The organism is Paradesulfitobacterium aromaticivorans (assembly GCF_054657415.1).
This window is the reverse complement of sequence record NZ_BAAHYT010000011.1, coordinates 55357-170699: the sequence shown is the minus strand read 5'-3', so window position 1 is coordinate 170699 and position 115343 is coordinate 55357. Positions and strand designations below refer to the sequence as shown.

Here is a 115343-nt window from a genome sequence, read left to right as displayed (position 1 = left end):
ATTTAGCACTTAAGGACGGAGATGCAGTTGAAATCAGCTTCTGTAAACATCGCTTTGGCTAGCAGTTTCTGCAAACCTGCGGGGCGGCTGTCCAACCTTTTTCTTAAATACGGTCATAAAGTGTGAGCTATCCTGATAACCCACCCTTTCCGCTATCTCCTCGAGGGAATAATCAGTTGTGCAGATTAGCTTCTTCGCTTCCTCAATCCTCGTGTACGTAATGTAATTGTATAAGGTCAGGCCCGTCATTCTGTTAAATAAGCGGGCTAAGTGATAAGGGCTAAAATTAACTAAACGCGCTAAATCTCCTAATTGCAGCGGATAGCTGTAGTTATGCTGAACATACTTTTTCACTGCTTCTACGACCCGAAAAGCATCTTCATGGTAGTGGTGGATGACCAGTTGCTGCAAGTGCCCGACCACTCCGCGCATAAAATCATATATTTGCGTACAGCCCTTCATGCCCAGCATCTGCCCTTGGATCGCGGCCATATTATTCAAATAGTCTTCAGCTGGGATCCCGATTTGCAGACCTTTACGGGCAAAAACCGCCAAGAGCTTGAGCGCATATATCTTGAGCCAGTCTATGTCCTGGAATTCATTATATAGGTCCTTCAATAAATTCTCACAAAACGAAGTGGCAATTCGGATATCCCCGCCAAGGATTGAGATCCAGGCCTCCCTCTCCCTCTGAATTCTTTCTTTGCCCTCCGCCAGAACCGGGTCGCGTCCGCCTGTTTGCCCTAAGGGGATAGCTACTTCCTGTAGGCGTTTGTCCCGGGCGTAATGCCCTGGGGTAGTGCCTTCAAAGCGCTTAAATACCCTGATAAAATATCCGGTATCATGGAAACCAATCTGATTGGCAATTTCAGCCACAGAGAAGTCTGTACTATCAAGCATTTTCTTGGCTTCACATAATTTAACCTTCAGCAAAAACTCATTAAAACCTAAGCCTAACTCCGCTGCTAAAATGTGGCGCAAACGGGTTTGATCAACGCGCACAGCTTCCGCTACTTCTTGCACAGACAAATCCCGGTGAAAATTAGCCAAAATATATTTTTTGACTTTCACGGCCAAGCGCTCATTGTCCATCTGAACATTAACTGCCTGTAAGAGTGAGTTGGCTGTGCCCATAAGTACGCACTGCCACTGTTCAACTGCGCATTCCCATTCACCGGGTTCCTCTGTCACTGACGCTAACGCTAGATTCAATTCATTCAGAATCACGGGCAATGGTGCACCAACCTGCCACGCTTTATGATAGAGAACAAGGCAGGCCTGAATAAGCCAGGACTTTAATAAGTGCCGGTCACCGCCTGTAAGCAATATTAACTGACAGAAAAAATCGTTAACTGCAGTTTGGGACAAGGCTGACTCCCCAGCCAATATGTGTTTGCGCAACCGGTGTTCGAGGTTGACTGGATAACGATAAAGATTGGTGATGGCATGTGCACCGTGTCTGTTAGTTTTGCGCACGAATGCTTCCCCCTTTACCCCAAGTGCCAGGCACACGCATTTAAATATTCCCGCGGGTAACCGTATCCAGCAAGACAGGACGCTTTTGGGCTTTCACCACCTGAAGAACTCGTTCTAAGGCAGGCGCAAGTTGGGCTGGATCGGTTACAGGTCCCTCTGCATATACCCCAAAGGAGCGGGCTAACGCAGCAAAATCTACCTGTGGATCTTCAAGCAGAGTACCGATAGCAGCATTATGCTGGGAGCGGCCCCTCCTTGCTGCTACCTTGCTTTGGTGATCAACGGAATTATAATAGCCCCGGTTATTATCCATAATGATCAGCACCGGCAGCTTATAATGGGCAGCCGTCCACAAAGCTGAAGGGGTAAACAAGAAATCTCCGTCAGCCTGCAAATCCACAATGATAGTGTCTCTGCCCCTGTAAGCCAAAGCTGATCCTAAGGTAGCGCCCACCCCATAGCCCAACCCCGCGCCCCCACTCCCTCCCAACCACTGGTGCGGCTGCCGTAGTTCCCACAACCGCTGCACCCAACCCTTCAAAGAGCCATTTGCTAGTACATAATCCTCTTGCTTAAGGATCTCCCCGACCTGTAAAGCCAAGAAAGCTCTGGTGATATGATCCCTGTGGCCATCCCCCTGTGCCGTCATCAGCCAGCCGTCCCTCAGAGAACGATGGATCTCAGCCAACCGTCCCCGTTTCTCTAGCCGCCACCCTTCTTCGCGCCCGATTTTCTCTTTCTTTTCTTCGGTTAAATCCCGGCAAGCTCCGACCAAGGCGGGCAAAGCCTGACTTACAGAGGCACTTACAACCATATCCACCGGCTGGAATCGTTGATAGCCCTGGACCCAACTGTTCTTTTGCATCTCCTTAAGCCCAATGCTGATTATTTTGGCACCCGAAGGTATCAATACTGACCCGGTTGTCTGGGAGCCTTTACCTTCGTGCAGAACACCATAAAGATCATCAACTTCTAATGCCAATACCAAATCTGCCTTTTGCAAAACTTGAGTATTAAGTCCGCTCAGATTCAGCTCGTGCTCGGTGGGGAAATTAAGCGAACTCACTCGTTTTTGTGGTTCAATTACCGGCATAATGAGAAGTTCGGCTAATTGGATGAGCGCTTCAAAAGCCTCAGAATGGCGTCCTACCTGATCTGCGATTGCCACCGGATTGCTTGCTCCCACTAACAGGCGGGCGATCTCCTGCAAAACCTGCCCCGGAATCTGGGGAGGCACTGTCACTCCCGCCACTGCTGTGACTCCCGTAGCTGCCGTCACTCCCACTTCCGGTGCCAATACTCCCGCTTCCGGATCAAGAACCCCACTCACTTCCTGCTCCTGGATCCCAACATCAAAACAAATATAAACCGGCCCCTGCGGCTCAGCCACACTAATGTGGCGACCGCGTAGGAGCGATTCCTTCACTCCGGCCAGGCTATAGGGTTGATCATCCCATTTGACATAGTCCCTTACCAGATTACCCTGGACTAAAGCCGTGTGAATCCAGTCTATGCCTGGTCGTCTGCTGGAAGTATCCATGGGCCCGGTTCCCCCCAGCACCAACATCGGTACCCGGTCACACCAGGCATTAAATATTGCCATACTTGCATGCATTAACCCTACGATATTATGGGTAAGAACAGCCATAGGCTTGCCGGAGGCTTTGGCATAGCCGTGCGCAATCGCGACTGAAATCTCCTCATGGAGACATTCAATAATCTGTGGGCCACCCGTCCCTTGGCGGCTTACCAGGGAGTCATGAATGCCCCTGAAGGTCGCTCCCGGATTAAAAGCAACATAGTCAATGCCCATTTGGCTTAGGTGCTCTACGATCAGGTCTGAGCCATACCGATTGCCGTTTGGATCTACGCCATTCATTCCCTTCAGCCCTCCTAAATCAGCTGCCTATCCCGAAAAACGCTTTGGTGCATAGGTTGGAGTCTAAATGACTCCCGTCTTATCAAGATAATAATTCCATACCTTGTTGAACTGCAGTTCCGTCCAGATGCGGGGCCCTTCGGCCAACTCCTCTGCGGACAGAACCCTGGGTTCTCCCATGCTGTATGCGTGTACCAGATGTTCTGCATTGTCCTCGAGGTAAACCGCTGCCAGAAATACTCCCTTTACACTCTCGGCCGCCAAGGTCGCCCCATGCCCTCTGATAATCACTGCTTTTCCGGGGCCTAAGACGGCTGCCATCGCCTCACCGCGCTCCTTGCTGTTCACATGGCGGCAGTCATCATAGAAAGGAACCCTCGAGCCGAAGATGGCCCCATGATAAATTACTGGAACATACTCTTTGTTGGCGGAACTGAGCGCGACGGTATGAAACGGGTGGATATGACCCACGGCCAGCACCTCCGGGCGCGCACGATAAACAGCGGCATGAATCGCCACTTCAACGGGCGGACGTCCTTTACCCTCGATTACATCCCCATCAAGGTTTAATTTCAAGAGATCTCCCGGTTTAATACTGGATCTGCCCTGGTCCCGGGAATTAATAAATAGCTCATCTGTACCTGGAATCCTGGCGCTGACATGGCCACTGAAATCCATCAGTCCTGTACCTTCCAACAAGCAGATACAGGTAGCCACTTCCTGGCGCAGCAGGCTTTCGTCCATCACCCTACCCCTCTCTACATCAAAGTATCTACGGATATCAGATAAATATTAAGCGAACATCCTAAAGTGAGCCAAAGCGCAAAGATACCTGCGAAAGTTGTCAAAGATATCTCAAACTGGCTAGAACGTAGCCCGTAAAAGTACAGTGAAAAGCACATAATCAAATATCCCCATACCTACTGCCACCAGGGCTGACTGACGCCAAGACCGTTCCCCTTCAGCCTTGATAAACAGAAGCAGCCACACCGGCACCGTAATTAGATAGCTTACAAAACGGAGCATTACTACAAAAGCAATCAGCCAGAGAAGCAGCCGTACTAACTTTAAGTTTTCCTTAAGAGAAGCGTCACTTTCGGAGACAGGCTCCGTCTCCTTTTCCGTACCACTATCTGTCACTGCGCCCTGGTCCTGCTCAGAAATCTTCCCTGCAGATCCGGTATTTGTAAAAAATCCTTTCTGCCGCATGAAGCCCATCCGTTTCTGCAAAGACGGCACATTCTCACCTAATAGAAGCAGCATTGCCAGAATAAACATCACAACACTAAGAATCTCGGGAATAAAGCGGGCACGGGGATTATAACTCCAGGATACGAAGAACATAGCCACACTGAGCACCAATAAGAAGAGCTCGAAAATGGCATTACCCTTAAGCTTCATACCTTACACCCTCCTTACGCGCTCGGCGCGCTTTGATGAAAGGCACAACCAGCATCACGACAGTGACTAAAAATATTCCCAGGGAAATCGGTCGCATAAAGAAACCTTGCCAACCCATGCTGATAATAGTTTGGTGATAGGTCTGCTGCAGCATGGTGCCCAGCACCAGAGCAATGACCAACGGCACTCTGGTAAAGCCGAATTTATTCATGAAGTATCCGATCACCCCGAACACCAGAGCCAATATCACATCATCCAGGATCCCGTTAGTGGCATAGGCACCCATTAACGCCAAGGCGAAAATTACGGGCGCGATCAGCTTGACAGGAAGAAATGTCAGCTTTGCCAAATACCTAGCTCCCAGAATTCCAAGTATCCCGGCCAGGACATTGCTGGCCACTAAAGCAAAAATCATGACATAGACAATCGTCGGATTATCCAAGAGCAGCTTGGGCCCAGGCTGCAGGCCATGTAAAATCAAAGCGCCCAAGAGAACGGCTGTTTCAACGCTTCCCGGAATTCCAAAGAGGATGGTCGGCACCATCGCGCCCCCATCTTTGGCGGTATCTGATGCCTGAGGAGCAATTACACCCCTGACATCTCCCTGACCGAAATGGGGATTGTCCTTGGTCGTTTGCACAGCGTGCCCATAAGCCAGAAAATTAGAAACCGAACCGCCAACACCCGGAATGATCCCGATAATTACTCCGATGATCGAACAGCGGATAAACAGCCACCGGTGCTTAAAAGTTGCCATAATCCCTTCCCAGACTCCACTGCCGACATTACCTATCGCTTTGCTGCCGGCATTCAGCTCTTTGCCCTTAATCATCATTTCCAGGCTTTCAGAAATAGCGAAAAGTCCGATCAGGGCTGGGACTATCTTAATACCATCGTACAAGTAGTCAATCCCCAGGGAAAATCTTACTGAGCCTGTGACCGGATCATAGCCGATGGTGGAGAGCATCAGCCCCAAAACCCCGGCTGCCAGGCCCTTCCAGATCGAGCCCAGTGAGACCACCGCAATGACTGAAATCCCCATCAAGGCCATCATAAAATATTCCGGGTAGGAAAAAGCCAAGACCACCGGCTTGCCCAGAGGAATAAGGACAGCTAAGACGATGACCCCGAACAGGGCACCCATCACAGAGGAGCTGGCACTGGCACCGAGGGCATAGCCTGCTTTCCCCTGCTTGGTCAAAGGGAACCCGTCGAATGTTGTCGCTGCATTCTGGGGTGTGCCCGGGGTATTGATCAGAATCGCACTGATTGAACCACCAAAGGGAACGGCACCCATGGCCCCAATCATCATGGCCATCGCCTGATTGGACGGCATGCCAAAGGTTACCGGAGTTAAGAGGGCCAGAGCCTGGGCACCCCCCAAGCCCGGGATAAAGCCAAAGAGCATGCCCAATAGTGCGCCCAGGGCCATGAATAACGGGCTGGGCCAGGCCAGAAATTCCGCTAAGCCTTGTAATATATCGACCATACACATAACCTCCCACTATACAAACCTTAGGAAACGGAGGAACAAGAGGAGCCGGAAGGACATTCCGGCTCACCTAAATTGAGGAGGGGAAAACTACTTCTGATGTTCCGCAACCAAATCCTTATACTTGGCAAATATCTTGAGGGAATCTTCGATAATCTTCGCAGCCTCTTGATCTGTGGCCGGATGGGCCGGCTGCCCGAATTCATCCATTTTCTTTATGACGTCGGGGTCTTTCATCGTCTGCTGGAAAGCATCCCGCAGAATTTTGGCTACTTCGGGTGGAATTCCCGGCGTCCCACCTACCAGATAATCCGCTTTGACCACATTCAAGAGTTGGCTGTACCCTACTTCTTTAATGGTAGGAACATCAGGAAGTGCTTTATGGCGCTCCGGGTAGAAAATGACGATTGGATTTAATTGCTGTGAATCTACTACAAATTTTTTCAAAGTGGGATAAGGATACTGGACATAATCCACATCTCCACGGATTGCAGCCATCACAGCCTCTGAGCTCCCGGGATGCGTAACATACTTGGCCTTAATCCCCATTTCCTGCAAGGCAATTAATGATCCCAAGCCCGCCGTGGAGGAAAGCCCGACTACTCCCACTTTTACTTCGTCGGCTTTTTTCATGTCCTCGAGGCTCTTAAACTTGGATTTGGGCGAAAGCGCGCCCACATAAACCGTGTCTGTGACCCGGCCGATCCAGGTCATTTTGTTCAAATCATAGTTTGTACCCATGATCTGATTGACCACATTGCCGGGAATATTGAAGATGCCTATGGTGTAGCCGTCCGGTTTCGCACGGTCAAGTTCTCCGATGCCAATATTCCATTCTCCGCCCGGGACATTTTTAACGATAATATTTACAGGTTTTGGCAGGTACTTCGGCATATACTGGGCCAAAAGACGGGAATACGTGTCATACCCCCCGCCCGGGGAAACCGGCACAATGAAGGTAATATCCTTCGTAGGAAAATCAACGGTTTTTCCCGCCGTGCCCGCGGTATCTTTGTTGTCTTTATTAGCAGTGGTACTGCCACATCCGGCAACCAGCAAGAGTATTAGAATAAGTAAAACCGCCACTGCTGTGTTTTTCCGGAACCTTCTTGAGGTGAACATTTTATACCCCCCTCACTCTAATTTAATGTCTAAGACCCTATTTTTATCGGACTGACCCGACAAAAGTTACTTGATTGACCTAAATGAGTCCTACAGCGTTCGATATTTCCAAGCGAATCCCTTCGCAGCGATGAATCAAGGTGCGACTTTGAGTGTGGAAAAGCAGACGCCATCAACACGTTAGTCCATGGAGGGACTAACGCCGCGTGTGTCACGATGACACAACACGCGGTTACGTTATTCTTTAACGCTTTGGCGGCTGCCCGCAGTCAAACAAAGCACATTCCTTTTTTTACGCTGTAGACGAACAGTCCGGTGGAGTGTTCGCCGGAAGAGACTGACTCCAAAGAATACTCAGGATTGAGTGGGAAATTCGAACGCAATTTAGGGGAAATTAACTAACATCCTAGCCCAGTAAGTATCCGAATTTCTCACGGGCTAATTTAGCCAGTTCGGGGCTTGGGTAATTCACCCGCGGAAATTCCTCCCGCCACTCCCACGGTCTGGTGGCATCGATAACGGCCCGGGAATTCGTGTGATTTCCTTGGACTTTTTGTTCAGGAGATATGCGGGGATCAAGCGGCGTGCTCCAAGCCCGCTTGATGATATCAATTGACTCCGCGGGGTCGGAACGGGTGGACATGGCCCAGATCACCGCCCCCAAGTCCGAAGGATCTATGTCTTCATCAACCACTACAATATATTTGCCTGCGTACGCCCCCACGTGGCACATGGCGGCGATGTGTCCGGCCTGGCGGGCGTGGCCAGGGTAGCGCTGCTTAATTGACACGGCCACGAACATCCGCACCCCGCCAACCTCATGCGCCCAAGCCCCAACGATATCCGGAACCCCGGCCTTTTCCAACTCTTCTTTCAAGAGACCGGAGCGCACGATGGAGCGATAACGCACCAATTCATCCGGGGGACGGTTAGGCGGGCTGCCCAAAATAATCGGGTTGTTGCGGTGATAGATCGCTTTTACTTCAATCACCGGCTCCTCGCGTTCCCCGCTGGCATAATAACCGGTCCACTCCCCGAACGGTCCCTCCATCTTTTGCACGCTGGGATAGGCAAATCCCTCCAGGACAATCTCGGCGTTGGCCGGGATGGGCAGACCGGTCACCCTCCCTTCGATTACTTCGTATGGCTTGCCACGCAGGGCCCCGGCCAGTTCATACTCACTCGTTCCATAGGGCACCTCATTACAGGCCATCAGGTAAAGCAGGGGATCACCCCCCACCACTACAGCAACCGGGCAAGGCTGATTGCGGGCAAAAAACTTATCCCGGTGAATCCGTCCATGTTTGCCAGGGGAAATGTAGAAGCCCAAATGCTTCTCATCGTGTACCATCACCCGGTAAGTACCAAGGTTGACCCAGTTTTCATCAGGGTCAATCGTAATGTCATAACTTCCGGTGCCAATATAGCGACCACCGTCATGTTCATGCCAGAGAGGAGTTGGAAATTTCAGAATATTAATGTCGTCCCCCATCAAGACATTTTCCATGACCGGCCCGTTTTCTACCACTTTATTGGGGATCGGTGTCAGACTCTTCATCCTGTCATTTAAGGCAACACTTAGTTCCACCTTACTCATAGTGGTCGGAAAGCCGAACGTCATGTTCATGCGTTTGTCGCCAAAAGTATTGGTAATGACCCGATACCCGGGTTCTACTCCTGGAATCTTGTCAAAGACAACTGCCGGTGAAGGGGAGGAATGGTGCAACATTTCCGTAGCCATCCCGATATCCTGCTCCCACGTGGCTCCCTCCACAACCTTTAGTTCTTCCAGCTTTTTAGCCTGTTCAATCCACTCCCGTAAGTCCTGATACGTTATCTCACTCTTGATGTCGTTTTTTGCGGTTTCCGTCATCCCTGCAAGCTCCTTTCCTTTATTTGAATTTTAAGACTTCCCTTCATCTGGGAAATCGCGATGCGTAAATTAGTTTTGTATTAAGTCCTTAAATCCATAGAGATCAGCAGCAGCCATTACCCGTTCGCGGTGTTCCAGCGGTGGGATAGCCAATGGCGGATAGCTATGTTTCTTGGTGGCATCGATCAAAATTTTGGATCCGCTAGCCCGTTTATGGGTGAGCTGCGGTTCGTCTGCCGGAGCTGTCGACGGATCAAGACGCACGGACGCAGTGTCCGGCACAATCATACAATCTTTGGCAGGCTGAACCCGGAAAGACATCGCCCAGTCAACTGCAAAATCATCCCAGATATCAATGTCATCATCGACAATCACCGTGAATTTCCCCAAGGTGGGATCAATGGCCCACGCGCCCCAAGCCACTTGTTTGGTCAAGCCTACGGAACCTTCCTTTTTAACAGAAATCACCAAGTAAGCGGCGGCCCCGCCACTTTCCTTTAAGCGTACGCCCTGCACCGGTAAATGCAGATCTTCTTTCAAGCCCTTGAATAGACCGGCTTCCCGACCTACACTGCGGATCAAACTGCTCTCGCTCGGCGGCATCTGGCTGATAAACGCCTGATAAACGGGATTGTTACGGTAGGTAATAGCCTTAATCTTAATCTCATACGCATCCCCATCTGGTCCCATGTACCCGGTGTATTCACCAAACGGCCCTTCATGCACGAGGGTATTCGCCTCAATTTCTCCTTCGATCACGATCTCGGCCGTAGCCGGAACTTCGAGATCAGATGTTTCGCACCTCACCAGTTCTACCGGCTTGCCACGCAAACCACCGGCGATCGCGTATTCACTGACGCCATACATAATGCGGGCAACCGAACACAAGCCTATGGTCGGGTCAGTCCCGAGGACAATCGCTACCGGGGTTGGCTTTCCTAAACGATTATGCATATCCACATTCCGCCGCCCATGTTGGTGGAAGTTCATCATACAGCCGACGCGATCGGAAGCTTTAACCTGAACGCGATAAGTCCCGACATTGATTACCCCTGTTTCCGGGTCCTTGGTCACAACGTACGGAGACGTCAAGTACGGACTTGGGTCTTCCCCCACCGTCCACACCGGCACCGGAAATTTAAGCATATCAATGCTATCCCCGGTCAGAATGTTTTCCTTGCATGGACCGGTCTCCACTAAAACAGGCTCGACCGGATTATTCTGAGCTTCCGTCCAACGCCTACTAATGTTGTTTACTTCTGTCTCCAAGGCCAGAGCGTATACCGCCCGGGACGCCCCCAAGACTCCAGCCACTACCGGAATGTTAAATCCCTTTACCTTATCGAAAATGATTGCCGGACGGCGCGCAGAGGGCACCTTTTGGAACAACACCCGGGCAGCAGCCGCTACCTCCCAGTCCTTATCCACTTCCTTGGAGACACGGTGAAGCAGGCCATTTTGCTCAAGTGCCTGCAGGTATTCACGTAAATCCTTATATGGCATTTCATTCCCTCCCTCCCTCTCTCAGAAATAAGCAATAGTTGTACCAAATACGAGTTTTTTCATGTGAACTGCTCACTTTAGGCTCCGAGTTGTCAGTATTAACAAGCAAAAGGTAAAGCCGACCCGCACTTCGGTGCAAACCGGCTAACTCAAGAGCATTGATCCTATTTCACTACTGAAACATTGGGTTTCATTACCCGAACAATAACCTGGCAAATGCGGCTGCGTACATTCATTCTACATTTTTCGCTTTCATAACCTGAACACTTTTCTCTCCTAAAAGCCTTTGGGCAAGCTGCCTTGCCTATTTTTAAATAATAGTTACTTACGGTTAAGGTGCTGCCCTCAACTTTAATTAGTTTAGCCGTACTTATCCCCAGCGGATTGGGTCTCTGTTTCGTACGCGAAGCAAACACGCCAATCTCCGGCATATCAGAACGGCCGCGCGGCCTGCGCACTAAATCGTGCTCCGGTGTAAACTCTGCCTGGTGCATATAGAATACAACGATTACATGTTTAAATTCGTTCAGCCCCTTAAGGCCAACTGTCATTTCTTCTTTAAGATGAATCTTAGATACCACTTCTCCCCAAGCTTCCCGCTTGAAGTCTGTGATAGGGGAACGAACAGTGCCAATTGGCGCAAGTATTATCCCAACTTTTCACCCCCAATCCCTGCCTCAAATTTCTGTTTCACTCAGGCAAACACTCAATTTCCAGCCCCGACAGCCTCTCCCACCTCTAAACTTCCGACTTCTGACTTCTGACTTCTGACCTCTGGCTTCCCGCTTCTCACTTCTGATTAGCGATCGCGATTATCGAATCTTCGATCTGCTTATATCCGGTACAACGGCAGAGATTGCCGGCGATCGCGGCCTGGACTTCCTGGCGCGAAGGAGCCGGGTTCTCATCCAATAGAGCCTTGGCTGACAACAGCCAACCTGGGGTGCAAAAGCCGCACTGCACGGCACCGTGCTCAATCGCCGATTCCTGCAACGGATGCAGTTCCCCTTCCTTTGATAACCCTTCAATCGTAATAATTTCCTGACCTTGGCAGCGAATGGCCAAGGTCATACAACTTAAGGCGGGTTCCCCATCGATAATAACCGTGCATGCCCCGCAGGCTCCCGAATCACACCCTTTCTTCGTGCCAAACAAGCCCAGTTGGTCCCGTAAGACATCGAGTAAAGTCTGATTCACTTCGATATTTAGTTCATGACTGTCCCCGTTTACGTTGAGAGTGATTTTTTCCATGTGGCACCTCCTACTGTCCGGCCAAGTGCAGAGCTTGCTGCATAGCTGACCTCACATAAATTCTAACCATTTCTTTACGGTACTTCGGAGTAAAATCGCGTAAATTGTTAAGGGGATGGGCCTCAGCATAAGCCTGTTCTGCCAATTCGTTAATTTCTTCCTCGCCAATTTTGTGCCCTTGTGCCATGTCTTTTTCAATGAGCAGAGGTTTTTTCTCCACTCCCGTAAGCGCTACCCCAATTTTCTGCCCTGCACCTGCTGCCCTGACGCTGACCGCTACGCCCAAAGCCGGATAATCTATGCTTTTGCGCACGCGCAGCTTGAGATAGGCCGCTCCGTCGGAGATAAACACCGGAGGAATCATAATGTGGGTGAGCAATTGTCCGGGTTTAAGGGTAAGGGGGCGTCGGCCGTGACCGGAATATAAGTCTGACAGGGGCATGATGCGCTGTCCTTGACTATCCTCTATCTTAATCTTTGCTCCCAGGGCTAGAAGCACGGGTGCTAAATCACTACAGAACGTGGCCCAGCATTTTGTGCTCCCTTTGACCGTATGGCAAACATCCCCTCCTGCTTTCAAGCAGAGTTCCAACCCTTTTTTCGATAAGGCCGACCGATTGTAATAAAGGCAAAGACTGTCCTGACAGAGATTCCCACCCACAGTCCCCATGGCCTGGATTTGAGCTGTGGCCACTTCCAAAGCAGCCTGGGCCAGAACCGGGTAAGTCTGTTTGACGACCTTGCTTGCGGCTAAATGCCTTAGAGAAACCATCGCTCCAAGGGTAAGTCCCTCTTTCGTGTCGTAACGAATCCCATCAAGCCCGGGTATACCCCTTAGGTCAACGAGATATTCCGGACGCTTGAGACTTTCCTTAAGGGGCTGCATCAAGTCTGTCCCTCCGGCAATTGCCACAGCCTTTCCGCCCATTTCCTCCAAAATGCTGCATGCTTCCGCAAGGGATCGTGGGGCAATATAATTAAACTCCGGCAGTTTCATTTATTCTCCCCCTCCCCTTTTTCCTGTAAAGCCGCCAGTATCTTGTCCGGAGTAATGGGCAGGCTCTTGATTCGGATGCCGACGGCATCATAAATAGCATTGGCCAAGGCCGGGGGTAGCGGTACATTGGTCGTTTCCCCCACTCCTTTGGCGCCATAGGGGCCGTCTTGATGCTCCTGTTCGATAATGATCGGCTCCACTTCGGGCATATCCACGGCAGTAGGCAATTTGTAACTAAGAAATGACGGATTGAGGACATTGCCTTCCTTAAATTCATAGTTTTCATAGGCTGCGTATCCCAAGCCCATGGACACGCCCCCCAGGATCTGTCCTTTGCAGTTGTCCGGGTGAATGGCTTTCCCGGCGTCATGGGCAGCAAATACTTTTAAGATCTTGACCTCGCCGGTCTTGCGGTCCACTTCCACCTCGATCCCATGAGTTCCCAAGAGCCAAAAGACCACTTGGGAAGAAAAATACGTTTCCTGCCCTTCCGGCATCTCCGGGAAATAGTAGCCCCGGCCAAGCACGGTGCCACTGGAACCGTAGCTCTTGCCCAACACTGCAGCCACCGGCATGACCTTCTCCGGATTTTCCTTAACCGAGACTTTGCCTTCCGTGAGCATTAGATTAGTCGGGTCCGCAGAGAGCAGCTTGCCCGCAAGTTGCAGGATTTGCTGCCTCGCATCTGCGGCTGCCATTTTAACGGCGTTGCCCATGTGGAATGTGGAACGGCTAGACGTGGTGGAAGCATCATACGGAGTATAAGCGGTATCGGGAGTCGCTTTTCTGACCGTATTTAACGGGACACCCAGTTCTTCCGCCACAATTTGCCGGAGAATCGTCTCAGAGCCCTGGCCCACTTCCGTGGTGCTGCTGAGGATATCAACAGTCCCATCCTCATTAATCTTGACAAACGCCGCCGAGCCAAAAGGAGTCTTGACAGCACGCTCCATGCAGGCTATCCCCCGACCCTGATTCGGACCTAAGGATTTGCTGTTCCACTCCATCTTGGATGCAACTTCCTGCAGACATTTTTTCAAGCCTTCTGCATGAATGGTTTGTCCGGTCGTGGTATGAATATCCCCGTCTTCATAGGCATGGCGCAGTCTGAGTTCCAAGGGGTCAAGAGCAAGTTTATCTGCGATAATATCCATTTGCGATTCATAAGCCCAGGAAGTCTGAGGTCCGGAGTACCCGCGCATAGCCCCGGCCACTGGGGTGTTGGTGTAAACCAAATAGCCGTCAATTTTAACATTCGGGATGTTATACGGTCCAGCCGAGGAGATTCCGCCAAAGCGGGAAACTGTCGGCCCTTTTTCCGCATACGCACCTGTGGCCCAGTAGGTCGTGACTTCGCGGGCAAGAATCGTGCCGTCATTTTTGACACCGGTCTTAATCTTAATCACTGACGGATGGCGTACGATGGAGGAACAGAATTCCTCTTCCCGGGTATATATCACTTTGATCGGAACATTCCTCATTTTCCAAGCGAGGGCAATGGCACAGGCTTCTGCTTTCAACCCGCCTTTACCACCGAAATTCCCTCCGGCATATGGTGCGCTGATCACTCTCACTTTGGTCATGGGAATATGCAGCGCATCCGCGATCTCGATCCGGCAGCGGTAGGGAGAGTCATTATTGGTCCACAGGCTGAGATGATCATCTCGGTCCACTTGGCAGATGGAGCCGTGGGGTTCAATGCTGCAATGCTGCTGGGCCGGGGTGGTAAAGGTGTCTTCAAAGAGGTGGTCAGATTCGGCGAAACCTTTATTCACATCCCCTTGCCCGAACTGGACGTGATTTATGATATTGGTGCCTTTAACCGGTTTGACCAAAGGCTTTCCTTTGTACGACTCCATCTCTTCATGAATGCGCACAGCCCCTGGTATGGCGGCCTCAACCGGATCAAAGAGAGCAGGCAGTTCCTCGTACTCAACCCTAATTAGGCCAATGGCCCTTTCCGCAGTCTCCTCATCAACCGCCGCCACCGCCGCTACACCTTCCCCCATGTACCGGACCTTGCCCCGGGCCAACAACGGTTCATCGGGGAAAGATTCTCCATGCAAGAAAGGAAGTTCCTCACCGGTGACTATTCCCTTAACACCTGGCAATTTCTCCGCCTCAGTGGTATCAATCCTTAAGATGCGGGCATGGGCATATTGGCTGCGCAAAACCTTGCCATAGAGCATGCCCGGGAGTCTCATATCGTCAATGTAAACGCCCTTGCCTCTCACTTTATCTCTGGCATCCGCACGGAGCGGGGACTTACCTACTACTTCGAAAGATTGGTTTGGGTTCATAGTGGCCTCCTTTCTGCCCGAATAATTCTGGTGCTAAAATTCAAAGGTATCTCCGGGTTCAAGGATTACAACAGAATTGGCCTGTTTGCTTTCTACTAAATCCTTGAAGCGCGAGGGGTTCTGTTCGATCAAGGGGAAAGTGTTATAGTGAATCGGCACGGTAACTTTAGCTGCGACGTACTCAGCAGCCACGGCGGCATCATCCGGTCCCATCACGTAGTTGTCCCCGATCGGAAGCAAGGCGAGGTCGATTTTATTTAGGCTTCCAATCAGCTTCATGTCGCTGAACAATCCGGTGTCCCCCGCATGATAAATAAGCTTGTCACCTAACTTTACGAGGAAGCCGCAGGGTGATCCGGTATAAATCGTTCCCTGATCCGTCATGACCGCTGAGCCATGCCAAGCCTGAGTCAGCTTAACCCAGCCAAACGGGAACTGATGGCTGCCCCCGATATGCATCGCATGGGTCTTGGCCCCCTGTGCCTCAAAAAAGCCGGCTAGCTCCGCAGTTCCGATAATAGGGGCATCACATTGTTTGGCAATAGCCAACGCATCTGTCATGTGATCAAAATGCCCGTGGGTTACGAGCACGGCATTGACGTTAACTTGGTTTACTTTGAGCTTAGCCACAGGGTTGCCACTCAGCCACGGATCGATAATAACCCTGAAACCCCCATCTTCGATTGTTATGCACGCATGTCCGTTAAATGTGATTTTAGCCAAGTTTTTGCTCCTTTCTATCCTTACTGTCTGCGCCCTTTGCCTGTGCCCGGCACGGCGGCGCTTAAGGCTTGGGCCTGCAAATCCCGGTTGGCGTACTGGACCCCGGCACCCAGAAATAAATAGAGAATCCCGCTGATGATGAAGGCCCGGTCTGCCCCTACAAAACCTGCCACCGCTCCAAGCAGCATAGCCCCGGCGGCAGTCACCGCCTTGTGCATGAGATAAATCCCCATCACTCTGCCCAGATATTCCCGAGCGGTTGTTAACTGCATCGCAGTCACCACACTGTTGTTATAAATAATCGTGGCTGCACCCAGGGTAAACATCAGAACCAAGGCCAATGACGGGGCAGCCGTTAATCCAAGGAGGATAAATACTATCCCCTGCAGCATTGCCGCCAGAAGGGTGACCACTCCGCCGATGCTAGCCCGGACTGCGGGCCCGTTCATGGCCCCAAGTACAGCTCCGAATCCAAAAGCAGCCATGAGAAAACCAAAGAATTGGGGACCGCCGTGCAAAATATTGTCAACATAGGCAGGGAGCAAATTGATAACAGGCACGATTAGAAGGGCAGACACCATCCCTAAGTAGATAAGCATGCGCAGGCTTTTGTTGCGCCAGATATACAGATATCCCTCCAACAGGCGCTCACGGAATCCACCCTCTTCTGCCTGCTTGCGCCTCCATTTTTGTGCCGGTATGTGCATGCGCCACACAGCCACGAGCACGCCCAAAAAAGTTAAAGAATTAATATACATCAGTCCCTCAACACCGGTGAGGGGAATAAGCATTCCGCCTATCGCAGGCCCCACAATGCGGGCCAAGTTATTCCCCGTACCGTTAAGGGAGATGGCGCTCGCAATATCTTGCCGGGGTACAATTTCCTGCAGCAACGCTTGACGTGTGGTTTGATTAATAATCTGAGTGGTTTCAAGAGTGAAAATGAAGAAAAGAGCTAGCGGAAAACCGATTCTGTCCAGTGACACTGTAACTGCAAAAGCCATTGAAAAAAACAAAGCGATTGACTGCGTACTGCCCAGCAAACGGCGGCGGTTGTATTTATCTACAAACGGGCCGCCAAAAAAACCAAAGGCCAGGCGCGGAATAATCCCGATAAACGCAGCCAGGCCCAGGGCTGTCACTGAGCCTGTGATTTGCCAGACCAGCCAATTCTGGGCCACTTGCTGCATATGGTCACCCAACTGGGAGAAGGTGTTGCCAAACCAAAGCAAACGGTAATTGCGATGCTGAAGAGCTATCCACGGACCCTTTAACCTCAATGTCATCGTCCCCTAAATCAAAAGAAAGTCTCGGCGATAATCCCTTCATAAAGGGGGATGTGCAAAATCATGCCGAAAAAGAAATAGAGCGCTCCCCAGGACACCAGGGAAAAGATAATAGTAAACACGAGTTTCTCCTGTGACCGCACCTTGAGATAAAGGAAAAGGTATATTGGGATTGCCGCTAGAAAACCGACCACAAACAGAAGAACGAGCAACCCGCCCACCCAGAGGAAAGCGTTTAACTCAGAGAATTTGGCCGCAGGCTTGATCTTATCGACTTCAGACACAGTCCCGCTGTCCCCTGCTTCAGTCATATTCGTGTCAGCATCTTTTCTTTCCTGTTCTTTAGCCGTTCCCGAATCCTGCTCACGATCTTCACCGGTTCCGGAGTCTCTCTTCTGAGCTTCAGCCGTCTCTGCGTCTCTGTCCTTCTGATTCTCGTCCTTCTTGCTTTTCTTCTCATCCTTGCCTTTGAGCTCAACCACCAGTCGGCCTACGGTAACGGCTAATCCAGGTATCGAAATTACCAACGGAGCCAGCCGTGCCCGTGAATTGTAACCGATGGCTATCACGATCGCCACAGCGAAGACCAAAATGAAAAGGAAATTAAAAATCACCGCTCCCTTAAATCGCGTCGACATGAACATTTCCTCCCTTCCGGGAAGCCCGCATACGCTTGATGATTGGGTAAACGATTGTGACTATGAGAATGACGAACAACACTAGAGTAATTGGCCGAGTCATAAAGGAAATCCCATACAGATCCCAGGCCATATTCAGATTGACTTCAGCCATACGACCTAAGACCAAACCCATGATTAGCGGTGCCTTCGGGTAGTGATATTTCTTGAGATAATAACCCGTAATCCCGAAAACAAATACGACCAGAATGTCCCCCATGCTATTATGCGTGCCATAAGCTCCTAATACGGCAAACATCAGGATCAAGGGTACAATGATTGAACTGCGCAGATAAGTCAGCCTCGCCATCTGGTTGGCCAACATCAGGCCGAGAGCGGCCCCGACCACATTAGCAATCGCTATCGTCCAGGCCATATTGAATACCAAAGGCAGGTGTTCAGATAAGAGCTTCGGTCCTGGGGCCAACCCGAGAATCAAAAAGGCCCCTAATAATATTGCCATTCCTGAACTTCCGGGTACTCCGAAAACAACAGTGGGAATCAGGGCCCCTCCTTCTTTGGAGTTGTGCGCTGATTCAGGCGCTATCAGACCTTCGATCATCCCGCTACCGAATTTTTCGGGCGTTTTAGACGTTTGGACGGCGTGGCCGTAAGCCAGAAAGCTGGCAGCCTCTCCCCCGAGCCCCGGCACGACCCCAATAATACCCCCAATCGCTGCACAACGCAGATTAAGCCACCAGTGGTGGAACACATCCTTGATGCCTGTCAGCACCCCCCCACTTACTTTAGCACCACCGTGAGTATCGGCGATGGAACCTCCCTGCTGTGCGAGCTCGAGCATCTCACTGACGGCGAAGATTCCGATGACCACTAACACTTGATTGATTCCGTCCCACAAATACAAACTGCCAAAACCATAACGCACAACCCCGGTTGATGGATCCTGCCCAACCATGGACATCAGCAGTCCTAACGCCCCCACAGCTAAACCTTTCGCTACGGAATTGCCACCCAGGAAAGCCAAGGCCGCGACCCCCACCATAACCATCATAAAGAATTCCGGTGGTCCAAAGGCCATAATAATTGGGCGCACGATCGGAATAATAAATACCATTAACAGGGCACCGAATACTCCGCCAAAGGCAGATGCCGCCATGGCAATACCCATGGCCCGCCCGGTCTGACCCTGCTTCACCAGCGGGTAGCCGTCAAAGCATGTGGCCGCATTAGGCCCGGTGCCTGGAGTGTTGAACAGGAGCGCAGAAATAGCTCCGCCCGTATGGACTACGGCGTGTCCGCCCAAGAGCAGAGCAAAGGCGGCGTAGGGATCCATCCCGAAGACAAAGGGGATCATCATGGCCAGCATAAAATTTCCACCCAGACCGGGGATAAAGCCCACGATCATACCAATGGTTGCACCGAGGAGCATAAACCCAACATTGGGCCAGACAAAAACTTGAGCTAACCCTTGCAAGCTTGCCTCAAACAATGTGTATGCCTCCTTCCAGACCCCACTCTGGATCTTGGGCGGGGTCCCTATACTACAGGCATCTGTCTTTCTTCAACCCAGCGTTTATACGTCTTACTAGGAGGGACACGGTCATTCGGGTCTATGAAGACCTCTACGATCGCCGATTTGCCGCTGGCAAGAGCCGCTTGGATCGTGGGCAGCAGATCGCCCACCTGCTCCACGCTCTCCCCCCAGGCACCGAAGTCCCGTGCCACTTGGGCCAGACTGGGATAAGCATGGTCAACCCCAATGAAACGCTTGTCAAAGAGCACTTCCTGCTTATGCTTAATGTTGGAGTAGATATTATTATGAATTACCACGGCCACTGAGGGAATGTTATTCTCGACCGCGGTAAAGATCTCGGACAGAACCATCATCATCGCTCCGTCCCCGCTAATGCTTAGAACCTGCCTTTCCGGATATGCCACCTTAGCACCCAGGGACATACAGTATCCGCTGCCCATGGCTGAGAAATCTCCCGGAATCAGATAGGGTTGGTAGCATTCGAAAGCAAAACGGGTAAAGGAACAAGTACCACCAGCCTCGCTCACCACAATCGCATCGCGTTCTAAGGCCTGACGCACTGCTTTTATAACGTGAGCGCGCCGGATCTTGCCTTCACCCTCGGCCGCAAGCGCTGCCAGTTGGTCCCGCCACGAACCCTTCAGTTCAGCGATTCTGCGCACGCGACCGTGTAAGGACAAATTGGGCGGCACCAGACCCCGATTGTGCAATTCACGGATAATATCCTCCAGGACAGCACGGGCATCCCCCACTATCCCCACATCTACCGGATAACTTTTCCCTATTTCCTCCGGGTCAATATCAATATGAATGATACGGGCTTCCCGTGGCAGAATGTGATACCCATAGCGATCAGTTGTGGTTTCCGAGAAAGTACACCCAATAGCCAGAATCAGGTCCGCCTCTTGGGCATACCTTTGGGCCGGGGGTGAACCCGTATGCCCCAACTGGCCAAGTCCCAGGGGATGATCGTCCGGAATTATTCCTTTATGGGACGGAGTGGCAGCCCCCGGAATGGCCAGAAGTTCCATTAGTTTAAGGAGTACTTCCCGTGCTCCTGACCAAATTACACCCCCGCCCGCCAAGACCAGCGGATTCTTGGCCTTATGCAAGAGATTGGCTGCTTTGATGATAGAGACAGCGTCCCCGCGCGGCCTGGCAGCCGCCCGAAAATCTGTTGGGGATGGAACTGGGACATCGCTCAGCGCCGTCTGCACTTCCCTGGGCACTCCTACGTATACTGGACCCTGACGGCCAGAGGTGACGATCCTAAAGGCCTGCCGCATCTGCTCCGGAATCCGTTCCACCCGATCCAAGCTTACGGCAGCCTTGGTGATCGGTTTGAACACATTGAGCTGGTCAATCTCATGCCAGTTGGAGCGCCCTTTTCCCCGTACAGTCGAGGCTACTTCCCCACAGATAAGAATTACAGGGGAGGACTCCATGAAGGCCTGGGCCACCCCGCTCAGGGCATTGGTGGCCCCCGGTCCCACAGTCACCAGGCAGACCGCAGGCTTTCCTGTCATCCGCGCATAACCATCTGCTGCAAAGGCCGCACCTTGTTCGTGCGCTGTTGGAATAAAGCGCATCCCTGGTGTGCGGGCAATGGCATCCGTAATGTCGATACAGGCGCTGCCGATCACCCCGAAAACATCTTTAATTCCTTCCGCCTGCAGGCATTCGACCAGAATATCTGCCCCTGTGCGTTCTGCCATGTCCTCCAATCCCCTTCCCCAATATGTTACTCATCAACTTTCAAAATTTCTAAATGTGATTACTATTTCGGGCTATCCTTATACTTTAAGATTCAAAAAACTTCAGTCCTTCGAATTGGTAACAGCTTCTTTGACAATGTTGACAATCTCCGGCGGTTGGTTCAAAGCGGTGCTCACTGTCTGAATGACTTCTTCAGCCGTGACATATGTCACCGGTAAATTGGCTTGTTTGGCTTTTTGCAGTAACTCCGGATCAGTGAGCGCTTTTTTCATAGCCTCGCGCAAAACCTCTACCCGTGCAGCGGGAATTCCCGGGGTGGTAGCCAGAGGACGGGCGAGCCACGCCTGCGAATTCATCAGTTCCGTTAACGCTTTCTTGTCCGCAGGGGCTATATCACTAAGCAGAGGTACGTCCGAAAGCTCCAGGATTTTTTCCTTGCCAATAATCACGAGAGCCCGCGCTTCCTTGTTCTCGATCAGGTTGCGCATGCTGTCAAAAGCACCAACCTGGCCTACTACCTCGCCCCGCATCATTGCCAGGTCAGCTTCCTGCCCTGCATAGCCGCTGATCAGCTTGACCTTGAAACCGAAGATATTGGCGAGCATCAACGCATCATTATGAGAAGCACTGCCAACACCGGCCGTGGCCATCTTAATTTCGCCACCCGCTTTTTTTAGATCATCAATGCTCTTATAGGGTGATTTGCTCCCTACGATCAGCACCCGCGATTCTGTGGAGGCATCCCCCAGCCAGGTGAATTTATTGAGGTCGAATTTAATTCCCTCCATACCGGCGATCTGGCTCATGATCAAACCCTTATTAAAAGTACCCAGGGTAAGGCCATCGGGCTTGGCATTGTAGATCTCATTGGCCCCGATAATATGACCCGCTCCCGGCACATTTTTCACAATGACCGTGCTCCCCGGCAAATATTTCTGCAAGTAAGGGGCAATCAGTCGGCCGTAAGAGTCATAGCCACCTCCGGCTTTGGTCGCCACCACAAAAGTAACCGTCTTACCGTTGTAGAAAGCCAATTCATCAGCTTCAGTCGTTTTGCCCCCTGCTGTTGGCTGGCTTTGTTTGCCACAGCCTGCAAGAGTGAGGGCCACAGCCAGGAGACCGAAGAGGATAAGCGAACTTACTTTGCGCAGTTTCCGCCATTTTTGCATCTAAACGCACCTCCTATTTCTCTTCCTTATACTCAGGGGCATTTTCCAACTGGTCAAACCAGTCAAAGCCCATGGCTTTGATGATACGGCTGGTTACGGACACAAAGCGGGCAGGTTTTCCCTCGTCAGCATTAAAATGCTGGTGCGTGGTATAGGGCGGAATATAGACGAAATCCCCTTCTTCCCACTCGACTTTCTGCGGTTCCTGCTGCCAATCCCAAACATAGGCATCCCCACAGTCAAACGCCACATCCCAATGAAGGTCATACCCTTTCCCTTCCAATACATAGAGCACTTCCTCGCTTAAATGCCGGTGCTTGCCCGAACGACCGCCTTCAGCGAGGAACTGTTGGTAAATATCCAGGCAGTATTCCTTGGTATTGAGCTCTTCGTTGACCATGTGCTTGATCCTGCCCTGCGGACTATTCTCCCATGGCATTTTAGCAGCCTTCACAATCGTTTTTTGACTAGCATAAGTTTGGCGGAACTGCGCTGATTTTGCTAAAGAATCCTTGTAAAAACTACTCTTTACCTGCCCGGACAAAGCACGGGCAACTTCCTCACGGTCCATATTCGTTCCCCCTTTTACTCAGAATAAATCCTTAAGCGCCGGGTTAATCCTTGGGTATTGTTCCCTTCAAAATTTCTTAATCCCCAGGCTTGAAATCCTCAAATCCAGGCATAGGATCTTTGGAAGGGTATTCAACCACTTTCTGGTAAATCATGTGTGCAAACAGGAAAAGCGGCTTGGCTTTCATGACCAGGACGCTGGCCGGTTTGTCCGGGTCTGCATTATAATGCCTGTGCACGCACGCGTTCTCGACGATGCACACATCCCCAGCTTCCCAGTCATAGCGCACTTCATCATGCACGTCATAACCCTTGCCATCCAAGATGTAAAAAACTGCACTGTTCATGTGCCCGTGTTTTTGTCCGAAACTGCCCGGGGCATAGACATCCAAATGGGCCTCGATCATTTGGGTAATTTCCACACTCTGGGGGTTAATCACTTTACGTCCGTACAGGCGGGGACCGCCCTTCCACTTCCAATCCTTGCTTTTATACACCCGCGGCTGGCCCAAAAGCTGTTTGTACACTTCCCCGTACACACCTTTCAAGGCCCGCACAAAAGTGCGCTCCTTCTGCCAGCGTTCCCATTTCAATTCCTCGTGAGCTTGTATATTTTCTTTATCTTCCGCCATATTATCCCTCCTTGAGCATTTATCCCGAATATTCTGACATATCCAGGCAAATAACTTGTTTTTATGCTCATTAATTAGGAAAACTAAACTACAATAGATAACGTAAAACTACCTGGCTTTGACCGGGAACAAGGCTGCCGCCCCTGCGATATAGGACAGCGCCATCAAGCCGAAAGCCCCTGCAAAACCAAAACCGTCGATGACTGCCCCCAAGGCGACAGACCATAAAGCCCCCGCTAAATAGCTAATTGTAAAAAATACACTGTAGGCCATATCGCGCATTTCTTTCGTACTCACATCCGCTAGCAGAGCTTGAATCTGCGAGCTTTGGGAATAGACCACCAATCCGAGAAAGCTGATAGTCAGAACCAGATAGCCCATGCTCCTTCCAGCCAGCAGCAATGAGAAAGTGGCGAGAGCCGCTAGCATATAGGTCACAATGGCCATCTTCTTACGTCCGACACTATCGGAGATGCGTCCAACAAGCAGGGGACCGACTACACTCCCAATCATCATTATCGTGAATAAAGTGGCGTAATTGATGCTGTTAAGATGAAGTCCCTGCTGCAAGTACAAGGGCACATACACCATAACGACCCCGATCCCCCTGCCTCCCGCGGCCACCATCGCCGCCAGCACGACCTGGCGCACATTGCGGTCCTGCAGCGAAGAAAGCCATGCCCGACCTGCCCTTCGAATTCGTCCTTCCTTGTCCTTGAGGGGGATACTTGCCCCATCCTTTTGGGGAATACCCCCTCTATCATTCTCTGAGGAAGAGGCGGGTAACGGGCCCTCCGTGATGGCCAGGGAGGAGAGCCCAACAATGAAGGCCACTCCAGCAAAGATGCCTAAGGTCGCCCTCCAACCGAGCATAGCCACTCCGGCTGTGCCCAGGGCCGGCACCAGCAAGGTACCGGCATTGCCCCCGGCAAAATTAATGGCAAAGGCAGTCCCTCTCATTTTCTTGCCGAAGTTCTCAGCCACGAGGGAATTCCCCACCGGATGCTGGGGGCTGTTGCTGATCCGGGCCAGCACATTAAGGAAAAAAAAGGCTGCAAATCCCCCCACTAAAGGCATCAGCGCGATGCTTACAGCAAGCAAGACATTCCCTATAGTTAGAAGAATCCGGCGCCGCACCCTGTGCATCAAGAACGCATATATTCCCTGCAGCAGGCTCATAAACGTGTTCCCTACACCTACCATAAGCCCGAGTTGGGCATAGCCGAAGCCCAACTCCTGCATAAGTGGCGGGTAAACAATAGGCATCAAAGCAGAAAAAGCGTGACTGACTGCGTGGGATAATGAAACCAGCCCGAGGGTGCGGATGCCTTTTTTCACACTTTTACCTGCATGCCGGATAATTTGTCCCCGGTTTTGTAATGTTCCCCTTGTACCGCCAGATCTGCCTCTTCTTCCAGTTCCGCATCCCACTGGCCCAGAGAATACCCGAACCAAGGAGCTTGGGGTTTAACTGAGGGTAAACCGAGTTCTTCCCAAATTTCTTTCGCCCGTTCCATGTACTCTTGCTTGGGCAAAGACACCGGGGGGAAAGGTTCTTTCAGGATGGCGTTAATCAACAGGGAAGATTCATTGGCCGGGTCTGCATGGATCGCCACATCCTTGCTGTCGCTGGCACCGCTAAACGGGGGCGCATGCCCTTTTACCATGCCGCGTACGATATCGACATCCTGATGGGGCTTCATGCGGTAACTCATCGCCCACATGACAGAGTCCATATTCTCCGGATCAATGTCCTCATCCACGGCGATGACAATCTTGCCGACCCCCTGATTGTAAACGGCGGCCGCATGAAGTGCGCGCCAGACATCGACCTCCTTTGGTTTTTTCATCTGAATGACGACCAGCTTACGCAGATTCGTCAAAGGTTCGTGCATGGCCACGCGCACCACGCTCTTGATGCTGAGAGAATTTTTGAGATGATCCAGGAACAAGGGCTCATACCCAACTTTCTTGATCACACTGCTCTCACTGGGGGTGACCTGGCTGATAAAGGAAACCCAGGTTGGTTTGGTGCGGTGGGTGATACAAGTAATTTCCATGAACGGATTGAGCTGACGCGGGTGCATGTAGCCGTGGGATTCCCCGAACGGACCTTCCGGCTCCATGACATCTGTTCTGATCTTGCCCTCGAATACGATTTCCGCTTCAGCGGGGACGACCAAATCCACGGTCTTGCACTTCACGACTTCCAGAGATTCTCCGGCCAGACCGCCGGCTACGGCCAGTTCATCCAGCCCGTACGGGACTTTCTGCACTGCCGCATAGGAGACAACAGGGGGAGCACCTACGACCAAAGCCGCTTCCAGCGGAATGCCCCTATCCTTGCACTTCTGCCAGTGCACAAAGATATCCTGGCCTAAGCCACAGGGGAACACTCCAATTTTATTGCGCCCTTTAATATGACCGCGGTAGTTACCCATATTCTGGATGCCTGTATCCGGGTCCTTCGTAATCCAGTGCGTACAGGTCGTATAGGGAGCATTGTCAAAGCCGGGCGTCGAAATCGGCACCGGGAACATATCGAATCCGCCGCCTTCCCGGGTCAGATCCCCACCCATAAAGACTACATCCTGAACCGCCCCTTCCTCCACTAACGTGGGAGCAATGGGTGCACTCATGGCGCGTTTCCAGACAGCGCCGACTTCGTCCAGGCTGCACTGCATTCCGGCAGCATAAATATCCCTATTTCCGGCCAAAGCAGCAACTGTTACCGGAATCGAGTATTTTTGGCCTTTAACATCAATCACATTTTCAAAAAAGAAGGCTTTGCGCTCCGGCTCGGGAATCCCGCCCCGGTATTGCCAGCGCACCAAGGGGTGAAGTTCTGTCTCTTTAACAATTTCTCGTTTGACTCTGATCAGCAGACCCTTTTCCTCCAAATACCGGAGGTGCTCCGACAAGTTGTGGTAACGACGCATGTGTTTGCAGACCACCTTTCTCTCGCTTAATGTACGCCTCAATAATTAATGGATAAGGTTTTAAGTTTACTCTGGTTTGAAATTCTCAAAACCGGGCAACGGTTCCTGATCGGGATATTCCACTATCTTCTGATAAATCATGTGGGCAAACAGGAACAACGGTTTGGCCTTCATGACCAGGACGCGGGCCGGACGGGCCGGGTCTGAATTATGATGACGATGCACACACCCGTTGGCAACAATGCAGACATCCCCCGCTTCCCAGTTATGGCGCACATTGTCATGCACATCATACCCTTTGCCCTCCAGAATATAGAAGACTGCACTGTTCATGTGACCGTGTTTCTGGCTCGCACTGCTGGGTGCATACACATCAATATGGGTCTCGATCATCTGCGTGACTTCCGCACTCTCCGGATTAATGATCTTTTTCCCAAATACCCGGGCACCCCCTTTGAAGGGGAAATCACTACTCTTATAAACCCTGGGCTCAGCAAGGAGTTTCTTGTACACCTCTCCATAAACTCCTTTAAGCCCGCGCACAAACAGGCGCTGTTTCTGCCATCTCTCCCAGCTTAGATCATGTTCATGGCCGTGCTCGTGATCATGTTCATGGCTATTCCCATGCAGTGCAGACTCCTGTACAATTTCTCGGCGATCATTGCTATGATTGTCAGACATGTCGGTACCTCCTTTCATCTGCAACTAATCAGCTTATCAGGCTCATCTATGCGACTTGATCCGACCTGCTCCTGCCGGAGGCTATAAGAACAGCCCAAGCAGCAGTCCGGTGGCAAACTCAATCTTCAATAAGTAAACAAATAAGGCGTACATGAACACCCAAGCCCCCAGGGAAATCCCGACGGACAACTTCCAAGGTTCTCTGGAACGTACCCGCAAGACCAAAAAGATATAGAGCGGGATCGTCCAGATAAATCCGATCAGCCAGACCATCGCCAACAAGAGTAGAATCCAGGCAACTGCCATCAGTTCTTTGCGCCAGCGCGGGCCGCTTTCAGCAGTAGGGGTTTGACTATGATGAGCAATATCTTCGGCCTGGGCCTTTAATTCAGCGATCAGATCCGTTTCCGCCTTAATTCCTACATGGGCCATAACCGGTTCAGATGTTGGTGTTCCAGCTTCTTGCCCACTATCCTCAGGAGTGCCTGTCATGGATGAAGTAGTGCCTATTTCTGCCGCAGTTTTCACCGTGCGCCCTTTCTGCCATGCAATCAATCCCACGACGAGCCGCCACAGGGCAATTGTGAAAGTGGGTGTGGCAATCATGAGCGGCACAAACCGAGCTTTGGGGTTGTAAGTAAATGAAAGAAAGAAAAACATGCCGGTCAGAAGAGTCATAAAGAAATCGAAGACGAGGGCGCGCACTTTCTTCTCGTCCATACTTTTACACCCCCAGTGCGCGGCTTTGTTGCCGTTTTTTCTTGATCCAGGGATAAATGAGAGAAAAGATTATGATTAAGAGGATTACCAAAGTAATCGGCCTGGTGATAAAATCCCACCCGTAAAGCCGCACGGATAAGTTAAGGTTCTGCTCCGTGATTTTGCCGAGAACCAGCCCGATAATGAGAGCTGGTCGTGAATACCCTTGGCGGTCCATCTCGTAGCCAAGGAACCCCATGAAGATACTGAGCACCAGACTCTCAAAAGCGCTGGTGATTCCGTAGCTTCCAAGCATGGCCAAGACCAAGACCAACGGAACAAGAATGGATACGCGCAGCCTGGTGATCAGGGCCATTTTATCAGCTAATAAAGCTGCCAACGTAGAAGCAATAATATTTGCTACAATGATAGTCCACACCATGCTAAAAAGAAGGTCTTTATTGGAGTGCAACATTTCCGGACCAGGGTGTATCCCTACGATGTAAAAAGCCGCGAGCAAAATCGCCATGGCCCCACTACCTGGAATCCCGAAAGCTAGGGTAGGAATTAAGGCTCCACCCTCTTTAGCATGAATGGCACTCAAAGGAGCGATTACCCCTTCCACTGCGCCCTTGCCAAACTTCTCCGGATTCTTCGAAGTTTGAACAGCATGCCCATACCCCACAAAAGTGGCGACATCCCCGCCCAGTCCGGGAATAAACCCTATCACAGTCCCGATGATACTGCATCTTACGACCAGCCACCAGTGGCGAAAAGCGTCCCCAACTCCCTGCAGCATACCGCTGCCAAGGTCGGCGCTGGGCGCATTCGCAATTTTCCCCCCATCGACCATCATACGAATGACCTGGGCTATCCCGAACAAACCGATCACTGCTGTGGCCAAGTGAATTCCGTCATACAGATAGAGTTGACCGAAACTAAAGCGCACAGCCCCGGTGATCGGGTCAAATCCAACCAGGGATAACATAAGTCCGACTCCACCGGATATCAGAGCTTTGGAAACAGAACCATGTCCCACGGTAGCAATAAACACAATTCCTAAAATAGCCAGCATGAAAAACTCGGGCGGTCCAAAGGCCAAGACCAACTTATCCCCGATTGGCAGGAACAAAGCCAGGAAAATTGCCCCCACAATCCCGCCAATGGCTGAAGAGGCCATGCCTGCACCCAAGGCCCGGCTAGCCTGACCCTGCTGGGTCATTGGAAAACCATCGAGCAGAACTGCTGCCTCGGGGCCGGACTGAGGGATGTTAAGCAAAATAGTGGTGATCGCACCGGTCGTGGCCACAACGGCATGGGAGCCCAAGAGGAAGGCAAAGGCCTGAGCAGGGGGCATGCCGTAAATGAAGGGGATCATCAGGGCCAAGGTAAACAGACCACCCAAACCTGGAAACAGGCCTAAAAACATCCCGCTGACAATTCCAATCAACATATAGAGAACAGTAGGCCAGGCGAACACCAGCAGGAGCCCGTTCAAGACATCAGACATATTTTACATCCCCTTCTGTGTTTCTGTCGGAGCGCCCCGTCAGAGACGCTCCGGATCAGAAGCATACTAGCCTGCGAGCGCCTTAGTCATTAACTCCTTTAAGTCTTCAGGCATTTGCAAGGATTTCTTCATAAGTTCTCCAATCTCGGGACCGGAAAGAGGACTAATGTCTAACTTGGATTGTTCCGCTTTGCCCAGGAGTTCCGGATCGGCCAGAGCTTTGGCAAATGCTTCCCGCAACACTTCAGCCCGTTCTTCCGGAATCCCGGGCGGTGCCGCGAGGTCACGGCCCAGTTCGAGTAAAGTAACGAAGTTTGCCGCCAGCTCTTTATCCTTACCTGAAGAGATTTCCGTAGCTAATGGCACATCCGGGAAAGCAGGATCACGCTTGGTGCCGTAAAGAAGCACCGGTACCGCTTTCTTTTGCTCGATTAGCGGCATTCTGCTGCTCACACTGCCTGAGCTTCCTAAGACCTCCCCGCGCATCATTGAGACGTCATATTCCGCAGCCGTATTATATCCTGACACGATATCCATTTGCGGCAGGAAAAGCTTTTTCGTGATTTCCAAGGTTACATATTCGGAACTTCCCACCCCATTCGTGGCGAATTTGAGCGTCTCTTTTTCATTCTTAAGATCGTCGATCGTTTTGTATTTGGTTCTGGCATCTATAATCATTACTTTAGGTTCGTTGTTTAAGCGCGCCAGCCAGGTGAATTTGTTTAAGTCGAATTTCACTCCCGCCTGTTTAGCCGCCTGGTCAGCAATCATGCCCACACCGTTCATAATGCCGATCGTCAAACCGTCAACCTTTGCCAGGTATAACTCGTTCATCCCCGTCAGGCCGCCTCCCCCGGGAACATTGCGCACAACCACGGTCAGCCCGGGAATATATTTTTGGATATATGGAGCCAGGAGACGCGCGTATAGGTCATACCCTCCCCCAGCGTTATATGGGACAATGAAGTTAAGGTTTTTGTCTTTGTAAAAGGCCAGGGCATCTTCTTTCGTTCCCTTCTTTTCCTGGGTATTGGAGGATTTCTGTGAGGTTTGGCAACCGGCCACACTCAACCCCAGCGTTCCTACCAATAAAATTGATACCAGCATCCGCCAAAATTTACGCAAGGACGTCAACCTCCCTAAACGATTAAATTCCGATTCCTAAATATCTCCTTATTCAAATAAGGAATCTTCCCATTTCTGAAGGGTTTTCTCTCTCAATTCCGGACTGGATTCCACCACCGGCGGGAATTTGTCTTTCCAATCGTACGGGCGGCAGGCATCGATGATTGCCCGCGAGTTAAAGCCTTTGCTCCCTACCGGGATTCTCGGGTCAAGCGGGCCACTCCAGCACTTGCGGATAATCTCAATCGATTCCGTAGGCTCAGAGCGCGAGGCAATCGCCCACAGCACATCGAAGGTGTTGGAGGGGTCAATGTCTTCGTCAACCACGACCACGTACCGTCCCAGATAGTTTCCGGCATGGCTCCCGGCTGCTACCAGTCCGGCCTGGCGTGAATGCCCGGGGTAAGCTTGTTTAATGGAAACGGTGTTGAACATGCGGCCCCCACCGGCCTCATGGCACCATACCCCTTGCACATTGGGAACCCCGATTTTCTCAAGTTCATCCCAAATCAAAGCCGATTTGACCACACATTTGCTATAGGAATAATCTGACGGCGGACGTCCTGGACGGGCGCAGCAGAGGATGGGGTTATTGCGGTAATAGACATTTTTCACCCGGATCACCGGCTCAGGCCGCCCGGCACTGGCATAATACCCGGTCCACTCCCCGAAAGGACCTTCCCCCAAGTTGTCACCTGGGATAGCTTCCCCTTCAATCACAATTTCAGCGTTGGCGGGAATCGGCAGCCCGGTGTATTCCCCTAACACCACGTCAATTGGCTCTCCCTTGAAGCCGCCGGCGTAATCATATTCTGATAAACCATAGGGGATCTCGTTGCCGGAAGCCAGGAACAGGAGCGGATCAGCACCAACACATACTACCACCGGGCAAGGCTGACCGCGGTCGAAATATTTCTGCCGGTGCAGCATCCCATGTTTGCCGGGGGATACATAGAAAGCCATGGATTTCTCATCATGCACCATTCCGCGATACGCACCGAAATTAACCCATCCCTCATCCGGGTCCTTAGTAATGACCAGACATGCGGTGCCAATGTACCTGCCTCCGTCCAGTTCGTGCATCAAAGGCACAGGGAATTTGAAAAGATTCACGTCATCGCCACGATCAACATTTTCCAGAACAGGCCCATCTTGCACAACCCGAGGTGGAATCGGTTTTAAGTCCTTTAACTTATCGCGATAAGCCCTCACGACATCCAGATCACTCTTGGCCTCGGGCAAGCCAAGCGTTAAGGCCATGCGCTTGGGTGAGGTGGTTAAGCCAAAGAGAGTGCGGAAGCCTTCCGCATATCCGGGCACCTTGTCAAACAATACCGCGGGCGGCACCGCAGACTTGCCCTCTTTGTAGATAATCTCCGTAATCGCCCCCATCTCCAAGTCCCAGCTGGCCCCATCAATCTTTTTTAGTTCCCCCTTTTCTTCCACTAAATTCAACCACTCACGTAAGTCCTTATAGGCCATTTTCATCCTCCTTCACATGAAGCAAACCACCAAACATCATTCCCATCTTGTTACACCGATTATATCCTTAACTGAATCTTCTAACTATTAAAGATCTTGCTTAAATAATTGAACAAATTTTTACTAAAACTCAACTTATTTAAGCAGTCCCTTCTCCTTGTAATATTTCTCTGCGCCAGGGTGAAGAGGGATGCTGGTCTTAGCAATGCTTTCAGGGGTGTCTTTGGACATTTGGCTTGGAACCACCGTCTTTAAGTAATCAAGTTGTTCCACTAACCCTTTGGTCACAGCATAGGCCACATTATCGGGCAAATTCTTGCCGGCAACCAAAGTCACAGGCACCTCGAAAGTTGATAAATCCGCCCTTTGGAAATTATAGGTATTCGCCTTGATGGTCACGGGGAGGACTGGAAACTTACTGATAATATTCTTGATTGCAACCGCGTCAGGCTGAACCATTATCATCTTGGTCGTAGTAGCAGCTTCGGCCAGCTTGGCTTCCGGCGCAATTTCCATCCCGATCCGGGCATCCGCACGGCCATTCTTCATAAGATCAAGGGCTGCACTGCTGGAAAGGTAAAGAATTTTACCGCCGTTTTTCTCAATATCCGCGTACGTAATGCCATGTTCTTGCAAGAGAGCCTTAGACAATGTCTCCTGGGTGCTGTCTTTGGTGTTGACGCACAAGATTACCGGCCTGTTCTTCATGTCAGCATAAGTTTTGATCCCGGATTTCTCCGTGGCTATGGTCTGGTAGATCAGAGGGCCAAAGGTTCCGATCGCTCGCAAATCCGGCAGTTTTTGCTTGTAGGGAGGATTTCCTTCATAGGCCGCCTTGGCCATGACACTGAACACAAACCCAAGCTCAGTCTGGCCGGTGGCTACAGTAATCGCATTGGCACCGTCTTGACCGGGTTGGTAGCCAAAAGATGATCCGGGGGCTACCTGGCGTATGGCTTCTCCGATTGCCTCCCCAATCGCGGACCAACTTCCACCCACTGAGCCCCCGGCCAAGGTCACCTTGACCGGACTGATTTTATCTGCCCCTGCTAACTGCTGTTGGGCCGAACCCGTGTTTCCCGACGTGGACGTGGGAGTTGTGGTGCTGCCGCTGCCACATCCGCTTAACCATAATAAGTTGATAACGAGGGCTGCCGCCATCCAGGCATACTTTTTCTTCATTAATCAAGCCTCCTCATAAATTGGGTCTTTCATCCATTTATTTGTTTTTTTGGTGTCACTTCTTTTACCTCTTTCTCTCACTTCCTTCTAACTCACAAAATGCCTTTCCTCTCACCCTCCGAGCTTAAGCTTTGATGAGCTTACATTCGCATATTGTCTAAAAAAGCTTACCACGAGCACTCCTAAACCAATGCCATCTGTGAATAAGCCGGGGTACATGAGTAACAGTGCTCCTCCTATCGCCAAAACCCGCTCCCAGGTCAGCATTTCTCTCCTCAACCAACCTTCGATGGCTGCAGACAAGGCTACTACTCCCAAAGTCCCGGTGATCAGGGCTAAAATAACTTCACTGGGTGTCCCCTGAAGAATCAAGGCCGGTTGAAACATGAAAATAAACGGGACGATATAGGCTACGATTCCGAGTCTACAGGCTTGCCACCCAATAGCCCACGGATCTGCTTTCGCGATTCCTGCTGCTGCATAAGCTGCCACGGCCACCGGCGGGGTAATGGCTGACAATGACGCGTAATAAACCACAAACATATGAGAGAGCTTAATTGAAAAGCCAAGTTTTATAAATACCGGAGCAACCAACACCGCACCCAAAATATAAACCGGTGCCAGAGGCATACCCATTCCTAAAATAGTTAATACCACTGCTCCCACAAGAAGAGCCAAGGGCACAAAACCACCAGAGAGAGTGTCGATTAACACCATAAACTTACTGGCCAACCCTGTAACCATTATGCTGCCAACCACAAGCCCGGCAGCGGCAGTAACTGCCGCCAGTGGGGCCACCCCATAGCTGCTGTTGATCACAGTCATGAGGATTTTGTGTGGTCCCATCCGCGTTTGCTTCCTCGTCCAGCTCACCACAACCGTGCTCAAGATGGCGATAATTCCTGCATAAACCGGGGTAAACCCTCTAAACAGCATAATTACAAGAATTACCAGGGGAAGCAGGTAATAACTTTGCTTCAGCACCTCTTTCAAGGCGACTGTTTCGATGCTGGTGTCTGTGAGTGGATTCGTGCGCAAAGTGTGAAAATGCACCTGCAAGATAATTCCCAAATAATAGAAAACTGCAGGAATGATAGCGGCAATTGCAATTTCGGCATACGGAATCCCGGTAAGTTCGGCCATCAGGAAAGCTGCCGCCCCCATCACCGGGGGGACAATCGCCCCGCCGGTGGCTGCTACTGCTGTCACTGCCCCGGCATAAACAGAGTCATATCCTGCACGTTTCATGTTGGGAATAGCAAAGGAGCCGACTGTGACCGTATCTGAGGTGGGGCTGCCGGAGATCATACCGTACAAGCCGCAGGCTATCGCTGTCACTTTGGCCTGTCCTCCTACTGTCTTCCCAGCCGCAGCGTTGGCTAAGTTGAAAAAAAATTCCCCTCCCCCGGAGGCGTCCAGGAATATGCCAAAGGTTACAAACACAAAAATATAGGTTGCAGCCGTTTGCAAAGGTGAGCCCATGACCCCGTTGAGAGTGTAAGACATTTGGTCTACAAAGCCGGGTAATGAAATTTTTGTATGGGAAAAAGCACCCGGCAATAAATGGCCGAATACCGCGTACATCACCGCCACCAGCACTACGGTTGTAAGCCCCGTGCCAAACGTACGGCGGCAGCTTTCGAAGGAAACTACGATAATGACTGCGCCAAAGAACAAATCCGCAACCGAGAGCGGACTGGCCATCGGCCAGCGTGTGAGAAAATAATCGCTGTGGCTTACAACATAGACCCCGGCAGCAATGGATAAGAGCATAAGTATGATGTCAGGAACGGATGGCCTTTCTTTGCTCGTAGGTCGGGCTCCGTGCAGAATATACACGATTGGGAGCATCAAGCTTAAAAACACGATCCCTAGAATGTAGGGATTCAGTCTCAACATGGTTAAAGAAACGAACTCAAATCCTGCTGTCATAAGTGCGAGGGCAGCGGCAGCGTAACGCCAGAATCCATCGGGTTTCCGGTGTCTTCCTGCCTGCAATAGACCAAAGGCTGCCTTAATCCAGCGCATTTAACAGTCCCCCTTTTTACTTCAATGCTTCTATAACGGAATTAGCCGAAGCAATCTCTAAGGATGAACAGATTCTGTAAACCACTCACGGGGTAGGTTGCTCCCCTTGCCGTGGGCCTCCGCTTGCGCGAGAATCAGAGATCCGACAGCGGCAAACTGTAAACCCAGGCCATCATTGTTATAAAAGCACGTAACTTCGTCCGCTTTTTTCCTTCCTCCTGCCCGTCCGGAGATTAAGTCCGCCAAGTCCGGGAACCTCTCTATCCGGTACTTCTCCTCCTTCCACCAGCCGTGGTTTTTGATGACACTGGGAGTACCGGGCATGACATTATCCGGCTGACTCTTATCCTTGACATGAACCACGAGCCGGTCACAGCGGTCAATCACCGCTCCGTCTATCTCCTGCGGTTTGATACACCCGATATGCACCCCTCGCTTAAGCCACTCCGGCTTAAGCACCGGCACCATGGAAGAGGTGGCCGCCAGAATGATATCTGCATCCTGCACACATTCCTCGGGGGTGTCTACTGACTGAATGCGGATACTATACTTGCCAGTTGCTTCCCGGGCAAAACTCTCCCTGCTCTCCTGCCTCAGGCTAAAGACCTTTACTTCCTCGATCGGGCGTACAGCCAGTGCCGCCATTAGATGAGAACCGGCCTGCCAGCCTGCGCCTAGCAAAGCCAGCTTGCGGGCATCCGGGCGCGCCATATATTTAACACCCAGACCGCTGCTTCCGCCCACCCTCATGCGCTGGGCTACCCCGTCCGGGAATATCGAAAGTAATTCCCCCGTCTCGGTGCTAAATAATAGGACAAGCCCGACCCAACGGCCCCCCGCCAAAGGCAGCTTCACGCGGCAGGGGATTCCTTCAATCAAGGGGTGGCTGATGATATCAGATTTAATGCGCAAAGCCTGAATCCCGCGCCTCGGCCAGGTCCCGCCTGTATGTTTGAAAGCGTAGTACGCATCCTCCCGACCGCAGGGGGTGAGATTGTCGCGCCCGGGTGAGTATAAGGCCCTCCCCGCCGCTAAATCTTGGTAAGCCTGTTCGAGCACGGCGATGCACTCAGGCATATTTAGTAATTCGCTGATCTCTTCGTTACTGAGTACGAGCATTTATGTTCTCCTCCTTGTCCCGCCCCTCTGCATTGTGTTTCTTGAACCTAAGCCCCACGGCTAAACATCTGGAGTTATTCTTTAAGCCTTACTTGCCTGGCAGCAAGCTTCTCTCCCGTCTTGTAATGTTCACCCTGAATAGCTAGTTTAGCTTCCTCCTCCAGTTCTTCATCCCATTGCCCCAGTGAATACCCAAACCAAGGAGCCTGGACCTTTAGCTGGGGCAGCCCTAACTCGTTCCATATAGCCATGGCCTCTTCCATGTACTCCTTTTTGGGCAGGGAAACCGGAGGGAATGATTCTTTCAAAATCGCGTTGATCAACATGGAGGAATCATCCGCAGCATCAGCCCGCCTCATTTCCTCCTCAATACTTCCATGATCAAGAAACGGCGGCGCATGCCCTTTAACTTTACCCTCAATAATTCTGACATCGCGATGGGGCTTCATGCGGTAGCTCAAAGCCCACATCACCGCATCCATATTTTCCGGATCGATGTCCTCATCCACCGCAATAATCAGCTTGCCAAGCTCCTGACGGTAGCTCATCGCCCCGAACAGCGCCCGCCAGACCTCGGCTTCCTTCGGTTTATGCATCTGAATAATGATAACCTTGCGCAAATTAGTCAAAGGCTCGTGCATGGAAACCCTGACCACACTTCTTAAATTAAGAGTGCGCTTTAAGTAGTCTGTAAACAGAGGCTCGTACCCAACTTTTTTGATGACGCTGCTTTCGCTGGGAGTAACCTGGCTAATGAATGAAACCCAAACCGGCTTCTTTTTATGAGTGATACAGGTCACTTCCATAAAGGTGCTTAAGTGCCGCGGGTGCATATACCCATGTGATTCCCCAAAAGGGCCCTCAGGTTCGAGCACATCCGTGCAGATCACACCCTCGAATACAATCTCCGCCTCCGCAGGCACCTCGAGGTCAACGGTTTTACATTTGACCATTCTGATCGGCTCCCCAGCCAGGCCCCCGGCCACATCCATTTCATTCAGGCCATATGGAACCTTCTGCACGGCGGCATACGAAACAACAGGGGGCGCGCCCACCACCAACGCAGCCCGCAGGGGTATGCCTAATTCCCGACATTTTTCTAAATGCACGATGATGTCCTGAGCCTGACCAATATTGGCATACATTCCGATCTTGGTGCGGGCCTTAATGTGCCCCCGGTAATTTCCCATGTTCGGGATACCTGTCTCGGGATCTTTTGTAATCCAGTGCGAACAGGTGGTAAAGGGAGCATTGTCAAAGCCTGGAGTGGAGATGGGTACCGGAAACTCGTCAAAACCGCCGCCCTCTTGAGTAAGCTCAGCTCCTAAATGAATCACTTCCTGAACCGGGCCTGAGTCCAGTAAGACGGAAGGAATCGGGTGAGCCAGGGCTTCAGTCCACTTGTGCCCGATTTCCTCCACCGCGCATTGCAGGCCTGTGGCATAAATTTCTTTATTCCCCGCTAATGCGGCCACCGCCACCGGGATCGGATAATTCCGTCCTTTGCCATCAACCACGTTTTCAAATAGAAAGGCCTTGCGCTCAGCTTCCGGGATTCCGCCCCGATACTGCCACCGCACCAGAGGATGCAAGTGCGTGTTCTTGTTTATGGCTTTGGCAACCCGGATTAATAACCCTTTTGCCTCCAAATTGGCAAGATGTTCCTGAATATCCGAATATTTTCGCATCTGGGACAACCACCTACCTTTGAATGAAATCTGTCCAAGCATAAGCTCGCCAAGTTTATAGAATTATATCTCTCAATACTTCCTCCCACAATTGGTAATCTTGCTCAAATAATGGGATTTTTGTACAGACAAAAAACCTCCGGGCATACCCGGAGGCAAAGATAAGATAGATTTCAGTTTGATTTAGGTGCAGTTTTAATTCCGCAGAAATCAAAAAGGTGTAACCACAGTGCTTATATGTTTGGGAGTAAACAGGGTGAATATCAGAAGCAAATTTTATGTTGAAACCGGCTTGAGATAGGCCTTCCGAAAGACCACTCGCCCTGCAGAATAAATCCATATTAATGAGACTTACTTTCTTATCGCTTCGTCAAGCCTCGAACAGAAACATAAAAGGAAAAGACACATAAGACAAGATGGAACAAGTGATTATCAAATGAATGCAAAAGCATGGATAATGCGGCTTGTTGTGATAAAATAATATTTACGGTAGACGAGTAAATCGACTACCGTACGTAATGAGAGGGGGTATTATCTTGTCTGCGAGCCCTAACATCGCTGAACAGCAAACGCTGTGGACCAAAGATTTCATACTGATCACATTAGCTAACTTTTTTATCTTCCTCGGATTTCAAATGCTTCTCCCCGTCCTGCCCGTGTATGCCACAAAACTCGGGGGAACAAACGCCTCAGCCGGTCTGGTGGTTGGGGTTTTTACTCTGTCTGCTGTTTTGATGAGGCCTATCGCAGGTCGTTTGCTGGATCAACATGGGCGCAAAGGCGTGTATATTAGCGGGCTAGTTCTATTTCTACTATCAGTGATCGCTTACCACTGGGTTCCGACAGTTCTGTTCTTACTCGTTCTCCGTTTTATTCACGGCTTCGGCTGGGGTGCTGCCAGCACCGCCTCCGGCACCATAGCCTCAGATATTATTCCGAAATCCCGTTTGGGTGAGGGCATGGGTTTCTTTGGCCTGACCAACTCTCTGTCCATGGCGTTAGCGCCAGCCCTAGGTTTAAGTATCATGAAATGGTCTGGGTTCGATACCGTGTTTATGATTTCTACGGCTGCGGTAATAGTCACTTTAGTACTTGCATTTCCCATAACGTATCACACGCTTGACACGGGAACCTCTCCCCGTAAATCAAACATGTTTGAGAAGTCTGCCCTTATGCCCGGACTTGTGATACTGTTTGTCACAATGACCTACGGCTCAGTTGTCGCTTTCATCGCTCTCTATGCCGACTCGCGCGGAGTGCAGAACATCGGTTTGTTTTTTACCATCTATGCCATCGCCCTAATGATCTCCCGTCCTGCTTTCGGTCGGCTCGCTGACCACAAAGGGTATTCCGCAGCCGTTATACCCGGAATGCTCGGAGTATTGGCCACCATGCTCATCCTGTATTTTTCTACTTCCCTAAGCGCATTTCTAGTGGCAGCAGTTATCTACGGCCTTGGATTCGGAGCAGTTCAGCCTTCCTTACAGGCCATGGCCGTACGCACTGTCCCTCCTTTTCGCCGCGGGGCAGCCAATGCTACCTTTATGGTCGGTTTTGATTTGGGCATAGGGATTGGGTCAATGATCTGGGGTGCCGTTGCCGAACTGACCAGTTATCAGGCGATTTATCTCTGGGCCATGGTTCCGGCCGGGATCGCGATTTTGCTCTACCTGGGGTTTGGGCGGATGAAGGAGAGTTTGAAGGCCTAATACCAGACGGACAAAACAGGTGGACGCATTATCCATGCAGCCACCCGTCTATCCTGCCAAATAATTTTTCTTTAGAATAGCGCTTTCCACTTTTCATGGACTTGTTGTATTATTTCTCGGTTATAACTGATCCGCTGCGGAAAACTTTCTCTCTTTTCATACGGTTTACACGCATCAATTATCATTCGCGAGTTAAAATAGGCATTATATGCGGGTGACGAGTCTCCCGATAAAATTGGATCCAGACGACTGCTCCAGGTTCGGCTAATCACCTCCGTGTCGCGTTGCGGATCTACCCTGGTATACATAGCCCACAGCACTTCGTTCATATCAGTTGGATCAATATCTTCATCTACTACTACAACATACCTTCCTAAGTAAGCTCCGTCACGGCATAGGGAAGCGATGTATGCTGCTTGTTTGGAATGTCCGGCATATTGTTGTTTGATAGAGACAATAACAATCAACCGGGTACCTCCAACCTCTGGAGTCCATACGGCACGTACACCGGGGACGCCAGCTGCCCGCAGGATTTTCTTAATCATAGCTGAGCGCAGAAAAGCCCGGTAATACATAATTTCATATTCATCCCCCCGGCTCGCCGGAGAACACCCTACAATAATTGGATCCTTGCGATGCATAATTCCTTTAACCCGAAAAGCCATGAGCTTCTCCACGACCTCCCGCATAATAACCAGTCCACTTCCCAAATGGACCCTCAGACAAATTGTCAGACGGCAGACATTCCCCTTCCAACACAATCTCACTACCGGGTGGAAAGGCAAGCCTGTTATCACGCCGGACATTACCTCTATGCTTTCTGCTAACATCGCACTTGTATAATTATTTTCCCCGATTTCCGCATCAATCGGTAATCCAGCGACGACCAGGAGCAAGGGGTCATGCCCCAGTATCAAAAGTTTGTTTAATCTTGTTTAAATTCCGGGGCGTTCTCTAACTGCTCAAACCAGTCAAATCCCATGGCTTTTACAATCCTGCTGGTGCAAGAGAGAAAACGAGCAGGGTTAGTTGAATCTGCATTAAAATGCTGATGAATGGTGTAGGGTGGAACATAGATAAAGTCTCCTGCTTCCCACTCACATTTTTGTGGTTCGGTTTCCCAATCCCAGATATAATCATCTCCACAGTCAAACTTAACATCCCAATGCAGATCGTAACCTTTACCTTCAAGTACATAGAGTATCTCCTCAGATAAGTGACGGTGTTTCCCCGATCGACCAGAAGGCTCTAAGTCTTGTTGATAGATATCGAGACAATATTCCTTAGTATCCATTGTGTCGTTCACCATATGTTTGATTCGACCCTGGGGACTATCTTCCCATAACATATCCTGGGATTTTATAATGGTCTTCTGTCCAGCATACATTTTTCGGAATTCTTGTGACTGTTTTAAAGAGTCTTGATAATAGGTACTTTTTGCTTGTTCAACCATTTTATTCCTCCTTTTTGAATTCGGAAAAAGGTCCTCCATTAACAAAATGTTGCACTAATAATACCTGAACAGCCCACATGCAACAAACCACATACCCGGTCTGTCTTATCATTTTGTACTTGTAATATCTTTTATAAGTTTTTTAATCTCTGGAGTTTGAGTCAAAGCGGAACTCACAAGCTTGCCAGTTTCTTCACCATTCATAAAATCAATTGGCAGTTTGGCTTTATCAGCCTTAGCAAGTAATTCTGGATCCGTAAAAGCCTTTTGTATGGCTTCTCTCAATGCTACCACTCTTCCTTCTGGAATTCCAGGAGTGGTTGCCATTAACCTGGACAATTGGGCCTGTGATTCCTCCAAATCAACCAGTGGTTTCTTATCCACAGGAGCAAGATCCCTCAGATTCGGGATGGTACCGAGCTTCATTCCAATAGATAAAACAGCTATTGCTTCCTTATTGTCCAACATTGTTTGCATTGAACTATATGCTCCAATTTGTCCATCAATTTCACCACGCATCATAGCCAAATCTTGTTCTTGACCGCCATAACCATTTATCAACTTCATATTAAGCCCTAAAATATTGCTTAAAATCAAAGCATCGTTAGTGCTAGAACTACCGGGTCCTGTACCTCCAAGTTTGATAGCTTTGTCCTTTTTCATATCCTCCACAGATTTGAAAGGACTATTTGCTCCGACGATAAAAACTCTAGGTTCACTAGTCGCATTGCCCAGCCACGTAAACTTATTTAAATCAAACTTAACCCCTTCTTGGCCTACCAATTGGGTTATAATCAAACCCTTATCAAAAGTCCCTATAGTTAATCCGTCCGGCTTAGCAGTGTAAATATCATTTGCGCCGATAACATGACCTGCACCCGGAACATTCTTTACAATTACCGTACTTCCAGGAAGATATTTTTGTAAATATGGAGCTACAAACCTTGCATACGTATCATACCCACCGCCTGCTTTAGTTGCAACTATAAAAGTCACTGTTTTGCCATTATAGAACTCGTAGTCTGCCTTTACGGCAGTATTCGTTGAAGGTGTTTCTTTAGCGACCCCGGATTGGGTTTGTTTTGTTGCACAACCAACCAACAGCAATAAAAATATCAAGCTCAAACTAAGAATTTTTGAAACATTTCTCAGTTGTTTTCTCATCATTTTATACACGACTCCTTCTCAATTAAAATTTCTCTATGCCTTTCCTACCAGACGCCGCTGACTATTCATTCTCCTAGGGAGTCTAATAGCATACCAAAACCCTTAATTGGGGCCTTGGTCTTCAAGGCTTTAAAAGCGTACCAGAAAGTGGCCGAGGTACTACTAATGGCTGGTTTACCCAAATCTTCTTCCAAAACGTCGAGGTATTCTACTGTTGGCCAGCGTCCACACGGCATGTAAACACAATCTGCATCCTCTGCCTGATAGAACGCTTCCTTAGCTAATTGATAAGAAGCATAGGTCGGCAAATTACCTATAATAGAATTTTTTTTAATTCCTAATCCTTTTGCGTATAAAACAATAAACCCTGCCTCCTCAAGAAATGCCTTCGTTTTATTATTGTGTTCCTCTTCATAGGGTGAGGCGATAACTACTTTGTTTATTGCAAGATTTTTCATGGCTTCTACTGCCGCACAGATAGTAGTCTGCACCGGAACCCCCAGCTTATCCTCCAGCTGAAGGCATATTTCCCGCGCTTTCTCATACCCTTTTCCGGAGAATATTGGCCCTCCGCCCAACAAGACTACATTAGCGCCAGCCTCTACAAGATCTTTAGCTGCCCATTCAAGATGTTCATATTGATTCTGAAGATCTTGTTTATCCAATTGCCTGATTTGCCCCGTAGTGTTGAGAAACATCATCCCGTCCGGCGCAATTTGGTAAAATTCATGAACCATAGTATCTCCTCGGGAAGGAGATACATGCCCAATCTTGCCACGCCAACCGTACATTTAATTGATCCTCCTACGATTAACCTTCCGGATAAAAATCCGGAAATCCTGGTACTGGGTCTTTCGATGGATATTCAACAACCTTTTGAAAAATCATATGGGCAAAAAGAAACAGCGGTTTAGCCTTAAATACAATAACTTTGACAGGTTTTTCTGGATCGCTGTTAAAATGCTGGTGAACTGATGCATTATCCACTATACAAACATCGCCCTTTTCCCAGTCATAACGTACCCCATCATGAATATCATAGCCTTTACCTTCTAGAATAATAAAAGCAGCACTGTTCATGTGACCGTGTTTTTGTCCTGCTGAGCCCGGAGCAATGACATCAATGTGCCCCTCGATCATCTGAGTTATTTCTACGCTTTCAGGGTTAATCACTGCCCGATGATAAAAACGGGGGCCTCCTTTCCACTTCCAGTTTTCGCTCTTGTAAACCCGGGGTTTTTCTAAAAGCTGTTTGTACACCTCACCATAAACACCTTTGAGCGCTCTGACATAAGTTCGTTCTTTTTTCCACTGTTCCCATTTTTCTTCTCCATGTACATGTGTCTGATCTTTTTCTTCGCCCATGACTTGCACCTCCACCTTTTAATCTTTCAACGTTGCTTTTACCTAATATAAGTCCTTTATAATGTCATCCAATCCAAGTTCTTGTAGAGTGTCCGGCCTTGGCCTTCCAGTCAATCTATCCCAACCCATTAATTTATAATAGTGGTCTAGAGTTTCATCCCAAATCTTCATAACATCTTTACCTATGGCAGGTCCATCTACCGGAACCGAACCATACCTTGGTGAAGGGTATTCAAAATCCGGAGTAATTCCGTGCCGTATGTTAAATGCCCTCAACAAATTAACTACCCTTAGCGACATGGTAAACGCTTCTTCAGTGGTATAGTCCCACCCGGTCGTTGCCTTAAGCATTTCGACAAGATGGTCAACTCCAGCCGAAGTCATGGTTCGTGTCGGAAACATACAGACCACTAATGAATCGACAAAATTTCTCGGCTTTCCTTTAACAATTCCTTCTGCTAGAGCAGTCGGTGAAAAAGGATCAGAAATATTTAGGCCAATACTTTCAATAGTACCGGTACCAGAGGTTGCCGCATCAAACATTTCGAACCAGCGTGATCGATGATCGTGTCCCCGGGGAGCATGCCCTTTTTTTAGATATACAGCTAAGTTTTCCGCTTCTCCACCTAAGTTTTCAGCAGCCCGCATCACACCCTCAGCCAATAGGTTGCCAATCCCTTCCCGCACAGCTATTTTTGCCAATAAGGAACGAACTGTTTCTACATTACCCCATCGTAATTCCAGACCATCCGTATCTTTTAAATTCAGTAACCCCCGTTCAAAACACTCAATCATAAAAGCCATTAACCAACTTGTTTCGTTACCATCAAAGCCCAACCTATCACATAGATTGGAAAGCATAACCACGGCCCCCGGGTCACTCTGGCCAATCAGCGTTCCCATGCCGGCAAAAAGCTCGTATTCCGGCTCATCGCCAACGAATCCCGCGTAAGGACCTTCTGTCACTTTAATGACATTGCAGTGGTTACTGGGGCAAGCCCAGCATGTGTCCCGCTTTAATTCAAATCGCTCTCGGTAGTATTCGCCTCCCAGCTTAAGGTACTCTTCACCGATTACATTGGACGTTAGATTCTTATAGGGTAGTAAACCGGTATTAAAGTACATACCCAGTAGATGCGAAGTGCCCCGATTGAATGTTTTACCGCTCTTCGGGTCATTTCTGGTTTGCTCAACCATTGACCTAGCTAATTCAGACATCCTTTCCGAATCATGTATCGCCGTCTTATAGGTTCCACGTTCTCCAGCTATTGCTTTGAGTTTTTTGCTTCCTAATACTGCCCCAATCCCGTTTTTGGACGCAACATGACCACGATCGCCAACTAAGGAGGCAAATCTTACTAAGTTTTCACCCGCTGGGCCTATACTAAACACACTTGATTTTAGACCTGGTCTTTTAATTAGCTCTTTTACCTTCTCTTCGGAATCCTGAGTATCCAATCCTTTTAGCAAACCACCTTCTCGAATTTCCACTATTCCATCGTGAAGGTACAGATATACCCAGGCGCTAGAGGATCCATGAATGATCAAGCCATCAAATCCAGAGGTCTTCAAATAGGCGCCAAAGAAACCATTAGCCTGAGTCGAAGTGGCTCCATTCGTCAAGGGGCCTTTAGTTACAACTGAAAAAGCTCCGGCTCCGGCTAAGTGGGTACCGTTTAAGGGGCCCCCGGCAATGATAATATAATTTTCGGGACTATCCCACTCAGCTCCCGGCTGAACTTGGTCAAATAATAACTTAGCTCCGATGCCGGTTCCGCCCAAATAATCCCTTAAAACTTTTTCCGGTAATTCAATGTAGTCTACCGTGTGATTCGTAAGATCAACTTGAGCCCACCGTCCGGCATAACCCAACATACCATTTCACCCCTTTGTTATAATAAATTGTTATTAGCCACCGAAAATCGCCGGAAAAAGAGAAATTCGATCACCATTGGCCAAACAAGTATCGTAATCTTCAAAGACATCGTTTAATAAGAAAAAAATACCTTCTTCTGAAATACCCAGTTTGTTCAGTACCATCCTTACCGTAAAACCCTCTACAACCTCTACCTGAATGATTTTCCCGGAATTAGTGCTTATTCCCTCAATAAAACTTTCCATACCGCCGTAAAATTTAATCTCAACTAGCATCGTTATATACTTTGTACGTTTAACTCAGATTTATTGGCTTTGTGACGACTCCAACTCTTAACCAAAGCTACACCAATTAATACCACGGAAACACCTTCCCACAGGATATTGGTAGAAGCAGCGAGCAAGATACCACCTACGATATAAAGTACTCGTTCAAACCAAGTCAGCTTGCCGCCGAGATCTAAATAGCCGCTAAATCCGATAGCACCTATTCCCAGGCCGATAATTGCGGTAACTACGGAATGGAGTATTTCTAATCCCCCTCCTTGCATTACCAAACCTCGGTTGAATATCATCGCAAACGGGATAATATAACTCGCCATAGCAAGCCTCATGGCCGTGAGACATGTCTGTGCCACGTTGCTTTCGGCGATTGAAGACGCAACATAACCGGCAACAGCAACGGGCCAAGTTATAAACGAATATAACCCCGTCCAGAGAATAAAGAAATACGCAATCGTTTGATCCACACCGGCTGCTTCTAGGGCAGGTGCCACGAGAACCACCAGAAGCAGAAAACTGGCAGACCATGGTAAGCCCATGCCCAAAATATAATTAACTATGGCCGTAAACAAGAGAAGCAATATCAATGAGCCGCCGGAAATATCAACTAAAAAACTTGAGAGTTTGACACCTAATCCCGTAAGAGACACAACTGCTACAACGCACCCTGCGGCACCGGCGATCCCGATAATTGACATCATTGATTCCAGTATAGTATTCTTGAGAGCATTATAGATTTTTACCAGGTTAAGCTTTTCTTTTCCAAACAGAAGGTTGGCTATGACTAGGGCTACAATTGTAATCAAAGCTGATAAAATTGCATCATTTTTAACCCATAGGAGTTCGAAAAAAAACACAGTCATAGGAATGATATAATACCAGCCTTCCAATAAGATCGATCGGACATTGGGCAAGTTTACTCTATCAATCCCTTTTAGATTTAGTTTTGCAGCTTCTAAGTCAACTTGGATAAATAAGGTCATGTAATAAAGTAATGCTGGTATTATTGCCATAGTAATTACCTGACGATAAGGAATCGACAACATGTCAGCCATGATAAACGCTACAGTTCCCATAATCGGGGGCATGATTGCCCCGCCGGTAGAACTGACGGCCTCTACGGCACCAGCAAACTCAGCTTTATAACCAAGTTTTTTCATCAACGGGATGGTGAAAACTCCCGTAGTCGCTACATTTCCTACAGCGCTTCCTGATATCATACCAAAGCCTGCGCTGGCGAATATCGCTATTTTGGCCGGACCTCCTCTTACGTTGCCCACCAAAGCGTTGCTTATATCAATAATAAATTTACCAAGCCCTGTTTCCGTAAGAAACTGAGCAAACAACATATAAACGGCTACCATCGTCACGATTGTGCGGGCAATTACACCGAACATTCCATCTGAAAAAAGATATAAATGTCCTATAATCCGCGCCGTGCCGAATTCTGCAATATTCAAAGGGCCCGGAATGTAAGAACCCAAAAAAGCGTACGCTACGAAAGCTGCTGCAATGATTGTTAAAGCTAATCCAACCGTTCGACGAGCGCCTTCCATAAAAAATACGATTGCGACGATACCCAATACAATTTCCCCTAAACTGGGTAATCCCATAGTCGTGACAATCCGTTCGGCGTTTATGATGACATATGCGCCAACCACAATACTTAAGGCGGCTAAAATAAAGTCATACCATGGAATACTGCTATTCTCTTTGGATTTTGTTACGCGCTTACGCAAAAAAACCTGTGCCAAAATCAATCCACTAGTAAAAGCCACAAAACCCATGGGAAATATTTCGAAACCCAAAAAAATATCAAAAAAACGAACGGTATATAAAACGATAAAAACTGTGGTCAAAACTGCCAACCAGTCGGCAACTTTCAAAACGCGCTCGATTAACATCATGAGCACCTCTCTCCATTTTACAAAAGAGTCTTTATGGGGGCAGAGCCGTAGCCCTGCCCTTGACCCTCCGACAAAGCCGCGTTTATCGTACCTATTTGGCTTTAGCAAGAACAGATGATTGAGCCTGCTCTAGAGTTGGATTCCATACTTGTTTCTCGTTTAAGTACTTGATACTGTCATTTTGATACGGAACTACTATTGGAGAGCTTTTTACGCGGTCCAAAGTCACTTCTTTGAATTCCTTGCGTCCACTGATCAATTTGTCTCTATCTTTGAATATAGTGTTGACCACGTCATAAATCGTCTGTTCACTAGTCTTAGCTGATCCCAGCAATAAAAAGTCATAACCATACATTGGTACCTTTTCAGTTAATCCGACTAAGGGGTCGGGGCCGTAAGATGTAGCATATATGGGGCTATAAGCATTCTGCGCCCGTTTCACTGCTGCCTCATCCGTTGGAAAAACAATCAATCTAAGCCGCTCCTTCTGGTGTATTTCAGCTGCCCGGCTTCCGCCAGGGGTACCGGCATAACCGTCACTTCCCCCATTACCCACTTTTTCGATTGCTTCTCCAATTTCCGCAACAGATACTACTTTAGTGTCTTCGAGCGTTAAGTTCGCGGATGCGAGGATAGCGGATAAAGCTTTCTTATAACTTGGAGTTGATATCACAGTTGCAATCCTCTTACCTTTAAGATCTGCGGGTGATTTGATGTTGGTCTTATCCGCAACAGTTACGGTGAAGTAGGAGGTATTTAGTGGTATTATCGTTCTAATATCATTAAATGGAGGCGACTTGGAAAACTCGTCTGTACCCAGGAATGCTGATTCGGCGTTTCCTGCTGTTGTGATGGTCATGTCAACCTGACCACTTCTTAATAATTCAAGCTGCTGAGTGGATCCCCCCGACGGCTCAGCCGTAGCGGGAATCCCAGCTTTGGTAAGTACATCGGCCATAGTCAAAGCCATGCTATAACTGGAACTTGAAAGGGAAGCACCGGCAATTCGGAGAATCTTGGCTTGCTTTGCACCCCCCTCTGAGCCAGTCTTGGCCAGTGTTTGGGCAGTTGTTGAAGCACAGCCAACTAGTACCATCGAAGCACAAACCATCACTGCAAGCATTTGAAATGCCCTTGCTTTTCTTATTGGCATTGATAAAACCTCCCGTTTAACACTAATAAATAAAAGGTTACTGCTTTTGAAAAGATCAAGGTTTACATCGCCGGCGAAGAGTCTTGTCAAGTTGTCATTTTTCTTTAGCCATCACCTGCCTTCTCGAGACATTATTAGATCGTTAAAAAACGCCCCCTGCAAATTTTCGCCTCACCTGTTCCTTGAGTTCAGCACTATATTGGATAGAGGGTGGGAATTTATCCTTCCAGGGGAAAGGCTTGCAGGCGAGAATAAGCGCCCGGGAATTATAACCTTTTTCCTCAACCGGAATAACAGGATCGAGGGGACCGCTCCAACATTCTTTGACGATTTCAATTGCTCGCTGTGGATCTACTCGCGTGGACAATGCCCAAAGTACCTCGTCAAAATTATAGGGATCAATATCCTCATCTACGACAATCACATAACGGCCTAGGTAGGCTCCAGCATGACATTGCATAGCCAACATCGCGGCCTGCTTGGCATGCCCAGGGTACCGCTGCTTGATACTAACCACAGTAATGAAGCGATGCTGATGGCAGGCAACCCCACGAATGTCGGGCACACCAGCAGACTCAATCTCGTTCCAGATCTGGGCGGCCCGCATAAGCTCGTAAGCGTGGCAGAAATCATTAGGCATGATAGCCGTAGTGGCTCCGGTGATAATCGGGTTATTTCGGTGGTATATTGCCTTCACCCTGATTAACGGTTCCGGTCGGGAGTGGCTCGCATAGTACCCGGTCCATTCTCCGAAGGGGCCTTCTGTCTTGGCTTCATTAGGTAAGGATTCGCCTTCTATTACTATTTCAGCGTGAGCCGGAATAGGTAACCCTGTAACCTTACCCTCGATCACCTCAACGGGTCGACCTTGGATCCCTCCTGCATAGTCATACTCGCAGACACCATAGGGAGACGGCATAATTGAAGTTACAAGAAGCAAGGGGTCTTGCCCGAAGGAAATAGCCACTGGACACGGCTTGTTCTGGGCAAAATACTTATCCCTATGAATGCGTCCATCCTTGCCAGGTGAAACAAAGAATGCAAGTGTTTTGTCATCGTGAATCATAACCCGGTAGGTACCTAAGTTAACCCACCCTTCATCGGGATCACGCGTAATAGTGACACTGCCGGTACCGATGTAGCGCCCTCCATCCAGGTCATGCCATAGTGGAGTGGGAAATTCCCACAGATTAACGTCATCTCCCATGTGGATATTTTCCATAACACTCCCGGTTGATACGACCTTCGGTTTTATTGGAACGATTTCTTTGCTCCGTTGACGCCAAGTCTCTACGAACTCCCTGTCACTGGGACTGGGGTTCTGATTAAGGGTCAAGGCTAGTCTTCGCGCGGAATTCAGGATATTGGTCAACACCCTGTAGCCGGCGGGATATCCGGTAACATTATCAAAGAGTAGGCATCTTTTATCTGCAGAGTTTTTAGCTACAAGATCTGAAACAGCTCCAATTTCCATGTTCCAATCTGCGCCCTCGACAGTTTTAAGCTCTCCAAAAGCCTCTACTTGTTCTAGCCAATCGCGCAGGTCCTTAAAACTCATAGTTGGGAACTCCCTTCATTTCATTTTCATTTTTATTTTTATTTTCATTTTCATTTTCATTTTCGTTATCGTTATCGTCTTACATCCATCCCTCATAGCTACGTTCAAAGATTTCCACCAACTCTGACTCCTTGGCCTGACGCAGATTGAACTTAACCTGCGAACGACCCATAGCAATTTTTGCCATGCGGGGGATTTCTGACTTGGAAACTACATCCTCAGTTAGACGGTCCGGGAAATTGACCTTGTTATAAAGTTCCTTAATAATCTCAATTGCCTCCCGCGCCAATTCGGCTCTGCTTCCACCCTGTACCCCTCCACCAAGCGTCAGCGCTAACCGGGCAAATTTCGCTTCACATACCGGTAGGTTATACTCCATGACATAAGGAAGTAGGATGCCATTGGCCAGTCCATGTGAAATGTGGTATGAACCTAAAGGTTGGGACAATGCATGCACCAGCCCTAGTTTGGCGTTGCCGCAGGCGATATTGGCCATCCCACTGCCGAATAGTTGGAGGTTTTTGGCTTTCAAGTTATCGCTATAGGCTGCTGCAGGTAAGTTTTCAACCATTAAACTTAAGGCATCATAGGCTACCGCATCAGTAAGGGGTGTTGCCAGATTTGTGCAAATCGCTTCTACCGCATGAGTAACCGCATCCATTCCGGAAATGATCATTTGCCTAGCCGGCAGGGATCTGAGAAGCATGGCATCAAGAATAGCGACCGTAGGATGGCAAGCCCAGCCGCCAATAGTCATCTTATAATTACGTTCCTCATCCGAGATGATTAAAGCAGCCGAAACTTCGCTTCCCGAACCGGCCGTAGTGGGAAGGGCGATTACCGGCAACGGCGAGTTTTTAAACCGATCGAACCCTTCATAGTCTTTTATATTACCCCCATTAGTGGCAACTAACGCTATGGCCTTGCCGGCGCAGAGAGGGCTTCCTCCTCCAACAATGACAACACCGTTACAGAACGCGGATCTTAAACATTCTTCTCCCTTTGCTACAACCTGAGTCCCGGGGTCCTCAGGCACCTCGTCAAAAATCTCGTAACCAAGGCCTGTCATCTCTAAAGAGCGCAAAACAGGCTCCAAGACCCCGGCTTTTCTAATACCACTGTCCGTAACTACCAAAACTCTGGTAAGACCGGCCTTCTTGGCTTCCTCACCCGTTTGCGCAGCCGTATGATAGCCCCAAATTATTTTGGTAGGAAGGGTAAACATAATGGAACTGTCAAAATTCATAATTCCACCCCCGAGGTAACAATATTTTTCTCATTTTACAAATATTCTGACTAAAGGATTTGTTAAGATGCGCTCTCTATCGGCAGTACTTACGAAGGAGTAATTCTTGATACCTGATTCTTAATTACCTGTACATATACCTGCCGAAACCACGCTGTCCTACGACTTTTCCCTTTTCCATGACCACCTGACCGCGCACCATCGTCAAAACCGGCCAGCCTTTTAGGGTTTCTCCCTCGTAGATGGAAAAATCAGAATGGGACATCAGATCCTTAGCCTGCACCAGTCGTTCTTGCTCTAAATCTAAGATTACTAGGTCAGCATCCGATCCTACCTGAAGAGTTCCTTTCCTGGGATAAAGGTTAAAAATGCGGGCTGTATTATACGCGGTAACCTCGGCTATTTTCTGGAGTGATAGACCCCTCTTATGATAACCTTCACTTAAGAGGACGGGCAGTAAAGTGGTGGTTCCTGGAAACCCAGGTGGGCCATCCCAAATGCTGACCATTTTTTGAGCCTTGGTAAAAGGAACGTGGTCTGTGCCGACGGTATGGATAGAACCATCCTTTAGTCCTTCCCATAGAGCCTCCCGGTCCTTCTCATCCCGCAAAGCAGGATTGGCCTTAGCCAATTTTCCCTCTTTAGCCCACATACTATGTGTAAGGTAATGGGTGCAGGTTTCTACGTATCTGATCCCTTCTTTCTGTTGCCACTCCCGGACAACATCAAGTCCAGCGGCAGAACTTAAGTGGACTATATAAACCGGACATCCCGTTTGACGTCCCAAGAAGAAAGCCCGCTGGACGCTTTCCGCCTCGGTAAACCCAGGCCTGGCTTCAGACCATGCAGCTAAATCATCCCGGCCCGCTGCCTTGAGAGCGGGCTTGAGCGTATCAATAATTTCTACATTTTCGGCATGCACACAGGCCACGCCTCTACCCATTTTGGCAACATGCTGAAAACCTTGGTACATCAGGCCATCATCGCAACCAATTATCCCCATGGCGCGCCCTTCCTCGCCTTTGTAAGCCATGAAAAACTTAAAAGAAGAAACTCCGTAATCTTCGAAGCAGCGGTTGAGATGGGGCACCTGTTCGCTTAACATCAACCCTAGGTGAAAAGCAACATCCACATAAGCGCGACTTTCTGCTTCCTCCTTTATGGCGGAGAATATTTCATCATAAAGACCTGGCCGTCGCAAGTAAGTAAACATGGTGGTTACCCCACCAAGAGCTGCTGTCGCGGTTTCTGTCGCAAAGTCCTCCACCCTGTTCCCTAGGGCTAGGTGGGAATGGGGTTCGATTACACCAGGTAGTACATGGCGTCCTCCTGCATCGATCACCTTGGTCGCCGGTAAATCTACTCCCGGATCCAGTAAGGCAACCACCTTGCCCTCTTTAATACCTAGGGTAGCCTCTACTATACCTTCCATGGGAATCACCAATTTGCCATTCTTGACGAGACAATCGAACAGCTTTCTCACCCCCTCTTAGCTTATTCGACACTCCAATTCCATTTAGATGATGCTGAAATTCCTTTTAACATCTGCATAAGAGCCGGTAGATTACGCTGGCGTACCACTTCCGAGGATACTCCCACTTCCGGGAAAGGCTCATATGGCCTGGTTGCATCGATGATTAATCCTCCTACTTGCTGGGCCCTTCCGGAGTAATAGCCCTTGGCTGCGGTATCATTGGGGTTTGTCATGGTATTGACAATTTGGACACTCTGACGGGCATCGACCCTGGTGACTATGGCAAAGAAGATTTCCCCAAGGTCATAAGGATTGATATCTTCGTCAACCAAAATAACGTGTTTAACCCGGTCCGAACCCAACTGATATAGTGATAAGGCAATATTAGAAGTTTCCGCCGGAGAACTAGGTTTAATCGAAACAATCAAGGTCTGAATGAAAGGAACGAAGACACTTTTTACACCAGGAAAACGATGCTTCAAAACCTCATATGCATCAGCGGCATAACAAAGGTTGGGAATGATATGATCTTTGGGAATAACCCCTTCCAAAATGGGCCGCGCGCGCATATTAATGGCGGAAAGCTTAAATACATTCATCTGGGAGGCCGGTGCATAAAAACGCCAGGCATCGCACCACTGACCGACCTCTGCCATTTCGTTAATATCGATTTCACCCTCTAAGACTACCTCGGCATCAGCTGGAATCAAAAAGTCCTTACCCCAAGTAGAGGATTCTGTTACCCGTAAGGGCTCTCCGGTTGCAGCATTCACAATGCCGCTGATACCGTTGTATTCATCCATTTCCAGGGAATAGCTGGTGCTGGCCGCAGCATAAAACGATGGGTGGTGACCAAGGATAGCGATTGCCGGCATGTTCTTTCCTATTTTTTTGTAAGCTTGGTAGTAGTTATAAATGTGGCGCGGCGGGTAGAAGCGCACAGCAGTCCGTTTGGAATCGAGGCATTGTCCACGGTGCCACGAAAAATTATATCGTCCGGTTTCCGGATCGCGTACTCCCCAAATTGGTGTTAACCAACCGGGCCTAGAATCGTGAACAGCATTGCGCCAAATCGGGAGAATATCTAATTTGACTTTATCCCCTGTTAAGACTACCTCTTTAATAGGGGCCGCACCGGTGGAAATTTCTACCGGGGGAATTGGGTTTTGTTTCCCCTCGTAGTGCTTCAGTACCACATCAAATGGGGTTGACTTGTTGATATCTAAGCCGTAGAGAAGGCCAACCCTTCGAAAGTTGGACATATTAACGTTAGTAAAATATCCCGGCCAGCGTGACCCGTCCCAAGTCTTTACATTGTCGAATACTACCCACGGAAACCGATTCTTTTCTGCAAGCAGTTCTTGCCAAGCCGCATGATCGCACTCCTTCGGATCAATGGCTACATTCGCCCGAATTACCTCTTCGGGATAACGTTCTTCTAAGAAATCCAAACAACCCTTTACATCCCGCAAGGGAATCACCTCCAAAAAAATTAATTAATTACACTTATTATACTACCAAAAAAAGAGGATTTTGGATAATTCTGAATAATTATATAAATATAGATTTTTATCTATGGAGGCCATATGAACATCTATCAGCTTCGCGTGTTCTGTTCCGTAATAGAAAACAAAAGTTTTACCCGAGCAGCTCAAGACTACTGGCTCAGCCAGCCTACCGTTAGTGCACATGTAAAAGCTTTGGAAGACAATTTCCAAGTTCGGCTCCTTAAACGTGGGCGGAAAGGTATTGAACCAACCGATGCCGGGCTGCTGGTATACCAGTCGGCTAAAAAAATAATCCAGGAACTTAACAACCTGGACTTAGGGCTTACGGAATTAAAACAACATTTTAACGTTAAACCTGGAACTACAATTACCGTAGGTGCCAGTTCCACTCCCGCCAGCTACCTGCTTCCGCCAATCATTATGCATTTTACCGAGACCTATCCATCAATCAGATTTTCGATTCAGGCAAATACCGCCTGTCAGATTGTCCATTTTCTAAAAGAAGGTGAGATCGACCTTGGCTTTGCCCAATGGGAAGAAATTGCCGAAGAAGTTAGTAAAGAAGTCATCGACACTAAAGACTTGGTTGTGGAATTTCTTCATAGAGAAAATTTAGTGCTCGTAGCCTCCACACAAAATAGGCATAAGATTCCTGTTTTAAAAGAGGGAAATGTCCTTGTTCCCTCCGACCTTATGTACTTGCCTCTGATACTGCCTCCTTCTACTAGTCCATTAAGAAAGAATATTAATAGGCAACTGCACGACTACCCACTCCATGTCGTTATGGACCTCGGCCCCGCCGAAGCTATTAAAAAGGCCCTTTATACTTTTTGTGGAGCGTCTATTTTGAGCGAAATTAGCGTCAGAGAAGACATACTACGCGGCGAACTTTTCCCAATCACCCTGCAAGGGTTAAACTTGTACGCGCAGTTTGCCCTATTGCGTTATCGACATCGCGCCATCCCTTCAGTAACAAAGGAATTCGTATCTTATCTGGAAGGTCGGCTCAAGTTAAAAAGCTCTGGTCCGTAATCGGTATAGCTTCCCAATTTTCCTAAAAATGATACACCAAAACTGCATTTAGTAGCAGCAAAGCTCCGGTGTAACAAAAAAGAAATAATACCAAATATGCTCCCCTTCCTGCAGGTAATCTTTAAGGCCTACGGCATGTAATATCTAACCGTTATTTGTATGGGTATCACCGTCCTCATAAACATGCCAGAGCCTTAATTCTAACGGGTCAATCCCCAGTTTGGCTGCGATTATATCCATTTGAGACTCATAGCCCAGGCCATGTGGACCGGAATAAACCCACTCCCCTGCCCCTTACTTATCCCAGGAATCGGCACGTTGCGGAGAACTTCCTACAACAAGAATAACACTTAGTCACAGAGCAGTTATAGGCTGGTTTTTACGACTTCTTCCTGAATCATTTTCCAAACCGTTTCTTGCAAGTGGACGAATTCAGGACTAAGCTTTATTTCTAGACTTCGCGGACGGGGAAGGTTTACACGAATGTCTGCCATTATTGCTCCAGGTCGAGTAGCAAAAACAATCACCCGGTCGGCAAGGTAAATCGCTTCATCAATCTGGTGAGTAACCAGTATTACTGTTTTCTTTTCACTCGACCAGATGCGAAGAAGCTCTGATTGCATCGTTTCTCTGGTTTGAGCATCTAGGGCTCCGAAGGGTTCATCCATCAAAAGGATTTCGGGATTAAGAGCTAAAGCCCTAGCTATGTTTACCCGTTGCTGCATTCCACCGGAAAGTTGATGGGGGTAATGGTTTTCGAAACCCTTTAACCCTACTAAATCTATGAAATGTTTCGCAGTATCAAGGGCCCTAATTTTTTTAACTTTCATTAGTTCAAGACCAAAAGAAACATTTCGTACAGCTGTACGCCAGGGTAACAGTCGTGAATTCTGGAAAACCATAGCTCTATTTCCGCCCGGTCCTAATATCTCTTTCCCGTCAGCGAGTATTTTCCCTTCAGTTGGGCGAACAAGACCTCCTAGCGTACGCAATAAGGTAGTCTTCCCGCATCCACTAGGCCCAATAATAGAGATAAACTCCTCCTCCCGTACACTAATGTTCAGATCACGATAAATAACAAAGTCCTTGGCCTTCTTTGTCAGGTTTTGCACGATTAATTTTTCTTGTTTGGGCTTTTGCTCAGGCATTGATAATACAGCAAGGTCTTGAATCACTTAGAATTCCCCCGTCTCGCCCCAGGGCGTTAATTTTGTTTCCGCCAGGCGAATTGTTTCATACAATATCATGCTCACTATTGCAAAAACTGTGATACCTGCAAAATAGTTCGGCATATTAAATGTCTGACCCGAAAAATAAACAAAGAAGCCCAATCCGGAACGGGCACCGAACCATTCTGCCACTGCTACTCCAATGAGCCCCCGGGCTACTCCTAGCCTTAATCCTGTCAACAAAAATGGGATAGAGGCCGGGACCATAATATACCGGAATATCTGGGAATTCGTAGCGTTAAAAGCAATTGCTGTTTCTATAGTTTCTTGTTCTACACCCTTGATACCATAATAGGTGTTATATAATATAGGGAAAACTGCACCTAAAAAAACAACCAAAGTCCGAGAAAAATCATTAACCCCGAAAAACAATACCAATAAAGGAACAAAAGCAATTCTGGGAATAGAGTAGAAAAAGGAAATCCAAGGTTGTATATATTCCTCTATAAAATTACTATTAGCCCATAAAAACCCGATCAATATTCCAGCTATTGAAGCTAAAACTAAGCCATATAAAAAAACGGTCATACTGGCATAAATGTGTTTCCATATTTCTCCGGTTATAATCAACTTTATAAGCGCGGAAATAACGATACCAGGAGTAGGCACCATGATAATATCCCCCATTAAATTCCCTACCAGTTGCCACATCAGTAAACCAGAACAAATCGATATAACCTTGATAAGAATGTTCCGATATCGGTAAAATAGTGACAAAAATATCGCCCCTTTTTAGACAATATAGGCTTTGCGCCAAGGTGCTAATTTTGCCTCGATCCACCCTAATAATGCAAAGTTTAAGACTCCTAATATTCCTAATAAAGCGACCGCCAAAAAGACCTCAGCTGTTTCATATCGTTCCGCTCCAGCTTTAAGCATATGACCGAGTCCTGCTACCGCACCGAATAGTTCAGCAGTAACAACTCCCACAAGTCCACGTCCAATTCCTAATTTACAGGCGGTAACAATGTACGGTAAAGACCCCGGTAGGTAGATATAGGAAAAAACTGCCCTTCTTCCTGCCATCATGGACTTAGCAAGTTCGATGTAATCCGAGTTTACGGACTTGACCCCAACGCGCGTGTTTAGTAAAACAGGAAAGACTGCAGATAAATAAACTATTACAACCTTAGGGGTTATACCCAATCCAAACCAAGCAATCATCAACGGCACTAGTAGGATAATTGGTACAGAATTTAATACTGCTACCCATGGCTCGAATAATAAGTCGATAATTTTATTAATTCCTGTGAGATAACCAATGAACACTCCAGTAATAATAGCTAAAAACACACCTAGCATAATTTCGTAAGCACTAGTAAGCAAGTTCACCTGTAATGCGCCACTGCCCCATTCTTTAATGGCAGTCATTAGAATTGCTGAAGGCGCGACAATAAAAAATTCAGACGGACGGATAACCCTTATCAATAGCTCCCAAATTAACAATCCGACAATTATTGAAACGCCCGTCTTAATAACATTCATACGTTGCCCACCCCTTTGTTAATTCTCAATTACTTTTTAATCTCTTTCAGAGCTTTCTTCAAATAACTCGTGTCATAAAAATCATCTAGGTCAATTTGCTTATCTAACAATTTCAGGTTAACTGCAACATCAATCATCTTTTGATATGCTTCGGGGTTTGGGGTGCCGTCGGTAGAGAAAGTCTTATTCTGGGAGATAAAATAGTCGTAAGTTTTTCCAGCCAAGTCCTCTTGAAGTTTTAAGGTTTTTGCTATAATAGCTACCGCCTCTTTTTTATTGTTCGGGTCTTGTAACCAAATCAGAGAACGCACCATGGCATTAACGAATTTCTGAACAACCTCGGGATGTTCCTGTTCATACTTAACAGTAACAGTAACAGTAACTGGAAGATAATCAAATAAAGGTGTAGTCTGTGTAAAAGTTCCTAGAACTTTATACCCCTTATCTATAGCTTGAAAATTAGATGGTGGATTTAATAAGGTGCCTTGCACACCTCCGTTTGTTAGAGCCGAATATCGTTCATTGGTTCCGCCAACTTCCAGTCGCTGATATTCATCGGACTTAAGCCCTAACCTTGAAGTCATATCAATTAACATGACCGTACTGGCGGAGGCAATTTGACTTACCGCCACCTTTTTGCCCTTTAAATCCGCAACACTGTTAATTTGTGGAGAAACGACTAAGTCATAAGGTGAAGCTATTGCCTTTGACATCAATCCCTTGATTTTGGCCCCTTTTTGGACCGCTAATAACATACTATCCGTTGTACCACCAGATTCAAACGGAGCCTCTCCGCTAAGCATTAGTTTTACTATTTCATCGTTACTTTTCGTATTGTATGGGACTCCTTCCAAACCTTCTTGGGCAAAAAAACCTTTTTCCATTGCAACGTATTCTGGGATCTGATAACCGGACCACGAAACAAATGCAAAACCAACTTTTACCTTTTGTTGTGTTCCGTCATTTTGACCACTTGCAGCGGTGGGAACTGTAGAAGACTTGACCGACCCACACCCGGTAATAACCAGCATAATCACCAAACTTAATACCAAGAAATACTTGTTTGTTTTTTGCCGATTAGTTCTCATGTTATTCCTCCTTTTATTACAGGTACGCTCTCGGATTATCTTCCTCCCAGCGTGGTAGGGTTCCGCGCGATCCCTTGGCTATGCTGCGATTTTTCTTTGTGATGGGCTTGGAAGGCTGCGTTAGTATGACTCCCCGACACCATCTGCTCCCTATGATGTTGTTATGAACCTGTTTAATTAAATATTCTTAACTTTCTAAATAATTGTTATCTTTTTCTTAGAACTTGAATATAACTATTGCTTTAATGTGTCAGCCAACCATCAAATGCCTGTTCAAAAAGCTGAGTAATTTCCATTTCTTTCGGGATTCTTAGGTTAAATTTCATTTGAGATCGTCCCATAGCTATAGATGCCATTACCGGTATCTCCTCCCTAGGCACAATCTCCGGCGGCAAGCGGTCCGGGAAATCGACCATCTCAAAGAGTTCCTTTACCTGATCGATGGCCGCCCTGGCCTTTTCCATGGTCGTCATATTCGGTTTTGCTGCTCCAGTCACCTCAGCCATTCTGGCATATTTTTCGGCGCCAGCCACCATGTTGTATTCCATTACGTAAGGCAGTAATATACCATTCGCAAGCCCGTGGGCCAAATGATATCTACCCATTGGGCTGGACATGGCATGCACAATCCCTAGTTTAGCATTTCCACAAGCGATATTTGCCATGGTGCTGGCAAGTAATTGATTTGCCTTAGCATCCAGATCGTCTGAATAGGCTGCTTTTGCTAAATTCGCCATGATTAGCCTGATGGCTTCGTAGGCTATGGAGTCGGTCAAGGGAGTAGCTAAGTTTGTACAGGTAGCTTCTATCGCATGCACAAGAGCATCCATTCCCGAGATGATACATTGCCGTGCAGGTAGAGTACGCATAATCATCGGATCAAGAATTGCTACATCCGGATTACACCTGTTACTTGTAACCGTCATCTTGTAATTCTTGCGAGCTTCGTCTGTAATAATAAAAGAAGGAGAAACTTCGCTGCCGGAGCCGGCGGTCGTAGGTATTGCAATCACTGGAAGTGGCGAAATGCGGACTTTCTCAACACCCTCATAATCTGTCAGAACGCCCCCGTTAGTAGCCAACAAGGCTATCCCCTTACCGGCGCAAATCGGACTGCCGCCACCGATAACCACCACTAGGTCACAACCGGTTTCCTTAAGTAGCTGAAACCCTTTATTTACAACTTGCGTATTTGGGTCCTCCGGGACTTCATAATACACTTCATACTTGAGACCTACTTCTTCCAAGTATTTCAGAAGGGGAGCCGCCAACCCGACTTTCCAAATACCTTCATCGGTGACTACTAAAACTTTTCTTGCTCCCAGCCTTTTTGCCTCTGTACCCACTTGCGTCAAACAGTTAGTGCCAAATAGAACCTTGGTCGGCAAGGTAAACGAAAAAATAGCGTCAGGATTCATTATAATTCTCCTCTCAATTATTTCGTCAGACTTCTTGTGCCTGACTTTTATCAACTGTGGTTTAGATAAAACATAGTTACACAGAGAGATATTGTTCCCACTCGCTCCGGTTGTGCTCCAGGTGATCCATTGTACCTTCATAACGGATTTCACCGTTTTCTACGATATAAGCTCTGTCACTTAGTTCGGATACAAACATGAGATTCTGTTCACACAGCAACATACTCATGCCTGTCTTTTTCAGTTCTAAGAGGTGTTCTTTTAGCATTTTAACTATACTTGGTGCCAACCCCTCCGAAACCTCATCCAATAACAAGAGCTTAGGGTTGCCCATCAGAGCCCGGGCAATCGTTAACATCTGTTGCTCGCCACCGCTTAAATTCTTGCCAAAGCGCAGTCGCAGCTCTTGCAATTTAGGGAACATTTCATATACCTGCTCAATCGACCATTTGCCTTTACCGTCCGTTTCGGCAGCTTTGCCGCTCTTTTCGGCCACTATCAGATTTTCCTCAACCGTTAACTCGGGAAATATTCGGCGATCCTCGGGTACAAAACCTATGCCCTGCTGAGACCGCTTATAAACCTGTATTTTGGTGATATCTTTACCGCAAAACATTACCGTACCTGTTTGCGGAATATTAAAACCCATAATACTACGAAGAGTAGTGGTCTTCCCTGCTCCGTTACGCCCCAAAAGACTGACAACTTCTCCCTCTTTGATTTCCAGAGATACATCAAAGAGGGCGTGACTCAGACCATAATAACTGTTTACACTGTTAACCTCCAAAATGTTACTCACCCAAATACACCCGCCTTACTTCTTTCTCCTGCTTGATTTCATCGACGGTACCTTCCGCTAACACACTGCCTCTGTGCAGGACTGCGACCCAGTCGGAGAGTTCAGCTACTACCGCCATGTCATGTTCACAGAACATCAGGGTTAGCTTTTTCTCCCGGCATAATCCATTAATCATTTCCACCATTTTCCATCGTTCCCGGGCGGCTACCCCTGCCACTGGTTCGTCTAAAAGCAAAACTACAGGTTCAATTGCCAACGTCAAAGCGAGTTCTAAAAGCTTCCGATCCCCATAAGACAAAGTCCCTACGATGCGGGAATCCTGATTATCTAACCCTACATCCCGCAGCAGGTCTATGGCCCTTTCCCGCAGATGGGGATAAATCTTGTGAATCAGACTGGCCCCTTTGCTTTGATGAATAGCCAAGGCTACTTCCACATTCTTGAGGACACTTAAACGGGGGAAAACACTGCTAATCTGAAAAGTGCGGGCTATACCCAGTTTGCAGATACGGTTGGGTGTGAGGTGCTGAATTGGTTGTGTCTTAAATAACACCTCACTTCCTTCATCACATCTAAGTTGCCCGGTAATTAAATTAAACAATGTACTCTTGCCCGCACCGTTCGGACCGATCAACGCATAACGTAAACCTTGCCGTAATTGGAGGTTGACTTTGTTAACGGCCAAAACCCCGCCAAACGCTTTGCTGACCTTTTTTAATTCCAGTACCGGCTGTGTTGTTGTCATCTGACCTTTTTTCACCCCTTTGGAAGATACGCAGCTCCGCAATAGTTCCCACTATCCCCTTGGGAAAAAATAAGCCAATTGCTAGTGCCACGATCCCCACAATTAATAGAGAATGTTGAGTTACTCTGGCTAACTGGGTACTCATAAATTTATACAAGGCGGCCCCTACTACCGGGCCAAAGAAATTGGTTGAACCACCGATAATTACCGACATAAACGGTTCTGCTGATTGTGTCCAAAAAGCGATTTGAGGGGATACCTGCCCATTGAAAAATGCGAACAGAGAACCCGCTACCCCGCCAAAAAACCCGGCTATTGCAAAAGCCAATAATTTATACCTCTTGATGGGTACACCCAAGGACTCAACCCTGGTTGGATTGTCTCTAATCGCTTGTAGAGTATAACCAAAAGGCGAGTGCAAAACCCCGTAAATTAGGATTAAACAAATTAATACGATTGTTAAAGAAAAGTAGTAGTAGTTCTTGGGGTTACCAAGGATCCCTTGAAGCAATAAGCCGGAAATGCCATCGTCACCGTTAGTCAGAGTGTGCGATTGGTAAATCACCGCATAAGTTAACTGGGCAAAAGCCAAGGTCAACATGAGAAAGTAGGTCCCCCCGGCACGTACAGCAAAAAAACCAAATATGACTGCTCCCAGCACAGCGACGATCGGACCCGCCATGATAGCCAAAGGGAAAGAAACCAAGTCGTGTTTGAACAACAACGCGGTTGTATAAGCTGCGAGAGAATAATAGGCAGCGTGACCGAACGAAATCATCCCGCCATAACCCATAAGCAAATTTAAGCTTACCGCAAACAATATTGCGATTAAAACGGCATTAAGTTGAAATGTATAGATAATGGGTACAAACTGCGGTAATAAACTGAAGACAATTATCAAGGGAATAACAACTTTAACTAAAGGGTAAGACAACAAGGTCTTGAAGCGTCTTGACCAAGTCACAGGAAGCACGTCCTTTCTTAAGCGTGGCCTTTAGTTAACAGTCCCTGCGGACGGATCAATAGAATTAAGGCCATTAACAAAAATACAATTGGCAATCCAATCCCCGGCCAGAAAAGCAAACTGACAGACTGAATTTCGCCAATCAAAATGGCACTTAAGAGACTGCCTTTCAGATTTCCCAGACCGCCAACAACCACTACGGCAAAGGTGTCCATAATGATCTGGGAATCCATATTGGGAGAGAGCGCTAAGGTTGGAGCCGCCAATGCTCCGGCTAGTCCAGCTAACATAACCCCAAAAACAAATACCAAGGTAAATATCCTTGTTACATTTATTCCAAGGGCCGCCAGCATTTCCCGGTCCATAGAGGCCGCTCTAATAAACACGCCCCACCGTGTCCGATAGACGATCCACCACATACCGAGCCCAATCAAAATCCCGGCCAACAAGATGACCAGTTGATATTTTGGTAGACTCAGCCCCCATAAACTAAGCCCGCCATCAAGGAAAGGGGGCCGAGGCACAGTAAGAAACTGTGATCCCCAGCCAATGCGTACTAATTCTTCAATAATCAGGGTCGTGGCAAAAGTGACTAGGGCTTCATACAGCAGCCCGCCGGCATATGACCTGCGCAGAGCCAAGACTTCCACCACAGCACCTAAACACCCAATAATCAACACACTTATCAGCAAAGCCAACCAAAATGCTGACGGTGAGTAGCGCATTACAGTGTAAAACACATAAGCACCCAACATGTAAAAAGCACCATGCGCTAGGTTGAGAACACGGCTAACGCCAAAGATTAACGATAGACCAGCAGCTAGTAAAAATAGAAATAAAGCTTGCAGGAGTCCGCTTAGGAGTTGCTGAATGAGCAAGGCCATAAAACTACCTCCAATACGAGTAGACTCTACCCAATCATTTTTTGTTTTTGCGCATCTGTTCTATCTCCGCTGCGGTCGGCAACGCAGGATTAGTATCGACCTGAACTGTATTACTAATGACACCGGTGTTTAGTTTATCATCCCACTTTACAGTTCCCAGCCAATAGGGAGCAGCTCCTTGGTGATCGAAAGCGCGCATTTGCACCTTGCCAATAATCGTTTCCGCATCCAATCCCTCCAAGGCTTTGATGACTTTATCTGTATCTATTGTTCCAGCCTTAGTGATCCCTTGCATCAGAACCTGCATAGACATATAGTCGAAATAAGCACTCGGTTTAGGCGGAACATTGTATTTTTTCTGAAAAGCAGCTACAAAATCCTGGTTCTCCTTATTTTGGAGACCATACCACGGAATACCTCCGACAACGGCATTCAGAGGGAGATCCGCTTTACTGAGAGTCATCATATCTTGAACTCCTCCCCAATACCCGCTTAGTAATTGGATTTTCTGGGACAACTGATATGGAGCAGCCTGTTTGAAAAATGGAACCCCTGTCTGCCAGGCAAAATAAACAACATCCGGCTGGGCTTGTTGGATCGCCGTAATGTAAGAGTTATAGTTAGTCTCATCTAACTTTACATAAGACTCGCCCACAAATTCGACACTCGGGTTAAGCTTTTTGATATCTTTTTTAAAGTCATCAATGACCGTGCGTCCGAATGCATAGTCGTGGGCAATAAAGTAATAGCGCTTTTTCTCCGGAAATTTCTCCACAGCATATTTAGAAGCTGAATAAGCCTGGGTTAGAGCAGTAATATTCGGAACGCGAAAAGCATATTGATGGCCGCTCTCCATCGTGAAAGCATCATTGGCATTTTCACTGAACATAATCTTCTTTGCTTGTTTAGCCATGTCCGAAACCGCCAAGGCATAGGAACTATTGGTACCGGTCATGATAAAATCAACATTTTGGGAGTAAAGTAAATCCCGGGCCTGGTTAACTGCTTCGGAACTGCTGCCCTTGCCATCCCGAACTATTAACTCAATGGGTCGGCCTACTACTCCTGCCTTTCCGTTGTACTCTTCAACACACAACTGTGCCCCTCTGCTTTCATATTCGCCCAGATCCGCACCCGGTCCAGATAAATCGACGATCAGCCCAATCTTGATTGGTGTTTTACTGTTCCCATTTGTTTGAGTTTTGTTTTCTGTTGAAGACTTGGCACACCCATTGACTAATAAGGCACTGAATAAAGCGAGTAAAATAATTAGGATACCCGTTCTTTTTTTCAACATAACTACTCCACCTTTCTATTCCTTAAAGTGTTATATACTTAATCCCTTCATATGGCCAAAGCCTATCGTTATTTAGCGCTATGAATTGACTGCTCCTGTAATTTTCTGCTGGCAGCCTGTACCGCTTTAACAATACGCACGTAACCGGTGCAACGACATAGATTGCCCGAAAGTGCCGTTCGAATTTCGTTCTCCTCTGGTTCTGGATTATCATCTAAAAGGGACTTAGTGGCCAAAATCATTCCTGGAGTACAATATCCACATTGAACGGCTCCCTCTTCGACAAATGCCGCCTGAATTGGATGTAGTTCACCTTCAATCCGCAAACCTTCAATCGTTGTTATCTCATGGCCTTCAGCGTTAATGGCCAAAACCAGACAAGAGTTGACCGGTTTGCCATCCAATAAGACAGTACACGCACCGCAATCTCCCTCGTCGCAGCCTTTTTTTGTACCGGTTAGATCAAGATCTTCCCTCAGGACTTCCAGAAGTGTCCGCGAACCCTCACACATTAGCCTAAATTCATTTCCGTTAATTGAAAGTTTGATATCTTGTGGCATCTTAACCTACCTCTTTCCGTTTTTCCAACTGTTTTATTGCCCTACGGACAGACACCTCTACCATTTGCCTTCTGTACTGCGCCGATGCCCTTTGATCATCTATCGGACTACACTCACTAATGGCAACACTGGCTGCCTTCCGTACAACCGCGTCAAGCCACAGCTGTCCATCGAGGATCGCACTTGCCTTTATGCTTACTCCTGGGGTCGGAGCCACAGCCCCAAGAACCAACTTCGGATTAAACCAAACATTCCCTTCAGGCCGAGCAGCCATAGCCACACTACAAATAGATATCTCTAAAGCCTTACGTCTGCCAACCTTATAATAGGTACTTAAAGTACCCTCAGACGGTTCTGGAATGATTATCTCTGATATCAGCTCACCTTTGTTCAAAACGGTTTGCCCCGATCCGACAAAAAAATCAGCGAGGGCAATCTGACGGACCTGATCCCGACCGTGGATCACGACTTCCGCGTTTAACGCTAACAGTGCCGGGGCCGTGTCGGCAGCGGGGGAAGCGTTCACTATGTTCCCAACGACTGTACCTAGATTACGGATTTGTGGCGTACCTACAGATGAACAAGCCATCGTTAAAGCTACATATTTTTCTTTGATGACTGGAGCTGCTGCCGTCTGGGCATGCGTAACCAACGCTCCAATACGCAAACCCTGCCCGGGGCTATAACTAATGGTTTTTAAGCTATTGATCTTGTTTAAAGATAATAAACGATTAGGTTTCAGGAAGCCTTGTTTAATCCTGACCAGGAGGTCAGTTCCCCCTGCAACAATCCTCACATTGGAATCTTGCTCCAATATTGAGATAGTCTCAGGTAAATTCGCTGCGTGTAAAACTTCAAACTTCAATGTTTTCACCTACCGTTTCTTTATCCCCAAGAGCTTGGAGTATTTTTTCCGGTAGTATAGGCAAGTCAAAAACACAAACTCCAATTGCATCGTAGATGGCATTGGCAATGGCAGGGGCCACAGCCGATATAGCCTGTTCTCCAATAGCTTTTGCTCCGTATGGCCCCGGACTTGGCGCACCCTCCAGTAGGATACTCTCGACATTAGGGGCATCTAAGGTGGTAGCCATTTTATAATCAGATAAGCTTTTTACAAGGGGTTGCCCTCCTCTGTGTGGTAATTCTTCATTCAAGGCAAAGCCCAAACCTTGCACAACTGAACCTTCGACCTGGCTTTTCACTGCCAGAGGGTTTATTGCAAAACCAATATCATTGACACTGACTATCCGGGATACCGTGACATGCCCGGTATCAGGGTCAACCTCCACTTCTGCCACCTGAGCTGCAAAACAGGTACATGGCATTTTTTCTGCAACAAAACTCCCACAGCCAACGATTACATTTTTAGCTTTGCCAATTTTACCGAGGGCATCTCTCAGTGATAGGCTTTCCATACCTTCTGTTGCAAACACTCCATCTTGATAAATCAGCGCGCTCGTAGGTACCCCAAACTGTACTGCCAGTAGTTGTTTAATCTGATTAAGACTATCACGTGCAGCCTCAATAACAGCTTGACCCGTAACATATGTGACCCGGCTCGAACCGCTACCGTTATCGAAAGGTACCATAGTTGTGTTTCCGCCACTAAAACCGACCCTGTCTACAGGCATCTGTAGTTCCTGAGCGGCAATTTGTCTAAGCACCGTCCGGCTCCCCGTACCGGGATCAGTTGAACCGCTACCCACAGTTACTGTACCGTCAGGGTGAATGGTAACCACAGCAGCAGAACTACCTACTCCGGTCATCCGTTCCGTAAGTGCTATGCCGCGTCCACTAAACGGGGAACGCTTAGGCTTATTCCATTCAGAATTTTCTACAGCCGTTTTTAAAACGTCCACGGCATTTATGCCACTCCATTTTAGGCCGCTGGGCGAAAGGTCCCCTTCCTGTAAGACATTTCGACGGCGAAACTCGTAGGGATCAAGACCAACGGCTTTAGCAATTAAATCGGTATGTGTCTCGACAGCGAAAAACACTTGGGGATCCCCCGGAGCCCGGCAGTGGCCAGCGGGCACTGAATTCGTATAGACTGCGAATCCCTCAATATGTGTATTGGGAATCCTGTATGCTCCTAATACCCGGCGAACGCCAAAAACCAGGGGATTAGCATTGGCCCCACCATAAGCCCCCGAGTCAAATATAACTGTGGCTGAGCGCGCTACCAACGTCCCATCTTGGCGCACACCGCTTTTCAGCGTAATGACCGATGCATGACGAGGGTTAGTAGCAAACAGTTCCTCTGCTGTTGTCATTATTATCCGAACGGGGCGTTGACTCGCTAGCGCCAAATAATAAGCAACAGGCTCATCCATAATAGCCCCTTTGCCACCAAAGTCCCCGCCAATAAAAGGATAAACTACTTCGACTTTTTCAATCGCCAAGGACAGCAAGCTTGCAAGCTGGTTGCGTAATTCAAAGGGAGCTTTATGTGGACTCCATACTTTTACAGTTTGGTCACTGGCAATTTGCACGATACAGCCATGGGGTTCAATATACCCTTGATGAACTACCTGGGTACTAAAAGTATGTTCATAAATATAGTCAGCTTCTTGGAAGCCAACATCGATATCTCCTATACCATAAGTGGCATAGCCTACGACATTAGCTGTCGTGGTAGTGGGAGCATTCCGGTAAGAAGGAAGTTGAGGATGTAGCAACAATGCTCCCGGTTGCATGGCAGCTAAGGGATCAACTACGGCTGACAGTTCTTCATATTCTACTTTGATCAAATTTAAAGCCTCTAAGGCTGTATCAGCATCAATAGCTGCTACCGCAGCTACCCTGTCGCCTACGAAAAGAACCCGGTCGCGCGCTAATACCTGTTGATCGCCGATATTGATACCGTAACGCCGATCAGGAAGATCACGCCCAGTTATTACAGCGAAAACACCCGGTAGCTTTTTTGCCTCGCTGACATCGATGTTGATAATCTTGGCGTGAGGATACGGACTGCGTAAAATATTCCCTTCAAGACAATTAGGTAATTTGATGTCTCCTAAATATGACGCTTCCCCGGTTACTTTAAGATATGCCTCTTGCCGGAGGTAAGACGATCCAATTGCGCTTTGTTGCATAACGACCACCTTTATACATTTCTTCAGAACGCCGGCCGAACCAAATTAATCGATAAACGTATAGTATTAGCCCCAAACTTTTGAATCCAAAGAACGGAAATCATGTGATGCTAAGACTCTATCAGTAAGCTTTTCAATCTTTTTGAATGAATTATAATAGGAAATTAAATCTGTCAATATAGCCGATGGAATGTGCTTTTGCTTAGCGTTACCTTCCCAATTTTCAACCAGTGGAATGGTATCACCAGCAATTAAATAGACACCTTGCTTGGTATTGACAGCTACCCCGGCGGAACCCGGACTATGACCCGGGAGATGCGCAAACAGAATTCCTGGCATAAGTCCAACATCACCCTCCACGGTTTGTAAACGATCATGTATTTCAAACCAAGGTGGTTTAGATCCGGCTATTTTGATATCGTAACTCTTATAGCCCCATTCAATCGGATCAATGGCATAAGCTAACTCAGAAGTTTGGACATAAAACGTAGCTTTCTTAAAGTATTCGAGATTATAACAGTGATCCCAATGCAAGTGAGTAAAAATGACCATCTCAATCTCTTCAGGATCGACACCTACGTCCAACAACACCCTGTCAATACGGTGCTCATATGTGCGCTCGATCTTATTATGATAGGGAGCCGAAGGGGCATCAGCAGCATGTGGCCCCGTGTCCACTAGAACTTTACCCCCGTTAGTACCTTCGATAAGCCATGAGATACAAGGGGCAGGAATCTTGGTGCCCGGGTCTACCCCCAAGAGAAACATTGACTTTTCAAATGTCGGAAATGTTCCAACATGCAAAGGTCTGATCTTATAGGATGTCATCATTTCTTCCCTCCCGAACCTGGTTTGAATACCCACGGATTATTAGGGTTACTTCTGGTGTTGAGAAACAATATCTTTATATTTGGCAAAGTTTTTCAAAGCCTCCTGCACTACTATGGCCGTTTGTTCGGGTGAGGCAGGATTAACCGGCGCTCCAATATCTTTCATTTTCTGTGTAAATTCAGGATCCTGAACTGCCTTCTGGAAAGCGTCGCGAAGAATTTTTTGTTACATCTTCCGGAATCCCTGGGGTAGCTCCAACCACATAATCTAATTTAGCCAGACTTAGTAATTGCTCGTATCCCATCTCTTTAATAGTCGTAGTATTCTTAATTTTCTGGCGTTAACGCCCCACATACTTCCCGTGACCTGGCTTGCCAATAATCTTGCCATCTTCCATGATGAGATGGCCACGTACTATCGTCTGCACCGGCCAACCTTTAAGTGTATAACCGTCGTAAATGCAAACTCCAGAGCTGGACAGCATATCCTTAGCGTCCACCCGGCGCTCTAGTTCGAGGTCAACGATAGTAAAGTCTGCATCGGAACCAATCATTAGTGCCCCTTTACGCGGAAAAAGGTTGAAGATTTTGGCTACGTTGGTAGAAGTCAGTTCCGCCACCCGTTCAATGGACAATCCCCTTTTGGCGATCCCTTCGCTGAGCAGGACAGATAGCATCGTGGCTGATCCCGGAAATCCCGGCGGCGAATCCCAAATGCTTGCCAGTTTTTGTTCCTGACTATAGGCTACGTGGTCGGAAGCCACAGTATCGATGTACCCCTCTTTCAATCCACGCCAAAGGGCTTCGGCATCTGCCTCTGTCCGTAGAGGAGGGCTTACCTTGGCCAGTTTTCCCTCATCGGCGAACTTTGTATGGGTAAGATAATGTGGGCAAGTCTCGACAGAAAAGTGATCGTATTTCTGCCGCCATTCCTTAACCATATTCAAACCCTGCTCCGAACTAAGGTTTACTATATAAACCGGACAGCCAGTTAGTCTGCCGAAGTAAAGTGCACGCTGGATACTTTCAGCCTCTGTAAACGAAGGGCGAGCCTGAGCCCAAGCTATTAGGTTCTCCCTACCTTGTTCACGCAAGGGCTTTTTCAGGCGATCGATCACCTCGACGTTTTCGCAATGCACACAGGCAAGTCCTTTCGGGATATGGGCAATTTTGGTAAACCCTTCATACATAAGTCCGTCATCACAACCCAAAAGTCCCATTAGGCGGCCTTCTTCACCTTTATAGCCCATATAAAACATAAAACTGCTGACCCCAAAATCGCGGGCATAGTGTTCGAGCCGTTCAAGATTCCCATCTACCATCAAGGAAAAATGGAATGAGAAATCGATATAGGATCTTTCTTCTCCGGCCTGCCTTAACTGGTGATACACCCCATCGTAATCGTGAGGACAGGCCACATTAGTGATAACTGTAGTAACGCCCCCCAGGGCTGCAGAGCAAGTTTCACTGGCATAGTCCTCCAGTAGCGCCCCCCTGCCGTAGTAGGCATGAGCTTCAATCACTCCCGGAAGTACATACTTCCTCTGTGCATCAATTGCTTCCAAGGCGTCAGGAACATCGAACGGCTGCATAATGGCAGCTATTTTCCCGTGCTTGATTGCCAGGGTTCCCTCGACAACACCCTGGCCAGTTAAGACCAACTTGCCTCCCTTGATCAATAAATCATAGACCATTCCACCGACACCTCGACTCTTCGCTGCTTTCATCCCTTATCTACTAGCCATCCGACTGCGGTAGGTATTTCTTAACTAGGTGTTCTTACCTTAATAAACATTGCAAATTCAATGCCAGGTACTGAAAACTGGAAAATATGTAATTTCCTATTCGGAATTGATTTTGAAATTTTCATTTTGATAATAAAGATAATTGAAAATTCTTACTATTGGTGCAAAATTTCTTGTTTTCAATTTGAAAATGTAGTTTTCATAATGACAAGTCATTTGTACGTCTGTACAGTGTTGTTAGGGAAATTCCGAGAGCAGCAGCCGCCTTTTTCTTGCCCTCCAATGTGTCGCCGAAGTGCTGCAAGGCTTTGCGCAGCATGTAGGCCTCCATGTCCTTTAACGGGATCAGCCCATGAACATTCATGTTATTAAGCAAAGGGGTCGGTAGATTGAGATGTTCAGAAAGCAGAGTTCTGTCATCTCCCATGAAATTCATTGCAGTTTCTAGAACGTTTTGTAATTCCCGGATGTTTCCCGGCCAGGCGTAATGCTGTAACTTAAGTAAAGCCTCGTGATCTATACCGCTCACGCTCTTCTGCAAGCGACGATTGAGCCTGGTAATGATCACCTGGGACACGGCAACTAAATCATCTTTTCTTTCCCTTAACGCGGGGATCAGGAGGCTCACCACTTTCAGCCGGTAAAAAAGGTCCTCCCTGAACTGCCCTTTGGCCATCATTTCCTCAAGATTCCGATTTGTCGCTGCAATTACTCTGATATTGACCTTTTTCGTTTCTGTTGATCCAACTGGGATAAATTGTTGATCCTGCAAGACGCGTAATAATTTTGATTGTAAAGCCAGGCTCATGTCGCCAATCTCATCAAGAAAAACCGTACCACCATTTGCTATTTCCAATAACCCGGTCTTGGATCGGTTAGCGCCTGTAAATGCCCCTTTTTCGTAACCGAAAAACTCACTTTCCAAGAGATTTTCAGGAATGGCTGCACAGTTAATTTTGACAAAATTCTTTTGACGACGATGGCTCAGGTTATGAATGGCATGGGCAAACAGCTCTTTTCCTGTACCGCTTTCTCCGCAGATAAGTACGGTCGAATCACTTAAGGCCACCTGTCGGGCCATACTTTTGGCCTTTAACAGTGTTTCATTAACCCCGACGATATCTTCGAAAGTATAAATTGCCCCCGTAGCATTACCGATTTTACCCATGATATCGATTACCATCGTGTCGCTCTTCTTAAGTTCCTCGTTTAACCGGAGCATTTCATTGACATCTTGACAAAAAGCCACCACCCCGACAACCTCACCTTCTACCTCAATCGGGGATGCCTTTACAGTAATTTCTACAGCTGAACCTTTAGGGCGCATCCGCGCACAAAAGACTGGTTTTCCGAGTTTAAGAGCTTCCATTATGGGGGCCTGCGAAACCAAATCAGTAACCATCACACCGATCCGCTCGGCGATCGCGATTCCGGTAATCCGGGCATAAGCTGGGTTGACATAGCGAAATACCCCTTTCCTGTCAGCGATCATAATACCTTCCATAGCCGAGTCTAGCACCGCCCGGAGCCCGTCATTTAGAATACTATCCAATTCGGCCATTGCCATATCCTCCAAGAATGATTTTGGTGCTGAAAGCACCAATACTTTCCTGTAATATCTTTATCCACATCCAACTTTAGCTCGGACCATCTCAAAACGAATTAACGATTTACCGCCTCAGCCTCAGTGCTAGCTTTTCAGCCGCTTATACAAGGTCGCCAGGGAAATTCCTAGAACCCGGGCGGCCTGTGTCTTTCCTTCGACAGTTGTTCCATACTGCTTTAAGGCCTGTTCGATCGCCAATCGTTCCTGGGCAGCCAAAGAAAGAATCCGTTCCTCGTTATCCTTAGCTCGCGTGGCAGCATGCGTAGCCGGAGTTATGCCCCGTCCTTTTTTTTGTTCCGGCAAGAGCAGGTTCTCGGCAGTGATAACCGAGCCCTCAGTAAGGTTGATCGCGCGCTCCAAAACATTTTCCAGCTCCCGGACATTGCCCGGCCAATTATAGGAGATTAACAGTTCTATGGCTTGCTCTTCCACACCTTCAACATGGCAACCCAACTTGCGGTTAAGACGGTTTAACACATGCCGACACAACAGTGGGATGTCTTCACGCCGCTCGTGCAAGGGCGGAATCATAATATTCACGACGTTAAGCCTGAAATATAGGTCTTGGCGGAACTTTCCTTCCTCCACCATCCGTGCGAGGTTGCGGTTGGTCGCAGAAATTAAGCGCACATCGACCTTGATCGGCTGCCATCCTCCTAAGCGGGTAATCTCCCCCTCCTGCAGCACACGCAAAATCTTAGCCTGCAAAACCAGACTCATGTCTCCTATCTCATCCAAGAAAACCGTACCCCCGTCTGCCTTCTCAAAAAGCCCGATTTTACGCCTGTTGGCTCCGGTAAACGCTCCTTTTTCATAGCCAAAAAATTCGCTTTCCAGCAAGTTTTCTGGGATGGCTGCGCAGTTAACCGTGAAAAACGGTTTACGGCGACGCTCACTCGCGTTGGCGATAGCCTGGGCAAAAAGTTCTTTACCGGTCCCGCTTTCGCCCAGCAGCAATACAGTGGACGAACCCAGCGCAGCCTTGCGTGCAATCTGGACCGCATCCCGGAGCACTTTCGCTTCCCCGACAATGTCATCAAAGGAATAACGCGCTCCTCCCCAGCTCTCCAACTTTTCCGTGAGGGTATTAACCAGTTCCGTACTCTGAGCCAGTTTCTTAGTTAAAAGCAAAATGTCCGAGATGTCCTGGCAAAAGGATACTCCCCCCACGATCTGGCCGTTCACGAAAATAGGGGCAGCATTGACGATCAGCTCGGCTTTGGAGCCAGGGGGCTGATAACGGCGTCCGTATACCGGTCTGCCTGTTGTAATCGCCTCCCGTAGGGGGCCCGAAGGGATATTCTCATGCAGGACACGCCCTATTTCCTGCTTAGGGTCCAGCCCCGTCAGTCGGCTGTAAGCCGGATTAATATAGGAGATAACGCAGTTGTCATCAGCCACCATCACCCCTTCAAGGGCGCAATCTAAGATAGACAGCATTTCGTTGGGAAAGCTTCCAAGGCTTTTCGCAGTCAAAGGCATGGGTAAGCTAACCTCCTTGCCGTTCGGATAGACCCGTCCATTTATATCTTAGAGCCAAAGCCAGAATCTTACTATTAAGATTCTTGCTCAAAAAGTTGGACTTTATTAGACATGAGAAAAGACGGTTGAAACCCTTCTAAGAGGTTTTCTACCGTCTTTTCCTAAAACCATTCTGGATGTTCTGAGTTAATTCAGCTAGCACATTTACTCTATCTTCACACCGAGCAGTGGGACTTTAGAAATCTTTCTAAAACCTATGTCGCCCATAATGTTTCGCCTTCTTTTGTTTCAAGAACTCTAATACCCCTGCTCACGCATACGTTCCGCGGCGGTTTGCACAGCCTTGACAATCCTTACATATCCCGTGCAGCGGCACAGATTACCCGAGAGGGCGTGACGGATCTCTCCTTCATCAGGGTTTGGGATTGTATCCAGCAGGGCTTTGGATGAAAGAACCATCCCCGGGGTGCAGTAACCGCATTGCACCGCTCCGTCCTCCACAAAGGCCTCTTGGAGCGGATGCAGTCGTCCCTCTTGTTCGAGCCCTTCAATGGTTATGATCTCATGTCCTTCCGCTTTGACCGCGAGCACCAGACACGAGTTGACCGGCTGGCCGTCCATAAGCACGGTGCAGACGCCGCAATCCCCTTCGTCACATCCTTTCTTGGTGCCTTTAAGTCCCAAGTAATCGCGCAACACTTCGAGCAAGGTCTTCCCTTCGTCACAGGCTACCTGCTGATCTTCCCCGTTTATATGCAACGTGAATGTCCTATCCATTTGCGCTCCTCCCTGCCATCCTTTCATTATGGGCATGACCGCATCTCCCCACAAGCACCTCGATCATATCCCGGCGATATTGGGCGGAGGCGCGTTGGTCATCAATCGGAGCAGACAAAGCGGCAGCCGAACGACCGGCCTGCTTAAGCAGCTCGGTAGTCCATTCTTTCCCCTCCAAGAGCAAAGCCGGTTCAGAGGACAGCATAGGAGTTGGGGCCACTGCGCCTAAGGCAAGCCTTACTTCTTCCCATTTATCCTGTGCCCGCCGTGCCGCTAAAGCCACGCCGCAGATGGAAATCTCCAGGGCTTGACGCCGGCCAAGTTTAAGGTAGACTGAGGATGTTCCGGATGAAGGCTCCGGCACGATAATGGCCTCAATAATATCCCCTCGCCCGATCAGGGTATGTCCGGGGCTAAGGAAGAAATCACGCAACGGCACAGTGAGCACTCCGGTTGATCCCCTTACAATTACTTCCGCACCCAGCGCTAATAAAGCGGGAGCCGTATCTGCAGCCGGGGAAGCATTGACGATATTGCCGACTACCGTTCCGAGATTGCGAATCTGGGGTGAACCCACGACCGCACAGGCTTGCGCCAGGGCGGAGAACTTTTCTTTGACTATCGGGCTGTGGGCCACTCTGGCATGGGTCACCAACGCCCCGATATATAATCCTGTCCCCGCCTTATAAGATAGAGAGTTGAGGGCTGCTATTCGGTGAAGGGATAAGACAGCATGCGGTCGCATCAGGCCTCGTTTTATCTTTATGAGTAAGTCTGTGCCCCCGGCTAGAATTGGTACATCTGTTGCTGCCACAAGGTCTAGCGCTTCGTCTAAGGTTGAAGGTTCAAGCATCTTAAATCTCATGATCGTCACCCACTTTCTCCTGGGCTTGCCGTACCTTTTCAATCTGGCGTGCCTTTTGGTCCGCAAGCAAACCGCTGGTCCCGGGTTCGAGACCTATCTCAAGTACTTGATCGGCCCCAAGCCCCGTGTCCCTCTCTGACTCCTGAGCAATCCCCTGCGCCCGTTTCTCATCCAGTGCCCTTTTCACTTTCTCGGCGGTAATGGGCAAATCAAAAATTCGGACTCCCACAGCATTATAAATCGCGTTAGCAATTGCCGGAGCTGTGGCGGCAATTCCCTGCTCTCCGATCGCTTTGGCCCCAAACGGTCCTGGGCCCGATGCGCCTTCAAGCAGGTAACTCTCGACTGCGGGCCCATCCAAAGCTGTGGCCATTTTATAATCTGCAAGGCTCTGCACCAGGGGACGACCGCCCATACGCGGCAGTTCTTCGTTGAGCGCAAACCCCATGCCTTGAATGACAGCCCCTTCGACCTGGGCCTGTACTGCCGCCGGATTTAGAGCCCGCCCGATATCATTGGCCGCTATTACTCTCAAGACCCTTACTTGGCCGGTCTCCGTGTCCACCTGCACTTCCGCTACCTGGGCCGAAAAACAGGTACTGTCCCCTTTCTCGGATACATAGCTCCCTCTGCCAATGACGACATTCTTACTCCGGCCTGCTTTGGCCAGGATCTGGCCGATTGTGACCGAGGCTGCTTTAGGCCCGCTAAAGGTCCCATTCCGGTAAGACAACTCCTCTAGTGCAATACCTAACTGCAGAGCCGCCAGCTCCCTTATCTGGTTGAGTGCGTCCTGGGCAGCAAGACGCACTGCCTGCCCGGTTACATGGGTGACCCTGCTGGAACCGCTCCCATTATCATAAGGGGCCATGCCCGTGTTCCCGCCGCGGAAGGTTATTTTGGCCAATGGAAGGCTAAGCTCTTGGGCGGCAATATGGCGCAGGATCGTTTGGCTGCCGGTGCCGGGGTCAGTGGCCCCGCTAACCACTGTGGCGCTGCCATCCGCATGGATTGCAACTATTGCCGCCGAGCCGCCGAGTCCGGTAGATCGTTCGGTCAAAGCCATACCGATTCCATACTTATGAACGTTAGGGGAAGTACTTTGAATAGACTCCGCCGTCCCATCTTCCCTACTTAAATAACTCATACCCCTACTGTTAGAAGAAAACACCACCTCACGTCCTCCAGCCATCTCCTCTCCCCCTGTCACCCTACCCCACTCCGAATGAGTTACGGCCAGGTCTAGAGTTTCCAGAGCATTGATCCCCTTCCATTTTAGTCCGCTCGGTGACTTATCTCCGGGGCGCAGGACATTGAGGCGGCGAAACGCATAAGAGTCTAATCCTACTGCCTCCGCGAGCATATCTGTATGGGATTCAACCGCAAAGAACACCTGGGGGTCCCCCGGCGCGCGGCAGTGACCGGTGGGGACGGAGTTGGTATAAACCGCGTAGCCATCAATCAGAGTATTGGGTATCCGGTAAGCCCCCAGGGCACGTCGCAAACCGCCGACCAGCGGATGGGAATTAGCCCCGGCATAAGCGCCGCTGTCAAAAACCACGGTTGCTTGCCGAGCCAACAGACGCCCATCCCGGCTAAATCCGCTTTTAAGGGTGATAACCGAGGCATGGCGCGGGTTGGCCGCCAGTAATTCCTCTTGGGTTGTCATCACTATCCGCACCGGCTGGCCACAGGCTTTACATAAGTAATAACAAACTGGCTCATCCATCACCGCTCCTTTCCCGCCAAAGTCCCCACCGATAAAGCCGTAGATCACCTCGATATCGGTTATAGGCAGCCCCAGCAGCTTGGTCAGTTCAGTCCGCAATTGAAATGGCGCTTTGTTGTTCGTCCATACTCTTACTCCTTTGTCCCTTCCGGTCTGAACGAGGGCAAAATGCGGTTCCAGGTAGCCCTGATGTACAACCTGGGTGCGAAAAGTGTGTTCTAAGATTAAATCTGCTTCAGCCATACCTGCTTCGACGTTCCCGATACTGTATTGGACATGGTCGGCTATGTTCATCATCTCCAACCCGGGGATTTTTTCCAAGACTCGGTTATTACGGTAGCCCTGACGCCCGGAATGTAAAACTTGGGCTCCCTCTCGCATGGCCGTAAGCGGGTCAGCCAGCACCGGGAGTTCTTCATATTCAACCTTAATTAAGGACAAGGCTTCCAAGGCCGTATCCTCATCCACAGCCGCCACGGCAGCGACCCTTTCGCCCGCAAACAAGACCCTCTCCCTGGCCAGCACCGGCTGATCAGCCACCCCATTGCCAAAGCACTCCTTCGGCAGATCGTTCCCGGTAATTACTGCATATACTCCCGGGAGCCTGCGAGCCTGGGCCGTATCGATCCCAACAATTCTGGCATGGGGGTGAGGGCTGCGCAAAACCTTCCCTTCGAGATGCCTAGTCAAGTCAAAATCAGCGGCGAATACCGCTTCTCCGGTCACTTTCTCCCAAGTTTCCCTGCGAATTAGGGAAGCAACGCTTCCCAGCTCAGTGCTCAAATCTTCGCCCCCCTATTTTCCACATTAAGGCTTTAGACCAAGGCTTAATGTAGACGTAACCTTCTTGTGTAACCCGTCGGAAGATAGAAAATTAAGTTTTTCAGAAGTAAAAGAACCACAACTTCGGGATACTCAAACTAATAAGATGACTTGGGTTCGAAAGATATTTAGAATTGTCCTATTTTATGCCGTTATTAGAGTTCGCTGACAGTTAACGAATTAGAAACAGCCTTCCTACGAGCGCCACGTCAACTGCACTTGTAAGGAAGGCTTGCAAAATATTGTGCGAACCTCGGACTTCGGACTTCGAGCCTCGCGCCTCGGGCTCGAGCCTCGAACCCTATGCGATCGTTTTATTCTGCACCAACCCCTGGTATCTCTCCTTGGGCATCCCCAAAATCTCGCAGAAAAACTCTTCATTATGCTCGCCTAAGAGCGGACTCGGGCGGTCCAGAACCGATGAGGTTTCTGACAACTCGAACGGCGGCCCTTGATAATGGAATAGCCCCATTTCCGCATGCTCAAGCCCGCGCCACATATTGCGGTGCGCATATTGCGGATCAGAATACACATCCCTGATGCGGTTGACTGCACCGGCGCGCAAGCCTGCATCCTGAACGGTAGCCATCAACTCCTCCGGAGTATACTGCGCGGTCCAGGCCGCCAGGCCTGCGTCAAGCTCGTCTTCATGCTGTTTGCGTCCAAGCAGCGTGTCAAACTTAGCGTCTTTAGCCCAGGCCGGATTGCCCATGAGCACGCGCAGTTTCTGCCATTCATCATCGGAAAATACACTGAGCGCACACCATCTGTCCTCACCTTTACACGGATAAACTCCATGGGGTGCGGCATAATCACAACGGTTGCCTGCGCGCTCCCACACTCTCCCGTTCGCGTTATATTCGAGCATAATCGGACTCAAAAACTGCAGGCCGTTCTCATACTGGGCCAGATCAATGTATTGTCCCCCTCCGGTACGCCGCCGATGATCCAAAGCAGCTAAGACCGCGATCACACCGTAGCCCACACCGATAAAGTCAATGTACGGCCCAAACAGCAGGGAGAGTGGCCCGTCAGGAAATCCCGTCAAATGCGTAAATCCCGATAACGAAGTAAGCTGGGAGCCAAACCCCGGGTGGCTGGCGTGAGGGCCATCCGCACCCTGATTGCAGGTGCTGAGCATGATTAAACCAGAGTTAACCTTACGTAGCTCCTCATAGCCAAGCCCCAGACGATCCATCGTCCCCGGCGTGAAATTCTCAATCACGACATCAGCCCAGGCCACTACCTCTTTCGCCAATTCAATACCGCCGTTGGCTTTGAGATCAATCGTAATCGCATACTTGTTGTTATTGCAGACCGCAAAGGTGCCGGAGCGGTTAACTCCGGGAATGTTCCCGGCGAACGGGGGATACTGGACGCGAAAGCCGTCCGGCCTCCCTCCGGATTCAATGTGCACCACGGTGGCTCCAAAGTCCGCCAAATGCTTACCGGTGACCGGACCCGCGGCATAAGCGGCAAATTCCGCTACCTTAAGCCCGGCCAGAGCCTGTCTGTTCATCCTTCTCCCCCCTTAGATCACACCGCTCTCTTTCAAGCGCACAAGTTCAGGCGCGCTTAAGCCCAGTTCCTCAGCGAATACTTCCACGTTGTGCTCCCCAATTAACGGTGCCCGTCTCTTGATCCCGCACGGTGCGTTCGAGAATTTGCCAAACCCTCCGGGATATGTGATGGACACCCCTAATTCCGGATGCTCGACTTCTTGCCAGAAATCGCGCGCTTGAAGCTGCGGGTCAGTGGCAATATCTGCTGCCGTAGCCACCGGGTAGCCAAGCATCCGTCTCTCGATTGCATTCTCGAAAAACTCGGCCTTCGTTTTAGTTGCCAAGAACTCCGCAATCGGCTGCTCAATGACATCAATTTCTTCTTGGGTAACAGTCGCGATATTGAATTTATCCCATTCCTTGTCGATCAGGAATTGGGGTGCCATACCGTCCTCTTTCATCCATGCCACCAAAGCCTTGTTGGTCGCGCGCCCCGCTACCCCGCCATACACAATAAAGTTGATGTAACCGTCCCGACAGCGGTAAATTGCCCGCATTTTGGCCCCGGTAATGCTGCGTCCGGTGATAAATTCCCCGTCCCGGCTTAAATCCTTCTCCAAGACATCCCAGTTGGCCTGAGCCGGGGTCACTGCCCACAGGCAGCTTGCCTGTCCGGACAAATCAACATGTTGCCCCTGCCCACTGACTCCGCGGTAATAGTTGGCAAGCAAAGCCCCCATGGCGGCGCTCATGCCGGCCCACATATAGGACTGAGGCACTGCCACCCGAACAGGAGGGCGATCCGGACTGCCAAACAAGGTCAAAAGCCCGCTGGTGGCCATGATTTCCAGATCAGAGGCCCGGTACGTGCTATAGGGACCGCTCTGTCCGAAGGGAGTGACCGACACGAGGATTAAGCCCGGGTTGAGCTTATGCAATTCATCATACCCGAGACCGATTTCTGCCAGATAGCCCGGAGGAAACCCTTCAATCACAAAATCCGCTTTTCCTGCCAAGCGCAAAAACAACTCCCGCCCGGAAGGCACCGTGATATCCAGGGTGATACCTCGTTTATTAGTGTTATAGGCCCACCAAGTGAGACTTTTTTCCGAATGCGGGATATCATGGTAAAATGGTCCAATATTACGCCCCGTGTCTCCCCCCGGTTTCTCTACTTTGATGACATCGGCCCCCAGGTCGCCCATAATTTTGCCGGCAAGCCAGCCAAGTTCATCCGTGAGATCAAGGACACGGTATCCTTCCAGCAATCCCTGCTGCCCTTGGGAAGCCATAACCACCACCTCCATAATTCGTTTTAAGTAAAGGCATTGCTAGATTCCCTTCATTGCCAGCCACTTAGAATACGGATTGGCAGATTCTAAAGCGCGCTTGATGTCATCTTCTTTGAACCACTTGCTTAAGTTAACGCGGTCAACCGGATATCCTGCCCGCTCATATGCCCACTTGAACTCGAACGGTACCGTGGCGTCAATAGCGACAGCGCCGGAATACTTGGATTCAGAACGTACCCACTGGGCACCGGGGGCTGCTGCACTTCTCTCAGCGGGTTGGAAGGTCTGACCCATGCCACCGGCAGCGATAGTCTGAATATCTTTATCCGCATCAACCCGGGTCGAGAGAGCCCAGAGCACATCTTCCGCATTGTAAATGTCAACATCTTCATCCACCGCAATTGTTAGGCGCAAGCCTTGAGAAAGGGCGGCGGCGGCAGCCAGGATATTTTTTTGCCAGCCATCATCCCGTTTGCGGCGCTTTCTCACTTGGAAAATGACGCCGCCCCAGTCCGTCATGCCGAGCGGGATATGGGTATCAATCACGAGTCCGGGCACGATTCTGTCTGCCAGTTCCAAGAAAGTAGCTTCCCTGACTGAGCAGTCAATGTAGTGGTCATCGTAGCTGTGCACTGCCAAAGGATAATAGATCGGTTTATCCTTGCGGTGGGTGATGCCTGTCACTTGGAACTTGTAAGTACGATAGGCTTTGCCCATATACCCTGACCACTCAGGATGGAAGGGATAAATCCCCTGTTTTTGATCTTTCTCAGCCAGCGGGCTTTCCCAGACGTGCTCGGTCGTGTCGAGATAGCCTTCGATGACGATTTCCGCCTGGGCAATGGAGTAGGCATCGATCGTCTTACATTTCACGATATCGATCGGGGAACCTTGAATAGCACCGGCCACACCCAGCTCATCGCAGCCTTTGGGGAGGATAGCATACATAAATCCGCTGCCGGCCATCAGGGTACAGGCCGGGGGCACACCCATGTTAATGGTCATGGGGATGGGACCCTTTTTGTACCATTCAGTCGCGATCATATCTGTATGGGAACCTGGGGAGATTTGGAAGCTGGAAAAATCTTTGTTATCACGGAAATTCATACGGTTGTAACTAATGTGGGTGCCACCCCAGAAATACTTTCCGGTTACCAGGGTGTTGCCTCCGCCTAAGGTCCGGCCGGGATCACTGGGGGTATGCTGGATCATCGGAATAATCGGCCACACATCGATATTTTCGGTGACAACCACTTCTTGGCACGGAGCCTCGTCCACAACTCTGGGGGGAATCGGATGAGTCAGGCCGTTAGCAATCTTGAATTTCATCTTGCTGATATCATCCACATCGAAAATCTTCGCAAGCCTTTCTCCGGTTGCAAACAGGTTGGTTGATAAACGAGCGTTGGGATACCCTTTGACATTCTCGAATAAAAGGGCCGGCCCTCCTTCAAACGACTTTTGGATGCCCGTCATTTCCAGAACCGGGTCAATCTCTACATCTGTGACCAAAAGTTCTCCTTCTTCATCTTTCAGATACTCCAGGGTGCTTCTCAAACTGGTGATGTCCTTCTCAGGCATGTTTTATCCTCCCTTTTTTACTTAACTTTTTTATGACAAACCGCTATGCGGCCTGCATCCTAGATAAGTTTGCGCATCAGTTCCGGCACCTGGAAAGGCAGTTCTGCGATCAACGCACCAGACGCCGTCAATGCATCCACCTTGCTCTGGAATGTCCCTTTGCCTCTTTCGATAATCGCACCGGCATGGCCCATGCGTTTTCCAGGCGGCGCGTTCTTGCCGGCGATATAGGCAATGACAGGCTTGCTCATCTCTTTGATATAGAGAGCTGCCTCTTCTTCCGCATTGCCGCCGATTTCTCCAATCAACACCACTGCCTTAGTCTCAGGGTCGCGTTCGAATCTCTGCAGCATGTCGATGAAAGATAAGCCGACGACGCGGTCTCCGCCCATTCCCACTACGGTTGACTGGCCATAACCGGCTTCGGTTAGGTTAGCCACGATTTCGTAGGTAAGAGTGCCGCTGCGGGCCACAATCCCGACCGGACCGGGCTGGAAATACTGATCAGGCGGGATTCCGACTTTGCTCTTGCCGGGAGAAATAATCCCAAACGTGTTGGGTCCGATGAGCACAGCTCCCTGACGGCGGGCAAATTCCACCATTTCCATTTCTTCGTGTACCGGAATGTGCTCCGTAATCGCCACCACCACTTTAATTCCGGCATCCATCGCTTCCATAGCGGCATCTTTGGCCAAGCGCGCGGGCACGAACAGGCACGAGAGGTTGGCACCGCACGCTTTAACCGTTTCAGCCACGGTGTTATACACCGGTACTCCCTCAATTTCCTGACCACCTTTGCCAGGAGTTACCCCTGCCACGACCTTGGTTCCGTAGGCGAGCATGCGCTTGGTATGAAAAATTCCCTGCTGGCCGGTGATCCCCTGAACCACGACCCGGGCCGTTTCATCTAATATGGCTGCCATTCCTTCACCTCCTCTCAGGCAAGCTTGGCCAGTTCGACCACTTTCATGGCAGCCTCGTTCATGGATTTATAAGCATCTATCCCGCATTCGTGCAGAATCTTAAGCCCTTCTTCCTGGTTTGTCCCCACTAACCGGATAACCACCGGCACGTCTATTCCTTTTTCCGCCTTCACCTGGGCAAAAGCTGCTGCCACATCATCGCAGCGTGTGATCCCGCCAAAGATGTTGATCAAGATCGCTTTAGGCTTACTTACGAGCAAGATTTCCAGAGCCTTGGCCGTGGCCTCCTTATTGCTGCCACCGCCGGCATCGAGGAAGTTAGCCGCCCGACCGCCGTGATATTGAATCGCATCAATTGTCCCCATGGTAATCCCGGCTCCATTAGCCATAATCGCAATATCCCCATCTAGTTCGACATAAGAGAGCCCAACAGCATGGGCCTGCTTTTCAAAATCTGTGCGCTCTTCAACCCTCGGTAAATCCGGATGTTTAGTAAGAGCGGAATCATCGATGGTGATCTTGGCATCCCCTAGCACAAAGTGATCTCCACTAAGTATCAGCGGATTAATCTCCACAAGTTCTGCATCCTGTTCCCTAAATATTCGGAAAATAGTTGTTAAGATACGGGCAAATTCTGGGGCAAGTTCTGCGGGTAAGCCCAGGCGGTAGCTGAATTCTCGGGCATGATAGGGCTGTATTCCCAAGCTAATGTCCACGTATTTTTTAGCGATCTGATTTTCCGGAACTTCTTCGATATCCATGCCGCCAGCAGCCGATGCGATCATCACCGGCATCCCCGCGCGGGCGTCAATCGTTACTGCAAGATAGAACTCCTTGTCAATCTTCAGCTTCTCTTCGATGAGCAATTGCTTGACTGCTAATCCCTGGATTTTCATGCCTAAGAGCTCGCGGGCTGCACTTTCAGCTTCCTCGGGGGTGTTAACGAACTTGATGCCGCCGGCTTTGCCCCGTTTGCCTGAAAGAACTTGGGCTTTGATTACGGCTGATCCGCCGATATCCGCAAACACTTGCTTAGCCTCTGCTACACTATCTATTACTCGGCCTTTGGGAACCGGCAAGCCATAGGAACCAAATATTTCTTTCCCCATGTATTCATATAATTTCAACCTTATCCCCCCTTTCCTGTCTGCCTTTTCCATAGAGCAATCTTTGTACCAATCTTCCGACCCTAGACCTCAATTGCAGAATCTGGTACCTGAAGGCACTATTTTGAAGGTTAAATGGCTAACCATTCCCTTAAATAAAAAATAGCACTCTCCGTTCATACGAAGAGCACTATTCAAAAGCTGAAACACAATGTTTCAATCTTAAAACCTCCGGCCCTTAAGAGCTTAAAAGCGAGTAAATGTATTTCATTTTTGAGACAGCAAGCAACTGTTAAAATCCAGGGAAAACATATTTAACAAAAAAGCAAATTGAAAGAAACAAGTAGCACACCGCAGTATCTGGAATATACTACCATTAGAACAGGGGGTGCAGCGATGTTCTTCAATAAAAAATCTAATTTTAAATCTCCGCCAAACCAGCCAGACTCTCCCGACCAGGAGAAAGTGGCAGTACCGGAAACAAATGCATCCGAAGCAGCCGCAAATACAAATTCAACTGGTGTCTTCGGCAAAATGTTCTTCCGCGGCCAAAAGTACTCCGGACCGGACACATCTTATGAAAACGAAGCTTGGGCACCGGAAACTGAATCAGTCAGGCTCTTTCGCAAACACCGGGCCACAGCAGAGGAACAAGTATCCTCATCTTCCGGTCCCCAATAACACTAGGGCCCAGTTCCTGTGAACCGGGCCCTCAACTATTAAATTTCTAATAAATACTAATTAAGCTTGGGGGGCAAAGAATGAATCAGTTTAACAACAGTAACGTTCCTTCTCCCCACCTTTTCCGGTACAATAGCGTCCGGACCGCCTTTCCTGGGGGGTACCCGGCCACAAACCCTCTCCCAAGCTATACTTCGGTTTCCAGACGCCCACCGGGTTATTCCCTTCCCACGGTTAATCCATCATCTTACCCTAATCCTTCTCCTTACTCTAATCCTTCTCCTTACTCTAATCTTTCCCCTTACCAATCATCTTATCCATATCACTCACCTTTCCAATCGGTTCAGGCCTTTCCTAACCATTCTGCCTATCCCAGGCCCGCAGCCTATTCTAATGCTCAGTCTTATTCAACATCTTATCCTGTGCAAAGTTCTGGGACTTCTTTGTCCCCTTTTCCTCAACTTATACCCGCCTCTTATGGCGTAACCGCTTGGCCCAGCAGAAATGCTATCCCTCCGATTTCCGACAAAGGACTTGAGGCAATTCTAATTGCGATTCTGATATTGGTTGCGCTCGATCTTGCCATAGTGCGCCCGCATAAAGGAAACTAGGCCCCTCCTTCTACGTTTCCCACCCGTTCCCTAATAGTGGCTGACCACTTGCCACAGCGATCCCCCCAGCGGGCCAGAGTCTCTTCTTCTTGCAAGATCTCCACCACCTCACAGTGATTAGCACAGCCATTGCAGTCAAAACTGCGAGCCTGAAAATTACTCTCTGCTAACTGTAGCCCGCGGAAACGGGTGCGGTCCTGACCGAGCGCGCTTACCTTCTCTTGGGCCAAAAACGCTGCGCCCAAAGCACCCATGACCGCAAAGTGCTCGGGCACGATTATTTCCTGCCCCAACTCCTGTTCAAAGGCCTGGCGAATTCCGGGGTTGGCCGCAACCCCTCCCTGAAAGAGGATAGGCCCTCGGATTTCTTTATTTTTGCCCACGTTATTAAGGTAATTGCGCACCATTGCCTGGCACAGACCTGCCAAGATGTCAGGCAGAGGATGCCCCAGTTGTTGTTTGTGAATCATATCTGATTCTGCAAACACAGAGCAGCGTCCGGCAATACGGACTGGGTGCTCGGCCTGCACAGCCAGTGGCCCGAACTCCTCAATCGGAATCCCAAGGCGGGAAGCTTGCTGATCGAGAAAAGAACCTGTCCCGGCAGCACACACGGTATTCATCGCAAAATCCACTACCACCCCGTCACGCACGATAATTATTTTAGAATCCTGGCCGCCAATTTCTAAGATGGTCTGCACTCCTGGGTGAGCGCGCGAAGCCGCTACTGCATGTGCGGTAATTTCGTTTTTGACCACATCGGCCCCCACTAAGGTTGCGGCTAGCTGGCGGGCGCTCCCGGTAGTTCCCACTCCGATAATTTCCGCTTCCGACCCGATTTGCTCGCGCAGAATCTTTATTCCCTCCTGAACCGTGTGCATCGGCCGCCCTTGTGTTCGCAAATAAAGAGCCTGTTCAACCTGGTTATCCCAGCGCAGCAACACTAAATTGGTACTGACTGAACCCACATCCACTCCTAGAAAATATCTGCTTTGCGTAGACATGACTACACTTCCCCTCAATTTCGTTTTCTCAGTTATTTAACGGGAATTCTTATCCTCATATTGCTAGCGCATCGCTCTTTCACGCTAGTATGCCCAACTACTATACAGTCGAACTGTTCATCTATCTTACTGGGATTTAGCATCTTTAACTCTTACATGCGGAGCAAACCCGTTACCTTTACGCTCAATCATGTCTAAAAACGCTTCCACCCTCGTGATTAGTCCTGCTTCCCCGCTGTGCTCATCAAGGGTTAGCACCATATAGGGCTTATGATTGGCGCGAGCCCGGCGTGCCAACATATCCTGAGTCATAGAATCCGTGCCGCAGCCAAAACACGAGAGATATATCACCCCGTCCACATAAGTATTGGCCGCATATGAATGGCCCGCTCCCAGCAGGCGCTTGCCCTGACTCCAAAAGAGGGGTTTGCGCAAATCCTTAAGATTATCCTCGATCTGGAGCTGCTCCACATTTTCCATGAACACGAGCTTGGCCTTAGCCTTTAATTTAGCTAGCAAATTGAGATTTCCATAAGACTCATAAGTTAAATACGGATGCCCAATTAAGGCAATAGTTGGGCGTCGTTCAGAGTGCGGCAAGCGTATGCTTCCTTCTTCAGAGCCCCTGACACTATCGTCCCTCGCAGTCCCCAACTGCGCTGTAGGCTGGGTTTTAGCCGTCGAACTGCTTAAGCTTTCAAAGTGCTCCATGCTTTCTACGAAAGTCCGCCCGGCCCGGCGCATCTCTTCATATTCTCGCTGATACTCTTGCGCCCGGGCGAAAGCAACTCGTACTTCGGACTTACTCTTATTAAGCTCTGCTCCCAGCTTTTCTAAAGCCTTTTGAACCTGAGCCTTTCCTTCCCGCCAATTAACCGTGACGGTTAATACGGGCAAACCATCCGGAACTGCTGCCAGCACACTTTCCGGAAGACCCAGGATTTTCGGGCAGAGATAAGTCTTCTCCTCGATACTGACCATCCGCGGCAAAAACACGGCTTCAATATCAGGCGAGAAAGATGCCAAATGTCCGCTTAAGATCTTAATCGGCAGGCAAGTATCATCACTTGCCTTTTTTAATCCTTTTTCCAAGATTGAGCGATTGGTGTGTGGGGACACTGCAAGTTTAATTCCCAAACCTTCAAAATACCCTGCCCAAAAAGGAAATGTATCAAAATAAAAAATAGCCCGTGGAAAACCGATTTTCAAAAGATCACCCCTAGATTCACTCTTTTCGCCCCTCAGGCTGCCGGATACGGTCAAGCGGCTTCAGGACGCTGGGACGCTTATTTTTGATAGGAACCGGAGACCGAACCAAGATTGTACCCAGCGCTTTCAAATCAAGTGGGATAAGCGGCCACAGATATGGAATCCCAAATGACTTAGTCCGTAATAACAAGAAAAAAACCAAAAAAACCCCTATGAAAAAACCGGTGAAATTGAAAAAGCCTGTTAGCATGATTAAGAAAAACCTGACGAGCCTGTTGGCCTGAGCCAGTTCATAGCTGGGCGTTGCAAACGAACCCACTGCTGAAAATGCTACATACATCACAACTTCCGGAACAAAAAACCCGGCTTTAATCGCAACATCACCCATCATAAAAGCCGCAATCAAACCGAGTGCCGTAGCCAGCGGGGCCGGGGTGTGAATCGCAGCCATGCGCAAAAGATCAACAGCTAAGTCAGCCAAGATAATCTGGGGGAAGAGCCCAATCTTGACCTGCTTCTCTACCCCGAGAAACTGCAGCCACTCCGGCATCGCTTGCGGGTTCAAGGCTACTCCCAACCACAGCGGGAGCACAAACACGGAGGTAATAATACCGATAAACCTGACCCAGCGCAAATAGGCACCTACAACAGGCTCCTGCCGGTATTCTTCCGCATGCTGGACATGATGCCAGTAGGTAACAGGCGCAATCATCACGGATGGAGAAGTATCCACGATTATAATTACATTCCCCTCCAGCAAATGGATGGCGGCCACATCCGGACGCTCAGTATAGCGAACGCGCGGGAAGGGATTCCAGACTTTGCTTCCGAGGATGAACTCTTCCACGCTTTTTTCGGCCATTGGAATCCCGTCTATCTTTATTTTCTGGATCTCTTCAATAATCTCTTTAACCATCTGGGGGTTGGTTACATCTTCAATATACATGACACAGACATCCGTCTTGGAGCGGCTGCCCACCTGAAGCAGCTTAGTCCTCAGCATAGGGTCACGCATTCGCCGCCGGATTAACGCAGTGTTAAAGACTATCGTCTCGGTAAAGCCATCGCGGGACCCGCGCGTAACCCGCTCGATGTCCGGTTCTTCCGAATTGCGGCTCGGGTAACTTCGCAAATCTACAACGATGGCCTTGGGCTGTCCTTCGACAAAAATCGCCATCGGACCGGAGAGAATAAAATAGATTACTTTATCCATAGTGTCTATTTCAGACACCTGGAGATTAACTATTCTGCTCTTGACCAGTTTATCGAGGGCATTGACGACCAAATCCGCTCTCTCCAGGTCAATTAAAGCGTCAAGGACAAGGCTCACTACCTGTGCATCGACCATGCCATTAACAGCATACATGGCCACCTTTTTGCCGCCGATCGTCATCTCCCTGAGCATGATGTCAAAACTCTCAGGGATACCGAACTGCTCATTCAGAAAATCCACGTTTTCTTGATAATTCTTGCTCACTGCGATGTTTTTTTCACTTGGCGCATCCACTTAAAAGAATTCCCCCTTTTAACTGCCCTAACCCTTGGGGTTAAAAGCCACAGACACCAGATACCCAAAAAGCACAGCTGCAGCAATCCCGACAGCGCCAGCCTGAACTCCACCGGAAAAAGCACCAAGCAGGCCGCTTTTGCTCACTGCTTCCATTGCCCCTTTGGAAAGGGTATACCCAAACCCGGACAAAGGCACCATCGCGCCCGCCCCTGATATTTTGACAAGCGGTGCATACCAACCCAAAGCCCCCAAAACTGCACCCCCTGTGACAAAAGCGACAAGCATATGAGCGGGCGTGAAAGACGATTTGGTAAGATCCATTAAGAGTTGCCCGATTACGCAAATAATGCCACCGACTATAAATGCAGGAATAACCATCTCGAACATGTCTTTGCCCCCTTTATCCCTCAATCACTACGGCATGCCCGATCCCGGGTATTGATTCCCCCTGTTGTTGGGAGGTCGGACTGTGCAGAGCACCGCTGCCCACAAGCAGAACACGTTTCAATTCACCCGCTTTCAGGCGCTGCATGATATCTCCGGCAAAAACCACCGCCGAACAAGCGCAGCCGCTCCCCCCGGCATGCACATCCTGCTGAGGGTTGTAAATTAAGACGCCGCAGTCCGTGAATTCCGGTCCGGAGGATATCCCGCTTCGCTTAAGCAGTTCCTGCGAGAGAGCCAGCCCAACCGTTCCCAAATCACCCGAAGCAATTAAGTCGTAATCCTGGGGCTGGCGGTTCAAATCCTTAAAGTGGTTGAGCAAAGTGTCTGCAACTGCCGGAGCCATAGCGGCCCCCATATTGCCCGTGTCTTTTCCTCCATAATCAAGAACCCTGCCGATGGTCGCAGCCGTAATCCGCGGCCCCACCCCGCTCTGTCCTAAAACTACACTTCCTGCCCCTGTCACAGTCCACTGCGCGCTCATCGACCTTTGCATCCCTTGCTCAGTCGGGAGCCGGTATTGGCGTTCCGCAGTCTCATGATGGCTTGACACCCCTACAAGAACATGACGGGCGAACTGACCATCAATCAGCATGCTCCCAACAGCCATACTGAGAGCCATAGTAGAACAAGCTCCGTAGAGGCCTATGTACGGTAAAGCCATCGTGCGGGCGCTGAAATTCGAAGAAATAATCTGATTAAGCAAGTCTCCGGCCAGCATATAATCCACTTGATCTGTAGTCACACCGGACTGCTTCAGTGCTCCTTGCATGGTAGTCTCCAGGAGCTTGCTTTCTGCCCTCTCCCAAGATTTCTCCCCGTGAATATTGTCAGTCCAGACCTCATCGAAAGTCGTGCCCAAGGGGCCTTGTCCCTCAAACGGACCTACCACAGAATATGAAGCTAGAATGACCGGCGGAGTGCTGAAAACAACCGTCTGATTACCTACACGTTTTAAGTTCAATCCGTTCACCCCCAGACCTAGGATTAATGGAGCACATAATAAATCAAACCCACCACAATGGATGTGGTAATACCGTAGACCAGTACCGGCCCGGCTATCATAAACAAGCGTGCCCCCACTCCCATAACATAGCCTTCCCGTTTGAACTCGAGAGCAGGGGACACGATGGAATTAGCAAACCCTGTCACCGGAATAAACGCGCCCGCTCCCCCGAATTTGCCAATCTCATCATAAACTCCTAAGCCTGTCAACAGCGCCCCTAGAAAAATCAAAACAGCCGTTGTCACTGTCTGGGCTTCTGTAAGGGCTACCCCTCCCATTATCAAGAGATTGATCATGATTTGACCTAGAGCGCAAATTAAGCCTCCGATGACAAAGGCCCGGACAGAGTTTTTCACTATCGTCGGCTTGGGTGTGAATTGCTTGGTCAGACCCTCATACTCATCCGGTGTAACTGTGATTGTTGGTTGACGCAGATTCTGGCTGGCCATTTTAGTCCTCCCTCCTTTCCGAATGCCACTTATCTCCCACTTAAGAAGCAGTTTTAGTTGTAGGTAGGCATAAATAAAAACTAATCTTTAGTATGATTCTCGTCCGCTCTGTTTATACGTTAATATTTTCCTAAAAAACTAGCAGGAAAATTCTGGATGCCGTCGAATTCTTAGGGTGAGAATTGTTCAACAGGGGGAGTGACCATGCAGTTTGAGAAAAAAATAGAGCGCCAGACCCTGCTCTTGCGCTTGAAAGGGGATCTCGACTTAAAAACAGCCGACTCTTTGCGCGTGGCAATTGATGCTGAGATCGACAAACGGGGAGTCCGCACTGTCATTCTCAACCTCCAGGAAATCCAATTTATTGACAGCTCAGGCCTAGGAGTATTGTTAGGGCGCTATAAGAAGCTTTTGCCCCTGGGCGGCAAGCTCAAAATCACCAATGTCCCGCCTCACATCTTCAAAATAATGGATTTATCTGGACTGCCGAAAATCATTAATTTCTATCCCGATGAAACTGTGGCATCGGAAGAAGGAAGGGGAGCATGAGGAATGAAAGACAACCAGTTAACGCTTAAGTTTACCAGTCTGGCCGAAAATGTTAGCATTGCCCGTATGCTGATCGCTTCGGTAGCCGCTCAACTTGACCTCTCCCTCAATGATATTGAGGAACTTAAAGTAGTGGTCTCGGAAGCCGTGTCCAATGCTATCATTCACGGCTATCACAATGATCCCAGCCAAATTGTAAACCTTACCCTGGAAATTGATTCAGAATCCCTCAAAATAACGGTTAAAGACAACGGTTGCGGCATACCGGACATCGAGCAGGCTATGCAGCCAGCTTACAGCACCGATCCGGAACGAATGGGGTTAGGGTTTGTGTTTATGCAGTCGTTTATGGATGATCTTCAAGTTGAATCAGCCGTTGACGAAGGCACGACGGTCACCATGGTAAAGTACCTTGACCACACTATGCCCTCCTCGCATTAGGGGGGGATGATATGATCCAACGCTTAACGGAAATGAACCTGCCCCGTTTCCCTCTCCTTTCGGACGATGAAATGATGAAGCTTTTGCGCGCTGCCAGAGAAGGGGACCAGGAAGCCAGAGAAAGGCTTATTAACTGCAACCTCAAATTAATATTTAATCTGGTACAGCGTTTCGCCCATCGCGGATATGAAATCGAGGATCTTTTTCAAATCGGAACTATTGGTTTAATCAAAGCCATTGACAAATTTGATTTTAGTTATGGGGTAAAATTTTCAACTTACGCAGTTCCGATGATCATCGGGGAGATCAGGCGCTTTTTGCGGGACGACCACCCTGTCAAAGTACCTCGCTCCTATAAGGAACTCGTGTACAAAGTTAACCGTGCCCGTGATCAACTGTCCGCCACCTTAGGACGCGATCCCACAATCGGAGAAATAGCGCAAAATATCGGAGTCGACCGGGAAGAGATTGTGGCCGCGCTGGAAGCGGTGCAAAGCCCTGCTTCCATTCACGACACCCTCTACCAAGACGACTCCGACCCTATCTACGTGCTCGATCAGTTAACCCAGGAAAAGGACCAAGAAAGCAGCTGGTTTGAAAAAATTGCCCTCAAAGAAGTCTTGGACAAACTACCGGAGCGGGAGAAGAAAGTCCTACTCATGCGGTTTTTTGAAGACAAAACCCAAAGTGAGATTGCATCTCAGCTTAAGCTTTCTCAAGTCCAAATTTCCCGCATCGAGCGAGCGGCCCTCCATCGTATCCGGCAGCTGATGCAAGTACCCGAGCCCCCACCGCGCACTTCATAGCCAACTGAGCCCCTCAAGTTGACACTCCTTTACAAGCTTGTTTAGAAACCTAGTACAGCTTTCAAAGTGCGCGTCAGCTGCTGATACAGACCTGCTCTCGGCACTGCCTTTTCCGCGACTAGGTTTACGGAAGTTTGAACCTCATTATCCAGGTAAAGTAAAATCTCTCCTACTTTCTGCCCTTGCTGCAACGGAGCTGTAACTTCTGGGTTAAGCTTAGTCTCGACCCAGAATTTTTTATCCTTCCCTTTTTCCACGGTCACGCCCAAAGCCTTTTCCGTGACCGCGTTGATTTCCGCCCCGTCCCCCTTGCGCACTTTAATTACTCCTTGTTTAGACTGCGCTGGGGCAAACTCTTTAAAGGAGTATTTGGCAAAACCGTAATTATAAATCTTCATGGATTCCGAAAAATGTCCGCGTGGTTGGGGCACACCCATGACCACGGCGATTAGGCGCAAACCGTCTCTTTCCACAGTTGAGGCCAGGCAATACTTCGCTTCATTAGTCCAGCCCGTTTTAAACCCGTCTGTGCCATTGTACCACCATAACAGTTTATTCGTATTCCACAGCTTAAACTGACCCCCACGCAGATCATATTCTTTGATGCTAGTCAACTTGCGAATGAGTGGATAATCTAACGCTGCCCGCGCCATTACGGCCAGGTCATAAGCACTCGTGTAGTGCCCGTCAGCAGGCAAGCCGTAACTGTTCACAAAGTGCGTATGCTGCAGCCCCAGATCCTGGGCTTTTTTATTCATTTCCTCCACATAGGCTTCATGCGTTCCGCTAATATGTTCGGCAACGGCAACACAAGCATCATTGGCTGAGCCTACCGCGATCGCAATGAGCATTTCTTCGAGCGTGAAAGTCTCTCCTGGCTCGAGGTAGATCTGCGATCCTCCAAGCTTGCAGGCGTTCTCGCTGGCGGTAACCTTATCAGTCAACTTTACTCTGCCTGTCTGCAAGGCATCAGCCGCCACCAGCAAAGTCATTAACTTCGTGACACTGGCAGGAGGAAGCTCTTTATGGGGATCTTTCTCAAACAGAATCTTGCCACTGGCGGCATCCATTAAAATAGCGCTGGCCGCCTCGGTTTCGATCTCAGCTGCGTATAAAGGCTGTACCGCCAACCCGAGATTTAAGGCAAGCACCAACGCTAACAAAACTGCTAGTTTTCTGCGCATCTTACACCCTCCTCAAACAATTGATATGGAATTATTATTCCCGGAAAAGAAAAATCTATCGAAAAAGAAAAAATGCCCCTAAGTGTTATAACACCTAGGGGCTTTGTGTGTCAGCGGTGTGTCAGCGGTGTGTCAGCGGTGTGTCAGCGGGACTGTTCCCTTGACATAATGAGACAGATCACCAGCTTGGCAAACTGCTAAAACCTCCTGCTTACTACCTTGGGATCACCCAGACCGTGCCAATAACAAGGATTCATAAATCCCCAAGGTTTGCGGTAAACTTTGTGTCTCAGCACACACCCCTGCACAGGTATAATACCGGCTCCTTGGCACTTTTCCTCAAATTCCGAGGTCCAGGTCTGTTCCTGAAACCAAATATATCCCGCCCCTGCCACACCAGTATCTTCAACCAAGGAAGGAATATCCTGCGGCAAAAGGCAAGGGATCACTACATCCACTTTGCCCTTTAATTCTGTAAAGTTAGCGTAAAATTTGAATCCATCCAGCCGGGTAATACCCTGTGCTACCGGATAAACTGTACAGCCAAATTCTTTGAGTGTACGCCAGACGTGCCAGGCATGTTTGTGGCGTTTAAACTTCTCCTCGTTTCCGAGAACTGCATAACTTTGGGCAGTCGTTAGCCCTTCAGCCAGAGGGTATATTTTTTTCTCGCGTGCCAAAGATCGAACACCCCCGCGTAAGGTTTCGTTTCTCCTACACCATACGCGGGGGGGCACAAAACTAGACCTACAGCAAATTAACCCAATCTCTTAAGCCATAAAGGATTCTAACAATTATAACGGTTTTATCTTTTTGCAATAGCTGGTTCTCTAAGTTCATTAACAATATAACTTGCGATATCTTCTAAATCATTTGTTGCCGTATTAGAAAGACGAATTCCACTGTAACCTTGAATAAAAGAAAGAGACCTCCCGAAAAAACTGTAAACCCGTGGTTATGGTATAATTAGCTATTATTGAGCTTTAGATAAGGGGAAAAGAAATAATCATGAATGTCTTAACGGCTGAGAATCTAACGAAAACTTACGGAGATAGAGTGCTATTTTCAGACATAACTTTGGGGATTGATGAAGGAGAAAAAATCGGCATTATCGGGGTTAACGGCACCGGAAAGACCACTTTGCTCAAGATTTTGGCGGGCATTGAATGGCCGGATCAGGGCAAAGTCACGACAGGCCACAGTGTGCGCATCGAATATCTTCCCCAAAATCCGGAGTTCGAAGACGGGATAACGATTCTACAGCAGGTGTTTAAGGGGAGCTCGTCCCTGATGCAATTGCTGAAAAGTTATGAAACGGCTCTGGCAAAGCTGACGGATGATCCGGATAATCCTTCATGCCAACAAAGCCTGATGAAACTAGGGCAAGAGATGGATGGACAGAATGCGTGGCAGTTGGAAAGTGAAGCGAAGACGATCCTTACTAAATTAGGTATTTCTCAATTCGATACCTTAGTTGGAACCTTATCAGGGGGACAGAGAAAACGGGTGGCGTTAGCGAGCGCCCTCATTAACCCTGCGGAAATACTTATCCTTGATGAGCCGACGAACCATATCGATCATGATACAGTTGATTGGCTTGAACAGTACTTGAGCAAATTCAAGGGTGCTTTGGTTATGATTACGCACGACCGCTATTTTCTCGACCGGGTGGCAAACCGGATATTAGAGTTGGATCAGGGAAACCTTTACTATTATCCCGGAAACTACACCCGTTTCTTAGAACTCAAAGCGGAGCGGGAAGAACAGGCTGAAGCTTCCGGACGTAAAAGGCAAAACCGCTTGCGCAATGAACTAGCCTGGATTCAGCGGGGAGCCAGAGCCCGTTCTACCAAGCAAAAAGCGAGAATCGAACGGTTTGAACACCTGCAGGCCGAAAAGGCACCGGAGATGGTGGGTAGGGTCGCAATTACGGCAGGGGCATCCCGTTTAGGCAAGAAAGTTGTGGAGTGCACCCATATTCATAAAGAATTTCCTGAGCAGGGAATCGTCATCGATGATTTCAGTTACATTATGCTCAGAAATGATCGGGTAGGAATTATCGGCCCTAATGGGAGCGGCAAGTCGACCTTGTTAAACCTAATTGCGGAGCGCCTTGTTCCGGACAGCGGGAGCATTGAATGGGGTACCACGGTCAAGATCGGATATTTTGCTCAGGAAAATACGGAAATGAATCCGAACTTAAAAGTCATTGAGTATATCAAAGAAGTGGCTGAAGTGATCCCCGTGCCGGATGGCGGCGTGTTAACTGCATCCCAAATGCTGGAACGATTTTTGTTTGCGCCCTCCCTGCAATGGACACCGATTGCCAAACTCTCAGGCGGGGAAAAACGAAGGCTCTATCTCTTACGGGTCTTAATGGGTGCGCCAAATGTCCTCTTATTGGACGAGCCTACCAATGATCTGGATATTCAGACGTCGACTATCTTGGAAGAATACCTTGATGAATTTCCCGGAGCCGTGATGGCCGTTTCGCATGACCGGTATTTTTTGGATCGTATTGCCGGTAAGATTTTTGCTTTTGCCGGGGATGGAATCATCCGCTCATATGAAGGAAACTACTCAGATTATCGGGAACAGGTGCAGTCTTTAGAGCAGTTAAATCAAATTTATCATCCGAATCAGAGCGCCTCAGGTTCCCCAGCCAGGAATAACCCGAATCTTAGCGGAAGAACCGGGGAATCAGGAAAATCAGCAGCAAAAGAGGAAGAATCCGGGCAGAAAGAGCCCTGGAAAAAAGAACGACCACTGAAAATGACCTTCAAAGAGCAGCGGGAATATGAGCAAATCGAGGATCATATCACCCAAACAGAAGCGGAACTTGCCACAATCAATCAAGAAATGAACCGGGCAGGCAGTGATTTTGACAAGCTGCAGGAACTGGCTGTCGTCCAACAATCTTTAGCACAAAAACTTGATGAAATGTTAGAACGCTGGACCTATCTCAACGAACTGGCTGAACGCATTGCGCAAAGTAAGCGGCAACAGTAATTGTAACTCATTTTACCAAAGCTAATCACCACATTAGCATCACTCGATAACCTCAGCGATCAGCGGCTTTGCTTCAGGAGACTCTGCCCCAATCGTTACGGCTTCCCGGGCGAGCTTTAGACCCGCTGCCATTTTCCCCTCATCCGCGCTAAAAAGCTCCAGGAGCGGTTCCCCGGCTTCCACCCATTCCCCCGCCTTTTTCCGGATTAATACTCCTGCCCCCAGGTCAATCGTAGATTCTTTGGTTTCCCGTCCGGCACCGAGGACCATCGCTAAATCACCGATAGTCCGCGCATCCACCCGCTGAACATACCCGGATTCAGCCGCCAGGAAAGGCACCCGCCACACGGATAACGGGAGCTTTTTCTCTTGTACAGCCTTCACATCTCCACCCTGAGCCGCGACAAATTCCAGGAACTTGTTCCAGGCGGCTCCACTTGCCAATGCTTCACGTACAAGTTGTTTCCCAGCCACGGCATCCGGTGCTTGCTCGCCCGCTACCAGCATCCAGCCGCCGAGTTCAAGGCAGATTTCCACTAAGTCAGCAGGCCCTTTTCCCTGTAGAGTCTCGATCACTTCGAGAACTTCCAGGCTATTGCCGACCGCCCGGCCCAATGGCTGCTCCATATCGCTTAAGAGCGCGACAGTCCGGCGTCCTAGAGAGTTCCCGATTTGAACCATTGTGGCGGCAAGGGTACGCGCTTCGTTTAGGTCCTTCATGAAAGCACCGGAGCCATATTTTACATCCAGAACAATTCCCTGTGCCCCGGCAGCTATCTTCTTGCTCATAATCGAGGATGCAATCAACGGCCTTGAGTCAACGGTCGCCGTGACATCGCGCAAAGAGTAAAGCATCTTATCTGCCGGCACTAAATTGCCGGATTGAGACATGACTGCAAGCCCGATGCGCCTAACCTGAGACAGAAAGTCCGCGCGCTCCAGCTCCACTCTTAAGCCCGGAATCGAGCTCAACTTATCAATTGTGCCCCCGGTGTGCCCCAGCCCGCGCCCGGACATTTTGGCCACCGGCACACCGCAGGCGGCGACCATAGGAGCTAAGACCAGAGTGGTCTTGTCTCCGACCCCGCCGGTGCTATGCTTATCCACGAATTTGCCCCCGAGGGCAGAAAGGTCGAGCTGTTCTCCGCTTTCAGCCATGGCTAAGGTTAATTCCGCAGTTTCTTCCTCATTCATCCCGCGAAAGAAAACGGCCATAGCCCAAGCTGACATTTGGTAGTCCTTTATCTCCCCACTGACATACCCTTGAATGATAAAACGTATTTCCTCCCGCATCAGGGGCTTTCCATCTCTTTTCTTCTCAATTAAATCCAACATGCGCATTTTGCTTTATCCCCTCTATCTCTTAGAACTACAGCACCCGCAGCAGTGCCTGCATGAAGCGCACGAATAGCTTTTCGATCCGTTCGGTCGTTTCAATTACCTCAGCATGCGAGAGCTTCTGAGGCAAGATTCCTGCAGCCATGTTGGTCACACATGAAATTCCCAGAACCCTCATCCCACCGTGATTGGCGACAATCACTTCCGGCACAGTGGACATACCAACCAAATCCGCACCAATCGTGCGCAGGTAACGGATCTCAGCCGGGCTCTCATAGCTCGGCCCGCTTAAAGCGGCATAAATTCCTTCTTGCGGGGTGATACCCAGTTCCTGAGCGAGCGGCAGCACTTTTTGCCGCCACTCTAAATCATATCCTTCACTCAAGTCCGGGAACCTGGGCCCAAGGCTGGAGAGATTAGTTCCCCGCAGCGGGTTTTCGCCCATAAGGTTAAGGTGGTCCCGGATCAGCACCAGATCCCCCGGTCGGTAGGAAGAGTTGATCCCGCCTGCAGCATTGGTAACGATTAATCCTGTTGCCCCTAGTACCTGCATCACCCTTACGGGGTAAGTCACTTCCTGCATAGTGTACCCTTCGTAATAGTGAAAGCGCCCCTGCATCACTACGATGGTCTTGCCGCTCACTTTGCCAAAAACAAGCTGCCCTGCATGTCCCTCAACCGTAGAGATAGGAAAATGCGGAATCTCCTTATAGGGAATTACGATTTTATCCTCGATTAAATTAGCAAAACCTCCCAAGCCCGACCCAAGAATAATTCCCAGCTCCGGCATAAGACTCGTTCTTGCCACCAAATAGTGGCGTGTTTCCGCCAGTCTTTTCACTTGTTCCTGTTCTGTGAGCATTTTTTCATCCTCCTTTAATCATGGAATAGAAACTCTTCCCCCACGGAAAAGGTTCAGTCTCCAAATATTCGGCCACCGTAGCCCCCACATCTGAGAAGGAAGCCCTAATTCCCAAATCTACCCCTTGGCGAAGCTCCTCGCCGTAAAGCAGCAGCGGAACATATTCGCGTGAGTGGTCCGTACTGGCAGTGGTAGGGTCACAGCCGTGGTCAGCCGTAATGATTAACAGATCATCCTGCCTTAAGTTGGTTAAGATTTCAGGAAGCCTCCGGTCAAACTCTGCCAGTGCTTGGGCGTATGCCTCAGTATTATTGCGGTGTCCGTAAAGCATATCAAAATCAACTAGGTTTGTCATAATCAGACCGTCTTTTTTTTCCTTCATGAATTCCAAAGTTTTATCCACGCCCTCGGAATTGTTCTTGCTCGGCAAGTGCTCTGTAACTCCCTGGCCGTTAAAAATGTCGCGGATTTTGCCCACGACCTGCACGGCTAACCCTTTCTTCTGCACATAATCAAGCACAGTCGGATGGGGCGGGGAGATGGCAAAGTCATGGCGGTTAGTTGTACGATAAAAGTTCCCCGGCTCACCCAGAAACGGGCGGGCAATTACTCTGCCAACCCGTAACTCCCCGTCTAACATTTCCCTGGCATAAGCACAAATACGCATTAACTCCGGAAGAGGAATTACTTCTTCATGAGCTGCAATTTGAAAAACTGAATCTGCTGAGGTATAAACAATGGGTTTCCCGCTTCTGACATGCTCCGGCCCTAAGCGCTGAATAATTTCCGTCCCGGACGCAACTTCATTCCCCAGCACCCTGTACCCAATCTTCTCTTCAAACTTGGCAATGAACTCCGGCGGAAACCCGTGCGGAAAAGTGGGGAAAGCCTGATCTAGGATTACTCCTGCCATTTCCCAATGCCCGGTGGTTGTATCCTTACCCGGTGAAGCTTCCGCCATCTTGCCAAAACACCCGGCAGGCGTTGCTGCGGGTTCTACCCCTGTTAACGCGGCGATGTTCCCTAATCCCAGCTTCTGCAGGTTCGGCAGGTCAAGTCCTCCTGTTACTGTTGCGATATTCCCTAAAGTATTGCTCCCTTCATCCCCGTAATCGCGGGCATCAGGAAGCGCCCCTACCCCTACGCTGTCCAGGACAATTACAATGGCTCGGCGTCCCACCTATATTCCTCCTTTAATCTGCGCGCGGGTGCGCTTGCCTGAACACCTCAAGCAGGCGCTTACGCGTCAAATGCGTATAAATTTGCGTTGTCGCTATGTCGGCATGTCCAAGCATTTCCTGCACCGACCTTAGATCTGCTCCATGCTCAAGCAGATGCGTGGCAAACGTGTGGCGCAGCATGTGCGGATAGATATTCTCCTCCACGCCGTGGCTCTTGGCCCACTTCTTGAGGATCAGCCACACTCCCTGGCGCGTAAGCGGACGACCGTGGGCATTAAGAAACAAGGTCTCGACCGTTCGCCCTTTAGCCAGGACAGCCCGTGTACCTCCTACATACCGGCGCAAAGCCGCCACCGCTTCTTCTCCTAAGGGGACAATCCGCTCCTTCCCACCTTTACCGCGGCACTTTACATAGCCGAGATCCAGTTCAACGTCCATAGTACGCACGAAAGCGAGCTCTGATACCCGTAAACCGCTGCTGTAGAACACTTCCATGATAGCCCGGTCGCGGATGGCCAACTCTCCGGCCTCCAGCCTTTCCTGGAGTAGTTTGTCCATTGTCTGCTCAGACAACACCCGCGGCAAAACTTCTCCCAGCTTCGGACTGGTTAAATGAGGCGTTGGGTCGTCCGCCCGGTACCCTTCCGCCGCCAGGAACGCAAAAAAACCCCTGAGCGCGGCTGTGACCCGCGCGATTGTGCGCGCTGCCAAGCCCTCTTTTTTAAGCTCCAGCAAAAAAACAAACAAATCATTAACGTCACAGTCCCTGGGATTTTTGCTTCTACGGTCGAGATATTCAGTTAACCGGCGCAAATCGCGCGCGTACGCCTGCCGCGTATTTTTAGCTAAACCACGCTCAACGTAGAGAAAGTTTAAATAGCTCTTACTAAGGTCCGGATCGCTCATGTTTAATCCTCCCCTTGCCTTTAAGTTTCTACATAGGAAGGATTTTTCCTTTGCGCCCGAATCAGAATTTCCCTCTATAGAGAAAATTCATAGCAACTCCTTTACGGAGACACTTTATGGCAACTCTTGATGTTCACGCTAACGATCTCCCTCTGCAAACAGATGTAGTACAAACTCGCTCCATAAGGGATTTTCTACCCTCATGGGATTCCCGCTCGGTTTTTCTTCGTTACGGCTGGCGGAATCCAGCCACATGTTCGCCACACCCGCTAATTTCGGCAACAGAATTGCTAATAAAAGAAGGAGTAAGAACACCCGTCCTATGTATAACATAACTTCGCGCACACCGGTTCTACGCATCTACTCTACCCCCCATCCCTAAAAGTTATGCCAGGATGGTTTGTCTCAATCTTAGTGACTTATAAAAAACTCTCCACCACTCATCGCGGCAGAGAGCATTACTGCTATTTAGATTACCCTTATAAAATCCTGCTACATAAGCGCTTCTTCCAGCGGAGTGTGCGGGATATTAAGCGCGGTAGCCACTGCTTTATACGTGAGTTTGCCGTTTATGACATTGACCCCTTTACGCAGAGCGCGGTTCTCATTAATAGCTTTCAGATAGCCCTTGTTTGATAGCTCCAAGGCATAAGGAAGAGTGGCATTAGTAAGCGCAAACGTAGATGTTCTAGCGACTGCACCCGGCATATTGGCAACACTATAATGCACGACTCCGTGTTTGACGAAAGTGGGGTCACTATGCGTGGTAACCCTGTCAATCGTCTCAATGCTGCCCCCTTGGTCAATGGCTACGTCCACAATTACACTGCCCGGAGTCATGCTTTTAACCATCTCCTCCGTAACCAGTCTGGGGGCGCGTGCTCCTGGGATCAGGACTGCGCCCACGAGCAGGTCAGCTTGGGCTACAGCGTTGCGGATATTATAGGTGTTGGACATCAGGGTTTTGGCACGTCCGCCAAACAGATCATCAAGTTCGCGCAACCGCTGGGCATTCTTTTCCAGAATCGTGACGTCCGCTCCCATGCCAACCGCCATTTTGGCAGCGTTCGTACCTACGATTCCCCCTCCGACAATCGTCACTTTTGCAGGCGACACTCCCGGTACTCCACCCAAGAGCACACCTTTGCCACCATTAGGCTTTTCCAGGAATTGCGCCCCGATTTGGATGGACATCCTGCCTGCGACTTCGCTCATCGGCACCAGCAGAGGAAGAGAACCGTTGTCAAGCTGGATCGTCTCATAGGCAATCGCCACAACTTTTTTATCCATTAAAGCTTTCGTTAATTCTGGTTCCGGAGCTAAGTGCAGATAAGTGAACAGAATCTGCCCTTCCCGGAAAAAGTTATACTCTTGGGGCAGAGGTTCTTTAACCTTGATTACCAGATCTGCGCCCCAGGCTTCAGCCGCCGAGTTTACAATCTGAGCTCCGGCGGCAGTATATTCATCATCACGGATTGCGCTACCTTCCCCGGCAGACTTTTCTACCAGCACTTTATGTCCGGACTGTACGAAGTCATGCACGCCGCCAGGGGTCAGCGCAACCCTGTTTTCATTATTTTTGATTTCTTTAGGACATCCGATTATCATTTCTTCAAACCCCCATTTCAATTTACTAAATGCCTTGGCACCGGTTAAGTAGGCAAAAATAATAAAGGAAACAAAAAAACTTGAACTTACACAACAAAAAAGGGAGTAAACTCTCCCTTATCTTTTACTTAAAGATAAAAAGCAATTCAGTTTTGCCAAAGAAATTTTATCTCAAACTAGCCTAAAAACAACCGCACTCCGAGCAAAGAAAAGTACCCTTGCGTGACCCCTGCTGCTATCGCTCCAAGGGAGACCAAGGCGGCAGCCAGGCTGTAGTAAAGAAATTCCCCTCTAAGGGATTGCCCATTGCTCTTTCCCCGTAAGAGCAGGACGGAAAAAACTGTGGCTAAGCCTGCACCAAGCAGCAAGAGCGGAATCACCAACAAAGACGGAATGAAAACTGACACCAGCGTGAGTGCTAAGCCCACCAGCCCTTTGGCTTCAATGAAAAAACTTACGGTAAAGCCGAGTATAAAACCACGGGTAAATACGATTAAATAAATCAGGGGGGCTCCGATTACGGTCAGTCCCAGCACCCAAATCCCCGCCATCATGATGAACGTATCCCGGGCCAATAGCTCCAGAAAGCCCGAATCCAGTGCAGTCGGCTGGCTTTGTAACAGAGAATCCAGGAACTTGACTAGTTGACCCTGTTCCGAAACGCCCAGTGCTTCCACTCCTAAAGCACCAAAGATTACTCCTGCTAAATATACACAGGAAAGGGTTAAATAAATAACCCAATACTGCTTAACATGCTCTCCCAGTTTAGACCACATTTTCTTTGCTCCTTCCGCAGGCTTCTACGAAATGTTTATTCCGAACCTGCGGAAAGTATGTCCACCACTTTGCCGAAAACCCCGCCCCCACCGGCGGTAAATTCAAGCTGCCCGGAGCGAGCCTTCATAATCCAGTGCGCTGCCTTGTCCCCACTTACTTTAGCTAAGTCTTGCTCCGCAACGTCATGTAAGATAGCCATCTCAGTGCCGAACGCAGCAAGCAGTCTGGAGTAAGTCTTAGGCCCAATTCCAGGAAGCTGGCGCAGCGGCACCTGGTATTGATAGCGTGAATCTTCAGGAGCAGTCCTGTCCGCAATTACATTTAGGCGGTCTAAGACCCCCATCACGACATGGCTGCTGCCACAGTGAGGACAAGTCAACTGCGGCGGGTCTCCCTCCACCACTTGTTCACACACAAGGCAGTAGGTACGGTGATACTTGCCGATTTTAGGCGGGAGCCCATAGTTGTGTATTATTTCGCCGGAAGCGCCCGCAAGCAGTTCGTGCAATCCTGCAAACGAGTTGTCCCTTAAACTCAGGGCATTGTATTCGCGTGCGATATTTGGCAAAGAATGAGCATCAGAATTACTGAACAACTGTACTCCTTCAAGTTCGCTTACAGACAAAGCCATTACCCGGTCCGCACTCAAGCCGATTTCGAGAGCCTTGGGCATTTCCGGTAGTACCTCAGCTAGGCGGCTGCAACAATTGCCATAAATCCCTTTGTGCGGTGTGAAAGCGTGCGCCGGGAGCCAGACCCCGGCATTTTCGTGCACAATCTCCAACCAGTCAGACACCGCAAGATAAGCCTTCTGCGAGCTTAGTTGCAGGTTTTTGACATAGGGGCTTAAATTTTTAGCATAACGCTCAAGGTGTTTAATCGCGGGGAAAAAAGCCAGGAAGTGGGCGCTTCCAGACCCTGCCTTTAATTCAAGCTCCGTACCCGGAATGATCGTCAGCTTGCCACTAGCATACCCGCCGCCGCTGAGCGGATGCAAAACTCCTTCCGCCAGCAATAATTGGAAGTCTCTGCGCACTCCCGGAGATTGGGCATCGATCACTCCAATTAAGGATAGCCCTTTTACTTCTTGGGCAGTCTCGATAATATTTGGCAGAGTCAGGGATTTAGCTGCGGTAATTTTAACGGCACGCCCGTCTAGGCTCTGCCCGATATGAATGTGCAAGTCAGCGTAAATCACTTGAGTTTCTCCTGCACCAAGAGTATCCCCAGCGCAGTCTTGCCGTCATTAAACCCTCCCTGGGCAGCCATGGCCACAGCCCGCGACCAGGGTATGCTTTCAAGCTCCAGGAACTCATCTTCATCATGACTCAAGGGATCGTAAACGAGCTCTGTGGTCCAGAAGAAGTGAATAACCTCATCAGTGTAACCCGGAGTCATATAAAAGCTGCTGAGTTTTTGCAGAGTGCCCCTATAACCCGTTTCTTCCCGCAATTCCCGTTCCGCGCATGCTAACGGGTCTTCTCCGGGATCGAGTTTCCCGGCCGGAACTTCTAGCAATTCGCAGCCAGTAGCATACCGGAACTGGCGCACCAGCAGAAGCTCCTCCCCTTTTAAGGCCACAATCGCGACTGCCCCCGGGTGGCGTACAACCTCGCGCACGGATTCCTGCCCGTTGGGCAGCTGCACTCTGTCTCTTTCCACCCGTAGAATGCGACCCTCAAACAACACTTCCCCGTCAAGGCGTTTTTCGCTTAAATCCATGGGTACACTCCTCCCTCTTAAAAATAGAAGTCCCGCTCTCCTGCTGTGATGCGTGCAAGCCTTTCAACTGTCACCTCGCGTGTACGCGAATCAGCAATAGTTTTAATTCCGAGGAGGCATAGTCAAGCGTGACTTTAGCCAGAAGTTCTCAAAACAACAGCCGCTATTATAAGCGGCTGCATTCAAAAGTATGTCTTTTTTAGTATTCAAATTCGATGCCGCTAAAACAACGCGATCAGAAGAGATCAGATCTCCAAGTTGCATCAGAACATTTTTGACATCCTAAGCTTATCAGCAACCATCGCGATAAACTCGGAATTGGTAGGTTTACCGCGGTCCACATTAATGGTGTATCCGAAAAACCTGTTCATAAACTCAACATTGCCCCGATCCCAAGCCAGTTCAATCGCATGTCTGATTGCTCTTTCCACGCGGCTGGGTGTGGTCTGATACTTGTCAGCAATCATCGGATAGAGTTCCTTCGTAACCGCTCCCAGCAAAGAAACTTCTTGCACCACACTTACAATCGCATCACGTAAATATTGATAACCTTTGACATGGGCAGGCACTCCCATTTGGTGAATCATCCGGGTGACTTCGACTTCCAGGTTTTTACTAGATATTTGCGGTAAGACTGCGCCGGAAGGGTTAGTATAATTTGCACTGTTAATAACATTATTCAATGTCGATACGAAATCCTGCTCATACAACTGGCGGATCCGTTTGCCTAAAGTGTCTAAATCAAAAGGCTTTAATATGTAATAATCGGCTCCGAGGCTGACTGCACGTTGAGTCATACTCTCTTGGCCAAAGGCAGTTAAAATAATAACGTGGGGTTTATGGGCTTCGCTCTGGAGCCGTTCCAATACTCCTAACCCGTCCAAATGAGGCATAATAATGTCTAATACGACCACATCCGGGGACTCGCGGAAGATTAGCTCTAAGGCTTCATTGCCATGGTAGGCTACTCCTACCAAATTCATGTCTTCTTGCCTTTGAATGTACTCTTTTAAGACCTCAATAAATTCTCTGTTGTCATCTACTACTAATACCCGAATAGACCTTTCCATCCTTTTGCCTCCCTTTGACTGGGTCCTATCTTGTTAATCTTTCGACAATTCTTTCTTTATTCCTTCTGCTTTAGAACGATAAAAAACTTTTTTCATTCTCCAGACGCATAAAAAAGTATTTCACTTCCTAAAAGAGACTGGCTGTCCCTTATTGGATGACAACCAGCCAGTCTATCGTTAAATTTTTTATCCCTGCTCATATTTTGTTTAAGTCGCTTATTAAGTCACCAACTTTTCCTGACTTATCAGGCTGCTTCTTTCTTTTCTAAAATCTCTGCTTCTCTTAACATATTCTGCATAAACACTCCATACCCTCGCAAACTATCATTAACGAAAACATGAGTTACTGCTCCGATAATCTTGCCGTTTTGCACGATGGGACTGCCGCTCATGCCTTGGATGATTCCGCCGGTAGCTTTGATCAGCCTAGGATCAGTGACTTTGATAACCATGTTCTTGGCATCTGTGCGGTGATTTAAGACCCTCTCGATATTGACATCATACTCTTCAATTTTGTCTCCCTGGATCACCGTATAGATTTTGGCCGGTCCCTCTTTTACTTCAGATTCCCAGCCAACAGGTATTGCCTTGGCGAAATAAGGGTTTGAAATCTGTCCGTTTAAAGTGCCGAAAATTCCTGTCAGCGTATTTTTTTCAATAGTACCACTGTAAGGGGAGTTTGAGTCAAATGACCCGACTTTTTCCCCAGGATGGCCACGGCTGCCTTTTTCGATCCCATAGATAGTGGAACTGATAATTTTGCCCTCAGATACCTCGATTTTCTGATTAGTGTCTGCGTCATTGATAATATGGCCTAATGCACCGTATTTCCTGGTTACAGGATCGATAAATGTTAAAGTTCCCACTCCGGCAGCTTCATCCCGTACATAAAGTCCGATCCGATGCCTGCCGGTGTCAGGGCATAAAATGGTCGTAACTGTCTTTTCAATTACTTCCCCTTTATGCTTGAGCAACAACCCTACTCTTCCCTTTTTTTCCCCTGCTTGGTGGATGGTGTCAGCCACATCCTGATCTGAATGCATTTCCCGCCCTTCTATTTTTAAGATAACATCCCCCACTTCTACCCCCGCTTCTTTCGCGGGAAAATGCTTTCTCCCGTCTTGGGCCAGAACCGGAGCTTGCCCGACTATTATTACTCCTTGGGTCTGAAGGCTCACTCCAATTGAATGGCCACCGGGAATTAAACTTAAGGAAGGCATGATCTCGACTTTGCTTGTTTTAAAGGGAAATATGCCAAACAACTTATACGATACTTCCATAATTTGCGGCCGGTTTGAAATATTGAGACTTGCAGCTTCGGCCACGGCAACTGGTTCAATCGTTATAAACCTTGAAAGCTTTCCTGGGATTTGGGGCAGTTGTTCTATCGAAGCAGAACCTTGCGTCAGATACTGAATGCTCGGGTTAAAACTTAGGAAGGTACAGAGAAGGATACTAGCAAGAGCAATGATTCTCCTGATCTTCATTCTCTTATCCCTCCAACTGTTTTTCTCCCCATTTCTCTTCCGTTTCTCCTCATTTTGATGCATTTTAGATTGTTTGGTGAAACCTAATGTTAAAATGTCCATATATCTTCTGTTTCATCCTGTAAAATCTGTTCCACGTTTTGTAATGCTTTGGTTATTTGGCATAAAAAAATTGAGCCATCAAAGCTCAACCTTCTAATCCAGCCTAAACTTAATATCTTTTATATATTCTTACAATATCTCTCAAAATTATATAAATGATTTTTGTCGATCTTTCAAGTCTGTATTTTGCGTTTGCGCGGACCAAAGTGTTCCAAAAGCTCAAGTGCATGTTGTCTGGTTATCTCTGCCTGTTCTCCGCCCAGCATCCGCGCCAGTTCCTGAACACGCTCTTGTTCATGTAATTTCTCGACCATAGTCCGGGTGCGACCGCCTGCCACTTCCTTACGAATGCCGTAGTGTTCATCAGCGAAGGCTGCGGCCTGGGCCGCATGGGTAATACAGAAAACTTGCTTATACTGAGCAATCTTGCTAAGTTTTTCTCCAACTTTGGCTAGGGTACGCCCGCCGATGCCGCTGTCAACTTCATCAAACACGAAAGTCCCGACAGTCTCGACCTGAGCAAGCATACTTTTGAAAGCGAGCATCAGGCGCGAAATTTCCCCTCCCGATGCTACCTTGGCTAGGGGTTTCAGAGGCTCTCCCGGATTAGCGCTAAAAAAGAATTCTGCTTCCTCGCTCCCGCTTAAGCCTGGTTCAATCAGGTCAGTAAAACGAACTTCTACTTTGCTTTGTTCCAGGGCTAAATCCTTAAGTTCACGCTCCAGCCCTTGTTCAAGCAAGTGTGCCTGTTCTCTTCTTCTGGCACTGAGTTTTTGCGCCCATTGCCCGTATTCCTTAAGTATTTCGGCTTGGTTCTTAGCCAGGCTATTAAGTTCTTCCTGCAAGTGCGTGATCTGATCAAGTTCCTGGGCCAACTCGGCCCTGGTTTTAAGCACTTCCTCCACATTTGATCCGTACTTGCGCAGGCGGTGAAGACGGTTAAGCCTATCTTCGATCTCATCGAGCCGCCCCGGTTCGAACTCAAAATCCTGGCGGTAAGAACGAATTTCATCTGCCAAGTCTTCCACCGTATAATAAACGCTTTCTAATTGTTCAAGCAAACCGGCGCAGTTCTCGTCCAGACGGGCCAGTTCCTGCAAATCCTTGCGCGCCTGCCCCAGAAGGTCGAAGGCAGCCTGGCCCTCACGCCTGCCACCATACAGGAGAGCATAAGAGTTCTCGACTAGGTTCATGATTCGTTCTGCATTGCCCAAGCGCTTCTTCTCCTGCTCAAGAATTTCTTCTTCCCCTGCCACAGGCTCCACCTGATCAATTTCTTCTATTTGATAGCGCAGCAAGTCTTCCCGGCGCTCCCGCTCCTGCTCGGACAGCTTAAGTTGCCGTTCTTTATCCAACACTTCTTTATACGAGCGAGCTAAGACCCTAACCTGCACTAAGAGTTCATGCTGTTCAGCTCCACCCAAGGCGTCGAGTAGCTTTAGGTGATTGTCCGCGCGCAGTAAGGATTGCTGTTCCATTTGTCCATGGATGTCAACTAAATTACTGCACAGTGCTTTGTACAGGGATAACGGAACTGAGCGGCCCTGAATACGGCAAACATTGCGGCCGAATGCATTAAGCTCCCGGAATAAAAACAACTGTCCATCCTCTGCCTGGTAACCCTCACTTTCCAGATAATCCAGGACTTCAGGGGGTATTGATGCGAAAATTCCTTCCAGGCGGGCTTGTTCTTCACCGTGCCGGATAAAATCCGCACTCGCCCTTCCTCCCAGGAGGATGTCGAGAGCGTCAATCAACATGGATTTCCCAGCACCGGTTTCTCCGCTAAACACAGTAAGCCCTTCCCGAAATGTTAGGTTAATCTTTTCCATCAAGCCGAAATTCTCTAAGTGCATTTCTAAGAGCATCACTATCCCCCCTCGTTCTCATCCTCTCGCCGATTCCCAATTTACGCGCACTTTGGTCTAACCCAGAAGCCTGCTTAGACGTGCTAACACCTCTGGTACAGCCTCTTTTGGCTTCACTACCAAGAGAATTGTATCATCCCCGGCCACGGTGCCAATCACTTCTTCCCAGTTGCTGTTGTCCAGAAGGGAGGCTAGGGCATGGGCATTGCCCGGAATCGTGCGAATTAGCACGAGGTTTTCGCTGTCATTTATTGATACCACTGTTTCCCTGAGCATACGTTTCATTCGTTCATGGAGGTTGGAAGGATGCTTCTCGCCCGGGATGGCATAGCGGTATTCGTCATCACTGGTGGGAACTTTTATCAATCCGAGTTCTTTAATATCTCGAGACACAGTGGCCTGGGTGACATCAAAACCTTCTTCGCGCAGTTTTTCTGCCAGTTCTTCCTGCGTATGTATCGGCTCTTTGGCAATCAGTCCCTGGATTTTCATATGGCGGCGGGCTTTCATATGATCAATCCTTCCTGTTCATTTGCACTAACACCCAAAAGGGCGCTTCATGTCCCAGATTTAAGTAATTCCCGGCTAACACACTATAGTCTTTGGCTGGCAAAGACCTAAGCAGTTCAGCAACTGCTTCAGCCTCGGCTCGGGCTCCATGGTGGCCGCGGTAAACTGTCAAAGCCAAAACTCCGCCCTTGTGCAGTAGATTAAGCGCCGCCCGGATGGCTGCGATGGTAGAGTAAGGTTCTGTTGTTAGCTTATGGTCGCTGCCGGGTAGGTATCCTAAATTAAAAACAGCAGCCTTCAGCTTGTCCTTTATCATCTCGGCCAGGCGGGCGTGGTCAAGATGATAGAGCAGGACTCGATCTTTAAGTCCGGCAGCATCGAGAAGCTCAGCGGTATCGCGGATCGCTTCTTCCTGAATATCAAAGGCATAGACCTTGCCTGAAGTTCCCACGCATTCTGCCAAGAACACGGTATCACGCCCGCGACCGGCTGTGGCATCGAGTACCACATCTCCCCGGGCAATAAACTGACCAAGAATCAAGCGCAAAAACCCCTGAATATCCTGAATCCGCTCAATCATGCCAGCGATCCCTTAACTTTTCCCGCACGACCCTGGGAAAGCTCCTGCTCCCCAAGCGGATAAGCAAAGCTTTAAGCGGAGACATGCGGATGCTTACCGTCTCTCCCGGGTGCATCACAATGCTTTGCTGGCCGTCAAAAGTCACTCTGCATTTCTGGCCCCGAGCTAAAAGGATTTCAATCTCTTCGCGCTGGGAAACTACCATGGGCCGGGCTGAGAGGGAATGAGCTGCTAACGGGGTAAGCATAATCGCCTCGACATCAGGGCTGACTACCGGCCCCCCCGCTGAAAGGGAGTAGGCCGTGGAACCTGTGGGAGTGGCTACGATCAACCCATCGGCCGGGTAACTTACTGACGGCTCTCCTGATAAATTAGCCTGCAGGGTAATAAGTCCTTCAGTGCTCTCGCGCATAAAGACCACATCATTTAAGACTGTCGTGCTGAAATTCCCTTCTCCACTACCGCGCAGGGCAGCCTCTAACATTAAGCGCTCCTGCACCACAAATTCCTCGCGCAGGACTTTTTCCAGGGAAACAAAAACCTCATCACGCTCAATTTCACACAAAAATCCCAAACGCCCAAAATTCACGCCGAGCACAGGTATCCCCAGCGGAGCTGCCTCCCGGGCTGCTTCCAGAAGTGTCCCGTCCCCACCCAGGGAGATAAGGAAATTCACCTTTGCCCGCGGACCTTCCTGCCATTTCGGAACGACCTCCCACTGACGGGAACGAAACCAATGCGTGAGCTGGATCGATAAGTTTTCTGTTTCAGGTTTGCTCATGTTGGGCCATAGACCCACTTTGTTCATGGTAACTCTCCTTATCTCGTTTCCTGATGGGCCTTCTCGACTAGTTCCTCCAGGCTGTTTTTCCAGTCGAGGCTGGCTTGGGGGCTGCGGGTGAGCCAGACCAGGAACTCGATGTTACCTTCAGGCCCACGGATTGGGGAGTAATCCAAGCCCTGAACGGTAAAGCCCAAGCGCTCCGCTTCATTCATAACGCTTAACAATACTTGACGCTGAACATTCTCGTCTTTAACGACTCCTTTTTTTCCGACATGTTCGCGCCCGGCCTCAAACTGGGGTTTAATCAGGGTCATAACCTGGCCGTCTGGCTTCAGAAGCTCCAACATTGCCGGAAATATTTTCGTGACCGAAATAAAAGCCACATCGCACACTACCCAGTCTACCTGTTCCGGCAATGACCCCTGTTCAAGATAGCGCGCATTCGTGCGCTCGTACACAACAACACGCGGATCTGTTCTTAATTTCCAGTCAAGTTGACCATACCCCACGTCAATCGCATACACCCGACTGGCCCCGTTTTGCAGGGCGCAGTCGGTAAAGCCCCCGGTTGAAGCGCCAATGTCAGCTACCACCATGCCAGCAAATGACAAATCAAAGGCTTCAATCGCTTTGGCCAATTTTAGCCCGCCTCGGGAAACATATGGAAGAGTATCTCCTTTGATTTCCACCAAAGCGCTTGCCGCCACCTCCATGCCAGGTTTATCTATCTTTTGACCGTCAATATAAACCAATCCTGCCATTACCGTAGCCTTGGCCTTCTCGCGGCTTCCAGCCAGTCCTCGTTGCACCAGCAAAAGATCAAGACGCTCTTTTCCTTTGCTCATGACCTGGCGACCCGGCGTCCGATGTTTAGACGCTCTGCTGCCCCCAGAATCCCTTTGACCGAAAGGCCATAGGACTGATGCAAGACAGGTATTGACCCCTGATCCACAAATCCCGGATACCCCAAGCGTTCAACCGCGACCCCGCTTAGGCCCTCGTCCCCTAAAATTTCGAGGACAGCACTGCCCATACCCCCACTTAAGACGTGATCTTCTACCGTAATAATACGTTTAGTGAGGCGGGCGTAGCGCAGAATGAGTTCCCGGTCAAGAGGATTTAAGTAGCGTAAATTTATAACAGCGGCATCCACACCGCGGTGGCGCAGTTCATGCGCGGCCATCATACAAGTGTTGACCAGCGGTCCGACTCCGATAATCGTTAAATCCCGTCCATCCCGTACAACTTCCCCCTTGCCCACAGGAATTTCTTGGAAACTCTCATCAATATCCACTCCCTGTCCAACTGAACGGGGATAACGCAAGGCTACCGGGCCTTCATGCCGCAGGGCGGTGTACAGCATGTGGCGTAATTCATTTTCGTCTTTAGGAGCCATTAGAACTAAATTCGGAATAATGCGCAGGAAAGAGATATCAAAAACTCCGTGGTGAGTGGGACCGTCATCCCCTACGACCCCCGCCCTGTCCACCGCAAGCACCACCTTGGCTCCTTGAAGGCAGACATCGTGCAGGACCTGGTCATAGGCCCGTTGGTAAAACGTGGAATAAATCGCCACCACTGGTTTGATCCCAGCTAGGGCAAGCCCGGCCGCAAAAGTTACGGCATGCTGTTCTGCAATCCCCACGTCGAAAAACCTCTGGGGAAATTCTTTAGCAAACAGCCCCAGTCCTGTTCCAGTCGGCATAGCTGCCGTAATGGCCGCGATCTTATCGTCTTGCCGAGCCAGTTCGCACAAAGTCTCGCCAAACATTTGCGTATAGGTTGGAGGAGAGGGCTTTTTGGCTATTTCTCCGGTTTCCGGATTAAATGGCCCTACCCCATGGAAAACGTCAGGATTATTCTGGGCGGGGCCATACCCTTTCCCTTTGTACGTAATGACATGTACCAGCACCGGGCCTTTTTTCTGCTTCGCCTGTTCAAATATCTGCTCCAGTTGCATCTGGTCATGTCCATCAATCGGGCCGAGGTAAGTAAAGCCAAGCTCCTCGAACAAAAGTCCCGGCACCAACAGGTACTTGAGACTGTCCTTAGCCTTTTCCGCCGCTTTGGCTAC

General features: G+C 49.0%; 102 protein-coding genes (2 of these 102 only partly in view). 8 read left to right on the top strand and 94 right to left on the bottom strand.

Annotation, left to right across the window (positions count from 1 at the left end; translation table 11 throughout):
• On the top strand, nucleotides 1-62 hold the end of the coding sequence (locus ACYQ2N_RS17615) for a DUF120 domain-containing protein (RefSeq protein WP_460000730.1). 349 nt of this gene lie to the left of the window's left edge; the window shows 62 of its 411 coding nt (coding positions 350-411); its start codon lies beyond the left edge, outside the window; its stop codon occupies nucleotides 60-62.
• On the opposite strand, the gene ACYQ2N_RS17610 is transcribed toward ACYQ2N_RS17615, so the two are convergent.
• The 31 genes from ACYQ2N_RS17610 to ACYQ2N_RS17460 all read right to left on the bottom strand — a co-directional run bounded on the left by ACYQ2N_RS17610 (nucleotide 34) and on the right by ACYQ2N_RS17460 (nucleotide 38015).
• Nucleotides 34-1476 (bottom strand): helix-turn-helix transcriptional regulator, encoded by a 1443-nt coding sequence (locus ACYQ2N_RS17610; protein ID WP_460000729.1) that lies wholly within the window; start codon nucleotides 1474-1476, stop codon nucleotides 34-36. The genes ACYQ2N_RS17615 and ACYQ2N_RS17610 overlap by 29 nt on opposite strands.
• Before the next feature lie 40 nt (nucleotides 1477-1516).
• Nucleotides 1517-3355: a thiamine pyrophosphate-binding protein gene (locus ACYQ2N_RS17605; protein WP_460000728.1), complete on the bottom strand. Its 1839-nt coding sequence runs from the start codon at nucleotides 3353-3355 to the stop codon at nucleotides 1517-1519.
• 63 nt (nucleotides 3356-3418) lie between these two features.
• Nucleotides 3419-4099 (bottom strand): class II aldolase/adducin family protein, encoded by a 681-nt coding sequence (locus ACYQ2N_RS17600; protein ID WP_460000727.1) that lies wholly within the window; start codon nucleotides 4097-4099, stop codon nucleotides 3419-3421.
• Nucleotides 4100-4219: 120 nt separating this feature from the next.
• On the bottom strand, nucleotides 4220-4756 hold the full coding sequence (locus ACYQ2N_RS17595; protein WP_460000726.1) for a tripartite tricarboxylate transporter TctB family protein: 537 nt from the start codon (nucleotides 4754-4756) through the stop codon (nucleotides 4220-4222).
• Nucleotides 4746-6245 (bottom strand): tripartite tricarboxylate transporter permease, encoded by a 1500-nt coding sequence (locus ACYQ2N_RS17590; RefSeq protein ID WP_460000725.1) that lies wholly within the window; start codon nucleotides 6243-6245, stop codon nucleotides 4746-4748. Before ACYQ2N_RS17590 ends, ACYQ2N_RS17595 begins: the two co-directional genes overlap by 11 nt.
• A gap of 93 nt (nucleotides 6246-6338) precedes the next feature.
• Nucleotides 6339-7370 carry a Bug family tripartite tricarboxylate transporter substrate binding protein gene (locus ACYQ2N_RS17585; protein WP_460000724.1) on the bottom strand — a complete coding sequence of 344 codons (1032 nt, stop codon included), beginning with the start codon at nucleotides 7368-7370 and terminating at the stop codon, nucleotides 6339-6341.
• Between the two features lie 406 nt (nucleotides 7371-7776).
• Entirely contained in the window at nucleotides 7777-9243 is a 1467-nt protein-coding gene (locus ACYQ2N_RS17580; protein ID WP_460000723.1) for a UbiD family decarboxylase, read from the bottom strand.
• 69 nt (nucleotides 9244-9312) lie between these two features.
• Nucleotides 9313-10746 carry a UbiD family decarboxylase gene (locus tag ACYQ2N_RS17575; RefSeq protein WP_460000722.1) on the bottom strand — a complete coding sequence of 478 codons (1434 nt, stop codon included), beginning with the start codon at nucleotides 10744-10746 and terminating at the stop codon, nucleotides 9313-9315.
• 164 nt (nucleotides 10747-10910) lie between these two features.
• Nucleotides 10911-11327, bottom strand: coding sequence for a TrmO family methyltransferase domain-containing protein (locus ACYQ2N_RS17570; RefSeq protein WP_460000721.1), 417 nt, complete (start codon nucleotides 11325-11327; stop codon nucleotides 10911-10913).
• 208 nt (nucleotides 11328-11535) lie between these two features.
• Nucleotides 11536-11997 carry a (2Fe-2S)-binding protein gene (locus ACYQ2N_RS17565; protein WP_460000720.1) on the bottom strand — a complete coding sequence of 154 codons (462 nt, stop codon included), beginning with the start codon at nucleotides 11995-11997 and terminating at the stop codon, nucleotides 11536-11538.
• A gap of 10 nt (nucleotides 11998-12007) precedes the next feature.
• Nucleotides 12008-12994, bottom strand: a complete 987-nt coding sequence (locus tag ACYQ2N_RS17560) for an FAD binding domain-containing protein (RefSeq protein WP_460000719.1) — start codon at nucleotides 12992-12994, stop codon at nucleotides 12008-12010.
• Nucleotides 12991-15294, bottom strand: a complete 2304-nt coding sequence (locus tag ACYQ2N_RS17555; RefSeq protein WP_460000718.1) for a xanthine dehydrogenase family protein molybdopterin-binding subunit — start codon at nucleotides 15292-15294, stop codon at nucleotides 12991-12993. The genes ACYQ2N_RS17560 and ACYQ2N_RS17555 overlap by 4 nt, the downstream gene beginning before the upstream one ends.
• Before the next feature lie 33 nt (nucleotides 15295-15327).
• On the bottom strand, nucleotides 15328-16017 hold the full coding sequence (locus ACYQ2N_RS17550) for a metal-dependent hydrolase (RefSeq protein WP_460000717.1): 690 nt from the start codon (nucleotides 16015-16017) through the stop codon (nucleotides 15328-15330).
• Nucleotides 16018-16037: 20 nt separating this feature from the next.
• Complete coding sequence (locus tag ACYQ2N_RS17545; protein WP_460000716.1) at nucleotides 16038-17297, bottom strand: MFS transporter; 1260 nt, start codon at nucleotides 17295-17297, stop codon at nucleotides 16038-16040.
• Nucleotides 17298-17314: 17 nt separating this feature from the next.
• On the bottom strand, nucleotides 17315-17941 hold the full coding sequence (locus ACYQ2N_RS17540; protein WP_460000715.1) for a hypothetical protein: 627 nt from the start codon (nucleotides 17939-17941) through the stop codon (nucleotides 17315-17317).
• On the bottom strand, nucleotides 17925-19430 hold the full coding sequence (locus ACYQ2N_RS17535; RefSeq protein WP_460000714.1) for a tripartite tricarboxylate transporter permease: 1506 nt from the start codon (nucleotides 19428-19430) through the stop codon (nucleotides 17925-17927). Before ACYQ2N_RS17535 ends, ACYQ2N_RS17540 begins: the two co-directional genes overlap by 17 nt.
• A 47-nt stretch (nucleotides 19431-19477) precedes the next feature.
• On the bottom strand, nucleotides 19478-21190 hold the full coding sequence (locus tag ACYQ2N_RS17530) for a thiamine pyrophosphate-binding protein (RefSeq protein WP_460000713.1): 1713 nt from the start codon (nucleotides 21188-21190) through the stop codon (nucleotides 19478-19480).
• 102 nt (nucleotides 21191-21292) lie between these two features.
• Nucleotides 21293-22360, bottom strand: coding sequence for a Bug family tripartite tricarboxylate transporter substrate binding protein (locus tag ACYQ2N_RS17525; protein WP_460000712.1), 1068 nt, complete (start codon nucleotides 22358-22360; stop codon nucleotides 21293-21295).
• A gap of 13 nt (nucleotides 22361-22373) precedes the next feature.
• Complete coding sequence (locus tag ACYQ2N_RS17520; RefSeq protein ID WP_460000711.1) at nucleotides 22374-22931, bottom strand: cupin domain-containing protein; 558 nt, start codon at nucleotides 22929-22931, stop codon at nucleotides 22374-22376.
• Nucleotides 22932-23007: 76 nt separating this feature from the next.
• The gene (locus ACYQ2N_RS17515) at nucleotides 23008-23562 is read right to left on the bottom strand and encodes a cupin domain-containing protein (protein ID WP_460000710.1); all 555 of its coding nucleotides are present in this window, start codon (nucleotides 23560-23562) and stop codon (nucleotides 23008-23010) included.
• A 108-nt stretch (nucleotides 23563-23670) separates the two neighbouring features.
• Nucleotides 23671-24900: an MFS transporter gene (locus ACYQ2N_RS17510; protein ID WP_460000709.1), complete on the bottom strand. Its 1230-nt coding sequence runs from the start codon at nucleotides 24898-24900 to the stop codon at nucleotides 23671-23673.
• Entirely contained in the window at nucleotides 24897-26501 is a 1605-nt protein-coding gene (locus ACYQ2N_RS17505) for a UbiD family decarboxylase (RefSeq protein ID WP_460000708.1), read from the bottom strand. The genes ACYQ2N_RS17510 and ACYQ2N_RS17505 overlap by 4 nt, the downstream gene beginning before the upstream one ends.
• Nucleotides 26502-26567: 66 nt before the next feature.
• On the bottom strand, nucleotides 26568-27182 hold the full coding sequence (locus ACYQ2N_RS17500) for a cupin domain-containing protein (RefSeq protein ID WP_460000707.1): 615 nt from the start codon (nucleotides 27180-27182) through the stop codon (nucleotides 26568-26570).
• A gap of 81 nt (nucleotides 27183-27263) precedes the next feature.
• A complete protein-coding gene (locus ACYQ2N_RS17495; RefSeq protein ID WP_460000706.1) occupies nucleotides 27264-27902 on the bottom strand; it encodes a tripartite tricarboxylate transporter TctB family protein in 639 nt (212 codons plus the stop codon).
• Between the two features lie 4 nt (nucleotides 27903-27906).
• On the bottom strand, nucleotides 27907-29391 hold the full coding sequence (locus ACYQ2N_RS17490) for a tripartite tricarboxylate transporter permease (RefSeq protein WP_460000705.1): 1485 nt from the start codon (nucleotides 29389-29391) through the stop codon (nucleotides 27907-27909).
• Nucleotides 29392-29457: 66 nt separating this feature from the next.
• A complete protein-coding gene (locus tag ACYQ2N_RS17485; RefSeq protein ID WP_460000704.1) occupies nucleotides 29458-30516 on the bottom strand; it encodes a Bug family tripartite tricarboxylate transporter substrate binding protein in 1059 nt (352 codons plus the stop codon).
• 48 nt (nucleotides 30517-30564) lie between these two features.
• Entirely contained in the window at nucleotides 30565-31998 is a 1434-nt protein-coding gene (locus tag ACYQ2N_RS17480; protein ID WP_460000703.1) for a UbiD family decarboxylase, read from the bottom strand.
• A 135-nt stretch (nucleotides 31999-32133) separates the two neighbouring features.
• Entirely contained in the window at nucleotides 32134-33180 is a 1047-nt protein-coding gene (locus ACYQ2N_RS17475; protein WP_460000702.1) for a TAXI family TRAP transporter solute-binding subunit, read from the bottom strand.
• Nucleotides 33181-33291: 111 nt separating this feature from the next.
• Nucleotides 33292-35208, bottom strand: a complete 1917-nt coding sequence (locus ACYQ2N_RS17470) for a TRAP transporter permease (RefSeq protein WP_460000701.1) — start codon at nucleotides 35206-35208, stop codon at nucleotides 33292-33294.
• A gap of 57 nt (nucleotides 35209-35265) precedes the next feature.
• On the bottom strand, nucleotides 35266-36327 hold the full coding sequence (locus ACYQ2N_RS17465; protein ID WP_460000700.1) for an ornithine cyclodeaminase family protein: 1062 nt from the start codon (nucleotides 36325-36327) through the stop codon (nucleotides 35266-35268).
• A gap of 74 nt (nucleotides 36328-36401) precedes the next feature.
• Complete coding sequence (locus tag ACYQ2N_RS17460; protein ID WP_460000699.1) at nucleotides 36402-38015, bottom strand: UbiD family decarboxylase; 1614 nt, start codon at nucleotides 38013-38015, stop codon at nucleotides 36402-36404.
• A gap of 536 nt (nucleotides 38016-38551) precedes the next feature.
• Between ACYQ2N_RS17460 and ACYQ2N_RS17455 the strand changes: the two genes are divergently transcribed.
• Nucleotides 38552-39724, top strand: a complete 1173-nt coding sequence (locus ACYQ2N_RS17455) for an MFS transporter (RefSeq protein WP_460000698.1) — start codon at nucleotides 38552-38554, stop codon at nucleotides 39722-39724.
• A gap of 71 nt (nucleotides 39725-39795) precedes the next feature.
• Here the strand turns inward: ACYQ2N_RS17455 and ACYQ2N_RS17450 are convergent, their stop codons facing one another.
• The 13 genes from ACYQ2N_RS17450 to ACYQ2N_RS17390 form a co-directional block, all read right to left on the bottom strand.
• On the bottom strand, nucleotides 39796-40641 hold the full coding sequence (locus ACYQ2N_RS17450; protein ID WP_460000697.1) for a UbiD family decarboxylase domain-containing protein: 846 nt from the start codon (nucleotides 40639-40641) through the stop codon (nucleotides 39796-39798).
• An 8-nt stretch (nucleotides 40642-40649) separates the two neighbouring features.
• The gene (locus ACYQ2N_RS17445; RefSeq protein WP_460000696.1) at nucleotides 40650-41177 is read right to left on the bottom strand and encodes a cupin domain-containing protein; all 528 of its coding nucleotides are present in this window, start codon (nucleotides 41175-41177) and stop codon (nucleotides 40650-40652) included.
• A 108-nt stretch (nucleotides 41178-41285) separates the two neighbouring features.
• Nucleotides 41286-42344 (bottom strand): Bug family tripartite tricarboxylate transporter substrate binding protein, encoded by a 1059-nt coding sequence (locus ACYQ2N_RS17440; RefSeq protein ID WP_460000695.1) that lies wholly within the window; start codon nucleotides 42342-42344, stop codon nucleotides 41286-41288.
• A gap of 65 nt (nucleotides 42345-42409) precedes the next feature.
• Nucleotides 42410-43135, bottom strand: a complete 726-nt coding sequence (locus ACYQ2N_RS17435) for a maleate cis-trans isomerase family protein (protein WP_460000694.1) — start codon at nucleotides 43133-43135, stop codon at nucleotides 42410-42412.
• Nucleotides 43136-43154: 19 nt separating this feature from the next.
• Entirely contained in the window at nucleotides 43155-43709 is a 555-nt protein-coding gene (locus ACYQ2N_RS17430; protein ID WP_460000693.1) for a cupin domain-containing protein, read from the bottom strand.
• Between the two features lie 42 nt (nucleotides 43710-43751).
• A complete protein-coding gene (locus tag ACYQ2N_RS17425; RefSeq protein ID WP_460000692.1) occupies nucleotides 43752-45584 on the bottom strand; it encodes an aldehyde ferredoxin oxidoreductase family protein in 1833 nt (610 codons plus the stop codon).
• Between the two features lie 33 nt (nucleotides 45585-45617).
• A complete protein-coding gene (locus ACYQ2N_RS17420; RefSeq protein ID WP_460000691.1) occupies nucleotides 45618-45860 on the bottom strand; it encodes a MoaD/ThiS family protein in 243 nt (80 codons plus the stop codon).
• A gap of 2 nt (nucleotides 45861-45862) precedes the next feature.
• Nucleotides 45863-47770, bottom strand: a complete 1908-nt coding sequence (locus ACYQ2N_RS17415) for a TRAP transporter permease (RefSeq protein ID WP_460000690.1) — start codon at nucleotides 47768-47770, stop codon at nucleotides 45863-45865.
• A 94-nt stretch (nucleotides 47771-47864) separates the two neighbouring features.
• The gene (locus ACYQ2N_RS17410; protein WP_460000689.1) at nucleotides 47865-48926 is read right to left on the bottom strand and encodes a TAXI family TRAP transporter solute-binding subunit; all 1062 of its coding nucleotides are present in this window, start codon (nucleotides 48924-48926) and stop codon (nucleotides 47865-47867) included.
• 142 nt (nucleotides 48927-49068) lie between these two features.
• The gene (locus ACYQ2N_RS17405; protein ID WP_460000688.1) at nucleotides 49069-50484 is read right to left on the bottom strand and encodes a UbiD family decarboxylase; all 1416 of its coding nucleotides are present in this window, start codon (nucleotides 50482-50484) and stop codon (nucleotides 49069-49071) included.
• 79 nt (nucleotides 50485-50563) lie between these two features.
• Entirely contained in the window at nucleotides 50564-51730 is a 1167-nt protein-coding gene (locus ACYQ2N_RS17400) for an iron-containing alcohol dehydrogenase (RefSeq protein ID WP_460000687.1), read from the bottom strand.
• Nucleotides 51731-51854: 124 nt separating this feature from the next.
• Entirely contained in the window at nucleotides 51855-53213 is a 1359-nt protein-coding gene (locus tag ACYQ2N_RS17395) for a dihydroorotase (protein ID WP_460000686.1), read from the bottom strand.
• 11 nt (nucleotides 53214-53224) lie between these two features.
• Nucleotides 53225-54676: a UbiD family decarboxylase domain-containing protein gene (locus tag ACYQ2N_RS17390; RefSeq protein ID WP_460000685.1), complete on the bottom strand. Its 1452-nt coding sequence runs from the start codon at nucleotides 54674-54676 to the stop codon at nucleotides 53225-53227.
• A gap of 114 nt (nucleotides 54677-54790) precedes the next feature.
• Between ACYQ2N_RS17390 and ACYQ2N_RS17385 the strand changes: the two genes are divergently transcribed.
• Nucleotides 54791-55744 carry a LysR substrate-binding domain-containing protein gene (locus tag ACYQ2N_RS17385; RefSeq protein ID WP_460000684.1) on the top strand — a complete coding sequence of 318 codons (954 nt, stop codon included), beginning with the start codon at nucleotides 54791-54793 and terminating at the stop codon, nucleotides 55742-55744.
• 365 nt (nucleotides 55745-56109) lie between these two features.
• Here ACYQ2N_RS17385 and ACYQ2N_RS17380 read toward each other — a convergent pair whose 3' ends face one another.
• From ACYQ2N_RS17380 to sucC, 25 genes are all read right to left on the bottom strand, one after another.
• Entirely contained in the window at nucleotides 56110-56919 is an 810-nt protein-coding gene (locus ACYQ2N_RS17380; protein ID WP_460000683.1) for an ABC transporter ATP-binding protein, read from the bottom strand.
• A complete protein-coding gene (locus ACYQ2N_RS17375) occupies nucleotides 56920-57600 on the bottom strand; it encodes an ABC transporter permease (RefSeq protein WP_460000682.1) in 681 nt (226 codons plus the stop codon). It lies immediately after the preceding gene.
• A 105-nt stretch (nucleotides 57601-57705) separates the two neighbouring features.
• Nucleotides 57706-58458: an ABC transporter permease gene (locus ACYQ2N_RS17370; protein ID WP_460000681.1), complete on the bottom strand. Its 753-nt coding sequence runs from the start codon at nucleotides 58456-58458 to the stop codon at nucleotides 57706-57708.
• Nucleotides 58459-58487: 29 nt separating this feature from the next.
• Nucleotides 58488-59546, bottom strand: coding sequence for an ABC transporter substrate-binding protein (locus ACYQ2N_RS17365; RefSeq protein ID WP_460000680.1), 1059 nt, complete (start codon nucleotides 59544-59546; stop codon nucleotides 58488-58490).
• Nucleotides 59547-59788: 242 nt separating this feature from the next.
• The gene (locus ACYQ2N_RS17360) at nucleotides 59789-60964 is read right to left on the bottom strand and encodes an iron-containing alcohol dehydrogenase (protein WP_460000679.1); all 1176 of its coding nucleotides are present in this window, start codon (nucleotides 60962-60964) and stop codon (nucleotides 59789-59791) included.
• A 76-nt stretch (nucleotides 60965-61040) separates the two neighbouring features.
• The gene (locus ACYQ2N_RS17355) at nucleotides 61041-61763 is read right to left on the bottom strand and encodes an ABC transporter ATP-binding protein (protein WP_460000678.1); all 723 of its coding nucleotides are present in this window, start codon (nucleotides 61761-61763) and stop codon (nucleotides 61041-61043) included.
• Entirely contained in the window at nucleotides 61756-62508 is a 753-nt protein-coding gene (locus ACYQ2N_RS17350; RefSeq protein WP_460000677.1) for an ABC transporter ATP-binding protein, read from the bottom strand. Before ACYQ2N_RS17350 ends, ACYQ2N_RS17355 begins: the two co-directional genes overlap by 8 nt.
• Nucleotides 62438-63472, bottom strand: coding sequence for a branched-chain amino acid ABC transporter permease (locus ACYQ2N_RS17345; protein WP_460000676.1), 1035 nt, complete (start codon nucleotides 63470-63472; stop codon nucleotides 62438-62440). Before ACYQ2N_RS17345 ends, ACYQ2N_RS17350 begins: the two co-directional genes overlap by 71 nt.
• A gap of 17 nt (nucleotides 63473-63489) precedes the next feature.
• A complete protein-coding gene (locus ACYQ2N_RS17340; RefSeq protein ID WP_460000675.1) occupies nucleotides 63490-64356 on the bottom strand; it encodes a branched-chain amino acid ABC transporter permease in 867 nt (288 codons plus the stop codon).
• 34 nt (nucleotides 64357-64390) lie between these two features.
• The gene (locus tag ACYQ2N_RS17335; protein WP_460000674.1) at nucleotides 64391-65653 is read right to left on the bottom strand and encodes an ABC transporter substrate-binding protein; all 1263 of its coding nucleotides are present in this window, start codon (nucleotides 65651-65653) and stop codon (nucleotides 64391-64393) included.
• A 68-nt stretch (nucleotides 65654-65721) separates the two neighbouring features.
• The gene (locus tag ACYQ2N_RS17330) at nucleotides 65722-66213 is read right to left on the bottom strand and encodes a (2Fe-2S)-binding protein (protein WP_460000673.1); all 492 of its coding nucleotides are present in this window, start codon (nucleotides 66211-66213) and stop codon (nucleotides 65722-65724) included.
• A gap of 1 nt (nucleotide 66214) precedes the next feature.
• On the bottom strand, nucleotides 66215-67087 hold the full coding sequence (locus ACYQ2N_RS17325) for an FAD binding domain-containing protein (protein WP_460000672.1): 873 nt from the start codon (nucleotides 67085-67087) through the stop codon (nucleotides 66215-66217).
• Entirely contained in the window at nucleotides 67068-69311 is a 2244-nt protein-coding gene (locus ACYQ2N_RS17320) for a xanthine dehydrogenase family protein molybdopterin-binding subunit (protein WP_460000671.1), read from the bottom strand. Before ACYQ2N_RS17320 ends, ACYQ2N_RS17325 begins: the two co-directional genes overlap by 20 nt.
• Nucleotides 69312-69377: 66 nt before the next feature.
• Nucleotides 69378-70142 (bottom strand): N-acyl homoserine lactonase family protein, encoded by a 765-nt coding sequence (locus tag ACYQ2N_RS17315; protein WP_460000670.1) that lies wholly within the window; start codon nucleotides 70140-70142, stop codon nucleotides 69378-69380.
• A gap of 340 nt (nucleotides 70143-70482) precedes the next feature.
• Nucleotides 70483-71835 carry a dihydroorotase gene (locus ACYQ2N_RS17310; RefSeq protein ID WP_460000669.1) on the bottom strand — a complete coding sequence of 451 codons (1353 nt, stop codon included), beginning with the start codon at nucleotides 71833-71835 and terminating at the stop codon, nucleotides 70483-70485.
• A 250-nt stretch (nucleotides 71836-72085) separates the two neighbouring features.
• Entirely contained in the window at nucleotides 72086-73447 is a 1362-nt protein-coding gene (locus ACYQ2N_RS17305) for a sigma-54 interaction domain-containing protein (RefSeq protein WP_460000668.1), read from the bottom strand.
• Nucleotides 73448-73576: 129 nt separating this feature from the next.
• Nucleotides 73577-74974: a sigma-54 interaction domain-containing protein gene (locus ACYQ2N_RS17300; protein ID WP_460000667.1), complete on the bottom strand. Its 1398-nt coding sequence runs from the start codon at nucleotides 74972-74974 to the stop codon at nucleotides 73577-73579.
• Between the two features lie 297 nt (nucleotides 74975-75271).
• On the bottom strand, nucleotides 75272-75751 hold the full coding sequence (locus tag ACYQ2N_RS17295) for a (2Fe-2S)-binding protein (RefSeq protein WP_460000666.1): 480 nt from the start codon (nucleotides 75749-75751) through the stop codon (nucleotides 75272-75274).
• Nucleotides 75744-76616 carry an FAD binding domain-containing protein gene (locus ACYQ2N_RS17290; RefSeq protein ID WP_460001745.1) on the bottom strand — a complete coding sequence of 291 codons (873 nt, stop codon included), beginning with the start codon at nucleotides 76614-76616 and terminating at the stop codon, nucleotides 75744-75746. Before ACYQ2N_RS17290 ends, ACYQ2N_RS17295 begins: the two co-directional genes overlap by 8 nt.
• On the bottom strand, nucleotides 76606-79128 hold the full coding sequence (locus ACYQ2N_RS17285; protein WP_460000665.1) for a xanthine dehydrogenase family protein molybdopterin-binding subunit: 2523 nt from the start codon (nucleotides 79126-79128) through the stop codon (nucleotides 76606-76608). The genes ACYQ2N_RS17290 and ACYQ2N_RS17285 overlap by 11 nt, the downstream gene beginning before the upstream one ends.
• 340 nt (nucleotides 79129-79468) lie before the next feature.
• Nucleotides 79469-80686, bottom strand: a complete 1218-nt coding sequence (locus ACYQ2N_RS17280) for a CaiB/BaiF CoA transferase family protein (RefSeq protein ID WP_460000664.1) — start codon at nucleotides 80684-80686, stop codon at nucleotides 79469-79471.
• A 12-nt stretch (nucleotides 80687-80698) separates the two neighbouring features.
• Entirely contained in the window at nucleotides 80699-81961 is a 1263-nt protein-coding gene (locus ACYQ2N_RS17275) for a CaiB/BaiF CoA transferase family protein (RefSeq protein ID WP_460000663.1), read from the bottom strand.
• Nucleotides 81962-82000: 39 nt separating this feature from the next.
• Nucleotides 82001-83542, bottom strand: a complete 1542-nt coding sequence (locus ACYQ2N_RS17270) for a UbiD family decarboxylase domain-containing protein (protein ID WP_460000662.1) — start codon at nucleotides 83540-83542, stop codon at nucleotides 82001-82003.
• A gap of 59 nt (nucleotides 83543-83601) precedes the next feature.
• Nucleotides 83602-84465 (bottom strand): succinate--CoA ligase subunit alpha, encoded by an 864-nt coding sequence (gene sucD / locus ACYQ2N_RS17265; RefSeq protein WP_460000661.1) that lies wholly within the window; start codon nucleotides 84463-84465, stop codon nucleotides 83602-83604.
• A 14-nt stretch (nucleotides 84466-84479) separates the two neighbouring features.
• Nucleotides 84480-85592 carry an ADP-forming succinate--CoA ligase subunit beta gene (sucC, locus tag ACYQ2N_RS17260; RefSeq protein ID WP_460000660.1) on the bottom strand — a complete coding sequence of 371 codons (1113 nt, stop codon included), beginning with the start codon at nucleotides 85590-85592 and terminating at the stop codon, nucleotides 84480-84482.
• Nucleotides 85593-85967: 375 nt separating this feature from the next.
• Here sucC and ACYQ2N_RS17255 point away from each other — a divergent pair, with 375 nt between their 5' ends.
• Entirely contained in the window at nucleotides 85968-86252 is a 285-nt protein-coding gene (locus ACYQ2N_RS17255) for a hypothetical protein (protein ID WP_460000659.1), read from the top strand.
• 607 nt (nucleotides 86253-86859) lie between these two features.
• On the opposite strand, the gene ACYQ2N_RS17250 is transcribed toward ACYQ2N_RS17255, so the two are convergent.
• From ACYQ2N_RS17250 to spoVAC, 6 genes are all read right to left on the bottom strand, one after another.
• Complete coding sequence (locus ACYQ2N_RS17250; protein ID WP_460000658.1) at nucleotides 86860-87867, bottom strand: acyl-CoA dehydratase activase; 1008 nt, start codon at nucleotides 87865-87867, stop codon at nucleotides 86860-86862.
• A gap of 126 nt (nucleotides 87868-87993) precedes the next feature.
• Nucleotides 87994-89076, bottom strand: a complete 1083-nt coding sequence (locus ACYQ2N_RS17245) for an acyl-CoA dehydratase activase-related protein (RefSeq protein WP_460000657.1) — start codon at nucleotides 89074-89076, stop codon at nucleotides 87994-87996.
• A 16-nt stretch (nucleotides 89077-89092) separates the two neighbouring features.
• A complete protein-coding gene (locus ACYQ2N_RS17240; RefSeq protein WP_460000656.1) occupies nucleotides 89093-90583 on the bottom strand; it encodes a spore germination protein in 1491 nt (496 codons plus the stop codon).
• Nucleotides 90584-90610: 27 nt separating this feature from the next.
• Nucleotides 90611-90973, bottom strand: a complete 363-nt coding sequence (spoVAE, locus tag ACYQ2N_RS17235; RefSeq protein ID WP_460000655.1) for a stage V sporulation protein AE — start codon at nucleotides 90971-90973, stop codon at nucleotides 90611-90613.
• Between the two features lie 13 nt (nucleotides 90974-90986).
• Nucleotides 90987-91994 (bottom strand): stage V sporulation protein AD, encoded by a 1008-nt coding sequence (spoVAD, locus tag ACYQ2N_RS17230; protein ID WP_460000654.1) that lies wholly within the window; start codon nucleotides 91992-91994, stop codon nucleotides 90987-90989.
• 23 nt (nucleotides 91995-92017) lie between these two features.
• Nucleotides 92018-92485, bottom strand: coding sequence for a stage V sporulation protein AC (spoVAC, locus tag ACYQ2N_RS17225; protein ID WP_460000653.1), 468 nt, complete (start codon nucleotides 92483-92485; stop codon nucleotides 92018-92020).
• Between the two features lie 204 nt (nucleotides 92486-92689).
• Between spoVAC and ACYQ2N_RS17220 the strand changes: the two genes are divergently transcribed.
• The 3 genes from ACYQ2N_RS17220 to sigF are packed head-to-tail and all read left to right on the top strand — an operon-like array spanning nucleotide 92690 to nucleotide 94281.
• A complete protein-coding gene (locus ACYQ2N_RS17220; protein ID WP_460000652.1) occupies nucleotides 92690-93034 on the top strand; it encodes an STAS domain-containing protein in 345 nt (114 codons plus the stop codon).
• Between the two features lie 3 nt (nucleotides 93035-93037).
• The gene (gene spoIIAB, locus ACYQ2N_RS17215; protein WP_460000651.1) at nucleotides 93038-93475 is read left to right on the top strand and encodes an anti-sigma F factor; all 438 of its coding nucleotides are present in this window, start codon (nucleotides 93038-93040) and stop codon (nucleotides 93473-93475) included.
• A gap of 11 nt (nucleotides 93476-93486) precedes the next feature.
• Nucleotides 93487-94281 (top strand): RNA polymerase sporulation sigma factor SigF, encoded by a 795-nt coding sequence (gene sigF, locus ACYQ2N_RS17210; protein WP_460000650.1) that lies wholly within the window; start codon nucleotides 93487-93489, stop codon nucleotides 94279-94281.
• Between the two features lie 41 nt (nucleotides 94282-94322).
• On the opposite strand, the gene ACYQ2N_RS17205 is transcribed toward sigF, so the two are convergent.
• The gene (locus ACYQ2N_RS17205) at nucleotides 94323-95465 is read right to left on the bottom strand and encodes a D-alanyl-D-alanine carboxypeptidase family protein (protein ID WP_460000649.1); all 1143 of its coding nucleotides are present in this window, start codon (nucleotides 95463-95465) and stop codon (nucleotides 94323-94325) included.
• Between the two features lie 197 nt (nucleotides 95466-95662).
• Nucleotides 95663-96145 carry a CoA-binding protein gene (locus tag ACYQ2N_RS17200; RefSeq protein ID WP_460000648.1) on the bottom strand — a complete coding sequence of 161 codons (483 nt, stop codon included), beginning with the start codon at nucleotides 96143-96145 and terminating at the stop codon, nucleotides 95663-95665.
• Between the two features lie 328 nt (nucleotides 96146-96473).
• Here ACYQ2N_RS17200 and ACYQ2N_RS17195 point away from each other — a divergent pair, with 328 nt between their 5' ends.
• The gene (locus ACYQ2N_RS17195) at nucleotides 96474-98474 is read left to right on the top strand and encodes an ABC-F family ATP-binding cassette domain-containing protein (RefSeq protein WP_460000647.1); all 2001 of its coding nucleotides are present in this window, start codon (nucleotides 96474-96476) and stop codon (nucleotides 98472-98474) included.
• Nucleotides 98475-98513: 39 nt separating this feature from the next.
• On the opposite strand, the gene ACYQ2N_RS17190 is transcribed toward ACYQ2N_RS17195, so the two are convergent.
• From ACYQ2N_RS17190 to dxs, 17 genes are all read right to left on the bottom strand, one after another.
• A complete protein-coding gene (locus tag ACYQ2N_RS17190; protein ID WP_460000646.1) occupies nucleotides 98514-99815 on the bottom strand; it encodes a pyrimidine-nucleoside phosphorylase in 1302 nt (433 codons plus the stop codon).
• Nucleotides 99816-99843: 28 nt separating this feature from the next.
• Entirely contained in the window at nucleotides 99844-100674 is an 831-nt protein-coding gene (locus ACYQ2N_RS17185) for a purine-nucleoside phosphorylase (RefSeq protein WP_460000645.1), read from the bottom strand.
• A 4-nt stretch (nucleotides 100675-100678) separates the two neighbouring features.
• Nucleotides 100679-101854, bottom strand: a complete 1176-nt coding sequence (locus tag ACYQ2N_RS17180; RefSeq protein ID WP_460000644.1) for a phosphopentomutase — start codon at nucleotides 101852-101854, stop codon at nucleotides 100679-100681.
• A 13-nt stretch (nucleotides 101855-101867) separates the two neighbouring features.
• The gene (gene xerD / locus ACYQ2N_RS17175; RefSeq protein WP_460000643.1) at nucleotides 101868-102761 is read right to left on the bottom strand and encodes a site-specific tyrosine recombinase XerD; all 894 of its coding nucleotides are present in this window, start codon (nucleotides 102759-102761) and stop codon (nucleotides 101868-101870) included.
• 138 nt (nucleotides 102762-102899) lie between these two features.
• Nucleotides 102900-103121 (bottom strand): hypothetical protein, encoded by a 222-nt coding sequence (locus ACYQ2N_RS17170; protein WP_460000642.1) that lies wholly within the window; start codon nucleotides 103119-103121, stop codon nucleotides 102900-102902.
• A gap of 132 nt (nucleotides 103122-103253) precedes the next feature.
• Entirely contained in the window at nucleotides 103254-104369 is a 1116-nt protein-coding gene (ald, locus tag ACYQ2N_RS17165; RefSeq protein ID WP_460000641.1) for an alanine dehydrogenase, read from the bottom strand.
• Between the two features lie 176 nt (nucleotides 104370-104545).
• Nucleotides 104546-105145 carry a stage II sporulation protein M gene (gene spoIIM, locus ACYQ2N_RS17160; RefSeq protein WP_460000640.1) on the bottom strand — a complete coding sequence of 200 codons (600 nt, stop codon included), beginning with the start codon at nucleotides 105143-105145 and terminating at the stop codon, nucleotides 104546-104548.
• Nucleotides 105146-105180: 35 nt separating this feature from the next.
• Nucleotides 105181-106344, bottom strand: coding sequence for an endonuclease Q family protein (locus ACYQ2N_RS17155; protein ID WP_460000639.1), 1164 nt, complete (start codon nucleotides 106342-106344; stop codon nucleotides 105181-105183).
• Nucleotides 106341-106868: an NUDIX domain-containing protein gene (locus ACYQ2N_RS17150; RefSeq protein WP_460000638.1), complete on the bottom strand. Its 528-nt coding sequence runs from the start codon at nucleotides 106866-106868 to the stop codon at nucleotides 106341-106343. The genes ACYQ2N_RS17155 and ACYQ2N_RS17150 overlap by 4 nt, the downstream gene beginning before the upstream one ends.
• 263 nt (nucleotides 106869-107131) lie before the next feature.
• A complete protein-coding gene (gene spo0A / locus ACYQ2N_RS17145; protein WP_460000637.1) occupies nucleotides 107132-107938 on the bottom strand; it encodes a sporulation transcription factor Spo0A in 807 nt (268 codons plus the stop codon).
• A gap of 245 nt (nucleotides 107939-108183) precedes the next feature.
• The gene (spoIVB, locus tag ACYQ2N_RS17140) at nucleotides 108184-109425 is read right to left on the bottom strand and encodes a SpoIVB peptidase (RefSeq protein ID WP_460000636.1); all 1242 of its coding nucleotides are present in this window, start codon (nucleotides 109423-109425) and stop codon (nucleotides 108184-108186) included.
• A gap of 275 nt (nucleotides 109426-109700) precedes the next feature.
• A complete protein-coding gene (recN, locus tag ACYQ2N_RS17135) occupies nucleotides 109701-111395 on the bottom strand; it encodes a DNA repair protein RecN (RefSeq protein WP_460000635.1) in 1695 nt (564 codons plus the stop codon).
• 57 nt (nucleotides 111396-111452) lie between these two features.
• Nucleotides 111453-111905 carry an arginine repressor gene (argR, locus tag ACYQ2N_RS17130; protein ID WP_460000634.1) on the bottom strand — a complete coding sequence of 151 codons (453 nt, stop codon included), beginning with the start codon at nucleotides 111903-111905 and terminating at the stop codon, nucleotides 111453-111455.
• Nucleotides 111906-111909: 4 nt separating this feature from the next.
• Nucleotides 111910-112485 (bottom strand): tRNA 5-(aminomethyl)-2-thiouridylate-methyltransferase MnmM, encoded by a 576-nt coding sequence (mnmM, locus tag ACYQ2N_RS17125; RefSeq protein WP_460000633.1) that lies wholly within the window; start codon nucleotides 112483-112485, stop codon nucleotides 111910-111912.
• A complete protein-coding gene (locus ACYQ2N_RS17120) occupies nucleotides 112478-113293 on the bottom strand; it encodes an NAD(+)/NADH kinase (RefSeq protein ID WP_460000632.1) in 816 nt (271 codons plus the stop codon). The genes mnmM and ACYQ2N_RS17120 overlap by 8 nt, the downstream gene beginning before the upstream one ends.
• Nucleotides 113294-113304: 11 nt before the next feature.
• Nucleotides 113305-114114, bottom strand: coding sequence for a TlyA family RNA methyltransferase (locus ACYQ2N_RS17115; RefSeq protein WP_460000631.1), 810 nt, complete (start codon nucleotides 114112-114114; stop codon nucleotides 113305-113307).
• A protein-coding gene (gene dxs / locus ACYQ2N_RS17110) for a 1-deoxy-D-xylulose-5-phosphate synthase (protein WP_460000630.1) crosses the window boundary here: on the bottom strand, nucleotides 114111-115343 show its 3' portion. Its footprint extends 654 nt past the window's final position; only the last 1233 of its 1887 coding nucleotides appear in the window; its start codon lies beyond the right edge, outside the window — the gene reads right to left on this strand; it ends in the stop codon at nucleotides 114111-114113. The genes ACYQ2N_RS17115 and dxs overlap by 4 nt, the downstream gene beginning before the upstream one ends.

What these genes read in the sequence shown, in the direction of transcription:
- ACYQ2N_RS17340 (WP_460000675.1), bottom strand. Translation starts at nt 64,356, where the DNA reads ATGGCCTTGCTCATTCAGCAACTCCTAAGCGGACTCCTGCAAGCTTTA.
- ACYQ2N_RS17370 (WP_460000681.1), bottom strand. Translation starts at nt 58,458, where the DNA reads ATGAATGTTATTAAGACGGGCGTTTCAATAATTGTCGGATTGTTAATT.
- ACYQ2N_RS17515 (WP_460000710.1), bottom strand. Translation starts at nt 23,562, where the DNA reads ATGGCGGAAGATAAAGAAAATATACAAGCTCACGAGGAATTGAAATGG.
- ACYQ2N_RS17290 (WP_460001745.1), bottom strand. Translation starts at nt 76,616, where the DNA reads ATGAGATTTAAGATGCTTGAACCTTCAACCTTAGACGAAGCGCTAGAC.
- ACYQ2N_RS17400 (WP_460000687.1), bottom strand. Translation starts at nt 51,730, where the DNA reads ATGAATTTTGACAGTTCCATTATGTTTACCCTTCCTACCAAAATAATT.
- ACYQ2N_RS17205 (WP_460000649.1), bottom strand. Translation starts at nt 95,465, where the DNA reads ATGCGCAGAAAACTAGCAGTTTTGTTAGCGTTGGTGCTTGCCTTAAAT.
- ACYQ2N_RS17415 (WP_460000690.1), bottom strand. Translation starts at nt 47,770, where the DNA reads ATGTTAATCGAGCGCGTTTTGAAAGTTGCCGACTGGTTGGCAGTTTTG.
- ACYQ2N_RS17150 (WP_460000638.1), bottom strand. Translation starts at nt 106,868, where the DNA reads ATGGATTTAAGCGAAAAACGCCTTGACGGGGAAGTGTTGTTTGAGGGT.
- ACYQ2N_RS17530 (WP_460000713.1), bottom strand. Translation starts at nt 21,190, where the DNA reads ATGGCAGAACGCACAGGGGCAGATATTCTGGTCGAATGCCTGCAGGCG.
- spoIIM (WP_460000640.1), bottom strand. Translation starts at nt 105,145, where the DNA reads ATGTGGTCTAAACTGGGAGAGCATGTTAAGCAGTATTGGGTTATTTAT.
- ACYQ2N_RS17320 (WP_460000671.1), bottom strand. Translation starts at nt 69,311, where the DNA reads ATGCAACAAAGCGCAATTGGATCGTCTTACCTCCGGCAAGAGGCATAT.
- ACYQ2N_RS17300 (WP_460000667.1), bottom strand. Translation starts at nt 74,974, where the DNA reads ATGCCTTTGACTGCGAAAAGCCTTGGAAGCTTTCCCAACGAAATGCTG.
- ACYQ2N_RS17430 (WP_460000693.1), bottom strand. Translation starts at nt 43,709, where the DNA reads ATGGGCGAAGAAAAAGATCAGACACATGTACATGGAGAAGAAAAATGG.
- ACYQ2N_RS17600 (WP_460000727.1), bottom strand. Translation starts at nt 4,099, where the DNA reads ATGGACGAAAGCCTGCTGCGCCAGGAAGTGGCTACCTGTATCTGCTTG.
- ACYQ2N_RS17560 (WP_460000719.1), bottom strand. Translation starts at nt 12,994, where the DNA reads ATGAAACTGCCGGAGTTTAATTATATTGCCCCACGATCCCTTGCGGAA.
- ACYQ2N_RS17500 (WP_460000707.1), bottom strand. Translation starts at nt 27,182, where the DNA reads ATGTCTGACAATCATAGCAATGATCGCCGAGAAATTGTACAGGAGTCT.
- ACYQ2N_RS17425 (WP_460000692.1), bottom strand. Translation starts at nt 45,584, where the DNA reads ATGTTGGGTTATGCCGGACGGTGGGCTCAAGTTGATCTTACGAATCAC.
- ACYQ2N_RS17525 (WP_460000712.1), bottom strand. Translation starts at nt 22,360, where the DNA reads ATGCAAAAATGGCGGAAACTGCGCAAAGTAAGTTCGCTTATCCTCTTC.
- ACYQ2N_RS17335 (WP_460000674.1), bottom strand. Translation starts at nt 65,653, where the DNA reads ATGTTGAAAAAAAGAACGGGTATCCTAATTATTTTACTCGCTTTATTC.
- ACYQ2N_RS17270 (WP_460000662.1), bottom strand. Translation starts at nt 83,542, where the DNA reads ATGCCTGAGAAGGACATCACCAGTTTGAGAAGCACCCTGGAGTATCTG.
- ACYQ2N_RS17505 (WP_460000708.1), bottom strand. Translation starts at nt 26,501, where the DNA reads ATGCGTCGTTACCACAACTTGTCGGAGCACCTCCGGTATTTGGAGGAA.
- ACYQ2N_RS17120 (WP_460000632.1), bottom strand. Translation starts at nt 113,293, where the DNA reads ATGAACAAAGTGGGTCTATGGCCCAACATGAGCAAACCTGAAACAGAA.
- ACYQ2N_RS17365 (WP_460000680.1), bottom strand. Translation starts at nt 59,546, where the DNA reads ATGAGAACTAATCGGCAAAAAACAAACAAGTATTTCTTGGTATTAAGT.
- spo0A (WP_460000637.1), bottom strand. Translation starts at nt 107,938, where the DNA reads ATGGAAAGGTCTATTCGGGTATTAGTAGTAGATGACAACAGAGAATTT.
- ACYQ2N_RS17190 (WP_460000646.1), bottom strand. Translation starts at nt 99,815, where the DNA reads ATGCGCATGTTGGATTTAATTGAGAAGAAAAGAGATGGAAAGCCCCTG.
- ACYQ2N_RS17385 (WP_460000684.1), top strand. Translation starts at nt 54,791, where the DNA reads ATGAACATCTATCAGCTTCGCGTGTTCTGTTCCGTAATAGAAAACAAA.
- ACYQ2N_RS17195 (WP_460000647.1), top strand. Translation starts at nt 96,474, where the DNA reads ATGAATGTCTTAACGGCTGAGAATCTAACGAAAACTTACGGAGATAGA.
- ACYQ2N_RS17555 (WP_460000718.1), bottom strand. Translation starts at nt 15,294, where the DNA reads ATGAACCCAAACCAATCTTTCGAAGTAGTAGGTAAGTCCCCGCTCCGT.
- ACYQ2N_RS17495 (WP_460000706.1), bottom strand. Translation starts at nt 27,902, where the DNA reads ATGGACGAGAAGAAAGTGCGCGCCCTCGTCTTCGATTTCTTTATGACT.
- ACYQ2N_RS17575 (WP_460000722.1), bottom strand. Translation starts at nt 10,746, where the DNA reads ATGCCATATAAGGATTTACGTGAATACCTGCAGGCACTTGAGCAAAAT.
- ACYQ2N_RS17470 (WP_460000701.1), bottom strand. Translation starts at nt 35,208, where the DNA reads ATGCGCTGGATTAAGGCAGCCTTTGGTCTATTGCAGGCAGGAAGACAC.
- ACYQ2N_RS17250 (WP_460000658.1), bottom strand. Translation starts at nt 87,867, where the DNA reads ATGTCTACGCAAAGCAGATATTTTCTAGGAGTGGATGTGGGTTCAGTC.
- xerD (WP_460000643.1), bottom strand. Translation starts at nt 102,761, where the DNA reads ATGAGCGATCCGGACCTTAGTAAGAGCTATTTAAACTTTCTCTACGTT.
- ACYQ2N_RS17475 (WP_460000702.1), bottom strand. Translation starts at nt 33,180, where the DNA reads ATGAAGAAAAAGTATGCCTGGATGGCGGCAGCCCTCGTTATCAACTTA.
- ACYQ2N_RS17590 (WP_460000725.1), bottom strand. Translation starts at nt 6,245, where the DNA reads ATGGTCGATATATTACAAGGCTTAGCGGAATTTCTGGCCTGGCCCAGC.
- sucD (WP_460000661.1), bottom strand. Translation starts at nt 84,465, where the DNA reads ATGGCAGCCATATTAGATGAAACGGCCCGGGTCGTGGTTCAGGGGATC.
- ACYQ2N_RS17310 (WP_460000669.1), bottom strand. Translation starts at nt 71,835, where the DNA reads ATGGTCTATGATTTATTGATCAAGGGAGGCAAGTTGGTCTTAACTGGC.
- ACYQ2N_RS17305 (WP_460000668.1), bottom strand. Translation starts at nt 73,447, where the DNA reads ATGGCCGAATTGGATAGTATTCTAAATGACGGGCTCCGGGCGGTGCTA.
- ACYQ2N_RS17255 (WP_460000659.1), top strand. Translation starts at nt 85,968, where the DNA reads ATGTTCTTCAATAAAAAATCTAATTTTAAATCTCCGCCAAACCAGCCA.
- ACYQ2N_RS17410 (WP_460000689.1), bottom strand. Translation starts at nt 48,926, where the DNA reads ATGCCAATAAGAAAAGCAAGGGCATTTCAAATGCTTGCAGTGATGGTT.
- ACYQ2N_RS17605 (WP_460000728.1), bottom strand. Translation starts at nt 3,355, where the DNA reads ATGAATGGCGTAGATCCAAACGGCAATCGGTATGGCTCAGACCTGATC.
- ACYQ2N_RS17185 (WP_460000645.1), bottom strand. Translation starts at nt 100,674, where the DNA reads ATGCTCACAGAACAGGAACAAGTGAAAAGACTGGCGGAAACACGCCAC.
- ACYQ2N_RS17115 (WP_460000631.1), bottom strand. Translation starts at nt 114,114, where the DNA reads ATGAGCAAAGGAAAAGAGCGTCTTGATCTTTTGCTGGTGCAACGAGGA.
- ACYQ2N_RS17540 (WP_460000715.1), bottom strand. Translation starts at nt 17,941, where the DNA reads ATGTCGACGCGATTTAAGGGAGCGGTGATTTTTAATTTCCTTTTCATT.
- ACYQ2N_RS17330 (WP_460000673.1), bottom strand. Translation starts at nt 66,213, where the DNA reads ATGCCACAAGATATCAAACTTTCAATTAACGGAAATGAATTTAGGCTA.
- ACYQ2N_RS17585 (WP_460000724.1), bottom strand. Translation starts at nt 7,370, where the DNA reads ATGTTCACCTCAAGAAGGTTCCGGAAAAACACAGCAGTGGCGGTTTTA.
- spoIIAB (WP_460000651.1), top strand. Translation starts at nt 93,038, where the DNA reads ATGAAAGACAACCAGTTAACGCTTAAGTTTACCAGTCTGGCCGAAAAT.
- ald (WP_460000641.1), bottom strand. Translation starts at nt 104,369, where the DNA reads ATGATAATCGGATGTCCTAAAGAAATCAAAAATAATGAAAACAGGGTT.
- spoVAC (WP_460000653.1), bottom strand. Translation starts at nt 92,485, where the DNA reads ATGGCCAGCCAGAATCTGCGTCAACCAACAATCACAGTTACACCGGAT.
- argR (WP_460000634.1), bottom strand. Translation starts at nt 111,905, where the DNA reads ATGAAAGCCCGCCGCCATATGAAAATCCAGGGACTGATTGCCAAAGAG.
- ACYQ2N_RS17465 (WP_460000700.1), bottom strand. Translation starts at nt 36,327, where the DNA reads ATGCTCGTACTCAGTAACGAAGAGATCAGCGAATTACTAAATATGCCT.
- mnmM (WP_460000633.1), bottom strand. Translation starts at nt 112,485, where the DNA reads ATGATTGAGCGGATTCAGGATATTCAGGGGTTTTTGCGCTTGATTCTT.
- ACYQ2N_RS17360 (WP_460000679.1), bottom strand. Translation starts at nt 60,964, where the DNA reads ATGAATCCTGACGCTATTTTTTCGTTTACCTTGCCGACCAAGGTTCTA.
- ACYQ2N_RS17315 (WP_460000670.1), bottom strand. Translation starts at nt 70,142, where the DNA reads ATGATGACATCCTATAAGATCAGACCTTTGCATGTTGGAACATTTCCG.
- ACYQ2N_RS17520 (WP_460000711.1), bottom strand. Translation starts at nt 22,931, where the DNA reads ATGGACCGTGAGGAAGTTGCCCGTGCTTTGTCCGGGCAGGTAAAGAGT.
- ACYQ2N_RS17595 (WP_460000726.1), bottom strand. Translation starts at nt 4,756, where the DNA reads ATGAAGCTTAAGGGTAATGCCATTTTCGAGCTCTTCTTATTGGTGCTC.
- ACYQ2N_RS17580 (WP_460000723.1), bottom strand. Translation starts at nt 9,243, where the DNA reads ATGACGGAAACCGCAAAAAACGACATCAAGAGTGAGATAACGTATCAG.
- ACYQ2N_RS17565 (WP_460000720.1), bottom strand. Translation starts at nt 11,997, where the DNA reads ATGGAAAAAATCACTCTCAACGTAAACGGGGACAGTCATGAACTAAAT.
- ACYQ2N_RS17170 (WP_460000642.1), bottom strand. Translation starts at nt 103,121, where the DNA reads ATGCGTAGAACCGGTGTGCGCGAAGTTATGTTATACATAGGACGGGTG.
- ACYQ2N_RS17295 (WP_460000666.1), bottom strand. Translation starts at nt 75,751, where the DNA reads ATGGATAGGACATTCACGTTGCATATAAACGGGGAAGATCAGCAGGTA.
- ACYQ2N_RS17460 (WP_460000699.1), bottom strand. Translation starts at nt 38,015, where the DNA reads ATGCGAAAATATTCGGATATTCAGGAACATCTTGCCAATTTGGAGGCA.
- ACYQ2N_RS17435 (WP_460000694.1), bottom strand. Translation starts at nt 43,135, where the DNA reads ATGTACGGTTGGCGTGGCAAGATTGGGCATGTATCTCCTTCCCGAGGA.
- ACYQ2N_RS17420 (WP_460000691.1), bottom strand. Translation starts at nt 45,860, where the DNA reads ATGCTAGTTGAGATTAAATTTTACGGCGGTATGGAAAGTTTTATTGAG.
- ACYQ2N_RS17445 (WP_460000696.1), bottom strand. Translation starts at nt 41,177, where the DNA reads ATGGTTGAACAAGCAAAAAGTACCTATTATCAAGACTCTTTAAAACAG.
- spoVAE (WP_460000655.1), bottom strand. Translation starts at nt 90,973, where the DNA reads ATGTTCGAGATGGTTATTCCTGCATTTATAGTCGGTGGCATTATTTGC.
- ACYQ2N_RS17375 (WP_460000682.1), bottom strand. Translation starts at nt 57,600, where the DNA reads ATGGGGGATATTATCATGGTGCCTACTCCTGGTATCGTTATTTCCGCG.
- sigF (WP_460000650.1), top strand. Translation starts at nt 93,487, where the DNA reads ATGATCCAACGCTTAACGGAAATGAACCTGCCCCGTTTCCCTCTCCTT.
- recN (WP_460000635.1), bottom strand. Translation starts at nt 111,395, where the DNA reads ATGCTCTTAGAAATGCACTTAGAGAATTTCGGCTTGATGGAAAAGATT.
- ACYQ2N_RS17490 (WP_460000705.1), bottom strand. Translation starts at nt 29,391, where the DNA reads ATGTCTGATGTCTTGAACGGGCTCCTGCTGGTGTTCGCCTGGCCTACT.
- spoIVB (WP_460000636.1), bottom strand. Translation starts at nt 109,425, where the DNA reads ATGAAGATCAGGAGAATCATTGCTCTTGCTAGTATCCTTCTCTGTACC.
- ACYQ2N_RS17280 (WP_460000664.1), bottom strand. Translation starts at nt 80,686, where the DNA reads ATGAACAGACAGGCTCTGGCCGGGCTTAAGGTAGCGGAATTTGCCGCT.
- ACYQ2N_RS17480 (WP_460000703.1), bottom strand. Translation starts at nt 31,998, where the DNA reads ATGGCCTATAAGGACTTACGTGAGTGGTTGAATTTAGTGGAAGAAAAG.
- ACYQ2N_RS17220 (WP_460000652.1), top strand. Translation starts at nt 92,690, where the DNA reads ATGCAGTTTGAGAAAAAAATAGAGCGCCAGACCCTGCTCTTGCGCTTG.
- ACYQ2N_RS17440 (WP_460000695.1), bottom strand. Translation starts at nt 42,344, where the DNA reads ATGATGAGAAAACAACTGAGAAATGTTTCAAAAATTCTTAGTTTGAGC.
- ACYQ2N_RS17275 (WP_460000663.1), bottom strand. Translation starts at nt 81,961, where the DNA reads ATGGCTTCCCAAGGGCAGCAGGGATTGCTGGAAGGATACCGTGTCCTT.
- ACYQ2N_RS17350 (WP_460000677.1), bottom strand. Translation starts at nt 62,508, where the DNA reads ATGACAACAACACAGCCGGTACTGGAATTAAAAAAGGTCAGCAAAGCG.
- ACYQ2N_RS17405 (WP_460000688.1), bottom strand. Translation starts at nt 50,484, where the DNA reads ATGAGTTTTAAGGACCTGCGCGATTGGCTAGAACAAGTAGAGGCTTTT.